At 60.7% G+C, this 115,343-nt stretch carries 83 protein-coding genes and 3 pseudogenes (2 of these 86 only partly in view); 57 read left to right on the forward strand and 29 right to left on the reverse strand.

Annotated elements, in window-relative coordinates; genetic code table 11:
* On the forward strand, positions 1-190 hold the end of the coding sequence (pgm, locus tag JBE38_RS05465; protein ID WP_205343773.1) for a phosphoglucomutase (alpha-D-glucose-1,6-bisphosphate-dependent). The gene continues 1,454 nt to the left of window position 1, outside the view; 190 of the gene's 1,644 nt are visible here — the last part of the coding sequence; its start codon lies off the left edge, out of view; it ends in the stop codon at positions 188-190.
* A gap of 157 nt (positions 191-347) precedes the next feature.
* Here the strand turns inward: pgm and JBE38_RS05470 are convergent, their stop codons facing one another.
* Positions 348-1,043 (reverse strand): pirin family protein, encoded by a 696-nt coding sequence (locus JBE38_RS05470; RefSeq protein ID WP_205343774.1) that lies wholly within the window; start codon positions 1,041-1,043, stop codon positions 348-350.
* Positions 1,044-1,260: 217 nt separating this feature from the next.
* Here JBE38_RS05470 and JBE38_RS05475 point away from each other — a divergent pair, with 217 nt between their 5' ends.
* Complete coding sequence (locus JBE38_RS05475; protein WP_205343775.1) at positions 1,261-3,708, forward strand: UvrD-helicase domain-containing protein; 2,448 nt, start codon at positions 1,261-1,263, stop codon at positions 3,706-3,708.
* A 37-nt stretch (positions 3,709-3,745) separates the two neighbouring features.
* Here the strand turns inward: JBE38_RS05475 and JBE38_RS05480 are convergent, their stop codons facing one another.
* Positions 3,746-4,030 carry a DUF1652 domain-containing protein gene (locus JBE38_RS05480; protein WP_060752896.1) on the reverse strand — a complete coding sequence of 95 codons (285 nt, stop codon included), beginning with the start codon at positions 4,028-4,030 and terminating at the stop codon, positions 3,746-3,748.
* A 253-nt stretch (positions 4,031-4,283) separates the two neighbouring features.
* Here JBE38_RS05480 and JBE38_RS05485 point away from each other — a divergent pair, with 253 nt between their 5' ends.
* The 4 genes from JBE38_RS05485 (at position 4,284) to JBE38_RS05500 (ending at position 8,276) form a co-directional block, all read left to right on the forward strand.
* Positions 4,284-5,093 (forward strand): helix-turn-helix transcriptional regulator, encoded by an 810-nt coding sequence (locus tag JBE38_RS05485; protein ID WP_060752897.1) that lies wholly within the window; start codon positions 4,284-4,286, stop codon positions 5,091-5,093.
* Between the two features lie 49 nt (positions 5,094-5,142).
* Entirely contained in the window at positions 5,143-6,549 is a 1,407-nt protein-coding gene (locus JBE38_RS05490) for an NAD(P)/FAD-dependent oxidoreductase (protein WP_205343776.1), read from the forward strand.
* Positions 6,550-6,628: 79 nt separating this feature from the next.
* Positions 6,629-7,708, forward strand: coding sequence for a polyamine ABC transporter substrate-binding protein (locus JBE38_RS05495; protein WP_205343777.1), 1,080 nt, complete (start codon positions 6,629-6,631; stop codon positions 7,706-7,708).
* A 154-nt stretch (positions 7,709-7,862) separates the two neighbouring features.
* Complete coding sequence (locus JBE38_RS05500) at positions 7,863-8,276, forward strand: hypothetical protein (protein ID WP_205343779.1); 414 nt, start codon at positions 7,863-7,865, stop codon at positions 8,274-8,276.
* A 67-nt stretch (positions 8,277-8,343) separates the two neighbouring features.
* On the opposite strand, the gene JBE38_RS05505 is transcribed toward JBE38_RS05500, so the two are convergent.
* On the reverse strand, positions 8,344-9,129 hold the full coding sequence (locus JBE38_RS05505; protein ID WP_104993750.1) for a helix-turn-helix transcriptional regulator: 786 nt from the start codon (positions 9,127-9,129) through the stop codon (positions 8,344-8,346).
* A gap of 201 nt (positions 9,130-9,330) precedes the next feature.
* Between JBE38_RS05505 and JBE38_RS05510 the strand changes: the two genes are divergently transcribed.
* From JBE38_RS05510 to JBE38_RS05555, 10 genes are all read left to right on the forward strand, one after another.
* Complete coding sequence (locus JBE38_RS05510) at positions 9,331-10,695, forward strand: APC family permease (RefSeq protein WP_090371150.1); 1,365 nt, start codon at positions 9,331-9,333, stop codon at positions 10,693-10,695.
* A gap of 9 nt (positions 10,696-10,704) precedes the next feature.
* The gene (locus JBE38_RS05515; RefSeq protein WP_205343781.1) at positions 10,705-11,808 is read left to right on the forward strand and encodes a DmpA family aminopeptidase; all 1,104 of its coding nucleotides are present in this window, start codon (positions 10,705-10,707) and stop codon (positions 11,806-11,808) included.
* Positions 11,809-12,175: 367 nt separating this feature from the next.
* Positions 12,176-13,609, forward strand: a complete 1,434-nt coding sequence (locus tag JBE38_RS05520) for a serralysin family metalloprotease (RefSeq protein ID WP_205343782.1) — start codon at positions 12,176-12,178, stop codon at positions 13,607-13,609.
* A 48-nt stretch (positions 13,610-13,657) separates the two neighbouring features.
* Positions 13,658-14,026: an AprI/Inh family metalloprotease inhibitor gene (locus JBE38_RS05525; RefSeq protein ID WP_205343783.1), complete on the forward strand. Its 369-nt coding sequence runs from the start codon at positions 13,658-13,660 to the stop codon at positions 14,024-14,026.
* Between the two features lie 102 nt (positions 14,027-14,128).
* A complete protein-coding gene (locus JBE38_RS05530; RefSeq protein WP_198762501.1) occupies positions 14,129-15,880 on the forward strand; it encodes a type I secretion system permease/ATPase in 1,752 nt (583 codons plus the stop codon).
* On the forward strand, positions 15,877-17,190 hold the full coding sequence (locus JBE38_RS05535; RefSeq protein WP_090371138.1) for an HlyD family type I secretion periplasmic adaptor subunit: 1,314 nt from the start codon (positions 15,877-15,879) through the stop codon (positions 17,188-17,190). The genes JBE38_RS05530 and JBE38_RS05535 overlap by 4 nt, the downstream gene beginning before the upstream one ends.
* A gap of 2 nt (positions 17,191-17,192) precedes the next feature.
* Positions 17,193-18,527 (forward strand): TolC family outer membrane protein, encoded by a 1,335-nt coding sequence (locus tag JBE38_RS05540; protein WP_060753095.1) that lies wholly within the window; start codon positions 17,193-17,195, stop codon positions 18,525-18,527.
* A 30-nt stretch (positions 18,528-18,557) separates the two neighbouring features.
* Entirely contained in the window at positions 18,558-21,515 is a 2,958-nt protein-coding gene (gene eprS, locus JBE38_RS05545) for an autotransporter serine peptidase EprS (RefSeq protein WP_205343784.1), read from the forward strand.
* Between the two features lie 51 nt (positions 21,516-21,566).
* Positions 21,567-24,650 carry an autotransporter serine protease gene (locus JBE38_RS05550; protein WP_205344010.1) on the forward strand — a complete coding sequence of 1,028 codons (3,084 nt, stop codon included), beginning with the start codon at positions 21,567-21,569 and terminating at the stop codon, positions 24,648-24,650.
* Between the two features lie 285 nt (positions 24,651-24,935).
* Positions 24,936-26,366, forward strand: coding sequence for a polyurethane esterase (locus JBE38_RS05555; protein WP_205343785.1), 1,431 nt, complete (start codon positions 24,936-24,938; stop codon positions 26,364-26,366).
* Here JBE38_RS05555 and JBE38_RS05560 read toward each other — a convergent pair whose 3' ends face one another.
* A complete protein-coding gene (locus tag JBE38_RS05560) occupies positions 26,367-26,633 on the reverse strand; it encodes a hypothetical protein (protein ID WP_081086958.1) in 267 nt (88 codons plus the stop codon). It lies immediately after the preceding gene.
* A gap of 178 nt (positions 26,634-26,811) precedes the next feature.
* On the opposite strand from JBE38_RS05560, the gene JBE38_RS05565 reads away from it, so the two are divergent.
* Positions 26,812-26,976: a hypothetical protein gene (locus JBE38_RS05565; protein WP_162843532.1), complete on the forward strand. Its 165-nt coding sequence runs from the start codon at positions 26,812-26,814 to the stop codon at positions 26,974-26,976.
* Positions 26,977-27,027: 51 nt separating this feature from the next.
* On the opposite strand, the gene JBE38_RS05570 is transcribed toward JBE38_RS05565, so the two are convergent.
* Positions 27,028-27,252: a YgdI/YgdR family lipoprotein gene (locus JBE38_RS05570; RefSeq protein ID WP_060753092.1), complete on the reverse strand. Its 225-nt coding sequence runs from the start codon at positions 27,250-27,252 to the stop codon at positions 27,028-27,030.
* A 188-nt stretch (positions 27,253-27,440) separates the two neighbouring features.
* Here JBE38_RS05570 and JBE38_RS05575 point away from each other — a divergent pair, with 188 nt between their 5' ends.
* Together JBE38_RS05575 and JBE38_RS05580 are read left to right on the forward strand one after the other, a co-directional pair.
* Positions 27,441-29,087 carry a VRR-NUC domain-containing protein gene (locus tag JBE38_RS05575; protein WP_205343791.1) on the forward strand — a complete coding sequence of 549 codons (1,647 nt, stop codon included), beginning with the start codon at positions 27,441-27,443 and terminating at the stop codon, positions 29,085-29,087.
* Positions 29,084-31,339 carry an ATP-dependent DNA helicase gene (locus JBE38_RS05580; protein WP_205343792.1) on the forward strand — a complete coding sequence of 752 codons (2,256 nt, stop codon included), beginning with the start codon at positions 29,084-29,086 and terminating at the stop codon, positions 31,337-31,339. Before JBE38_RS05575 ends, JBE38_RS05580 begins: the two co-directional genes overlap by 4 nt.
* Before the next feature lie 42 nt (positions 31,340-31,381).
* On the opposite strand, the gene JBE38_RS05585 is transcribed toward JBE38_RS05580, so the two are convergent.
* Positions 31,382-32,332: an alpha-E domain-containing protein gene (locus tag JBE38_RS05585; protein ID WP_060753090.1), complete on the reverse strand. Its 951-nt coding sequence runs from the start codon at positions 32,330-32,332 to the stop codon at positions 31,382-31,384.
* Positions 32,333-32,334: 2 nt separating this feature from the next.
* Positions 32,335-33,744 (reverse strand): circularly permuted type 2 ATP-grasp protein, encoded by a 1,410-nt coding sequence (locus JBE38_RS05590; protein ID WP_090371131.1) that lies wholly within the window; start codon positions 33,742-33,744, stop codon positions 32,335-32,337.
* Positions 33,745-34,145: 401 nt separating this feature from the next.
* On the opposite strand from JBE38_RS05590, the gene JBE38_RS05595 reads away from it, so the two are divergent.
* The 3 genes from JBE38_RS05595 (at position 34,146) to JBE38_RS27800 (ending at position 35,069) form a co-directional block, all read left to right on the forward strand.
* On the forward strand, positions 34,146-34,691 hold the full coding sequence (locus JBE38_RS05595; RefSeq protein ID WP_205343793.1) for a hypothetical protein: 546 nt from the start codon (positions 34,146-34,148) through the stop codon (positions 34,689-34,691).
* A gap of 70 nt (positions 34,692-34,761) precedes the next feature.
* Positions 34,762-34,923, forward strand: a complete 162-nt coding sequence (locus tag JBE38_RS05600) for a hypothetical protein (RefSeq protein ID WP_199777954.1) — start codon at positions 34,762-34,764, stop codon at positions 34,921-34,923.
* A gap of 11 nt (positions 34,924-34,934) precedes the next feature.
* Entirely contained in the window at positions 34,935-35,069 is a 135-nt protein-coding gene (locus tag JBE38_RS27800) for a hypothetical protein (RefSeq protein WP_269819825.1), read from the forward strand.
* Between the two features lie 11 nt (positions 35,070-35,080).
* Here the strand turns inward: JBE38_RS27800 and JBE38_RS05605 are convergent, their stop codons facing one another.
* The gene (locus JBE38_RS05605) at positions 35,081-40,084 is read right to left on the reverse strand and encodes a glycosyltransferase (protein ID WP_205343794.1); all 5,004 of its coding nucleotides are present in this window, start codon (positions 40,082-40,084) and stop codon (positions 35,081-35,083) included.
* Between the two features lie 267 nt (positions 40,085-40,351).
* On the opposite strand from JBE38_RS05605, the pseudogene JBE38_RS05610 reads away from it, so the two are divergent.
* The 6 genes and pseudogenes from JBE38_RS05610 to xylB all read left to right on the forward strand — a co-directional run.
* A pseudogene (locus tag JBE38_RS05610) lies at positions 40,352-41,528 on the forward strand (pyridoxal phosphate-dependent aminotransferase); the annotation flags it as partial.
* A gap of 189 nt (positions 41,529-41,717) precedes the next feature.
* Positions 41,718-43,250 carry a sugar ABC transporter ATP-binding protein gene (locus JBE38_RS05615; RefSeq protein ID WP_205343795.1) on the forward strand — a complete coding sequence of 511 codons (1,533 nt, stop codon included), beginning with the start codon at positions 41,718-41,720 and terminating at the stop codon, positions 43,248-43,250.
* Positions 43,243-44,220, forward strand: coding sequence for an ABC transporter permease subunit (locus tag JBE38_RS05620; RefSeq protein WP_090372408.1), 978 nt, complete (start codon positions 43,243-43,245; stop codon positions 44,218-44,220). Before JBE38_RS05615 ends, JBE38_RS05620 begins: the two co-directional genes overlap by 8 nt.
* 34 nt (positions 44,221-44,254) lie before the next feature.
* Positions 44,255-45,187 carry an ABC transporter substrate-binding protein gene (locus JBE38_RS05625; RefSeq protein WP_090371123.1) on the forward strand — a complete coding sequence of 311 codons (933 nt, stop codon included), beginning with the start codon at positions 44,255-44,257 and terminating at the stop codon, positions 45,185-45,187.
* A 24-nt stretch (positions 45,188-45,211) separates the two neighbouring features.
* Complete coding sequence (locus tag JBE38_RS05630; RefSeq protein ID WP_205343796.1) at positions 45,212-46,213, forward strand: substrate-binding domain-containing protein; 1,002 nt, start codon at positions 45,212-45,214, stop codon at positions 46,211-46,213.
* A gap of 7 nt (positions 46,214-46,220) precedes the next feature.
* Positions 46,221-47,711 carry a xylulokinase gene (gene xylB / locus JBE38_RS05635; protein WP_205343797.1) on the forward strand — a complete coding sequence of 497 codons (1,491 nt, stop codon included), beginning with the start codon at positions 46,221-46,223 and terminating at the stop codon, positions 47,709-47,711.
* Here xylB and JBE38_RS05640 read toward each other — a convergent pair.
* Positions 47,680-48,120: an Lrp/AsnC family transcriptional regulator gene (locus tag JBE38_RS05640; protein ID WP_060753081.1), complete on the reverse strand. Its 441-nt coding sequence runs from the start codon at positions 48,118-48,120 to the stop codon at positions 47,680-47,682. The two genes, xylB and JBE38_RS05640, sit on opposite strands and share 32 nt — an antisense overlap.
* Positions 48,121-48,229: 109 nt before the next feature.
* On the opposite strand from JBE38_RS05640, the gene JBE38_RS05645 reads away from it, so the two are divergent.
* Both JBE38_RS05645 and JBE38_RS27630 read left to right on the forward strand, forming a co-directional pair.
* Entirely contained in the window at positions 48,230-49,132 is a 903-nt protein-coding gene (locus tag JBE38_RS05645; protein ID WP_090371117.1) for a DMT family transporter, read from the forward strand.
* Positions 49,133-49,245: 113 nt separating this feature from the next.
* Entirely contained in the window at positions 49,246-51,552 is a 2,307-nt protein-coding gene (locus tag JBE38_RS27630; protein WP_240202425.1) for a hypothetical protein, read from the forward strand.
* 63 nt (positions 51,553-51,615) lie between these two features.
* On the opposite strand, the gene JBE38_RS05655 is transcribed toward JBE38_RS27630, so the two are convergent.
* Positions 51,616-53,604, reverse strand: a complete 1,989-nt coding sequence (locus JBE38_RS05655) for a peptidase U32 family protein (RefSeq protein ID WP_205343798.1) — start codon at positions 53,602-53,604, stop codon at positions 51,616-51,618.
* A gap of 480 nt (positions 53,605-54,084) precedes the next feature.
* Positions 54,085-54,465, reverse strand: coding sequence for a RidA family protein (locus tag JBE38_RS05660; protein WP_205343799.1), 381 nt, complete (start codon positions 54,463-54,465; stop codon positions 54,085-54,087).
* Between the two features lie 185 nt (positions 54,466-54,650).
* On the opposite strand from JBE38_RS05660, the pseudogene JBE38_RS27935 reads away from it, so the two are divergent.
* Positions 54,651-55,418, forward strand: a pseudogene (locus JBE38_RS27935) (PAS domain-containing protein); the annotation flags it as partial.
* A 114-nt stretch (positions 55,419-55,532) separates the two neighbouring features.
* Positions 55,533-56,006: pseudogene (locus JBE38_RS27940) on the forward strand (methyl-accepting chemotaxis protein); the annotation flags it as partial.
* A 46-nt stretch (positions 56,007-56,052) separates the two neighbouring features.
* Here the strand turns inward: JBE38_RS27940 and JBE38_RS05670 are convergent.
* The 5 genes from JBE38_RS05670 to JBE38_RS05690 all read right to left on the reverse strand — a co-directional run bounded on the left by JBE38_RS05670 (position 56,053) and on the right by JBE38_RS05690 (position 64,619).
* Positions 56,053-57,375 (reverse strand): OprD family porin, encoded by a 1,323-nt coding sequence (locus JBE38_RS05670; protein WP_205343801.1) that lies wholly within the window; start codon positions 57,373-57,375, stop codon positions 56,053-56,055.
* A gap of 355 nt (positions 57,376-57,730) precedes the next feature.
* Positions 57,731-58,600: an isocitrate lyase/PEP mutase family protein gene (locus JBE38_RS05675; RefSeq protein ID WP_205343802.1), complete on the reverse strand. Its 870-nt coding sequence runs from the start codon at positions 58,598-58,600 to the stop codon at positions 57,731-57,733.
* A 141-nt stretch (positions 58,601-58,741) separates the two neighbouring features.
* A complete protein-coding gene (locus JBE38_RS05680) occupies positions 58,742-61,810 on the reverse strand; it encodes an efflux RND transporter permease subunit (RefSeq protein WP_205343803.1) in 3,069 nt (1,022 codons plus the stop codon).
* Between the two features lie 9 nt (positions 61,811-61,819).
* On the reverse strand, positions 61,820-63,007 hold the full coding sequence (locus tag JBE38_RS05685) for an efflux RND transporter periplasmic adaptor subunit (RefSeq protein WP_205343804.1): 1,188 nt from the start codon (positions 63,005-63,007) through the stop codon (positions 61,820-61,822).
* Between the two features lie 16 nt (positions 63,008-63,023).
* Positions 63,024-64,619: an efflux transporter outer membrane subunit gene (locus JBE38_RS05690; protein WP_205343805.1), complete on the reverse strand. Its 1,596-nt coding sequence runs from the start codon at positions 64,617-64,619 to the stop codon at positions 63,024-63,026.
* A 280-nt stretch (positions 64,620-64,899) separates the two neighbouring features.
* Between JBE38_RS05690 and JBE38_RS05695 the strand changes: the two genes are divergently transcribed.
* Positions 64,900-65,856 (forward strand): aliphatic sulfonate ABC transporter substrate-binding protein, encoded by a 957-nt coding sequence (locus JBE38_RS05695; RefSeq protein WP_205343806.1) that lies wholly within the window; start codon positions 64,900-64,902, stop codon positions 65,854-65,856.
* Positions 65,857-65,879: 23 nt separating this feature from the next.
* A complete protein-coding gene (locus tag JBE38_RS05700) occupies positions 65,880-67,202 on the forward strand; it encodes an LLM class flavin-dependent oxidoreductase (protein WP_205343807.1) in 1,323 nt (440 codons plus the stop codon).
* 136 nt (positions 67,203-67,338) lie between these two features.
* Here JBE38_RS05700 and JBE38_RS05705 read toward each other — a convergent pair whose 3' ends face one another.
* Positions 67,339-68,121, reverse strand: a complete 783-nt coding sequence (locus JBE38_RS05705) for an SDR family NAD(P)-dependent oxidoreductase (protein ID WP_205343808.1) — start codon at positions 68,119-68,121, stop codon at positions 67,339-67,341.
* Positions 68,122-68,255: 134 nt separating this feature from the next.
* On the opposite strand from JBE38_RS05705, the gene JBE38_RS05710 reads away from it, so the two are divergent.
* From JBE38_RS05710 to JBE38_RS05745, 8 genes are all read left to right on the forward strand, one after another.
* Entirely contained in the window at positions 68,256-68,849 is a 594-nt protein-coding gene (locus JBE38_RS05710; RefSeq protein WP_205343809.1) for a TetR family transcriptional regulator, read from the forward strand.
* Positions 68,850-69,011: 162 nt separating this feature from the next.
* Positions 69,012-71,147, forward strand: a complete 2,136-nt coding sequence (locus JBE38_RS05715; RefSeq protein ID WP_205343810.1) for a TonB-dependent siderophore receptor — start codon at positions 69,012-69,014, stop codon at positions 71,145-71,147.
* Positions 71,148-71,437: 290 nt separating this feature from the next.
* Complete coding sequence (locus JBE38_RS05720) at positions 71,438-72,106, forward strand: GntR family transcriptional regulator (protein ID WP_205343811.1); 669 nt, start codon at positions 71,438-71,440, stop codon at positions 72,104-72,106.
* A gap of 66 nt (positions 72,107-72,172) precedes the next feature.
* Complete coding sequence (locus JBE38_RS05725) at positions 72,173-72,979, forward strand: ABC transporter substrate-binding protein (RefSeq protein ID WP_126870777.1); 807 nt, start codon at positions 72,173-72,175, stop codon at positions 72,977-72,979.
* A 12-nt stretch (positions 72,980-72,991) separates the two neighbouring features.
* The gene (locus tag JBE38_RS05730) at positions 72,992-73,768 is read left to right on the forward strand and encodes an amino acid ABC transporter permease (RefSeq protein WP_205343812.1); all 777 of its coding nucleotides are present in this window, start codon (positions 72,992-72,994) and stop codon (positions 73,766-73,768) included.
* Positions 73,769-73,770: 2 nt separating this feature from the next.
* Positions 73,771-74,550 (forward strand): amino acid ABC transporter ATP-binding protein, encoded by a 780-nt coding sequence (locus JBE38_RS05735; protein WP_205343813.1) that lies wholly within the window; start codon positions 73,771-73,773, stop codon positions 74,548-74,550.
* Between the two features lie 58 nt (positions 74,551-74,608).
* Positions 74,609-76,219, forward strand: coding sequence for a gamma-glutamyltransferase family protein (locus JBE38_RS05740; RefSeq protein ID WP_205343814.1), 1,611 nt, complete (start codon positions 74,609-74,611; stop codon positions 76,217-76,219).
* Between the two features lie 125 nt (positions 76,220-76,344).
* Positions 76,345-77,658 carry a chloride channel protein gene (locus JBE38_RS05745; protein WP_205343815.1) on the forward strand — a complete coding sequence of 438 codons (1,314 nt, stop codon included), beginning with the start codon at positions 76,345-76,347 and terminating at the stop codon, positions 77,656-77,658.
* 25 nt (positions 77,659-77,683) lie between these two features.
* On the opposite strand, the gene JBE38_RS05750 is transcribed toward JBE38_RS05745, so the two are convergent.
* Both JBE38_RS05750 and JBE38_RS05755 read right to left on the reverse strand, forming a co-directional pair.
* A complete protein-coding gene (locus JBE38_RS05750) occupies positions 77,684-79,027 on the reverse strand; it encodes an MFS transporter (protein ID WP_205343816.1) in 1,344 nt (447 codons plus the stop codon).
* Positions 79,028-79,072: 45 nt separating this feature from the next.
* Entirely contained in the window at positions 79,073-79,993 is a 921-nt protein-coding gene (locus tag JBE38_RS05755; protein WP_205343817.1) for an SMP-30/gluconolactonase/LRE family protein, read from the reverse strand.
* Positions 79,994-80,361: 368 nt separating this feature from the next.
* Here JBE38_RS05755 and JBE38_RS05760 point away from each other — a divergent pair, with 368 nt between their 5' ends.
* The gene (locus tag JBE38_RS05760; protein WP_081086957.1) at positions 80,362-81,060 is read left to right on the forward strand and encodes an IclR family transcriptional regulator; all 699 of its coding nucleotides are present in this window, start codon (positions 80,362-80,364) and stop codon (positions 81,058-81,060) included.
* Between the two features lie 181 nt (positions 81,061-81,241).
* Here JBE38_RS05760 and JBE38_RS05765 read toward each other — a convergent pair whose 3' ends face one another.
* Positions 81,242-82,570, reverse strand: a complete 1,329-nt coding sequence (locus tag JBE38_RS05765; RefSeq protein WP_205343818.1) for an MFS transporter — start codon at positions 82,568-82,570, stop codon at positions 81,242-81,244.
* An 84-nt stretch (positions 82,571-82,654) separates the two neighbouring features.
* Complete coding sequence (locus tag JBE38_RS05770) at positions 82,655-83,647, reverse strand: hydroxyacid dehydrogenase (protein ID WP_205343819.1); 993 nt, start codon at positions 83,645-83,647, stop codon at positions 82,655-82,657.
* Between the two features lie 242 nt (positions 83,648-83,889).
* On the opposite strand from JBE38_RS05770, the gene JBE38_RS05775 reads away from it, so the two are divergent.
* Positions 83,890-84,564: an RraA family protein gene (locus JBE38_RS05775; protein WP_060753055.1), complete on the forward strand. Its 675-nt coding sequence runs from the start codon at positions 83,890-83,892 to the stop codon at positions 84,562-84,564.
* Positions 84,565-84,624: 60 nt separating this feature from the next.
* Positions 84,625-85,860 carry an MFS transporter gene (locus JBE38_RS05780; RefSeq protein ID WP_240202426.1) on the forward strand — a complete coding sequence of 412 codons (1,236 nt, stop codon included), beginning with the start codon at positions 84,625-84,627 and terminating at the stop codon, positions 85,858-85,860.
* A 17-nt stretch (positions 85,861-85,877) separates the two neighbouring features.
* Here the strand turns inward: JBE38_RS05780 and JBE38_RS05785 are convergent, their stop codons facing one another.
* The 6 genes from JBE38_RS05785 to JBE38_RS05810 all read right to left on the reverse strand — a co-directional run bounded on the left by JBE38_RS05785 (position 85,878) and on the right by JBE38_RS05810 (position 94,034).
* A complete protein-coding gene (locus JBE38_RS05785; protein ID WP_205343820.1) occupies positions 85,878-87,428 on the reverse strand; it encodes a sensor domain-containing diguanylate cyclase in 1,551 nt (516 codons plus the stop codon).
* Between the two features lie 145 nt (positions 87,429-87,573).
* A complete protein-coding gene (locus JBE38_RS05790) occupies positions 87,574-89,361 on the reverse strand; it encodes a sensor domain-containing phosphodiesterase (protein WP_205343821.1) in 1,788 nt (595 codons plus the stop codon).
* Between the two features lie 125 nt (positions 89,362-89,486).
* A complete protein-coding gene (locus tag JBE38_RS05795) occupies positions 89,487-90,983 on the reverse strand; it encodes a methyl-accepting chemotaxis protein (RefSeq protein ID WP_205343822.1) in 1,497 nt (498 codons plus the stop codon).
* A gap of 79 nt (positions 90,984-91,062) precedes the next feature.
* Entirely contained in the window at positions 91,063-92,115 is a 1,053-nt protein-coding gene (locus JBE38_RS05800; protein ID WP_205343823.1) for an AraC family transcriptional regulator, read from the reverse strand.
* 3 nt (positions 92,116-92,118) lie between these two features.
* Positions 92,119-93,117 carry an AraC-like transcriptional regulator QhpR gene (gene qhpR / locus JBE38_RS05805; protein ID WP_240202427.1) on the reverse strand — a complete coding sequence of 333 codons (999 nt, stop codon included), beginning with the start codon at positions 93,115-93,117 and terminating at the stop codon, positions 92,119-92,121.
* A gap of 320 nt (positions 93,118-93,437) precedes the next feature.
* The gene (locus JBE38_RS05810) at positions 93,438-94,034 is read right to left on the reverse strand and encodes a TetR/AcrR family transcriptional regulator (protein ID WP_126871080.1); all 597 of its coding nucleotides are present in this window, start codon (positions 94,032-94,034) and stop codon (positions 93,438-93,440) included.
* 119 nt (positions 94,035-94,153) lie between these two features.
* On the opposite strand from JBE38_RS05810, the gene JBE38_RS05815 reads away from it, so the two are divergent.
* Genes JBE38_RS05815 through JBE38_RS05825 form a run of 3 tightly spaced genes read left to right on the forward strand, consistent with a single transcriptional unit; the run spans position 94,154 to position 99,883 of the window.
* Positions 94,154-95,311 carry a MexC family multidrug efflux RND transporter periplasmic adaptor subunit gene (locus JBE38_RS05815; protein ID WP_205343824.1) on the forward strand — a complete coding sequence of 386 codons (1,158 nt, stop codon included), beginning with the start codon at positions 94,154-94,156 and terminating at the stop codon, positions 95,309-95,311.
* Positions 95,312-95,338: 27 nt separating this feature from the next.
* On the forward strand, positions 95,339-98,470 hold the full coding sequence (locus tag JBE38_RS05820; RefSeq protein WP_205343825.1) for an efflux RND transporter permease subunit: 3,132 nt from the start codon (positions 95,339-95,341) through the stop codon (positions 98,468-98,470).
* A 3-nt stretch (positions 98,471-98,473) separates the two neighbouring features.
* On the forward strand, positions 98,474-99,883 hold the full coding sequence (locus JBE38_RS05825) for an efflux transporter outer membrane subunit (RefSeq protein ID WP_205343826.1): 1,410 nt from the start codon (positions 98,474-98,476) through the stop codon (positions 99,881-99,883).
* A gap of 97 nt (positions 99,884-99,980) precedes the next feature.
* Here JBE38_RS05825 and JBE38_RS05830 read toward each other — a convergent pair whose 3' ends face one another.
* Positions 99,981-100,547 carry a TetR/AcrR family transcriptional regulator gene (locus tag JBE38_RS05830; RefSeq protein ID WP_161548091.1) on the reverse strand — a complete coding sequence of 189 codons (567 nt, stop codon included), beginning with the start codon at positions 100,545-100,547 and terminating at the stop codon, positions 99,981-99,983.
* 530 nt (positions 100,548-101,077) lie between these two features.
* Between JBE38_RS05830 and JBE38_RS05835 the strand changes: the two genes are divergently transcribed.
* The gene (locus tag JBE38_RS05835) at positions 101,078-103,189 is read left to right on the forward strand and encodes a 3-hydroxyacyl-CoA dehydrogenase NAD-binding domain-containing protein (RefSeq protein ID WP_205343827.1); all 2,112 of its coding nucleotides are present in this window, start codon (positions 101,078-101,080) and stop codon (positions 103,187-103,189) included.
* Positions 103,190-103,319: 130 nt separating this feature from the next.
* On the forward strand, positions 103,320-104,102 hold the full coding sequence (locus tag JBE38_RS05840) for an SDR family NAD(P)-dependent oxidoreductase (protein WP_205343828.1): 783 nt from the start codon (positions 103,320-103,322) through the stop codon (positions 104,100-104,102).
* A gap of 8 nt (positions 104,103-104,110) precedes the next feature.
* Here JBE38_RS05840 and JBE38_RS05845 read toward each other — a convergent pair whose 3' ends face one another.
* A complete protein-coding gene (locus JBE38_RS05845; protein ID WP_205343829.1) occupies positions 104,111-104,692 on the reverse strand; it encodes a TetR/AcrR family transcriptional regulator in 582 nt (193 codons plus the stop codon).
* Positions 104,693-105,095: 403 nt separating this feature from the next.
* Between JBE38_RS05845 and JBE38_RS05850 the strand changes: the two genes are divergently transcribed.
* The 7 genes from JBE38_RS05850 to JBE38_RS05880 all read left to right on the forward strand — a co-directional run.
* Entirely contained in the window at positions 105,096-106,520 is a 1,425-nt protein-coding gene (locus JBE38_RS05850; protein WP_205343830.1) for a DUF1329 domain-containing protein, read from the forward strand.
* Positions 106,521-106,541: 21 nt separating this feature from the next.
* Positions 106,542-108,188 (forward strand): DUF1302 domain-containing protein, encoded by a 1,647-nt coding sequence (locus JBE38_RS05855; RefSeq protein WP_342592904.1) that lies wholly within the window; start codon positions 106,542-106,544, stop codon positions 108,186-108,188.
* Positions 108,189-108,196: 8 nt separating this feature from the next.
* Entirely contained in the window at positions 108,197-110,599 is a 2,403-nt protein-coding gene (locus JBE38_RS05860) for an efflux RND transporter permease subunit (protein ID WP_205343832.1), read from the forward strand.
* Between the two features lie 10 nt (positions 110,600-110,609).
* Entirely contained in the window at positions 110,610-111,554 is a 945-nt protein-coding gene (locus JBE38_RS05865) for a WD40/YVTN/BNR-like repeat-containing protein (protein WP_205343833.1), read from the forward strand.
* Positions 111,555-111,798: 244 nt separating this feature from the next.
* Positions 111,799-113,082, forward strand: a complete 1,284-nt coding sequence (locus JBE38_RS05870; protein WP_205343834.1) for an acyl-CoA dehydrogenase family protein — start codon at positions 111,799-111,801, stop codon at positions 113,080-113,082.
* Between the two features lie 56 nt (positions 113,083-113,138).
* Entirely contained in the window at positions 113,139-114,272 is a 1,134-nt protein-coding gene (locus tag JBE38_RS05875; protein WP_205343835.1) for a saccharopine dehydrogenase family protein, read from the forward strand.
* A gap of 10 nt (positions 114,273-114,282) precedes the next feature.
* Positions 114,283-115,343, forward strand: the 5' portion of a protein-coding gene (locus tag JBE38_RS05880; RefSeq protein WP_205343836.1) for an AMP-binding protein. 499 nt of this gene lie beyond the right edge of the window; the window shows 1,061 of its 1,560 coding nt (coding positions 1-1,061); it begins with the start codon at positions 114,283-114,285; the stop codon falls past the right edge of the window.

The following is a 115,343-nucleotide window of genomic DNA, read 5'->3' on the forward strand; positions in this document are numbered from 1 at the left end:
CCATGCGCCGGGCAATAACCAGGCAATCGGTGGCTTGAAGGTGATGACCGAAAACGGCTGGTTCGCCGCACGCCCATCGGGTACCGAGGATATCTACAAGATCTACGCCGAGAGCTTTATTGGCGCAGATCACCTCAAGCAGTTGGTGGAAGAAGCGCAGGTGCTGGTCGACGGCGCGATTTCCGAGTGATACCACTCAGTTTCTGAAAAGATTGTCACCGTGGCGAGGGAGCTTGCTCCCGCTGGGCCGCAAAGCGGCCCCCGCTTTTGATTTGAAAAGACTGGACCTGCTACGCAGTCCAGCGGGAGCAAGCTCCCTCGCTACAGGTCATCCATGCCGCCGGCCGTCAGGCCAGATCGACCAGCACAATCTCGCTGTCCTCAATCGCCGTTACGCGCAATACCTGCTCATCCTGCACCGCAACACCGTCGCGAGCTTGTGCACGCAAGCCATTGACTTCAATCATGCCGGTCGCCGGCACCAGATACGCACGCCGCCCGCTGTCCAGCCGGTATTCGGCACTTTCCCCGGCTTTCAGGTTCGCTGCCACCAGGCGCGCGTCCGCCCGAATGCGCAGGCTCTCGCTGTCTCCGGCCTTGCCGCTGGCCAGGGTCACAAAACCCTCGCGGTCACCTTTGGGAAACGGTTTGGCGCCCCAGGACGGCGGCAACCCCGATTCGTTCGGGATAATCCAGATCTGGAAAATCTTCGTTGGTGTGGCTTCCAGGTTGTATTCGCTGTGGGCGATCCCGGTGCCGGCGCTCATCACCTGAACGTCGCCAGCCTCAGTGCGACCCTTGTTGCCCAAATTATCGGCGTGGCTGATCGCGCCCTCACGCACATAGGTGATGATTTCCATATCGCGGTGCGGGTGCTGCGGAAAACCGGTGCCCGGCGCAATGATGTCGTCGTTCCACACCCGCAGGTTGCCCCAGTGCATGCGCTTGGGGTCGTGGTATTCGGCGAATGAAAAGTGGTGATGAGCGTCCAGCCAGCCGTGATGGGCGCCGCCCAACGTATTGAAGGGTCGCAGTTCAAGCATGATCGTCTCCTGTGAATGAGCGCATTTTCCGGCAGCGGATGATCGATAAAAAGCGTAAAAAGTGCCTTATTCCTATCAGTCGATTAGATGGGTTGCGCGTGTTTTGACTTTCACTTCATCGCCTAACTGCATGACGATAAAGCAATTGGCTGGAACTGAACGCTGTTTCCGGCGACCATGGCGCACTTGTCGAAGCCAGTCCATCGCAGGAGTCCGCGTGCCGCAACAAAAGCCTGATCTACCGCCCGAACTGCGCCCACTGGCCGAAATGCCGCTACTCAAGCGTCTGGCGGCGCGCCTGTTTGGGCATGGCCTGACCCGTTTGCGGGCCCAGCACCGGTTTTCCTGGCTGCATGGCCAGGCGGATGGGTTTCGCAGCGGGCACGAGGCCGGCGTGGAGTACGGCTACCGCGAGGGTAAGGCCGATGGTATCGAGGAAGGCCGGCAAGTCCTGTTGATTCGTGACTTTCGACCGGACGAGCATCGCGCGCCGGGGATCGACGACAGCCTGTTCGATGATTGGCGCCTGCCGCTGACCGCCGAGGTGAAAAAACGCATGAAGGCCGACGTGGCCCGATTGCTCCCCGAGCATGCCCAGCCCAGTGCGGCGCAGTGGAAGATGATCTTCAGCGACACGCCCTCGACCTCGGTGATTGCCGGGGCGGGCGCGGGTAAATCCACCTCCCTGGTGCTGCGTATCCTGCTGTTGACCCATTATCTGGGCTTCGAGCTCAGCTCGATGACGGTGGTGACCTTCACCCGCGAATCACGCAAAGACTTCATCAACAAGCTCATGCAGATTCTCAGCCTGTGGGGCCAACCCCTTGGTCTCAAAGAGGCCCAGGCGGTGGTGCGTACCTTTCACTCGCGCATTTTGCCCATGGTGCGCAGTTTGCCGGGCTTTGAACGGCTGCAAGCCTTCGAGAACCTCGGCAGTGGGGTTGAAGACGCCGACAGCAACCCGTTCGACCTGCGGATCAGCGACGCGCAGCGCCAACAGCTGAATGCCTGCTACCACCGCTTGCATGGCCGCCACGAGCGCTTCCGTGAACTGATCGTGCCGCTGGCGCGCCAGGGCCTGCAGCTCAAGGAGCTGGAGCGCGACCACCCGGATGTGCAAAAGCGCATGGCGGTGACCGAATTGGCGGCCAAGCGTGATGAAGAACTCTGCGATGTGATCGAAGACCTGTGGTTTCGTGCCGGCGCCTGGCCGATAAAAGGCATTGAGCCCAGCCGCCAGACCTTTGAGATCAATGGTGCGCAGTTTCATTGCCATGGCTACATCGCTGAGCTGGACGCTTGGGTGGTGTTGGGCTTCGATGCCCGGGAGAACGCCCAGATCACACGCCCCAATGCCAAACTATCGGTGCGTGCAGAGTGGGCGGTAAAACGCACCCTGTTTCAAGCTTTCTGCCGCAAGCCTTTGATTTGGCTTGATAACTACGAATCATCTAAACGGCTTTTGGGCAGCCTGGCGGGTGATGCCACGGCGGGCCCCGGGTTTGACTACAAGGTTAAAGGTGAACTGGCGTCGGCGCCGCTGCTGGACAGCTTTGTCACGGCTGCCGGCTTTATCGAAAACCTTGGCCTGGACGTACCCACTGCCGTGGGCCGGATGAGCTTCGCCAAGGATGACCCCGACCGGTTCTTCTTCGAAGCCCTGAGCATTTTCTGGAAGGCCCTGGAAGACCATCTGCTCGATCAGTCGCCGCCGATCATGACCTACAACCGCATGTTCTCGCTGTTCGGTGAAAACACCCCGGAAAACCTCAAGTTGCTCAGCGATCCGCTGCTGCGCCCGATGTCGCACCTGATGATCGATGAGTTCCAGGACGTATCGCCGCAGATCGTGTCATGGCTTCGCGCCAGCCTGCGTGAGATCCGCAGCCGTGGCCCGGCGATGCACGTCGGGCGTGGAGCGCAGCGTTCTTCGTTACTCTGCGTAGGGGACGACTGGCAGTCGATTTATGGTTGGCGCGGCAGTTCGCCCCAGTATTTCATTGCGTTCAACCAGGAATTCCCGTCACCCGCGACCACCCGTGTGATGCTCGGCGAGAACTACCGCAGCCACCAGCACATCATCGACGCCGCCGAGCATGTGGTGCGCAGCGCCCCGGCGATTCCCGGCAAAAAAGCCAAGGCCAGCGGCGCACCCAAACCCTTGGTCCCGGTTGCGGTGCTTGATCGTGATGACGCCATGCTGGGCCGCACGCTGGTAGAGCATTATCAAAAAGGCGATTCGGTCTTGATGTTGTATAGAAAAAGCAGCGATAAGTTACTGATTCAAGAGCATATTTGGTCTGTAGTTAATCTGGATTCGAGCTTGCCGCCAGCGGCTCGCAGGTTGAAACAGCTGACTTATCACAGCGCCAAGGGCCTGCAGGCGGATGCTGTTTTTCTGCTGGGCGATTGCCAGCATGTCACCAGCTCGCCCTACAAGAACCAGGTCTACCGCATGGCCGGGCTGGGCAAGGACGGCGACAGCGAGCCCTATGACACGGCGCAAAAAGACGAAGTGCTGCGCCTGGCTTACGTCGGTATCACCCGTGCGGTGAGCCACTGCTATTGGTATGTCGAGAAACCGGAGGGCCAGGGCGTGAATGTGCCCAGGGCCTCGGAGCGGGTAGATGGCAAGAAAGCGTTCTTCGACGACCGGCGTGGATGACTCCGGCAGGGCCGCTCACGACGGCCCGCGCAAGGCATCAAGCCCGCAAAGACAGCGGTGGTACAAAGGACTCCAACTCATCCTCCACCGCCTCGATGATGCGCTCTACATCGGAGGCATTCATCACCGTTGCGCAGGGGATGCCGGCGATGGCGATCAAGGTCTCGCCGCTGGCCCGGTCGAACAGGCGCACGATCATGCTGCCAGGCGCATCCATGCTGCCTTCGAAACCCATCGGATGAAAATGCCAGCGCATCAGCTGGCAGGCGTTGGGGAACGTCACTTTGTTCAGGTTGCCGTGCATATTGCCCACCTTGTTCATTGAGCGCTTCCTTTAGCTCGCGGCAGGGCCAGGACCGTCAATGGTCATGGTTTGAAGAATTTCAAAAATAGCATTCGTTCGTAACCGTCATGTGACTTTTTTGTCCCGTTCGGCAGTTGTTTACTGACTCTTTGATGTAGGTCATGTCCTGGTTCAAATCAGGCAAAAAGCCATTAGTGATCAGCGCTGATCGACCCTTGAAGCGGTCGTGATAATTCGGCAGTCTCACCATTTACCCGCCACAGAGCCTTATATGCCCGACAGCGCCTCGGCCGATGATTGCCAAACCACCCGGGCCACGGCTGAACTGGTGTTGCGTCACCACCTGTGTTGGCGCCATCGCGACCTGGATGGGGTCATGGCCTACTACCATCCGGACATCCAGTACCACGACTTCTTCCAGAACCGCGTGGTGGGCTACGCCGAACTGCGTGAGTACCTGCAAGCCAGCATGCCGCGTGGGCCCGATGAGGCCATCGCCCATGCTGACCGCATTCGCGCCGACGGTGACACGGCCTTCATCCAGTACTGCATCACCTTGCGTGGCGGCCAGGGGTTGGTGTCGTTCCGCACCAGCGAAGCGATCACCGTGCGTGACGGGCTGATCTGGCGGGTCAATGAATACGCATCCCTGGTGCATGAACAACCGGCCCAGGCCATACGCCCGACCGTCAGTCGCCTGGGCCTGTCGCCGCACCAGTTGGGGCATATGGCCAACGACCTGCAGCAGTATTTCCAACAGCAGCAACCCTATCTGGACCCGGAGCTGGATTTGCAACGGGTGGCCAAGGCGTGTGGCTACAGCCGCAATCAGATGTCCTACCTGCTGAACCAGGTGCTCGGGCAGAGCTTCTACCGCTACGTCAACCAGGCACGGCTCCAGCACTTGTTGGCCGAGTTGGACAAGGCCACGTCGCCGATAAAAGTCGATGAGCTGGCGTTTGCTGCGGGTTTCAACTCGTTATCGGCGTTTTACAGCGCATTTCGCCAGCACACCGGGCAGTCGCCCAAGGCTTACGTCAAGCAAATTTCCCTGCGTGCACGCGCGCAAGACAGCCCATAGCCTCACGCCCTAGGATCGTCCCAATCGAAATGAGGTAGGGGAGCCCGGCATGCCGGCATGGCGCAAGATCAGTTTGTGGATGGACCAGTTGGACGACCCGCTGCTGGCGCGGCCGGCGCTGGCCCATGACCTGGATGTCAACGTGGCCATTATCGGTGCCGGTTATACCGGGCTGTGGACCGCGTATTACCTGAAGCGCCAGGCACCCGAGCTGAAAATCGCGATTATCGAGGCACACACTGCAGGTTTTGGCGCGTCGGGCCGCAACGGTGGCTGGCTGATGGGCAACCTGTTGGGTGAAGACCGCTTGTTGGCGGGCCTCGACCCGCAACAACGCCGGGCCTCATTCGATCTGTTGCACGGCATTCCGGATGAAGTGGCCCAGGTGTTGGCTCGTGAAGGGATTGACTGCGACTACCGCAAAGGCGGCGCCCTGTACTGCGCGGCACGTTATCCCGAACAGGAGCGCAGCCTGCGTCGTTACCTGGACAAACTCCACGCCCAGGGGCTGACTGAACACGACTACCGCTGGTTGAGCCCGCAACAGTTGGCCGAGCAGATCCGTATCGCCAAGCCCTATGGCGGCATCTATGCGCCGCATGTCGCGACGATCAACCCCGCCAAGCTGGTGCGCGGCCTGGCGCGGGTGGTGGAGAACATGGGGGTGACGATCTACGAAAACAGCCCGGTGACCCATTGGCAGTCCGGCCGCCTGCGCACCGCCCAGGCCAGCGTGCGCGCCGCCTGGGTGGTGCCGGCGGTGGAAGGCTACGCCAACACATTGCCGGCCCTGGGGCGTTATCAGTTGCCGGTGCAAAGCCTGATGGTCGCCACCGAGCCGCTGTGCGCCGCGACCTGGGATGAAATCGGCTTGAGCCATGGCCAGGCGTTCGGCGAAAGCAGCCGTCAGGTCACCTACGGCCAGCGCTCAGCGGACAATCGCCTGGTGTTCGGGGCCCGTGGCGGCTATCAGTTCGCGGGGAAGTTGCGACACAACTTCGATCTGACCGACAGCGAAGTCGAGCTGCGTCGTTACCTGTTTGGTGAACTCTTCCCACAGCTGAAGAAGGTACGGATTACCCACTCCTGGGGTGGCAACCTCGGCATGTCACGCAACTTCCGGCCACATATGTTGTGTGACCACAAGACCGGTATCGCGCTGTCTGGCGGTTATGGCGGGGAGGGCGTCGGCGCCACCAACCTGGGTGGGCGCACCTTGGCTGACCTGATCCTGGGCCTGGATACGCCATTGACCACCCAGCCCTGGGTGATCCGCGAGCGTGGCCTGGACGCACTCAAGCCCTGGGAGCCCGAGCCCTGCCGCTGGCTGGGCTACAACGCGATCATTCGCAGTTTTGTGCATGAAGACCAGGTGTTGGCCGACCCCCATACCGCGCCTTGGCGGCGCAAGTTGGCGAGCGCCGTGGCCGGCTTCATGGAAGGTTTCATGCACTGATCGTTTGACTCGCACGAACGCTTTGGATCCTTGATCGCCTGCCATAACAACAGCCCCGAAACCGCCAGGAAATCGAACCATGAAAGCCATTGCCCTGTTTCCCCTGATATTAGCGGCGTCCATCAGCCAGGCCGCCGAAACGGTGAAAATCTACAACTGGTCGGACTACATCGCGCCCGACACCACCAAGAACTTCCAGAAAGAAACCGGTATCGGTTTCACCTACGACGTGTACGACAGCAACGAGACCCTCGACGGTAAGTTGATGACGGGGCAATCGGGTTATGACGTGGTGTTCCCATCCAACCACTTCATGGCCCGGCAGATCGAGGGCGGTGCGCTGAAGAAGCTCGACAAGCGCCAATTGCCTAACTGGAAAAACCTCAACCCGGTATTGCTCAAGGCTTTGGAAAACAACGACCCGGGCAACGCCCACGGTTTTCCCTACCTGTGGGGCAGTACGGGCATCGGCTACAACATCGACAAGGTCAAGGCCGTGCTCGGCGACGACGCGCCGGTGGACTCCTGGGACTTGATCTTCAAACCGCAAAACATGGCCAAGCTGCAAAAGTGCGGGGTGGCGATCCTCGACAACGGTCCGGAACTGTTGCCGGCCGCGCTGAACTACCTGGGGTTGCCGCCCCACAGCAAGCAGCCTGAAGACTACAAAAAAGCTCAAAACCTGCTGATGAAAGTGCGGCCGTATGTGGCGTACTTCCACTCCTCGAAATACACCGCCGACCTGGCCAATGGCGACATCTGCGTGGCTGTCGGTTTCTCCGGCGACATCCTGCAAGCCGAAAGCCGTGCCAAGGAAGCCAAAAACGGCGTGAACATCGGCTACAACATCCCCAAGGAAGGCGCTGCGATCTGGTTCGACATGGTCGCCATGCCCGCCGACGCGCCCGATGAAAAAGCCGGCTACGCGTTCATGAACTACCTGCTGCGCCCGGACGTGATGGCCAGCATCACCAACTACGTGCACTACGCCAATGGCAACAGCGCGGCCGACAGCCTGGTGGACCCGGCGATCAAGGCCGACACCAAGGTGTACCCGAGCCCGGAAATGATGGGCAAATTGTTTGCCCTGGAGGCGATGCCGCTGAATATCGACCGGGTGCGTACACGGGTGTGGAACACCGTTCGGACGGGACGCTGAGCATGGGGAGACAAGAGGGACCTGTATCGATCGGTTAGAGCTGTTCGCGATAGTTGAAAGTCTTTTTAAACCTGTCAATTTTGACAGGTTTAATATTTTTCAAAGCCCATTAAGCTCATCCTTCCGAACGATTTCACTGGGTAAGGAGAGACACATGGCAAGCCTCAAGGAAACAATCAGGAAAGTAACGCAAGCCTCTGGCTGGATGATCGGGCACGTCAAGACTCCTGACGGGAAGATACCCTATAGGACAAACCAGGTATATCGCGTTGAAAGTGCCAATACACTAAGAATATATTCGCGTGAAGAGTCCAATGGCGCTCCCGACGATATCTCGGCCATAGAGGTAACCTTTCAAGATAAAAATGTGCAAAGCGGTACCTATGACATCGACTCTATAGCTGTGACGGCTGCGTACTTGCCTTTCAGATCCGAGGCGCAATATGCGGAATCAGGTACTGTCACTATCGAAAGGTTCGAGGATGAAGTATTGCTGGGGCAAATCCAGTTTGTGACCGCAGATTATGCTACCCGCGTGGTGTTCATTATGCAGGGCATCAACGGGTGACAATCGGTTATTCAAGCTTGCTTCGATCGTTCCCGTGCAGGCGCGGGAACGATCTTGGTCGACTGAGTCAGGGATTCTCCAGATCATGCCCCAACGACTGGATAAACAACGAAAACAGCTCCGGTTGTGACGAGATATCCAGCTTCGCGTACAGATGCCGCCGATGCACCTTCACCGTGTCCGGTGAAATATTCAGGCGCTCGGCCATGGCCTTGGACGAGAACCCACGCAATACCAGCCGGGCGACTTCCAGCTCACGCTCCGACAGCACGCCGCAGCCGAAATGGCTCAGGGCGTCCCTGATCTGGCTGTCCATCGCCGGCACTCGCTGAGTGCTTTGTTGCCAATGCTGCTGCATCAACGGCAGCACCCACGCGGCCAGCGTGGTCATCAGCCCGCTTTCTTCAAAACTGAACCGGCGTTGCATGCCCAGCGACAATGACAAGGTGCCTGCCCCCGGCAATTGCAGGATGAACTGCACCTCATCTTCCAGGACGTTGTCGTGGAAGTAGTTGAGGAAGTATTCACTCTGGCGAAAATGGTCCGGCGCCACCTCTTCGAGGCGGTACACACCGCTGGGGTAGCCTTCGCGGCACGCCTGGAAAAACGGGTCGAGCAAATACAAGCCATTGAGGTAAACCAGCATCGACGCCGGTTTGCTGCTGGGCTGGGCGTCGTATTCCTCCAGCGCCTGGGGCGGGCCTTCCAGTGGGTAGAAGATCGCCAGGGCGTTGTCGAAGGGCAGGCACTGATGCAGTAACAGCACCAGTTGTTTCCAGAACCGCTCGGTGCCGATCTGTGACAGGGTGCGCCCCAGCCCTGCATGCATGCCGATTTCCCTGAACAGGCTCATTTAAACGGCTCCCGGCCTCGAATAGATCGGTCAAGGGTTGGGTTTTTGCCGGGGGCCGTCAAGGGGAGTACCCCAATAGGGGAATTGGCTGACACCGTCGCAGCCGATACCTTCGTGCTCATTCAGCGGGAAACATATCCCGCAACCCATCCGGTTTTTCGTTTCTGCCTCACACCAAAAACAACGACAGAGGATAACGATATGAGTGCTTCTCCCGCGCCAGACGGCGTGCTCAAGCCGACCTTGAGCGTCTTCGATGTGGTGGCCATCACCGTTTCGGCGGTCACTCCGGCCAGTTCCGTGTTCGTCATCGCGCCCTTTGCCATCCAACAGGCCGGCAGTGGTGTGTTCCTGGCCTTTGTGATGGCCGCTTTGCTCGCACTGATGTTCGCCTTCTGCTACGCCGAACTGGGGCGTGCCCATAACAGCGCAGGGGGTGAATATGTCTACGCCAAGCGCGTGTTCGGCGGCATGGCCGGTTATGCGACGTTTTTGACCGTGCTGGTCATGTTGCTGTTTATCCCGCCGGTACTGGCAACGGGAGCCGCGACGTATCTCAATAACGCCTTGGGCACGAAATTCGACTCGCAAACCGTGGCCCTGGTCATCGTGGTGTGCAGCTACGCACTGGGCATCCTCAATATCAAGCTCAATGCCTGGATCACCGGCACTTGCCTGTTGCTGGAAGTGGCGGCACTGCTGGTGATCGTGTGTATCGGCTTCGGTAACCCGGTGCAGCCGGCCAGCGTGCTGTTGCAACCGCAGATTGTCGAGAACGGCATGTTGCATCTGGCGCCCTGGGGCCTGGTGATCGGCGCGGTCGGTATCGGCCTGTTTTCGTTCAATGGCTATGGCCCGGCCGTGCTGCTGGCCGAAGACATGAAGTGTGGCGGCAAAGGCGTACACAAAGCCGTATTGTGGTCGCTGGGGCTGGTGGTGGTGATTGAGCTGGTGCCGATCACCGCGTTGCTAATCGGCGCGCCGTCGCTGAGTGCGATGATCAGCAGCCCGGACCCCATCGGTTATCTGTTGACCAGCCACGGCAATGAAACCCTGTCACGCCTGGTCAGCGCGGGGATCTTCCTGTCGGTGTTCAATGCCATCGTCGCCATCGTCATCCAGATCGGCCGCGTGGTGTTCAGCAGTGGCCGCGATGCGCTGTGGACGCCGACCATCAATCGCTGCTTCACGCGTATCCACCCGCGTTGGGATTCACCCTGGTTGGCTACGCTGTTTCTGGCGGTTCCCTCGGCGTTGCTGAGTTTCAGCTCCAATTTGGCGGACCTGACCTCATTCAGCGTATTGCTGATCATGCTGGTGTACTTGGTGGTGGCGTTGAGTGCGCTGATGAGCCGGGTGCTGCTGCGTGATCGTGAGCATCCGTACCGCATGCCGCTGTGGCCGCTGCCGGCGTTACTGGCGGTGCTGGGGGCGGGTTATTTACTGACGACCCTGATCGCGGCTGCGTCGGTCCGGGACATCATGATCATCATCGGCTTGCTGGCCACGTCGGTGATTTTGTATTGCATCAGTGGCCGGTTGAGTCCGGCGTTTCAGAAATTGTAAGGAGTGGTTATGCGTGCACGTCAATTGGGCATCACGTTGGGGCTGGGCACGCCCGGCGAATTGAATGCAATCACCGATGTACCGGGCGTGCGGGTCGGCCACGCCACGCTCAAGACCTGCATCGACGGCAAACAGGTGCGCACCGGCGTCAGCGTCATCCAGCCACGGGCCGGGGAGGCGCGCCATCAACCATGCTTTGCCGGCTATCACGTGCTCAATGGCAATGGCGACGCCACTGGCCTTGAATGGATCAGCGAAGCGGGGCTGCTGACCACGCCGCTGGCGATCACCAACAGCCACAGCATCGGCGTGGTGCGCGACACGTTGATCGCCCTGGAGCGTGAGCGCCTGGCAGACCCGGCCGTGTATTGGTGCATGCCGGTGGTGATGGAAACCTACGACGGCCTGCTGAATGATATCTGGGGCCAGCACGTCAAGCCTGAGCATGTGCGCACGGCGCTGGATAACGCTGAATCCGGCCCGGTGCAGGAGGGCGCGGTGGGCGGCGGTACCGGGATGATCTGTCACGAGTTCAAGGGCGGAATCGGGACGGCATCGCGGCGCTTGCCGGCGCAGCAGGGGGGCTGGACGGTCGGCGCGCTGGTGCAGGCCAACCATGGCAAACGCCAGGAACTGCGTGTGGATGGCTACCCGGTGGGGCGTCATCTGATGGAGATCCCTTCGCCGTTCGCCGAACGCGGTACGCCCGGCATGGGCTCGATTGTGGTGATCCTCGCCACCGACGCGCCGTTATTGCCGCACCAGTGCCGACGCCTGGCACAGCGTGCCTCGGTCGGTATCGCCCGCACCGGTGGCGGCACTGAAGACTCCAGTGGCGATCTGTTCCTGGCGTTCGCCACGGGCAACCAGGCGATCCCACCGGCCGATTACGGGCGCAAGGACCTACCGCTGAGCACGCCCCTGCAGATGGTGAACAACGACCATATTTCACCGCTGTTCAGTGCGGCGGCAGAGGCGGTGGAGGAGGCGATTATCAATGCCTTGCTGGCCGGTGAAGACATGACCACGCAAGACGGCATCAGCGTGCCGGGACTTGCCGGCGAGAGGCTGATCAGCGCGTTGAACAAGTCGGGTTGGAGTGTGGCCCGGTAATAGGGGACAAAGCACTTTAATAGTGCAGATAGTGGCTCTTTAATGTTGTAGATGACACCGTGACAATATATTGGATCCATTTATCAAGTGTGCCGCTCAACTTGAGCGGCTTTACCGATATTTAATATTTAAATAACAGTGGGCGACAATTGGCCGCGCAGAAGCAATGGCCCCCAATAAATGCTGGAGAGCACTTCCTCAAGTTGAATCTACGTCACAGTTTCAATGCGGAAATATTTGTAGACGAAAGATTTCAGGTTGTGTCAGTTTCGATACGCCTTCAAAAGAGGCGAGTGATAGGACGATCTCGCCCGCGAGGTTCCTATCGAACAAAGACTGATGCACTTGCAAACAAGGAAGTACGTTTATGTCAAAAGTAAAAGACAAAGCTATTGTTTCTGCAGCGCAAACCAGCACAGCGTATTCGCAGATCGATAGTTTCAGCCATCTGTACGACCGTGGCGGCAACCTCACGGTCAATGGCAAACCGTCCTACACCGTGGACCAGGCAGCGACCCAGCTGCTGCGGGATGGTGCCGCGTACCGGGACTTTGATGGCAACGGCAAGATCGATCTGACCTACACCTTCCTCACCTCGGCGTCCTCGGCCACCATGAACAAACATGGCATTTCCGGGTTCAGCCAATTCAACGCCCAGCAAAAAGCACAGGCCGCACTGGCCATGCAATCCTGGTCGGATGTCGCCAACGTGACCTTTACCGAAAAGGCTTCCGGTGGTGATGCACACATGACCTTCGGCAACTACAGCGGTGGCCAGGACGGCGCAGCGGCTTTCGCCTACCTGCCCGGCACCGGCGCAGGCTACGACGGCACTTCGTGGTACCTGACCAACAACAGCTACACGCCGAACAAGACCCCGGACCTGAACAACTATGGCCGGCAGACCCTGACCCACGAAATCGGCCACACCCTGGGCCTGGCTCACCCTGGCGACTACAACGCCGGGAATGGCAACCCGACCTATAACGACGCGACCTATGGACAGGACACGCGTGGCTACAGCGTCATGAGTTACTGGAGCGAGAGCAACACCAACCAGAACTTCAGTAAAGGCGGGGTCGAGGCTTACTCCTCGGGCCCGCTGATCGACGACATCGCGGCGATCCAGAAACTCTACGGCGCCAACTACAACACGCGTGCCGGCGACACTACCTACGGTTTCAACTCCAACACCGGGCGTGATTTCTACAGCGCCACTTCCAATGCCGACAAGCTGGTGTTTTCGGTATGGGACGGTGGCGGCAATGACACCCTGGACTTCTCCGGTTTTACCCAGAACCAGAAGATCAACCTCAATGAAGCGTCGTTCTCCGACGTCGGCGGCCTGGTGGGCAACGTGTCCATCGCCAAGGGCGTCACGGTCGAAAACGCCTTCGGCGGTTCGGGCAACGACCTGATCATTGGTAACAACGCAGCCAACCTCATCAAGGGCGGTGCCGGCAACGACATCATCTACGGCGGCGGCGGTGCGGACCAACTGTGGGGCGGCGCCGGCAGCGATACATTCGTGTACGGTGCCAGTTCCGACTCCAAGCCGGGTGCGGCCGACAAGATCTTTGACTTCACCTCCGGTTCCGACAAGATCGACCTCACCGGTATCACCAAAGGTGCAGGCGTAAGCTTCGTCAATGCATTCACCGGGCATGCCGGCGATGCTGTACTGACCTACGCCTCGGGTACCAACCTGGGTACGTTGGCAGTGGACTTCTCTGGGCATGGCGTGGCGGATTTCCTCGTCACCACCGTTGGCCAGGCGGCAACCAGCGACATCGTAGCCTGATGTAAAGCGCGCGGCGCCACGGCGCCGCGCTCTATGATGGAGCAGAAGATGCCGCGTTTTTCCCATTTGATCGCCTGTGCTTCGCAGGTGTTGTTCGTTTTGGCAGGAGCCCAAGCAATGGCGAGCAGTCTCGTATTACCCTCCAGCGCCCAATTGGCCGGGCATTGGCAGCTCAAGCAACAGGATCAGGTCTGCGCGCTGGACCTGCTGGAACAGGCCAATGCGCTGGCCGGTGATGTCGCCTGTGTCGAGCAATGGCTGGGAGACAAACCCTTGACCTGGTCACCGACCCCGGACGGCATCTGGTTGATGAACGCCGAAGGCACCGGTATTACCCATTTGAATCGCCAGAAAGAAGGCGAATATAAAGGGCGCACCGCCTCCGGTTCGGAAGTTGTATTGCAACGCACACCTTAGTTAATCGTTATAAGCCTATAACTCGATTTCATAGTTGGCCGTCCCTTAGTCAGGGGCTTGGGCAACTATTGCGCGTATTCGCTTCAGGGAAGATCAATAAATATGGCGAAGTCCCATGCGGTTGTGCCCTTATTCAGGGCATTGGGTGAATACAAAAGTATTTTGATCAGCATCGGCTGTTTCACCGCATTGATTAACGTGCTGATGCTGGTGCCGTCGATTTACATGCTGCAAGTGTATGACCGCGTGCTGTCCTCCCAGAATGAAACCACGCTGGTGATGTTGACACTGATGGTCGTGGGCTTCTTTGCCTTTATCGGCACCCTGGAAGTGGTGCGCAGTTTTATCGTGATCCGTATCGGCAGCCAGTTGGAACAGCGTTTCAACCTGCGCGTGTACAAGGCCGCGTTCGAACGCAACCTGCAACGGGGCCAGGGGCATGCCGGGCAGTCCCTGGGCGATTTGACGGTGATCCGCCAATTCATCACCGGGCCTGCGCTGTTCGCATTTTTCGATGCGCCGTGGTTTCCCATCTATCTGTTCGTGATTTTCCTGTTCAACGTGTGGCTGGGCGTGCTGGCCACGGCAGGCGCCGTGATCTTGATCGCACTGGCTTGCCTGAACGAATACCTGACCAAAAAGCCGCTGGGCGAGGCGGGCGCCTTTTCCCAGCAGTCGACGCAGTTGGCCACCAGCCATTTGCACAACGCCGAGACGATCCAGGCCATGGGCATGCTCGGTGCGCTGCGCAAGCGCTGGTTCGCCGTGCATGCGCAATTTCTCGGTTACCAGAACAAGGCCAGCGACACCGGCTCGGTGATCACCTCCCTGAGCAAATCCTTGCGCCTGTGCCTGCAATCGCTGGTGCTGGGCCTGGGTGCGTGGCTGGTGATCAAGGGCCAGATGACCGCCGGGATGATGATCGCCGGCTCCATTCTGATGGGGCGCGTACTCAGCCCGATCGACCAATTGATCGCGGTGTGGAAGCAGTGGAGCTCGGCGAAGCTGGCTTACCAACGCCTCGACGATCTGTTGCGTGAGTTTCCACCGCAAGTCGAGCAGATGGCCTTGCCGGCACCCAAGGGCCAGGTGAGTTTCGAGCAAGTCAGTGCGGGCCCGCCGGGGCGACGCCTGGCCACCCTGCATCAAGTCAGCTTCAACCTGGGGGCCGGTGAAGTGCTGGGCGTGCTCGGCGCATCGGGCTCCGGTAAATCCACCCTGGCCCGCGTGCTGGTGGGTGTCTGGCCGACCCTGGCGGGCACTGTGCGCCTGGACGGCGCGGATATTCACCGCTGGGATCGCGATGACCTCGGCCCGCATATCGGCTACCTGCCCCAGGACATCGAATTGTTCAGCGGCAGCATCGCCGACAACATCGCTCGCTTTCGCGACGCCGACCCGGAGCAGGTGGTGAAGGCGGCGCAACAGGCCGGGGTGCATGAGCTGATCCTGCGCTTGCCGCAAGGCTACGACACGGTGCTGGGCGACAACGGTGGCGGTCTGTCAGGCGGCCAGAAACAACGCGTGGCCCTGGCCCGGGCGCTGTACGGCGCGCCGCGCTTGATCGTGCTGGATGAGCCCAACTCTAACCTCGACACCGTAGGCGAAGCAGCGCTGGCCAGCGCCATCGTGCAGATGAAAGCCCAGGGCTCAAGCGTGGTGCTGGTGACGCACCGCTCTTCGGCGCTGGCCCAGGCGGACAAATTGGCGGTGCTCAACGAAGGGCGGTTGCAGGCGTTCGGGCCGAGCCAGGAAGTGCTGCGCGCCTTGTCGGGCCAGCCGGAAGCACCACGGGAAAAGGCCGGAGTGAGCCTTAGCCGTCAGTACCCAGCCGCAAGGAACCCAGGCGCATGAGCAGTACCACTTTCGAATCCCCTTTCAAGCAGCGAGACGCCGGTTTTTTCGTCAAGATGGGCTGGTTGCTGACGGTTGTCGGCGCCGGCGGTTTTTTCCTCTGGGCCAGCCTGGCACCACTGGACCAAGGCATTCCGGTGCAAGGCACGGTGGTGGTGTCGGGCAAGCGCAAGGCTGTGCAAACCCTTAGCCCAGGCGTGGTCAGCCGGATCCTGGTGAAGGAGGGCGAGGCGGTCAAACAAGGCCAGCCGCTGTTTCTGCTCGACCAGACCCAGCATCAAGCCGACGTGCAGTCGCTCCAGGCCCAATACCGCCTGGCCTGGGCCAGCGCCGCCCGCTGGCAGAGCGAGCGCGACAACCAATCCAGCGTCACTTTTCCGGCCGAATTGAGTGCCAACCCCGACCCGGCGCTGGCGTTGGTGCTTGAAGGCCAGCGCCAACTCTTCAGCAGCCGCCGCGAAGCCTTTGCCCGCGAGCAGGCGGGCATCAGCGCGAACATCGAAGGCGCCAGCGCACAGCTCGATGGCATGCGCCGTGCCCGCAGTGACCTCACTGCCCAGGCGCAGTCGCTGCGCGAGCAACTGAGCAACCTGCAGCCCCTGGCCGACAATGGCTATATCCCGCGCAACCGCCTGATGGACTATCAGCGTCAGCTGTCCCAGGTCCAGCAAAGCCTGGCGCAAAACACCGGGGAAAGCGGTCGCGTCGCGCAGGGCATCCTCGAGTCGCGCCTCAAGTTGCAGCAACACCGTGAGGAATACCAAAAGGAGGTGCGCAGCCAACTGGCCGACGCCCAGTTGCGCAGCTTGACCCTGGAGCAGCAGTTGACCTCGGCGGGTTTCGACCTGCAGCACAGCGAAATCAACGCCCCGGCCGACGGCATTGCGGTCAACCTTGGCGTGCACACGGAAGGCGCCGTGGTGCGGGCCGGTGAAACCCTGCTGGAGATCGTGCCCCAGGGCACGCGCCTGGAGGTGGAAGGGCATCTGCCGGTGCATCTGGTGGACAAGGTGGGCACCCATCTGCCGGTCGACATCCTGTTCACGGCGTTCAACCAGAGCCGCACCCCGCGTGTGCCGGGCGAGGTCAGCCTGATCTCCGCCGACCAGATGCTCGATGAAAAAACCGGCGCGCCGTACTACGTGCTGCGTAGCAGCGTCAGTGACGCGGCACTGGAAAAACTCCACGGCCTGGTGATCAAGCCCGGCATGCCCGCCGAGATGTTCGTGCGCACTGGTGAGCGTTCGTTGCTCAATTACCTGTTCAAGCCGCTGCTCGACCGCGCCGGCTCCGCGTTGACCGAGGAGTGAGCATGAAGTCAGTGTTCATCACCTTGCTGTTGGCCTGTGGCAGTGCGCAAGCGGCCATGGGCCCGTTCGATGTGTACGAACAGGCCCTGCGTAACGACCCGGTGTTCCTCGGGGCGATCAAGGAGCGCGATGCCGGCCTGGAGAACCGTACCATTGGTCGTGCCGGGCTGCTGCCGAGGCTGTCGTACAACTACAACAAGGGCCGTAACAACTCCGAGGCGCACCTGCCGGATGGACGCGGCGGCTCCTATCGCGACGACCGCAACTACAACAGCTACGGTTCCACGTTCAGCCTGCAACAACCGTTGTTCGACTACGAAGCCTATGCCAACTACCGCAAGGGCGTGGCCCAGGCACTGTTTGCCGACGAGAGTTTCCGCGACAAGAGCCAGGCGCTGCTGGTGCGGGTACTGAGTTACTACACCCAGGCGTTGTTCGCCCAGGACCAGATCGACATTGCCCGCGCCAAGAAGAAGGCGTACGAGCAACAGTTCCAGCAGAACCAGCATCTGTTCCAGCAAGGCGAGGGCACGCGCACCGACATCCTGGAAGCCGAGTCGCGTTATGAATTGGCGACCGCCGAAGAAATCCAGGCGCTGGACGAACAAGACGCGTCGCTGCGCGAACTGGGGGCCTTGATCGGCGTGCAGAGCGTCGACATCCATGACTTGGCGCCCCTGAACCAGAGCTTCGCCGCCTTCACCTTGACCCCGGCCAACTACGACACCTGGCATGAGCTGGCGATCAGCAATAACCCCACGCTGGCGTCCCAGCGCCAGGCGGTCGAAGTGGCGCACTATGAGGTGGAACGCAACCGCGCCGGGCATTTGCCGAAGATCACCGCGTACGCCAGCTCGCGTCGCCAGGAGTCCGACAGCGGCAACACCTACAACCAGCGCTATGACACCAACACCATCGGTGTCGAATTCAGCCTGCCGCTGTATGCCGGTGGCGCCGTCTCCGCGTCCACCCGCCAGGCCAGCCGTGCCATGGAGCAGGCCGAGTACGAGCTGGAAGGCAAGACTCGCGAAACCCTGATCGAACTGCGTCGCCAGTTCAGCGCCTGCCTGTCGGGGGTGAGCAAGTTGCGCGCCTATCAAAAGGCCCTGGTTTCGGCTGAAGCGCTGGTGGTGTCCACCCGGCAAAGCATCCTCGGCGGTGAGCGGGTCAACCTCGACGCGTTGAACGCCGAACAGCAGCTGTACAGCACCCGTCGCGACCTGGCCCAGGCGCGTTATGACTACCTGATGGCCTGGACCAAATTGCATTACTACGCCGGCAACTTGCGTGACACCGACCTGGCGAAAGTCGATGAGGCTTTCGGCCCGGTGAAATGAGCGTCTAAAAAAACAATAAGGATGGTTTAGATGATCACCGATTCACCTCGCTTCAAACCCTTTACCGCCGGTTCCTTGCTGCTGTTGTCCGTTGCGGCGCAGGCGGCTTACACCGAGACCGGTCAAGCGGGTAACCCCGCCAGTTGGCGCACCACCGAGTTCCAGAGTGACTGGGGCCTGGGACGCATGAAGGCGGATGAAGCCTACGCTGCGGGCATCAGCGGCAGCGGCGTAAAAATCGGCGCCCTCGACTCAGGCTTCGACCCCAACCACCCGGAGGCGGCCAAGGACCGCTTCCACCCGGTCACGGCCACCGGCACCTACGTCAATGGCAGCCCGTTCAGCACTACCGGCGCGCTCAACCCCAACAACGACTCCCACGGCACCCATGTCACCGGCACCATGGGCGCGTCCCGTGACGGCGTGGGCATGCATGGCGTGGCCTACAACGCACAAATCTACGTGGGCAATACCAACGCCAACGACAGTTTCCTGTTCGGCCCGACCCCGGACCCCCAATACTTCAAGACGGTGTACAGCGCCCTGGTCGATTCCGGCGTGCGCGCCATCAACAACAGTTGGGGCAGTCAGCCCAAGGATGTCAGCTACCAGACCCTCGGCGATCTGCACGCCGCCTATGCCCAGCATTACAACCAGGGCACCTGGCTGGATGCGGCGGCGGACGTGGCCAAGGCCGGCGTGATCAATGTGTTCAGCGCCGGCAACAGTGGTTATGCGAATGCCAGCGTGCGCTCGGCACTGCCGTATTTCCAACCGGAGCTGGAAGGGCATTGGCTCGCGGCGTCGGGCCTGGATAAAGCCAACAACCAGAAGTACAACAAGTGTGGCATCGCCAAATATTGGTGCATTTCCACCCCGGGCGCGCTGATCAACAGCACCATCCCCGACGGCGGCTACGGCGTGAAATCCGGCACGTCGATGGCGGCGCCCCACGCCACCGGCGCGCTTGCGTTGGTGATGGAGCGCTACCCGTACATGAACAATGAGCAGGCGTTGCAGGTGTTGCTGACCACCGCGACGCAGCTCGATGGTTCGATCACCCAAGCCCCCAACACCACGGTCGGTTGGGGTGTGCCGGACCTGGGCCGGGCGATGCACGGGCCGGGGCAACTGCTGGGCGCGATGAACGTGAACCTCGCGGCCGGGCAAGGTGATGTGTGGAGTAATGGCATCACCGATCAGGCGCTGATCCAGCGCCAGGCCGAAGACCGCGCCGAGCACGCCGCCTGGCAGCAAACCTTGCTCGACAAGGGCTGGCAAAACGGCGTGGCCGCGAATGCCAGCCAACAGGACAAGATCGATTACGCCATCGGCACCGCACGCGACCAGGCCGCCGCCCAGCGGGTGTACGAGGGCAGCCTGATCAAGTCCGGCGGCGGGCGGCTGGTCCTCAGTGGCGACAGCACCTATCGCGGCGCGACCACAGTCAACGGCGGCTTGCTGGCGGTCAATGGTTCGCTGGCATCGGCGGTGACGGTCAACGACAGCGGCACCCTCGGCGGCTCCGGGCGGATTGCCGCGCTGTCGGTCAATAACGGCGGCAGCGTGGCGCCGGGCAACTCGGTGGGCACCTTGCAAGTGGCCGGCGATGTGAACCTGGCGGCAGGCTCCACGTACGCGGTGGAACTGACCCCTACCAGCAGCGACCGCATCGTGGCGGGAGGCAAAGCGCTGCTGGGTGGCGGCACGGTCACCCTCGCGCTGGAAAACAGCCCCACGTTGCTCAGCCAGAGCCAGGTACACAGCCTGATCGGCCAGCAGTACTCCATCCTCCAGGCGGCGGGCGGCATCCAGGGCCAGTTCGGCCAGGTGTTGCCCAACTACCTGTTTCTGGGCGGCACACTCGACTATGCGGCCAACGGCGTGCAACTGAATGTAGGGCGCAACAACGCCACGTTCGCCAGCGTGGCCGCTACCCGCAACCAGCGCAACGTGGCCGCCGCCGCCGAGCAATTGGGCGTGGGCAATCCGGTGTACGAGAGTGTGTTGCTGTCGGACTCGGTGGCCACCGCCCGACAAGGTTTGCAGCAGTTGTCCGGCGAGATCTATCCGGCGATCGGCGCGATGCTGCTCAACGACAGCCTGCAACTGCGCGATGCCGTGGGCGAGCGCCTGCGGCATGTGCCGGTGAGCGGTGAACGCAACCTGTGGCTGAAGGCGCTCGGCGCCTGGGGCAAGACTGATAGCCGCAGTGAAACGGCAGGTTCGACCCGCTCCCTCGGTGGCCTGCTGGCCGGTGTGGACGGCGAGCTGGATGAACAGACCCGTGTCGGCGTGGTCGCCGGTTACAGCGACAGTTCGTTGAACATGGGCAGTGGCACCCATGCATCGGCGTCCATCGACAGCTACCACTTCGGCGCATATGCCGGGCGCGAGCTGGGCGATTGGCGCGTCAGCGTCGGTGGTGCCTACAGCTGGCATCGCGGCGATGTAAAGCGTGACTTGCAGTACGGCGCGGTCAGCGGCAAGCAAAAGGCCAAGCTTGAGGCGCGCACGGCGCAATTGTTCACCGAGGCGGCCTACCGCATTCACCTGCAACCCCTGGCCCTGGAGCCGTTCGCCAACCTGGCCTACGTGCACCTGGACAGCGATGCCTTCCAAGAAAAAGGCGCTGCCGCCGCGCTGGAGCGCAGCCGCGATCAGCGTGACGCGGTGCTCAGCACCCTGGGCGTGCGTGCGCTGAAAACCCTGCCTCTGAATGATCGCCAGCAGCTTGAACTGTCGGGCTCGCTGGGCTGGCAGCACAGCCTCAGCGCGGTGCAATCGCAAGAGCATTTGGCGTTTGTCGCCGGCGGGCCGTCATTCGCCGTGGGCAGTTCGCCGCTGCTGCGCGATGCGGCGCTGGTCGGCGTGCAGGCCAGCCTGGCGTTGAGCCCGTCCACGCGGGTCAACCTGGACTACACCGGCCAATTGGGGGGCAGTGAGAAAACCCAGGGTGTGGGTTTGAGCCTCAACTGGCAGTTCTGAGTTCAACAAGAAAAACCAAGAAAACTAAGGAAGGTCACCGTGAACAAACGAATTACCGCCACTCACACCGGCCCGGGCTACCCGCTCAAGGCTTTGAGCTGCGTGCCATACGGCGCGCTGCTGTGCTGCCTGGCAACCCTGGGAACCGCCCAGGCCGCACCCTATGTGGAAACCGGCAAGTTGGGCGACGCCGCCAGTTGGCGCAGCACTGAGTTCAAGGCTGACTGGGGCCTGGGCGCCATCCAGGCAGACACCGCGTACGCCGCCGGTTACACCGGCAAGGGCGTCAAGCTGGGGATTTTCGACCAGCCGGTGTATGCCCAGCACCCGGAATTCGCCAGCCCCGGCAAAGTGGTGACGATTGTCACCGAGGGCATCCGCCAGTACACCGACCCTTACATTCCGGTCAAGGCGGGCGACGCGTTCCGCTATGACGGCACACCGTCCCAGGACTCCAACGGCAAGTTGGGCAACCACGGCACTCACGTTGGCGGTATTGCCGCCGGCAACCGCGATGGCGGGCCGATGCACGGCGTAGCGTTCAACGCGCAGATCCTCAGCGCGGAAAACGGTGACCCAGGCCCCGAAGACGGCATCATCCTCGGCAACGACGGTGCGGTGTACAAGGCCGGTTGGGACGGGCTGGTGGCCAGCGGCGCACGCATCATCAACAACAGTTGGGGGATCGGCATCGGCGCGCAATATGCCAAGGGCGGTCGTGATCCGGCGTTCCCGAACTTCACGGTCAACGAAGCCCAGGCGCAGTTCAACAATATCCGGCCAATCCTCGGCACGCTGGCCGGCGGGGCTTATCAAGGGGCGATCGACGCCGCGCGCAGCGGCGTGCTGACCATTTTCGCCGCCGGTAACGACTACAACCGCAACAACCCGGATGCGATGTCGGGCCTGGCGTACTTTGTGCCGGAAATCGCGCCGAACTGGCTGTCGGTGGCGGCATTGCAGCAAAACCCGGACACCACCAGTGCCACGCCGTATGTGATCAGTACGTTCTCGTCGCGCTGTGGTTATGCGGCGAGTTTCTGCGTGTCGGCGCCGGGCACCAGGATCTTCAGTTCGATCATCAATGGCACCACGCTGGAAAACCTCACCACCGATTGGGCCAACAAGAACGGCACCTCGATGGCCGCGCCGCATGTGGCCGGCGCCGCAGCGGTGTTGATGGAACGCTTCCCGTACATGAGCGGCGAACAGGTCTCCACCGTGCTCAAAACCACCGCCACCGACCTGGGTGCGCCGGGTATCGATTCGCTGTATGGCTGGGGCATGATCAACCTGGGCAAGGCGGTCAACGGGCCGGGTATGTTCATCACGGCCGAGGACATTCCCGCCGAGTTCCGTATCGATGGCGCCTATGGCAGCGGGCAGTTTGTCGCCGACCTGCCGGGCGTGGGCGCCGTGGTGGACGCGGGCAAACCCACCCAGCGCCTGTGCACCGACGTGCATTGCGGGCGCGATGTGTGGAGCAATGACATCTCGGGCCACGGCGGCCTGACCAAGCAGGGCATCGGTACGCTGATATTGACCGGTACCAATACCTACAGCGGCCCGACCCTGGTCAACCAGGGTTTGCTGGCGATCAACGGTTCGGTGACCTCCGACGTCAGCGTCAGCCAGGGCGGTGTGGTGGGCGGCTCCGGGCGTATCGGCTCGCTGGCCGCGAAAAGCGGCGGCACCGTGGCGCCGGGCAATTCCATCGGCACCCTGAATGTGGCGGGCAATGTCACGTTTGACGCCGGTTCGACCTACGCGGTGGAGTTGTCGCCGACCAGCAGCGACCGGATCGTTGCCGGTGGCACGGCCACGCTCAATGGCGGCACCGTGACCCTGGCCCTGGAAAACAGCCCGACCTTGTTGAGCGCGGCACAGGCCGACAGCCTGATCGGGCGGCAGTACAACATCCTGCAGGCCGCCGGCGGTGTGACCGGCGCCTTTGGCGCGGTACTGCCCAACTACCTGTTTATCGGTGGCACCTTGAACTACGGCGCCACCGGTGTGCAGTTGGACGTGGCACGCACCAACAGCTTTGCCAGCGTCGCCGCCACGCCTAACCAACGTGCGGTGGCCGGCGCCGCCGAGCAATTGGGCGCGGGCAATGCGGTGTATGAAAGCCTGTTGCTGGCACCCAATGCCGCCTCGGCGCAAGGTGCCTTCCAGCAACTGACCGGCGAGATCTACCCGGCCCTGCAGAGCGCGCTGATCAACGACAGCCGCTATGTGCGCGAAGCCGTGGGCGAGCGCCTGCGCAACGGTGAGATGGGCTCGCGCAGCGATACCCTCGACAGCCGTGGCAACGTGTGGGTCAAGGCGTTGGGAGCGTGGGGCAAGACCGACAGCCGCAGCGACACGGCGGGCTACACCACGTCCATCGGCGGCATGCTAGCCGGGGTGGATGGTGCACTGGACGAGGCGACCCGCATCGGTCTGGTGGCCGGCTACAGCGATACCTCGCTGAACATGGGCAACGACACCCACAGTCGCGCCTCGGTCGACAGCTACCACTTGGGCGCTTATGCCGGGCATGAAATCGGCGCCTTGCGCCTGAGCGGCGGCGCGGCGTACAGCTGGCATCGCGCCGATGTGAAGCGTGACCTGCAATACGGCGACGTTTCCGGCAAGCAGAAAGCCAAGGTCGACGCCCGCAGCACCCAGGTGTTCGGTGAAGCGGCTTACCGCGTCAACCTGCAACCGTTGGCCCTGGAGCCGTTCGCCAACCTGGCCTACGTGCACCTGGACACCGATGGCTTTACCGAGAAGGGCGATGCCGCCGCACTCAAAGGCCGCGACGACAGCCGCGACGTCGTGCTGAGCACCTTGGGCGCACGTGCGTTGAAGACAATCAACCTCAACGATCACCAGGCGCTGGAAGTGTCCGGCACCCTGGGCTGGCAGCACAACCTGAGCCGCGTGGGGTCCGAGCAGTCCCTGGCCTTTGCCTCGGGCGGCCCGTCGTTTGCGGTGCAGAGCGCGCCGCTGGTGCGCGATGCGGCGCTGGTGGGCGCGCGGGTCAGCCTGGCGTTGACCAAGGATGCACGGGTGAACTTTGACTACAACGGCCTGCTGGCCAGCAAGGAGAACGTCCACGGCGTCGGCTTGAGCCTCGACTGGGCCTTCTGACCGTGTAGTGAGCGGGCTCGCCCTAATGCCTGTCAGTTAATCGACAGAGTGGACGATGGATAACCTGTGGGAGGGGGCTTGCTCCCGATGGACTGCGTAGCAGGCCCATTTTTGAGGCCGCTGCGCGGCCTATCGGGAGCAAGCCCCCTCCCACAGTGACCGCGTTACGCCTTAACTGACTGGCATTAGGGCTCGCCCCCCAGCGCGGGGCAAGCCCGCTCACTACATACGTTCGACATAGGACAAACGCTTTCTCGACAAATCCAACAACAGAGAGGCACTACCATGGGTATCTTTGACTATAAAAACCTCGGCACCGAGGGCTCCAAAGCGTTGTTTGCCGACGCCATGGCGATCACGCTGTATTCCTATCACAACCTGGATAACGGCTTTGCCGTGGGCTACCAGCACAACGGCTTTGGCCTCGGCCTGCCGGCCACACTGGTCACGGCGTTGCTGGGCAGTACGGATTCACAAGGCGTGATTCCGGGCATCCCCTGGAACCCTGACTCGGAAAAAGCCGCCCTTGAAGCCGTGCAAAAAGCCGGCTGGACGCCCATCAGCGCCGCGACCCTGGGCTACGAGGGCAAGGTCGACCAGCGGGGTACGTTCTTCGGGGAAAAGGCCGGCTATACCAGCGCCCAGGTCGAGGTGCTGGGCAAATACGATGACGCCGGCAAATTGCAGGAAATCGGTATCAGCTTTCGCGGCACCTCGGGGCCACGGGAGCACCTGATCAGTGACTCCATCGGCGATCTGATCAGCGATCTGCTGGCCGCCCTGGGGCCTAAGGATTATGCCAAGAACTATGCGGGCGAAGCGTTCGGCAACCTGCTCAAGAACGTGGCCGATTATGCCGGCGCCCATGGCCTGAGCGGCAAGGACGTGCTGGTCAGCGGCCACAGCCTGGGCGGGCTGGCGGTCAACAGCATGGCGGACCTGAGCAACAGCAAGTGGGCGGGCTTTTACCAGGACGCCAACTACGTGGCCTATGCGTCGCCCACCCAAAGCGCCGGCGACAAGGTGCTCAATGTCGGCTATGAGAACGACCCGGTCTTCCGCGCACTGGATGGCTCATCCTTCAACCTGTCGTCCCTGGGTGTGCACGACAAGCCGCATGAGTCGACCACCGACAACATCGTCAACTTCAACGATCACTACGCCTCCACCTTGTGGAATGTGCTGCCGTTCTCCATCGTCAACCTGCCGACCTGGCTATCCCACTTGCCGTTCGGCTATGGCGATGGCATGACGCGTATCCTCGAATCCGGCTTCTACGACCAGATGACCCGCGACTCGACGGTGATCGTCGCCAATCTGTCCGACCCGGCGCGGGCCAACACCTGGGTGCAGGACCTGAACCGCAATGCCGAGGCCCACAAGGGCAATACCTTCATCATCGGCAGCGACGGCAACGACCTGATCCAGGGTGGCAAGGGCGCGGACTTTATCGAAGGCGGCAAGGGCAATGACACGATCCGTGACAACAGCGGGCATAACACCTTCCTGTTCAGCGGCCACTTTGGCAACGATCGGGTGATTGGCTACCAGGTCACCGACAAGCTGGTGTTCAAGGATGTGGAGGGCAGCACCGACCTGCGTGATCACGCCAAGGTGGTCGGTGCGGACACGGTGCTCACCTTTGGCACCGACTCGGTGACCCTGGTCGGCGTGGGGCAGGGTGGGCTTTGGGCTGACGGCGTCAGCATCGGCTGATCAACGCCAATGGCGCTCCCGCCAGCCGTGATCCCAATGCGGCCGGTGGGAGTAGCCATAACCGTAGTAGGGGCGTGGAGAGTAATAGGGGCGTGGCCCGTAACCCCAATGCGCGTAATAGATCGGTGGGGGTGGGGGCTGTACCACGATCACCCGGGGTGCCTGGCGGATGATGATGGTGTCGGCAAAGGCGGGCGTACTCGCCAGGGCCGCCAGGGTCAAGGGAATGAGTAAAAGCGCGCGTACCGCTCGGGACATGCGTGCCATGGCCTTGGTTCTCCGTGCTGCCGCCCTCGAATGAAGGTGGCTTATCGGTTAAACGCAGCGGCGTGGAAAATCCTTCGCTAAATAAATCTTTAACTTCCCATCGCGACGGATCGGCCGGCGTGCGCGCGTTTAACGGTCAAGCGAGCTGTTTCGCGTGATCACGTGGGAGGAATCGAACATGTCCCGTTTACGATTGTTGCTGTGTGCCCTGGTCCTGCTGGGGTTGGGCGGGTGTGCGGTGTACCCGGCGTATCCGGCGCCGTGCTGTTATCGCCCGTACTACCACTCGTACTATTACCATCCCTACTATCACCCGTATTACCACCCGTACTACCGGTATTGACCGTGGCATGCCCCTTAACAAAAAGCCCCGCATTGGCGGGGCTTTTTACTGTCATTTTTCTTTGATGACGGTCGCCACATCCGCGGCTTTTACGCGTATGTGCTTGCCGGCGATGTCGGTGAACTCGTAGAAGCCGTCGGCTGTCTTGGCGTTGGGGACGTCCTTGGTCAAATACTGTGTGCCATTTTGCAATGTGACCACGGTTTGCGTCGCACACCCGGCCAACAGCACAAAAGACAGTGCAACCAGTGGCAGACCCAAATTCTTCATGTTCATAACCCTTACCCTTAACCCTGAAAAATCCCGTAGCCAGGGGCTGCGGGCCCTAAATGTTACGCCATCAACTGAGCTATCTGATCACTTTTATACAAAAAGTTGCGTGCGCCATTTATCTATTACCGATTGCAACAGCCGCTGGGTGGCGGCACTCTGTATGCATAACCAGTATTCGATCAGCGCGTGACATGGCCAACCCCCTCGACGATCCCCTGTATTACCTGCATAACTTCCGTCAAGTACTGCTGTGGCTGGGGCAGCGCTATGCCGATTTGCTCGATGCGCACGAAGTGCATTTTATTCAGCAGTTCGACAGCTTGCCGCAGGCGTCCCAGGCGCTGCTGGTGCGCATGGTGATGCGCAAGGGCGTGCATTTTCGGGCGAGCAAACTCAACTACCTGGAAATTGGCTGCACCCGCACGGCAGCGCAGGCACTGGTGCAGCAGGGTTGGGTCGATGATCAGTGCCCGCTTGGCTTTGAAGCGCTGTTCGCCGTCCTGCAGAAAGGCGAAATCCTCGCGGCCTTCAAGCCATGGATCGAGCAACCCAAGGCCAGGAAAACCGACTGGCTGGAAGGGTTGGCGGCGCGGTTTACCGAGCCCCGGCATTTTGCCCAATGGTGCCCGGACCTTGAAGACACCCTCTATAGCCTCACGGTGATGGACCTGTGCGACCGCCTGCGGCTGATGTTCTTCGGCAACCTGCATCAGGATTGGTCGGAGTTCGTGCTGGCGGACCTGGGCATCTACACCTACGAAAAGGTCGAGTTCTGTGCGCAGTCCCGTGGCTTGCGTCACCGTGATGACGTGCACGGTTTTCTGTTCCTGCATCAGTGCCAGCAAGCGTTTGAAGCGGGGCAGGCGCTGGACGTGGTACTCGCGCAAATCGCCACGTTTGCCACCGACAACCCCTGGCTGGAAAAGCGTCGCGCCAAGTTGTTGTTCCAGATCGGCCAGTATTGCGAACGCAGCGCCGAGCTGGACCTGGCGCAACGGATCTATCGCGAGTGCGCGCACCCCGGCGCGCGTTCGCGCCTGATCCGGGTACTGGAGCGCCAAGAGGACTATGCCCAGGCCATGGCCCTGGCGTGTGCGGCGCAACAGGCGCCGGAAAGCGCCGCCGAACAGCAACATCTGTTGCGCGTGCTGCCGCGTCTGCGCCGCAAGCTGGGGGAGCCGGCGCTGCCCAGGATCAAGCCCCGGGCCATCACCCGCCTGGACCTGGACTTGGCGCTGCCCGAACCGCTGATGTCGGTGGAGTATTGCGTGCAGGCCCATCTCAGCGAGCCGGATGCGCCGGTGCATTATGTCGAGAACGGGCTGATCAATTCGCTGTTCGGCCTGCTTTGCTGGGACGCGATCTTTGCGCCGTTGCCGGGGGCGTTTTTCCACCCGTTCCAGCGAGGGCCGGCGGATTTGCACAGCGAAGATTTTCATCAGCGTCGGGCACCGCTGTTCGCGGCCTGTTTCGAGCAGTTGCAAGATGAGCGCTACAAAACCAGCATCCGCCAGCGCTACGCAGACAAATGGGGTATCCAATCGCCTTTCGTGTTCTGGAACCTGCTCAGCGAAGCGCTGCTGGAGCAAGCCCTGGACTGTTTGCCCGCCGAGCACTTGCGCTATTGGTTTGAACGCTTGCTGCTGGACATCCGCGCCAACCGTAGCGGCATGCCGGACCTGATCCAGTTCTGGCCTGCCCGCAAAACCTACCGCATGATCGAGGTCAAGGGGCCGGGCGACCGCCTGCAAGACAACCAGCTGCGTTGGCTGGAGTTCTGCGGCGAGTACCAGATGCCGGTCACCGTCTGCTACGTGCGTTGGGCGCAACCGGCTTGAGCTACAGCGTCGCGGTACGCGCGTTGTGTGAGTTCACGGCCAAGGTCGGTGACCTGGACCTGCGCTTCACACCGTCACCCAGCGCCCAGGAAGGCATCGTCGGGCATCGCACGGTGGCTTCGCGGCGCAGCGCGCATTATCAAAACGAAGTCGCCCTCGAAGGCGAATATGCACAACTGAAGGTGCGGGGCAGGGCGGACGGCTATGACCCGGATGCCAATCGCCTGGAGGAAGTCAAAACCTATCGCGGCGACCTCGGCGCCCAGCCCGCCAACCATCGGCAATTGCATTGGGCCCAGGTCAAGGTCTACGGCTGGCTGATGTGCCGCAAGCTCGGCCTCGGCGAGATCGACCTGGCGCTGGTGTACTTCGACATCGTCGGCGAAGGCGAAACCCTGCTCAACCAGCGTTTCACCGCAGTGGAGCTGGAGCAGTTCTTCAACCAGCAATGTGCGCTGTTCCTTGGTTGGGCCGAGCGCGAGATGCAGCATCGCGACGCGCGTAACAGCGCCGCGCAACGCCTGGCGTTCCCGCATGCGGCCTTTCGCCCCGGCCAGCGCCCGTTGGCCGAGGCGGTATACAAGGCCGTGAGTACCGGGCGTTGCCTGATGGCCCAGGCGCCGACCGGCATCGGCAAGACCGTCGGCACGATTTTCCCGATGCTCAAGGCACTGGCGCCCCAGCAATTGGACAAGCTGTTCTTCCTCACGGCCAAGACCCCTGGGCGCAAACTCGCCCTGGACGCGGCGCAGGTGCTCTACGACAGCAGCCCCGATCTGCCGCTGCGCGTGCTCGAGCTGGTCGCGCGGGACAAGGCTTGCGAACACCCGGACAAAGCCTGTCATGGTGACGCCTGCCCATTGGCCAAAGGCTTTTACGACCGCCTGCCGGCCGCACGCAAGGCAGCGTCCCAGGTACGCCTGCTGGACCAGCGCAACCTGCGCGAGGTGGCGCTGGCCCACGAGGTCTGCCCGTATTACCTGAGCCAGGAAATGGCGCGCTGGAGCGACGTGGTGGTCGCAGACTACAACTATTATTTCGACTTTGGCGCCATGCTGTTCGGCCTGGCCCAGCTCAACCAATGGCGCGCCGCCGTGCTGGTGGACGAAGCCCATAACCTGGTGGAGCGCGCGCGTGCGATGTACAGCGCCAGCCTCGACTCCTATGCACTCAAGACCTTGCGCGACGTCGCCCCCGACCCCTTGAAAAAGCCTTTGCAGCGCCTCAACCGTGAGTGGAATGCGCTGCACAAGGACCAGCTCGCGCCGTACCAGGCGTATGCGAGCAAACCCGACAAACTGCTCCAGGCCCTGAGCCTGACCACCAGCGCCATGGGCGAGTACTTCAACGACCACCCCGAGGCGCTGTCCGGCGACCTGCAAGCGTTCTACTTCGAAGCGCTGCAATTTGCCAAGGTGGCCGAGTTGTTCGACGAACATTTTCTCTTCGATATCAGCAAGCGCCCGTTCGGCGGCAAACGCAGCGCTTCAACCCTGTGCCTGCGCAACCTGGTGCCCGCCGAATTCATCCGGCCCAGGCTGACGGCGGCCCGCAGCAGCGTGCTGTTTTCCGCGACCCTGAGCCCGCGTCACTATTACGCCGACCTGCTTGGCTTGCCGGCGGACACCGCCTGGATCGACGTGGAGTCACCGTTCAAGGCCGAGCAACTGCGCGTACGTATTGTTGATCAGATCTCCACACGGTTCGTGCACCGCCAGGCTTCGCTGGAGCCGATCGTCGAGTTGATTGCCCAGCAGTTCGCCGCGCAACCGGGCAACTACCTGGCGTTTTTCTCAAGCTTCGATTACCTGCAACAGGTGGCGCAGTTGATGGCCGAGCGGCACCCGCAGGTTGCGTTGTGGTTGCAGTCACGCGGCATGGCCGAGGCGCAGCGGCAGGCGTTTCTCGACCAATTCACCCAGCACAGCCAGGGGGTCGGCTTTGCCGTGCTGGGCGGTGCGTTTGGCGAAGGCATTGATTTACCCGGCGCGCGCTTGATCGGGGCATTTGTCGCGACCTTGGGGCTGCCGCAACTGAACCCGATCAACGAACAGATGAAAGCGCGCATGGGCGCTATCTTCGGCTCGGGCTACGACTACACCTATTTGTACCCCGGCCTGCAGAAAGTGGTGCAGGCGGCGGGGAGGGTGATCCGCAGCCAACAGGACCGAGGTGTGGTGATGTTGATCGATGACCGCTTTGGCGAGGCGCGGGTGCGCCAATTGTTGCCGCGTTGGTGGTTGATTGAGTGATGCCCAACCCAACCACCTGCGGACCACACGCGTGGCCGCGCCTCAGACGACTTCCAGGTAAGAGCTATGAATCGCCCGCGCCAACTCGCGCACGGTGTCGATGAACTCGGTCAGCCGGCTATGCAAGCCGTCTTCAAGGATTTCATCGATGCCGGTATAGCGCAGTCGCGCCTCGAACTCCGCCGCCAGGCGCTGCGCCGAGCGCCCGTAACTGCCGGGTAGGTCCGCCAGGATATGGCTCAGTTCCTCGATGCACGCATGCAACGAACGCGGTACATCGCTGCGCAATAGCAGCAACTGCGACACCGAGCGTGCGTTCAGCGCATTCGGGTACAACTCGGTGTACGCCTCGAACGACGACAACGCGCGCAGCAGCGCGCTCCACTGGTAATAACCGCGTGCCGACAGGTCGCTGACTTCTTCCGACTCTTCGCCAAACATCTCGTAGCGCGCATCCAGCAGGCGCAAGGTGTTGTCTGCGCGCTCGACAAAGGTGCCCAGGCGGATAAACCGATAGGCATCATTGCGCATGATGGTGCCCGAGGTCGCGCCTCGGAACAGGTGCGAGCGCTGCTTGACCCAGTCGCAGAAGTGGCTGATGCCGTGGCGTGCCAGGCCACCGGCGGCGATGCTGCGCATTTCCAGCCAGGTGGCGTTGAGGTTTTCCCACATGTCGGCGGTGATGCGCCCGCGTACCGCATGGGCATTGCCTCGGGCGGCGCGCAGGCAGTTGTAGATACTGGCGGGGTTTTCCGCGTCGAGGGCAAAGAAATGCAACATGCGCTCGGCGTCCAGGTGCTTATGGCGTTCGAGGTAGCTGTCCAGGGTGCCGCTGCTGAGCAACGACATCGCCAGTTCGTCCAGGCCATCGCTGCGCCCGGCCTGGGGCATCAACGACAGCGAGTAACTGACTTCCAGCATGCGCGCCAGGTTCTCGGCACGTTCCAGGTAGCGGGACATCCAGTACAGATCTGCGGCGGTTCTACTCAACATACTCAGTCCTCCACCACCCAGGTGTCTTTGGTTCCGCCGCCTTGCGACGAGTTGACGATCAGCGAACCTTCCTTCAACGCCACGCGGGTCAGGCCGCCGGGCACCAGGCGGGTTTCCTTGCCTGACAACACAAACGGTCGCAGGTCGATATGCCGAGGCGCGATACCGTTTTCGACAAAGGTGGGGCAGGTCGACAGGCTCAAGGTGGGCTGGGCGATGTAGGCGTGGGGGCGGGCCTTGATGCGTTGGCGGAAATCTTCGATCTCGGCGGCCGTCGAGGCCGGGCCCACCAGCATGCCGTAGCCGCCGGAGCCCTGGGTTTCCTTGACCACCAACTCGCCCAGGTTAGCCAGCACATGGGACAGTTCATCCGGCTTGCGGCACTGGAAGGTCGGCACGTTTTGCAGGATCGGTTCTTCGCTCAGGTAGAAGCGGATCATGTCCGGCACATAGGGGTAGATCGACTTGTCATCGGCCACCCCGGTGCCAATCGCATTGGCCAGCACCACGTTGCCCGCGCAGTACGCAGCGACCAGGCCAGGTACGCCCAGCATGGACTCCGGATTGAATGCCTGTGGGTCGAGGAACGCATCGTCGATACGCCGGTAAATCACATCCACGGCCTTGGGGCCGTCGGTGGTGCGCATGAACACCTTGAGGTCGTGCACGAACAGATCGGCGCCTTCGACCAGTTCCACGCCCATTTCCCGGGCAAGGAACGCGTGTTCGAAGAATGCGCTGTTGAAGCGCCCGGGCGTCAGTACCACCACATTGGGGTTGTCCAGGCGGCTGGAGCTTTTCAGGGTCTTGAGCAGCAGGTTGGGGTAGTGGTCCACCGGTGCAATGCGCTGCTTGGCGAAGACTTCCGGGAACAGGCGCATCATCATCTTGCGGTCTTCGAGCATGTAGCTCACGCCGCTGGGCGTGCGCAGGTTGTCTTCGAGCACGTAGTAGGTGCCATCGCCGTCGCGGACCAGGTCCACACCCGAAATGTGCGAGTAGAGGCCGCGGTGCAGGTCCAGGCCGACCATCGACTTCTGATACCCCTCGTTGCCCAGCACCTGGTCCGCCGGGATGATGCCGGCCTTGATGATGCGCTGGTCGTGGTAGATATCGGCAAGAAACAGGTTGAGGGCGTTGACCCGCTGAATGCAGCCGCGTTCGATCACGCTCCATTCACTGGCGGGGATGCTGCGCGGGATGATGTCAAAGGGGATCAGGCGTTCGGTACCTTGCTCGTCGCCATAGAGGGTGAAGGTGATCCCGGCGCGATGGAACAACAGGTCAGCTTCGCGACGCCTCTGGGCCAGCAGTTCCGGCGGCGTGTTGGCCAGCCAGCGTGAGAAGTCCTGATAGTGCGCACGGCACACGCCGTTTGCGTCATTCATTTCATCAAAGAAAGATCGAGCCATTCCAGTACCTTGTCAGTGCCGAGTGCAGATTGATGGCACTGCCGCTTCAAAAAACGCATTTTTTATAAGGCCGTGGCGCACAGTGCCAGCGGACCGGGTCCTTACTTTCTTATGGGGTCGGCTCTGGGTCGGGGGGTAACGAAAGCTCCTGCAGGTGAGCGCGGTAGTGGGTGATGAAAGGGTTAAGCAAAGCTTGTGCCTAAACCACCTGTAGTGAGCGAGCTTGCTCGCGCTGGGCTGCGCAGCGGCCCCAACAAAAACGGGAGCGCTGCGCACTCCAGCGCGAGCAAGCTCGCTCACTACAGGGGCAGGCGGTGCGCCAAATGGGTGCGTGACAATGTTTGAACTTCACCTTGCCGTGATTCTTCTAACGACACTCGACACCTTAATGGAGCACCGCCGTGCCCAGAATCATCTCGCCGGATACTCCCGAAGCGGCCCTGACCGATCACAGCGAACACAACGCCAAGATCTTTGGCTCGCCCAAGGACCGCCTGGATTTCTATCGCCGAGAGATCCAATACGAAACCAGCATCCTGGCCAACCGCACCGATGCTTACCTCTCCGCGCAGTCATTTCTGGTGATTGCGTTCGTCTCGGGCATGGGCAATCTCAATCCCGAGTGGGGCAAATTCTTCACGTTGGTGGTGCCGGTATTCCTCGCAGCCCTGGGCATCCTCAGTTCGTTGAACGCCTGGCCGGGTATCCGCGCCGCCTACGAAATCATCGACCATTGGCACTACAAGCAGAGCGAACTGCTGCGCAGCGAGCCGGTGATGGGGCTGGCGTATGACGACTCGCCGCTGTTCTGCGAAACGGAGTCATCGCACAAGGGCTATCGCAAGTCGCTGTTGTTTTCGATGCGTGCGCCCTGGTTGTTCATGGTGTTCTGGGTAGTGCTGGGCGCCTATGCGTTCTACATCCAGGTGGATAACCCGGTGTCTTGAATCCATTGAACTTCAGCGCCGGAAGCGTGACCTTAACTCTACCCGGCCGATATTTTCCAAGAGGTGCCCCATGAACCCACACCCACAACCTGCCACCGGTGCGGATGCCCCCAAGGACCCGACGCCGGCCAAAGACCCCAAGGCCAAGGAAAACGACTACAGTCCAGACTTCAAGCCCGAGCGCGAGCCCAAGCCTGAAACCGATGCCGATATCGATACCCAAGGCGGTTAGAGGGAACGGTCATGTCAAAAGAGCCTGATGAAGAACTCAACGACCCCGGCAATGAAGACCCGGGGTCGTTGATGGATGATGCACAAGTACCGCTCAAACCGTTGGATGAAGCGCCGCAGGCCGGCAATGCAGAGCCCCAGGATTGAGCCTCTTCAGGTCAGGCGTTGATCCAGGAGTGTTCAGCGCCAATCCTGACCTGGAACTTGTAGTGAAGCGGATAGTAATGCTGCTTGAGGTTGTCCAGCTGTTTGTCCAGCGTTTGCGGGGGAACGATGCCGCGACGCGTGTAGTACTGACGAACATCGTTTTCAATGTTGACTATCGGGCCGTGTGATTCGAGCTTTCCATTGACCAGCCGCGACTCCTTGGTAATGCCGTCAAAGCCCAAGTCGTACATGTCTGGCCGTTGCGACTTGAGCACCTTGTTGAACAGCGTTGGCCCCACAGTCTCAAAAATCTTGCCCTCATAGAGATTGAATTCAGGGGTGTATTGCACGCGGCCGTCAGGCCCACGGCCCACCGTAGGCCGGTTCGCCGCAAAGTAGGGTTTGTTGGCCGCAAAGCTGGTTTTCATTTCATCAATGACTGCGGTGATGACCGGGTTGCCTGCTTGTGTGCCGAAATTGCTGGTGTTGTAGAACGGCTTATAGCCGGTGAGGCTATGGGCAACCGGTTTGTTGAGCAGCACATCACTCGCACCGGCATTTAACCCGTCAGCCCCGACCTTTGCCTGGATCACATCATCGGTATCCAGATAGAACCCACCATACTTGTTGAGGATAGGGTACCGGGCAACGTCTGAAGCGGCGGCCAGGTTTTTCCCTTGTCCCTGTCGAAAGTAGTCATACATCCCATCGCCTTTCAGCTGTTTGAAGACGTCATCCTCGCGAAGGTTCCTGACTTCCAGGCCGGGAGCCTTGCTTTCCAGGCTGCGCTTTATCTGGTTAAAAATGGCTGGAGTGTCAGCATCCACATGCAGGATGGACTTGTAACCGGGAGCCTGGGCGGCGTTGTTGAGCAGGGTATCCATCAGCTTGGACGGGAGCTCTTGACCCGCCCAGAAATAGTGAAGGTTTCTGGGGATCGGCTTCACATCGTTGGGGATTTTCACGGCCGAAGGCGGCATGACATCAACGAACGAGTAGGTATGCGCATCTGCCTTTCTGGCTTTTATGAATTCGTTGAACGACCCGCGTTGCCACTTGCCCTTGGCGCTTCGCCAGAAATAGGCAGGGTTGAGCGGATCGATACCGGTGGACAGATTGCTTTCTTTCCAGGCTCCCGCCGAACTGTCGAAGATGACGTTATGTTCGACGCCCTTGTAGTTGAGCGTGAACGGAGTGGTTGAGTTTTCCACGACTTTAATGTCGTCCATGGGCACGACATAGGTGCTGTCGCCCAATTTCCAACGCAAGGGTGCGTCACTCTTGCCGCCCAGCAAACGCGCAGTTCTGGCGGCAGGTTCCCATCCTGAGGCCCCCAGATCCCTGACCGCAATGTCCGGCCCCGTGCCCTGGGGATGCTGGATGACGCGTTGTCCATCTTTAAGCTTGGACTTGTAAAGCACCCCGTCGATCTTCACGTATTCATTCCGGCCACGGCCCACATAGACATTGCCTTGCAAGCCCTTGGCCGAGAGCTCGTCAGCCGCGATGTACTTGGCTTCATAACCCAGGAGGTCCGGGTCCAGGGGCCGGACCTCGCCGCCAGCCGCGATTCGGTGAGGGGTGAAGTCTTTCAAAGGTGGCCCGAAGGGTTGTTTCTTGAACGCATCGTATCGGTGCCAGTTACCTTGAACCATGACCGCGATGTCTTCCACCGTCTGTTGTCCAGCCTTTAACCGTCCGCTTGCCGCCAGGCCGTATTGCTGACTGGCGGCCTTGACGGCATCAGCGCTGCCGATCGCGTGCAAGCTGTCGGCGGTATTGGCGCCAGCAGGAGCCACCCGGAAGTTATCCAGCGGTTTGCCGAAGGCTTGCTGGGTATGCGGGTCAAAGGCGTACCAGCGACCTGATGCCTCATCGAATTTGGCCAGGGCTTGGCTTTCCACCGTGTGATTGAGTGCCCTGTAGGTGCCTTCGGCGATGTCCGGCTTTTTGGCCAGCTCAAGCAGGTTGACACTACGCTGGCCACGTAGATGTTGAATCCCGCGGTAGGTGGCGCCGGCTGCCGTTATGACTGCCTTCTTGCCTGCCTGCAGGACACCCAGCGCCAGGTCATCGACACCGCTCAAGGGGTTCAGCGCGCCCACCGCTGCCCGGCCAATGATTTTGCCTGCATGGCCCACCCTTGAAAGGGCTGACGCGCCTGCGACAACGCCTTTCGCACCTTTGAGTGCGCCACCAATGCCGATTGCAAAACCGAACAGGTCGACAACAACTTCAACAATGCCTTCCTTGATCCTGCCGTTGATGATGTTCTCGATGCCTGATTTGAATGGAATCAGGCCGACGACAATTTGTTCAATCCTCTCGTGCAGCGGTACCTGAGTGTCGAAGGTCGTGGCACCTTTGGCATAACGCTCGACCTCGGGCAGGCGCATGTCGTCGAGTACCGCATCGACGATGTACCGGGTCCGGGCACTGCTGAAACTGTCAGGCGCGCCTCGGGCATCTTTTTTCTCATCCGTAACGTCTGCCGGGTAGTTACCCGCAGGTTTGATCACGTCGTACCGCTTGCCGGGTTGGGGGATGGTGCCGTTGGTCGGCGGGTATTCATCATAGGTCTGCCCAGGCCGGCGAGTGATGGTGCCCTTGTTTCGATCAATCGCATAGTGGATGACCTTGCCGTTGTATTCGGTTTCTACCAACAGCACGCCATCGGCCACTCGTACGGGGTGGTCCGCCCGGTGGTAGCTGACTTCCTTGCGGACCGTCAATTGGCCGAACTGCAGATGCTGACGGTCTTCCAGCGGTTGTCTGGCCAGCAGCAATTTGTACTGCGCCGCCGTGGTTTTTTTCAGCGCATCGGAAAAGTCGGTGAATTGTTGCGCGAACAGGTCTTTTGGGCGTGGCAGGCTTTTCAGCTTTTCGCGAACCTCATCGAAGTTGAACGCGCTGGATGAAGAGACCCAGGCGGCGGGCGTTTGATCAGGCTGCTCCTGGTTTTCCTCGGACCTGAACAGGTTGGTGAAGTTACGTGCCTCTTCCTTCCAGAAGTTGGCACGGTTGGGTGTCCAGAACAGAGGGCGTCCGTCGATGTAACTGTCCAGTATCGAGTAGCGTTCTGGAAAGCGTTTATGTGAGGGCTGTACGGTGATGCATTTTTCGTCGAACCATTTCGGGTCGATGTGCGGCAGGGCCTTTTTCAGCTGTTCCAGTGCAATGGCCCGAGTGGTCGGGAGTTCCCTTATGTCTGTTTGCGCCGCCTCCTTCAACTCGTTGATCTGGGCGGTGAACGCCTTGCGCACTTCAACCATGGCCGCTTCGGTCGAGGGATATGCCTGACCGTTGGCGACAGCCCACTCCTTGAGTGCTTTGGCCTGGGCGGCATATTCACTTGCGCTGTCCTCATCGGTGACCGGTGCGGTGCTACCTTCCAGCATGATTTGCGCATAGTTCATCGTTGCCGTGGCACCCGGCGATTTCGCTTCAATACGGGCGACCAGGGTGGCGAAGCTGACCCAGCTGTGAGTGCCTGGGACGATCGTGTCCGGGATACCCTTGACCCGGAACTCCGGTGCCAGCCTGGCCAACACCAGGTGCGCCTGGATCAGCGCCTTTTCAGGCGACGAAGCCTGCCCGCGTGCAACCAGATGCTCGACCAGTTCCTTGAAAACCGTGGCAGCCGTCTTGCCCACATTCTCAGGCGAAACCAAGTGATAGCCGCCAATCTTCAAGCCCTGTGCTGCGTCGCTATCAATCTCCAGATGCAGCGCCGCCAGCAGCCAATCGGTGCCGGGGCCTTTGACGCCGCGCGCGGCAAAGACTGCTTGAATGGCGTCACCCAGGGCCTGGCCCCTGGGGGAGCTGATCAAGGCTTCAATCATCAGGCGCGGGTTGTCGAGCTCGGCGGGAGAGATCGACCGATTGTCCAGCAGGTAGTCCAAGACAGTTTTGAACGGGCTCAGCTTAATGTTGCCGAACGTGCCGCCCTGAATATCCGCCTTGAGCTGTTGCAGGCTCTCCTGGTCAAGCCACCTCAGCGCACCGCTGAGGTTCCCCTGCACAGCCGCCTTGGGTGTGGGAGTGGAGAGGGCGGTTGCGAGGTTGACCAGCTCTTCGTGACGGGTTGGCAAGTGCAACCCGTGGTCCGTGAGGTATTGTAAAAGCGAGACGGTCGGGGACTGGCCGCCGCTTGAGGGACGGTAGCTGCTGTCAGACGACAGGTTGAGTGTCCTGGCCTTCAGTTCATGCGTAATCTGCCCAACGTATTCGACGCCATTTTCCACGGATGCCGCCAGGTGTCTGAGTTCGCCGGCAGCCTGATGTCGGTTGTGGATATCGCCTGTAAACGCTTTCTGGTTCTGGAGTGCTTCCTCGCTGCGCGATTCGATCAAGTGTTTCGACGTGCCTGGATCGAGCGGGGTGAACCCCTGGTTTCGATCGATTTCTGCCGCACGCTCACGCATCGCCGGCCCGGTGAGGTCCTGCCGCTCGTTGTAAAACCGGCCGATCAACCACCAGGCAACCGGTTCATCTGGAACACTGACCGGCGGCTTGAACCAGGTATCGGCATGGCCTGCGGCAATAACCCTGGCGGCATTCAGAACCGGGCCGCTGATAGCCGCCCAGTGCGGGTCGTCTTGCCCGACCGTATGGAGTTTTTGTTCGGGATCACGCGCCCGCGTGAGCGTAAAGCTGATCTGGCCCGAGGTGGCGTTGAGCTTGATCGATGCCGTGTCGATCCCTTGGTCTCGGATCCACTGCAGCACGTCGGGGGACTGAAAGGCGTTATGCAACTGTGTCCACCACTGACCGAAGGTGGAGGAGGGAGGAAGCTGGCCAATAGTGATGTTTCGTTCACGGTTGGCCGCCAGGAGCAACGCGCTGTGATACTCCGTTGTTGCAAGCTCACGATCACCCTCGGGGCGTGAACCTTCAGCCGGTGCCGAGGGGGCGGGAAACTCACGCGCTTGCCCGGAAAGCTGCGGCGGGTTGGCGGTTGTCGGGGCGGGGGGAGGACGATGTTGCGTGGCATGGGAGAGCGAAACAGTGTTCATGAGGTTGGTCACCTACAGGGTGTGGATTACGCCCGGGCTCACTAAGTCCCGTGGCATTGTCCTTGTGTCGCCATGCGCCCCGTTTTGATTCCTCGCTTCTGCCGGCAGGTCCTGTGCCTTGTGTTTCCACTCTTTGCGCCAAAGGCTTTGGTGTCGAGCCGCCTTGATTGATTGGACGGCTACGGAGTTTGAACTATGTTGAGCGCATCCATCCGTTCGCACTTGGACGGACCCGCGCTTATTTCTTTTTGAACGAGAGGCTCCGGCATGCGGTTTTCCCCCTTCGTTGAACGAATTACAGGGCAGGGCGTCGCTGCCTGGGACATACACCACGCCGCGTTTCACGCCGCCAGCCAGGGCGAGGACATCATTATCCTCAGCGTCGGCGACCCCGATTTCGCCACGCCGTCCTTCATTACCGATGCCGCCGTCGGCGCCCTGCGCGAGGGCGATACCCACTACACCGAGATCCCCGGCCGCCAGACCCTGCGCGACGCGGTGGCGGCGCGCTACAGCAACAGCCTGGGGCGCGCCGTAGGCGCCGAAAACGTCATCATTGTGCCCGGCGCACAAAATGCATTGTTCATCAGCTCCCTGTGCCTGTTGCAGGCCGGGGATGAAGTGCTGGTGCTCGACCCGATGTACGTCACCTACGAAGCCACGCTCAACGCCAGCGGCGCGACCCTGGTACGTGTGCCGTGCTTGCCGGAGTCCGGCTTTCGCCTGGACGCGCAGGCGCTCGCCGCAGCGATCACCCCGCGTACCCGAGCGATCTTCTTCTCCAACCCGAACAACCCCACCGGCGTGGTACTTGACCCTCGGGAGCTGCAAGCCATCGCCGACCTGGCCGTGGCCCATGACCTGTGGGTGGTGGTCGACGAGGTGTATGAAAGCCTGGTGTTCGACGGCCAGTACCACAGCCTGGCCGCGTTGCCGGGTATGGCCGAACGCTGCATCGTGATTGGCAGTTTGTCCAAGTCCCACGCCATGACCGGTTGGCGCATCGGCTGGATCATCGCCGCGCCGCAGATGGTGGTGCACGCACAAACCCTGGTGCTGAGCATGCTTTACGGTGTGCCGGGGTTTGTGATGGAAGCCGCGACGGCGGCGGTGCTGGCCCATGATGACGTGACCCAAGGCATGCGCGAGATCTACCGACGCCGACGTGATTTGGTGGTGGCCGCGCTGAGTCTCTGCCCTGGCATCCAGGTGCAGGCACCCCAAGCCGGTATGTTTGTGCTGGTGGACATACGGGGGACCGGCCTCAGTTCCCTGGACTTCGCCTGGCGACTGTTTCGCGAAGCCGGCGTGTCGGTCCTCGATGCGGCGGCCTTTGGGGAGCCCGCCCAGGGTTTTGTGCGCTTGTCGTTCACCCTTGGCGAAGTACGCCTGGCCCAGGCGTGCCAGCGTATCGCAGGCTTTGTGGCCAAGTTGGCCGATGAGCGCGGTGACTGCAGCCTGGGTCGTCATGCAGCATCAAATAGCTAGTAACCCGCAGATTCCGCTTTTTTGCTTTGACTGAAACGTTTAACCAAACGATAAACGGCACACGCAAGCGCTTGCGTAAGGAAATGTATCTGATCTAGAGTCGGCAGCATTCGACAACAAAAATAATAAATCCAGGAGCTCAGCCATGAGCCTTGATCCCTTGCTTGAGATGCAGGGCATCAGCAAATCCTTCAATGGTTTGCGGGTGCTCAAGAACGTCGGCCTGAAGGTCTATCCCGGTGAAATTCATGCCCTGATGGGTGAGAACGGCGCCGGCAAGTCGACCCTGATGAAGATTCTTTCCGGCGCTTACCAGGCCGATCCCGGCGGTGAAATCCGCATTGACGGCCAGCCCGTTGCCTCCTTCGACCCCGCCACTGCCAAGACCCTCGGCATCGCCGTGATTTATCAGGAACTGAGCCTGTGCCCGAACCTGAGCGTGGCTGAGAACATCTATCTGGGGCGCGAACGCCGGCGCGGCTGGACCATCGACCGCAAAGGCATGCAGGCCGGCTGCGTCGAGGTGTTGCAACGGTTGGGCGCCGAGTTCAAGCCCAATACCCTCGTGAGCAGCCTGTCGATTGCCGAGCGTCAACTGGTGGAAATCGCCCGCGCCTTGCATGCGCACGCGCGGATCCTGGTGATGGACGAACCGACCACGCCGTTGTCTTCCCGCGAAACCGACCGCCTGTTTGCCCTGATCAAACAGCTGCGCAGCCAGGGCCTGGCGATCATCTATATCAGTCACCGCATGGCCGAGATCTATGAGTTATCCGACCGGGTCTCGGTACTGCGCGACGGCCAATACATCGGCGAATTGACCCGTGAAGCGCTGTCCGCCGAGGTGCTGGTAAAAATGATGGTGGGCCGCGACCTCTCGGGGTTCTACAAGAAGGAACACGCGGCGTATAACCCGGGCAACGTGGTGATGCGCGTGCGCGATATGGCGGATGGCAAGCGGGTGCGCCGCTGCAGCTTTGATTTGCATGCTGGCGAAGTGCTGGGCATTGCCGGCTTGGTCGGGGCCGGGCGTACCGAGCTGGCGCGCCTGATTTTCGGCGCCGACCCGCGCACCAGCGGCAGCCTGGAAGTGGTCGGCAAGACCGTCACCCAACTGCGCACCCCGGCCGACGCGATCCGTGCCGGCGTGGTGTACCTCACCGAAGACCGCAAGGCCCAAGGGCTGTTCCTGGACATGAGCGTGGCCGACAACATCAATGTCTGCGCCTGTGTCCCGGATGCCCATGCCGGTGGCGTGCTGGATCGTGGCCATGCGGCACAACGCGCTGCCGCTGCGATCAAGTCGCTGTCGATTCGTGTGGCGTCGGGCAAGGTCAATGTCGGCGCGTTGTCCGGCGGCAACCAGCAAAAGGTGCTCCTGGCGCGGTTGCTGGAGGTCAAGCCGCACGTGCTGATCCTCGATGAACCGACGCGGGGCGTGGACATCGGCTCCAAGTCGGAGATCTACCGCATCATCAATCAACTGGCGCAGGCGGGCGTGGGCATCGTGGTGATTTCCAGCGAGCTGCCGGAAATCATCGGCACCTGCGACCGTGTGCTGATCATGCGCGAAGGCGAGTTGGTCGCCGAAGTCGGCGGGGCTTCCGGCCATGCCATTTCCCAGGAACGTATTATTGACCTCGCCACTGGTGGCGATCAGGTGGCTGCCCATGGCTGAATTGACGATGACAACACCCCATAAAACCGAACGCGTGCGTGAGCTGATGCGCACCGTGGGCATGCTGCCGGTGCTGGTCCTGCTGCTGGTGGGCTTTGCCCTGGCCAGTGAAAACTTCCTCACCGTGCAGAACCTGTCGATCATCACCCAACAGGCTTCGGTCAACGTGGTGCTGGCGGCGGGCATGACCTTTGTGATTCTCACGGCGGGGATCGACCTGTCGGTCGGTGCGATTCTCGCGGCGTCCGCCGTGGTCGCCTTGCAGGCATCGATGTCGCCGCAGTTCGGCATGTTCGGGATCGCCGCCGGCATCGGCTTCGGGTTGTTGCTGGGCCTGGTCAATGGTGGGTTGATCGCCTTCATGCGCCTGCCGCCGTTTATCGTCACCCTGGGCGCGCTCACCGCCATGCGTGGCCTGGCGCGTTTGCTGGCGGACGACAAGACCGTGTTCAACCCGGACCTGCCCTTCGCATTTATCGGCAATGACTCGATCCTCGGCGTGCCGTGGCTGGTGGTGATCGCCGTGGCAGTGGTGGCGTTGTCGTGGTTCATCCTGCGCCGCACGGTGATGGGCGTGCAGATCTATTCGGTGGGCGGCAACCCCGAGGCGGCGCGGCTGTCGGGGATCAAGGTGTGGAAGGTGCTGCTCTTTGTCTATGCCATGTCCGGCGCATTGGCCGGGCTGGGTGCGGTGATGAGCGCTTCACGCCTGTTCGCCGCCAACGGCCTGCAACTGGGCCAGTCCTATGAACTGGATGCAATCGCCGCAGTGATCCTCGGCGGCACCAGTTTCACCGGCGGTGTCGGCACCATCGGCGGCACCCTGATCGGCGCGCTGATTATCGCGGTGCTCACCAACGGCCTGGTGCTGCTGGGGGTGTCGGACATCTGGCAGTACATCATCAAGGGGATCGTGATCATCGGTGCGGTCGCGCTGGATCGCTATCGCCAGTCCGGTGCGCGGACCTGAGTTCACTCAAACAACAATCACAAGAGAGACCGGCATGAACTTCAAACGACTGTTTCCCGTCATTGCCTTGGCTACCCTGGTGTCCCAGGCCGTCGATGCTCGTGAACTCAAGGCCCTGGGCATCAGCATGGGCTCATTGGGCAACCCGTATTTCGTGACCCTGGCCGACGGTGCCACGGCCCGGGCCAAGGAGCTCAACCCCAACGTCAAAGTCACCTCGGTGTCGGCCGACTATGACCTGAGCAAGCAATTTTCCCAGATCGATAACTTCATTTCGTCCAAGGTCGATTTGATCCTGCTCAACGCCGTCGACCCGTCGGCCATGGCCTCTGCGATCAAGAAAGCCCGGGATGCGGGGATTGTAGTGGTGGCGGTGGATGTGGACGCCAAGGGCGTGAATGCCACGGTGCAGACCGACAACGTCGAAGCCGGCAAGCTGGCCTGCCAGTTCCTGGTCGACAAACTTTCGGGCAAGGGCAACGTGATCATCCAGAACGGCCCGCAGGTCACCGCCGTGACCGATCGCGTCAAAGGCTGCAAGGCGGCATTCGCCGCAGCGCCGGGGATCAAGGTGCTCTCGGACGACCAGGACGGTAAAGGCTCGCGCGAAGGCGGCTTGAACGTCATGCAGGGTTACCTGACGCGCTTCCCGAAAATCGATGGACTGTTCGCGATCAACGACCCGCAAGCCATCGGCAGCGACCTGGCGGCCAAGCAACTGAAACGCAGCGGCATGCTCATCACCTCGGTGGACGGCGCGCCGGATATCGAGAACGCGCTGAAGACCGACACGCAGATCCAGGCGTCCGCCAGCCAGGACCCATGGGCCATGGCCCAGACGGCGGTGAATGTGGGCAACGACATTCTCAATGACAAGGCCCCGGCCGAAGCGGTGACCCTGCTGACGCCGAAACTGATCACCCGTGACAACGTCGCTACGTACAGCGGCTGGTCGAGCAAACATTGATCCACTGAGCAAGGGGCAAGCGCCGTGGTCACCATGGATGACGTGGCAAGCCGGGCGGGGGTGTCGACCTCCACCGTCTCCCACGTATTGAACGGCACGCGCAAGGTCAGCCCGGTGACGGTGCAGGCGGTACAGCGCGCCATTGAGGAACTGGGGTATATCCCCAACACCCTGGCGCGCTCGCTGGCCCGCTCCAGCACCAGCACGATTGGCGTGGCGATCTCGGCGCTGTCCAACCACTATTTCAGCGAAACCGTGCACGCCATCGAAACCGAGTGTGCCAAGCACGGTTACATGATGTTGTTCGTCGATACCCACGATGACCCCGAGCAAGAGTTGCGCGTGGTCACGGCGCTGCATCATCGGCGGGTTGACGGGATGGTGCTGGCCCCCTCGAATGGCTCCAAAGCGCTGGACTACCTGCGGGCCAACCAGATCCCCGCAGTGCTGGTGGACCGCATGATGAGCGAGCAGTTTGACCAGGTCGGGGTGGACAACGCCCAGCCGACCCAGGCCCTTATTGCTCACCTGATCGCCCATGGCCATCGCCGCATCGGCTTTATTGCCGGACGCGAGGGCTTCAGTACCACGGATGAGCGGGTGGCGGGGTATCGCGCCGCGTTGCAGGCGGCGGGGTTGCCGTTTGATCCGCAGTTGCTGGTCAATGGCGGCTCGAATACGCAGCCGGCGCGCCAGGCCACCGCGCAGTTGCTCGGCCTGGCGGCGCCACCTACGGCGATCATGGCCGGCAATAACCTGATGACCCTGGGCGCCATGCACGCGTTGCGTGACGCACACATAGCGGTGCCGGGGCAGATGGCCCTGGTGGGTTTCGATGATTTTGACTGGGCGGATTTTTTTGTGCCGCGCCTGACCTTGATTGCCCAGCCGGTGCAGGCCCTGGGCGCACGGGCGGTGGATCTGCTGTTGCAACGCATGGCCAGGCCCGACGCGCCGACCCAGAGCGTGCGCCTGGCACCCACCCTGCGACTTCGCCATTCATGTGGCTGTATTGGATTGGAATAACCCCCGTATGAGCAGTCCTGTTTCCCTCGGCATAGACCTCGGCACCTCGGAACTCAAGGCGATCCTGATGGACATCGACGGCGTCGTGCTGGCCCACGCCGGAGTGCGATTGAGCGTGTCGCGGCGCCACAACGGCTGGTCCGAACAGGCGCCGCAGGATTGGTGGCTGGCTTGCGTGCAGGCGCTGGAGCAATTGCGTGCCCATGAAGCCTTCGCCCGTGTCGCCTGTATCGGCCTGTCGGGGCAAATGCACGGTGCGGTGTTGCTGGGCAAGGACGACCGCGTGCTGTACCCGGCCATCCTGTGGGATGACTCGCGGGCGGTGGCCGAGGCCGAACAACTGGGCAGCGAGTTTGCCGAAGTGACCGGCAGCTTGCCCATGGCCGGGCTGACCGCGCCCAAGCTGCTGTGGCTGCAACAGCATGAGCCTGACGTCTTCGCCGCGATTGATTGCGTGTTGTCGCCCAAGGATTACCTGCGGTTGCGCTTGAGTGGCGAGCGCATCAGCGAGATGTCCGATGCCGCCGGTACGCTGTGGCTGGACGTGGCGCAGCGTGAGTGGTTTACCCCGATGGTGCGTGCCACGGGCCTGGTGCCGCAACAGCTGCCCCGGCTGGTCGAAGGCGGTGCCGCCAGTGCCGTGTTGACGGCCGGCGACCTGGGGCTGGCGCCTGGCGTGGTGATCGCCGGCGGCGGTGGCGACAACCCGGTGGCTGCAGTGGGCATGGGTGCCATCAACGCCGGCGATGGTTTCATCACCCTGGGCACCAGCGCGGCGGTCGTCGCCATCACTGATCACGCTGCCGGTAACCCGGGCAGTGCGGTGCACAGTTTCTGCCATGCATTGCCGCGCCGCTGGTACACCATGGGGGCCATGCTGGCCGGGGCGAGTTGCCTGCGCTGGGTCACGCGGCTGACCGGCATGCCGGACGAACAGGCCTTGCTGGATCAGATCCAGGCGCAATGGCCGATCGAGCAGCCCGTGCCCTTGGAGATGCCGCTGTTCTTGCCGTATCTGGCCGGCGAGCGCACCCCCCACAATGACCCGCTGCTACGCGGCGGCTTCATGGGCCTGGGCCATGATTGCACGGCGGCCATGCTCGGTTATGCGGTGCTGGAGGGCGTGGGTTTCGGTTTGCTGGATGCGTGGCACGCGGTGCAATCGGCCGGTGCCCACGTCGAGCGCTTTGCCTTGGTCGGTGGCGGGGCGCGCAGTGAATACTGGGCACAGCTGCTGGCCAATATTCTGCAGCGGGAAGTTTTCACGCTGCGCGGCAGCGAGTTAAGCGCCTGTATCGGTGCGGCGAAGCTGGGGTTCCTGGCGATCGGGCAGGGCGACAGGCTGTTGGAAACCGGCATGCCGGTCAAGGCGCGGTACTGGCCGGACCTCACGCAGCAGCCGCGGTTAAACGCACGTTATCGCCAGTTTCAAGGCTTGCTGGCCGCCGCCAAGGGGCTGCACGCCGTCAGTCAGCCAAGGGCGGCAAGCGCCGTTTGACCGGGGTTTTCTTGACGATGGCGGTATTGGTTTCGGCGTAGGTGTTGAGCCGGTCGAGCAGGGTGTCGAGCTGTTCCATGGTGCGTACATGCAAGCGCGCAATAAAGCAGTCATCACCGGTGACCTTGTCGCATTCGGTGAACTCCGGGATCGCCTGGATCTGACGTTCCACTTCCTGCAATTTGCCGGGTAACGGGCGGATACGCACGATGGCTTGCAGCAGGTAGCCGAAATGCCGGGGGTCGATGTCGACCGTGTAGTGAGTCAGCACGCCGCGCTCCTCAAGGCGGCGCAAGCGCTCGCCCACGCTGGGCGAGGATAACCCGGTGATGCCCGCCAGAGCCTTGAGCGACAGCCGCGAGTCATCCATCAAGGCGGCGATCAGTTGCTGGTCGATGGTGTCAATCATGAGGTTCGCCTAATAAGAAAAGGTGATTTTGGGCTTTTGCCTTTTTTAGTCGCTGGAGCCACTGCCAAGCAGATTGCCATAATTGAGCCTCACTTGAGGAGTCTCAATCATGGATACATCCATCCGTCGCGGGTCATGGGAAATGGTCGCCGCCATGCTGATCTCCGGCACCATTGGCTGGTTTGTGCTGGTGTCTGGCGTGTCGGTCATCGAAGTGGTGTTCTGGCGTTGCGTGATCGGGGGGCTGACGCTGCTGCTGGTGTGTGCACTACTGGGCTATTTGCGCCTGGACTTGCTCACCTGGGCCACGCTGGGGCTGGCCATGCTCAGCGGGGTGGCCATCGTCGGCAACTGGCTGCTGCTGTTCGAGTCCTATTCCCGCGCGTCCATCGCCATCAGTACGGCGGTGTACAACGTCCAGCCGTTCATGCTGGTGATGTTGGCGGCGGTGTTTCTCGGGGAAAAGATCACCGTGCAGAAACTGGCGTGGTTGAGTGTGGCGTTCCTCGGCATGCTGGCGATTGTCACCGCCCATGGCGCGCAACAGAGCGGCGGCGGTGATTACTTGACGGGCATCGCCCTGGCCCTGGGCGCGGCGTTTTTGTACGCGGTGGCGGCGCTGATCATCAAACGCCTGAAAGCCGTGCCACCGCACTTGATGGCCTTGATCCAGGTCATCACCGGTGCCTTGTTGCTGGCGCCATTGGTGCCCTGGAACAGCTTGCCGGCGGCGGGCAACGCATGGGCGGCCTTGGCCACCCTTGGCGTGGTGCATACCGGCTTGATGTATGTATTGCTCTACGGCGCGATCCAGAAACTGCCGACGGCGATCACCGGCGCGCTGTCGTTTATCTACCCGATTGCAGCGATTTTCGTGGATTGGATTGCGTTCGGACATCGCCTGGGCTGGCTGCAATGGCTGGGCGTGGCGGCGATTCTGCTGGCGGCGGCAGGGTTGCAGCGGGGCTGGTGGTGGCCCCTGAAAGCCCCTGGCCGAATTGAAAAGGCGTGATCCCTGCGCCTTAGATGGAACAGATTCCTACGCAGGCGCCACACAGGGTGGACGGATACCAGGTTGCGAGCCTACCGCCGCCTGGAGAAAACTCCCCACCCTGATGGCGAACGATGAAAACCACTCTTTTAACCTTTCCAACCCCTGACTACCTGGCAGGGAACGTACAAGCCGCAACAGAACCCGGCAACGTCCGTCACAAGCGTGCGCTTGATGACCCTGCGGCGGTGAAGCGTGAGTTGGCGGCGGCGCCGTCGGGCCTGAGCAAAAACTCGGCCAGCTGGGTGAGTTTTCAGCATGGCGTCAATCTGGCTGAAGGCATCGAGCCTGGCTCATCCAAGCGCATGACCCAGCAAGAGCTGATCGCTTTGCCAGGGAAAATGAGTGCCACGGCGGTGACCCCCGAGCAGGAACTTTTCATTGCTGCGGCACGCGTAGGTCCTGCGCTGGAATGGGCGGTGGCGAATGGCATCCTTGAGCGGAAAACCGAATATTCACAGGCGGACATTCAAAAAGCCGTTGCCGCACTGGATAAACACCTCGAAGAAATAGCGGACGCCGTCAACAGTCTTTCCACGCCCATGCCGACGCGCAAGGACTATTTCATCGGCACACAGCAGGTGTCCCCGATCAAGGGCCATGCCGACCCGGACAACAAAACATACCCGGTGGCGCTCTACGACGACAAACGGTTCGGTGAGGACTTCAAAACAGATCTGGCGAACAAGAAAACCGCCTACGCCACGATCCTCCAGGAGGTGTTCTCGACCTTGCCCGTGCCGGACCAGATTGCTATCGCCCAGGGCGACGTCGGTGTGTATGCAATGAGGTCATCGGGAACGGACGGCAAGCTGGAGCGCCGCACGTTCTTGCTCAAGGCTGTCCATCAGGGCAAGACCACCGTGTATGAGGTCAACCCTGAACAGGGGACGGTGGTTAAACGGGATGAGTATATCGGTGTCTTCCAAGGCAGTAGCGTGATCGGAAAAAAACGCTTGCCCGACGGTGGTTACTCCGAGACGTTCACGGCGTGGCAAAAGCCGAATATTCAAGGCAGTCAGTACCAGGCCAAAGTGGATAAGAAGCCCGGTGTGCAGCCGGACAACACGTCTTTTTCAGCGCAGCTTTACGCGCTGGAGCCCCTGGGGGAATTGCCGGCACCGACTGCAGGTGCGACCACTTCGTCCAACCCGCAGGCGCTGTTCCTGGAGCGCAACAAGCAGCTATCGACGCTAGTCGGCGAGAAGTTGTTTTACCTGAGCGATCTGGACTTGCTGCACAGCGCACAAGAGGACCCGGAACGCGTTACTGACGCCGAGAAAGATGACCGGAAAAACTATCAGGCATTCAAGCAAGAGAGGGAAAAACGTCGCGAAGTGCTGAAAGGTTTTGTGCCTCTCTGGCACGGAATCGAAGCAATCAGTGCCGGGCGCCCCATAGAAGGGCTCGCGCAGATATGGATAGATATACTGTCCTTTTTGCTGCCAGTCGAAAAAGTCGTCACCGAAGTTGTAACGAGTGGCATCCGACTGGTGAAACCGGTCATTCCGAAGTTTCTGAAACCCTCAACCCACTTTGCCAGCTACACCTTCAGGCCGGGTGCGCCAGGCGTCGCATGGGAAGGCGGTGTACAGGGATTGAAATGGGCGCCCAATACCTCGCAGAACCTGGCCAAGGGCGTCAATCAGTTCAAATTCAACGCAACGCCGCTCTCCAAGGCCGGCTCGGGCATGCGTGAAATCCAGTACAACGGCGCCAGATATTTTGCCGGTGCCAAGCCGGACGCCGGGGACAACGTGCACTATCTGCTGCGGGTACCGGACCCTCAAGACCCGACCCGGCTGGTGAGCAGCGGCATTATTGCCAAGCCGGATGAAACCGGCGTCTGGGCCAGGCGAGGGGTTCAAGGCGGCGAACGCCCCGGCGCAAAGAAAACGCAGGCAACGGATGCGAGTTCGAAAGGTCGCCTCCAGGCGCCCGGCAACACGGCGGCAAGTCAGAAATTGGTGAACCATCCAAACTGGCAGTCGGTAGTGGATTCGGGCACGTACAACGGGCAGCCGGTTTACATTCATTACACCAATAAGGAAGGCGCAGAAGCGATTACGCGGCAGTTGAGTATTAATGATGCCTCGCGTGAAGCCACGCGTGCCGGCTCCAAAGGCGGGGTCTACGTTAACCCACCGGGCCAGCAATTTAATGGTGAAAACGTCGAAACCCTGTTGTTTTTGGGTAACAAGCGCTACGAGGGGCGAGGTGACTATATGGTGATATTCAGCACCGATCAGGTGCCGACGAATTTGGGTCCTGTCACGGCGGGCAGTCCGTTCGTCGAGCTGAAGTTTCCCAAAGGCATCAAACTGACGTCGGCGAACTTCCTGTACGCGGGGCCTAACACGTTTCCCAATTATTTCGGTTGAGCGCCGCTGAGGCGCCAGGCGTCGGTTTCGTCCAGCGCCTGGTTTATACCTCTCTGGGTCGACTCAGTGCGGTGCGCGCGGGATGGTCTTGAGCAAGTCATCCGGGCTGATGTAACCGACCACACTGCCAGGCTGCGGCAGGCCGAGGATATGCCCCTTGATCTTGCCCACCACGTGCATCTCGCAGGGTTTGCAGTCGAACTTGAGCGTCAGCACTTCATCGCCATGGATCAATTGCATCGGCGCCACCTTGGTCTTCACGCCCGTCACCCCCTTGGCCTGTTTAGGGCACAGGTTGAACGAGAAACGCAGGCAGTGTTTGGTGATCATCACCGGCACTTCGCCCGTTTCTTCGTGAGCTTCGAAAGCCGCGTCGATCAGCTTTACGCCGTGACGGTGGTAGAAATCCCGGGCCTTCTGGTTGTAGACGTTGGCCAGGAACGACAGGTGCGCTTCCGGGTACACCGGCGGCGGCGAGGTTTCAGCCTTGCGCCCGCCACGTGGATGAGCGGCAACGCGAGCGGCGGTCAGTGCTTCGATCACTTCGCGGCGCAAAGCCTTGAGCTGTGAGTTGGGGATGAAGAACGCTTGCGGTGCATCCAGTTGGATGTCGGTGGCGTGGTACTCGGTGGTGCCCAGTTGGCCGAGCAGGTCACGCAGGGTATCCAGCGCCTGTTCCGGCTTGTTGGCCACGCCAAACGGGCCGGGCAGGGTGACGCTGGCGCTCAGGCCTTCTTCGCTGGTGGCGGTGACTTGCAGCTGGTCTTCACGCAGGCGTGCCACCCAGGACAGGCCGATACGGCGCTCGGCCGAGGTCTTGAGCAGCGCCTGTTGCCAGTTATGGTCCAGGTTGCGGTTCAGTGGGTGGTTGGGGCGCAACTGGTGCAGGCCGGCCGGCATTTCATTCGGCTCGACGCGGTAGCGGTAGCGCTTGGCACCGTCTTCTTCGAACTCGCCTTTAGGCTCGGCGATGTTGGCGCGAAAACCGACGACTTCGCGTTTGATCAGCACATTGAGGCCATCACCATTGGACAGCGGCTCATGGGTCACCACTTGCAGGTCGCGCTTTCCGGCTTTTTCCACCACGCCGACCGGCAGGCCGGTGAAGGTCGGGGTGTCGAAGGCGCCGATGTCGATCTTGCGATCGCTGACGAAGTAATCAGTGCTGCCCCGGTGGAAGGTTTTTTCCGGGTCGGGCAGGAAGAAATGCGCGGTGCGGCCACTGGACGCGCGAGCCAGGTCCGGGCGGTCTTCGAGGATGTCATCGAGGCGCTGGCGGTAGTAGGCGGTGATGTTTTTCACATAGCCCATGTCTTTGTAGCGGCCTTCGATCTTAAACGAACGCACGCCGGCTTCCACCAGAGCGCGCAGGTTGGCGCTCTGGTTGTTGTCTTTCATCGACAGCAGGTGCTTTTCAAAGGCCACGACGCGGCCCTGATCGTCTTTCAAGGTGTAGGGCAGGCGGCACGCCTGGGAGCAGTCGCCACGGTTGGCGCTGCGGCCATTCTGCGCGTGGGAGATGTTGCACTGCCCGGAGAATGCCACGCACAGGGCGCCGTGGATGAAGAATTCGATGGCGGCATCGGTCTCGTCGGCGATTGCACGGATCTCTTGCAGGTTCAGCTCACGGGCCAATACCAACTGCGAGAAACCGGCCTGGTCGAGAAACTTGGCGCGGGCCAGGGTGCGGATGTCGGTCTGGGTGCTGGCGTGCAGCTCGATGGGTGGAATATCCAGCTCCATCACCCCCAGGTCTTGCACGATCAGGGCATCGACGCCGGCGTCATATAGCTGATGGATCAGCCGGCGCGCCGGTTCCAGCTCGTTGTCATGCAGGATGGTGTTGATGGTGGTGAACACGCGGGCGTGATAACGCCGGGCGAATTCGACCAGTTGAGCGATATCGCTCACTTCATTGCAGGCGTTATGGCGTGCGCCGAAGCTTGGGCCGCCGATATAGACGGCATCGGCGCCATGCAGGATCGCCTCGCGCGCAATGGCGACATCGCGGGCGGGGCTGAGCAATTCCAGGTGATGCTTGGGCAAGGACATAGTTTTTTTAGTCAGGCTTGTCACGGTTGAGGCGCGCATTGTAGCCGTGAAACGCTGGGCGGGCACCTACCATAGGGCCGGTGTGCAAACCGCTCAATCCTTGTGGGAGGGGGCTTGCTCCCGATAGCGGCCTGTCAGTCAGCTTATTTGTGACTGATGCCCCGCTATCGGGAGCAAGCCCCCTCCCACAGGATTATGCGGTGTGCAGGGCGCCGGCGCTTAACAATGCAGGTCACCCATGCGGCACAGGTGGAATGAGGATTGGCTTACCTGCACACAATTTGTGGGAGGGGGCTTGCTCCCGATGGCGGCCTGTCAGTCAGCTTATTTGTGACTGATGCCCCGCTATCGGGAGCAAGCCCCCTCCCACAGGGTTATGCGGTGTGCAGGGCGCCGGCGCTTAACAATGCAGGTCACCCATGCGGCACAGGTGGAATGAGGATTGGCTTGCCTGCACACAATTTGTGGGAGGGGGGCTGTTCAGGCTTTGGCGGCCATCGCGGTGACTTCGACGCGCATGCCTTCAACGGCCAGGGCGGCAACGCCAACCGCAGCGCGCACGGGCCAGGGCTTGGCGAAAAAGCGTTTGTAGACCTCGTTGAATGCGGCGCGGTCGGCCATATCGGTCAGATAAATGGTCAGGTGCATCACGCGGTCCATGGAGCTGCCGGCTTTTTCCAGGGCGACTTTCAACGCCTGCAGCGTGCATTCGCTTTGCAGGCTGATATCACCCAGTTCCAGGCTGCCGTCGGCGCGGGTCGGAATTTGCGTGGAAACCAGGATGCCGTTGAAGCCGACGACGTCGGAAGAGATCGAATCGGCATCGGGATCGGGGGTAAAGCTCAGGTCGTGGTTGGCCATGATGGGCTCGGGTCGAAGAAAAGGGCACTCAGTCTAAACACTAGCGCCGCGCCGGTCATTTTTGTGGTTCTTACAATCAAATAGTTGGCGTCAATTAATAATTATTTTCTGTGCCTCAAGTCCCGATTTTCTTGCCGATACTAGACTAAAGCATCAGTGAAATAGCGCTCGAGTGAGGGTACGTCATGTTCAATAACACGCTTAAAGCAGAACTGGCGGCCAGGACGGCCGAAACTACGCAATACAAGGGACTGATCGCCGCACTCGAACGCTCCATGGCGGTGGTCGAATTCGACCTGACCGGCAAGGTATTGCGCAGCAATGAGAACTTCCAGAAGACCATGGGGTACACCGCCGATCAGTTGGTCGGCAAGTCCCACCGTGACTTTTGCCCGTCTGAATTGACCGGCAGTCCCGCCTACGCGGCGTTCTGGAATGAGCTCAAGGCCGGCAAGTTTGTGTCGGGCACCTTCAAGCGTTTGGATTCCCACGGTAAAACCGTGTGGCTGGAGGCCAGTTACAACCCGGTGCCGGATGCACAGGGGCAAGTATTGAAAGTGGTCAAGTACGCGCTGAACGTGACGCAAAAAGTCGAGCAGGAGGCCGCCACCCGCAGCAAAACGGCGGCTCTGGACCGTGCAATGGCGGTGATCGAGTTTGATTTGAATGGTGTGGTGCTCGACGCCAATGACAACTTCCAACAGGTCATGGGTTACTCACTGGCGGAACTCAAAGGCAAGCACCACCGTATGTTCTGCGAACCGGCACTGGTCAACAGCGGTGAATACAGCGACTTTTGGCGCCGTCTTAACAACGGCGAATTCTTCACCGGGCAGTTCAAGCGTATCGGTCGAGGTGGGCGTGTGGTGTGGTTGGAGGCCAGCTACAACCCGGTGTACGACGGCGACGGCAAATTGATCAAAATCGTCAAGTTCGCCAGTGACATCACCGAGCGCGTGGAGAAGTTCGAGGAAGACTCTCGCGGGGCATCCCGGGCCTACCATATTTCATCCGAGACCGAGCGTTTTGCCGAACATGGCACCGAAGTGATCCAGGAGACCGCCAGTGAAATGCGCCGCATCGCCGATAACATCGGCGCTTCGGCGCGGCTGGTCGGGCAGTTGGGCGATCGTTCCGAGCAAATCACTGCGATCGTCAATACCATTCGCGGTATCGCCGACCAGACCAACCTGTTGGCGCTTAACGCCGCCATCGAGGCGGCCCGTGCGGGCGATCAGGGGCGTGGTTTTGCCGTAGTGGCCGACGAGGTCAGGCAACTGGCCGGGCGCACCAGCCGCTCCACCGCGGAAATTGCCGAGATGATCGGCATGATCCTCTCGGAAACCCGCGATGCGGTGTCCAGCATGAATGCGACCCAGGAAGGCGCGCAGCGTGGGGTCAACCTGGCCGACCAGGCCGGTTCGGTGATTTTGCAGATCCGCACCAGTACGGGTGATGCGGTCCGTGCGGTGAGTATGTTTGCCTCGAAACTGGATGAGTCCGAGGTGATCCCTAAAACCGCCGTCGGCTGGGTAGGGTAGTGTGCTTGCACCGGCCGCCCGCTGGGGTGGCCGGTGCAGGGCGTGGTTACAGCAGGGTGAACGGGTAGTCGACGATCACCCGCAGTTCATTCAACTTGCCATCGCCCTGATCGGCGTTGGATGACACCATCGCGTCACGCAGGCGAAACGACAGGTTTTTCGCCGGGCCGCTCTGTAGCACGTATTTGGCCTCCACATCGGTCTCGTGGTGGTCTCCCTCGGCACCGTAGTCTCCGGCATAGGCACTGTTGGCCGGCGTGTGCGTGCCATTGATGTCCGAACCGTTGACGTAGCGGGTCATGAAGCTCAGGCCGGGGACGCCGAAACTGGCCATGTTCAGGTCATAGCGGATGCCCCAGGACTGTTCGCCCGGGCCATTGAAGTCGCCCCACTGGATCGAGTTGGCCAGCAGCACCGAATCGCCGCCTTCCCCCGCGCCGTTGTTGCCGGTGCCGATGTAGTCGAACGGCGTGTCGCCATGCACTTTCTGGTACGACAGCGTCAGGGTATGCGCCGCCAGGAACGAGTAGGCTGCGGCGACCGAGTACGTCGTGTTGTTGATCGCCCCGGCCTTGGCACTGCCGGTGTCGAGGGTGCGATACAGGTTGCCATCCAGTGCCAGCGACTGGTCGTGGCTCAACGGGATCACATAGTTGAGGTTGGTGTAGTACTGGCGCCAGATATCTTCCAGTTCACCGGCATACAGCGTGGCGCTCAACGACGGCGTGAAGGTGTACTTGCCACCGACGAAGCTTGCGCTGTTGGCCGCCACGTTGGCGTAAGTGGCGTAGATATCGTGGTCATGGTTGCTGGTCATGCCGCTGTTGGTGCTGGTGAAGTGTCCGGCCTCCAGGTCCAGCCCGGCGATCTCGCTGCTGGTCAGGTCAAACCCGGTCGCGGTCTGCGGCAAAATACGTGTGCCGCCGGTGGCGAAGACTGGGGCGGTGGGCTGCATGTCACCGAATTTCAACTGGGTCTTGGAGACCTTGATCTTCACGTCTGCGCCCACTGAACCGTAGCCATTTTCAGGGTCGCCATGCCGGTCGGTCGGCAATTCGCCGGTGCCCGCATCGGCGTGCGTGGCGTCGAGCTTCATCGCGCCGTAGGCATAGGCATCCACGCCAAAACCGATAGTGCCCTGGGTAAAGCCTGAGGCGTAGTTGAGCATCGCGCCTTGGGTCCAGTCGCGGTTGTCAGCCTTGCCGCTCTGGCGGTCGCGGTCAAAGTAATAGTTGCGCAGCAGCCCCGTAAGGCTGCTGCCTTCGATAAAGCCCTTGGACTCTGCCTGGTCGGTCACCGAATCGGCAAAGCTGAGTTGGCTGATGCCGACGCCTATCACCAGCGTCAACAGGCTGCACTTTCTGATCATGTTCTTATTTCCCCGAAATAATGAGCGCGCACAGTTACACCGCACTTTATTGAAAGACGCATAGGTTTAATGGGCAGGGATTCCAGGTGAGCGCAGTGCCGTTTTTATTGTGCTCGACGTGTTTGTCGAGTCCTGATTATTAACGGATTTTTCGCGGTGCGCAGCGGGGAGCGGGATTAAACTCGATTAATTAAACTTCACACTATTTAATCGGTTGGGGGTGTAGCGTGGTCAGGGTCTTAGCCGCTCTGCTTCGACACTACCCTTTGGTTTGCCGCCGCAGGTTCTGCGGCGGCTTTTTTATATCCACTTACAGCAGTGGCCGGGTATTCCAGCGCCAACTACTGGCGGACTATTACTCTTTCACATCCATGAATTCTTCAGCCCAGGCCACGTAGCTCTCCGGCAACGTGTAGGTATGCGTCAACTCGGTGGCACTCAGGTTCGAGGTGCTGTGGGTCAACTTGCGCTGGGCGCGCAGGCTGTCGTAGGTAGCCTTGATCGAGGCAAAGTAGGCGCCATGCCCGGCCACCACGATGCGTACGCCCAGGCTGGCCAGGCGCTCGCTGTCATGGAGCAGGGGGTTGCCGTAGGTCACCAGCATCAACGGCACCGTGAGGTTCGCCGCGATCTGCTCAAGGTGCTCGAAGTCTTTGACGCCGACCATGCAGATGCCATCGGCGCCGGCTTTTTCATAGGCCTTGGTGCGCTCGATGACGTCGGCGGTCGGCAACACACCGGCGTTGGTGCGGGCGATGATCGAGAGTTCTGGATCGACACGCGCCTCCAGCGCCGCCTTGACCTTGCCGATGCCTTCTTCGATGGAAATCAGGTCGGTGGATTTACGCCCGAACTGCGCCGGCAGCAGGGTGTCCTCGATCGTCAGCGCCGCCACGCCGGCACGCTCAAGCTCCTCGACGGTGCGCATCACGTTCAGGGCGTTGCCATAACCGTGGTCGGCGTCGGCGATAAAGGGCAACTGGGCCACGCGCCCGATGCGGGTGGCCTGTTCAACGAACTCACTCAGGGTGATCAGCGCAAAATCGGGGGCTGCAAGTACCTGCAACGAAGCGACCGAGCCACCCAGGATACCGACCTCGAACCCCAGGTCGGCCGCGATACGCGCGGACATGGGGTCGAACACCGAGGCGGTTTCAACGCAGATTTTCTTGGCAAGCAATTCACGGAAGTTGCGGCGCAACGCTGAGTGAGAGATTTTTGGCATGTTCTTTCCTGGCTCTGTCGTCTTCAGTGACGATCACTGTCTATTCATGGTGGCGCGAGGTTACCACGCAGGCGAGCCGGGGATTATGACGTTTGAGCATGGGGTAGGCGCCCTGCACATGGTGCACTTATTTGGGGCGGATCAGGGCGCTCGCGCCGGCTCTGAATTGAGCCGCGATTGCCCGGTTTCGTGAGCGTGCGTGGCTCCCATGAACAGGTACATCGCCGGCACCATGAACAGCGTCAACAGCGTCCCGATCGACAAGCCGGCGAAGATCACCAAGCCCATGTCATGGCGCCCAGCGGCACCGGCCCCGGACGCCCACACCAGCGGCACCACGCCCAGCACCATCGCCGCCGTGGTCATCAGGATAGGGCGCAGGCGCACGGCGGCCGCTTCTTCAATCGCCTCGCGCTTGCTGTGGCCGGCGCGTTGCAATTGGTTGGCAAACTGCACGATCAGAATCCCGTGCTTGGTGATCAACCCCAGCAGCGTCACCAGGCCTACCTGGGTGTACACATTGATCGACGCGTAGCCCATGGTGATAAACGCCAGCGCGCCGAACAGCGCAGGCGGCACGGAGAACAGGATCACCACGGGGTCGCGAAAGCTCTCGAACTGGAAGGCCAGCGCCAGGTAGACGATCAGGATCGAGAACAGCAGCAGGCCGACGAACCCACCAGACTCCTGCATGAACTGCCGCGACTCGCCGGCGAAGTCCGAGGTGTAGCCCGAAGGGGCAACGTGGTTGAGGATCGTGTTCAGCTTCGCCAGCAACTCGCCTTGGGCCACACCGCTGACGCCGCCCAGCGTCGCCGAGTTGAGTTGCTGGAAGTGGTTGATCGATTCGGGCTGGGTCGAGGTCTCGATATGCGCCACCGTACGCGCCGGTATCATGTTGCCGGCAGGCGTGCGGATGTAGTAATCGAGGATCTGCTCGGGGTTGAGGCGGTTGACCTGCAACACCTGGGGAATGACTTTGTACGAGCGCCCGGCGGTGGAGAAATAGTTCACGTAATTGCCGCCCAACGCGGCTGACAACGCGGCGCCCACATCGGCCTGGGTCATGCCCAATGCGGCAATTTTTTCCCGGTCGACCACCAAGCGTGCCTGGGGTTTGTCGAGCTTCAAATCCATATCGGCGAACCAGAACAGCTGTTGTTTCAGGGCCTCGGCCATGACCGCCTGCGCGACTTCGTTGAGGTTCTCCACCGAGTCGGTGGTGGTGATCACAAATTGCACCGGCAACCCTTGGGCCCCCGGCAGCGAGGGCAGCGGGAAGGCCGCGATGCTGGCCCCCGGCACCTGATTCCATTTTTGCTGGAGGTCCAGAATCAGTTGGGCCTGGGAGCGGGTGCGGTCGCCCCAGGATTTGAGCAGCACGCCGCCCAGGCCCTGGTTGAGTGCCGGCAGGCCGGTCAGTTGGAACATCTGCGCGTATTCGGGTTCTTTGTTGGCGATCTGGAACGCCTGGTCGGCAATGCGCTCCATCTGCTGCGGTGACGCCGTCGGCGGGCCCTTGATCTGCATGAACACCAACCCCTGGTCTTCGGTGGGCGACAGTTCGCTCTTGGCCGTCATGCCGCTGGCCGCGACCAGCAGGAACAGGGCGAAACCAAAGGTCACCAGCACCGGCCAGACGTCCAGTCCGCCGGCCAGCACGCGGTGGTAGCGTTTGCGCAACCAGTCAAAGTACTGGTCGAGCCGCCGGGCGAAACGGCCTTCTTCCTGCCCAGGCTTGAACAGCCGCGACGTCATCATCGGTGAGAGTGTCAACGCCACCACGGCCGACACGGTCACGGCGCCTGCCAGCGAGAAACAGAACTCCTTGAACAGGGCACCCGTGAGGCCGCTGCGCAGCCCGATCGGCACGTAGGCGGCCACCAGCACCACGGTCATCGCAATGATCGGGCCACCCAGTTCGCGCGCCGCGATCAGCGCGGCGTCCAGTACGCCTTTACCTTCCTCCTTGATGTGCCGGTCGACGTTTTCCACCACAATAATCGCGTCGTCCACCACCAGCCCTATCGCCAGTACCAGGGCGAGCAGCGTCAGCAGGTTGATCGAGTATCCCAACAGGTACATGACAAAGAACGTTCCCACCAGCGACAGCGGAATCGCCACCAGCGGCACAATCACCGCACGGAACGAGCCGAGGAACAGGTAGATGACCACCGAGACGATGATCATGGCTTCGACCAGGGTCTTGACCACCTCGTAAATCGACGTGTTGATGAACTCGGTCGAGTCATACACGATCTCGCCGCGCACCCCGCTGGGCAATTGCGATTGCAGCTCGGGGAACGCCTCGCGCACGCTGCTGGCGACCGTCAGGATGTTCGCCGTGGGAGCCGCCTTGATGCCGATGAACACCGAGCGCTTGCCGGAGAACGCCACGCTGCTGTCGTAGCTTTCGGCGCCAAGGGTGACGGTCGCCACATCCTCCAGGTACACCAGCGCATCGCCTTTGTGCTTGATGACCAGGCGCTTGAACTCATCCACCGTGTGCAAATCAGTGCCGGCCGTCAGGTCGATCGTCACCGACTGTCCACGGGTCGAGCCCACGGCGGACAAGTAGTTGTTGTTGGTCAGGGCGGTGGAGACGTCCTGCGCGGTGACGTTGTGTGCCGCCAGTTTGTCCGGGTCGAGCCAGGCGCGCAGGGCGAACTGGCGGCCGCCGAGAATCTCTGCGGTTTGCACGCCCTGGATCGAGTCGAGCTTGGGTTTGACCACCCGCACCAGGTAATCCGTGATGTTGTTGGTGGGCAGCGTGTCACTGTAGAACCCCAGGTACATGGCGTCGGTGGTCTGCCCGACAGCCACCGTCAGTACCGGTTCCTGGGCTTGGGCGGGCAGTTGGTTCTTCACCGAATTGACTTGGGTATTGATCTCGGTGAGGGCCTTGCTCGCGTCGTAGTTCAGCCGCAGGGTGGCGGTGATGGTCGAGACGCCGGTGATGCTGGTTGAGGACAGATAGTCAATGCCTTGGGCTTGAGCAATAGCCGCTTCCAGCGGCTGGGTGATAAAGCCTGCGACGGTGGAGGCGTCCGCACCGTAGTAGGCGGTGGTGATGGTGACCACCGTGTTTTCGGTACGCGGCCATTGGTTCACCGGCAGTTCGAAGATCGAGCGCAGCCCCAGGATCAGGATGAACAGCGAGACCACTACGGCCCAGACCGGTCGGTGGATAAAGGTATCGGTCAGTTTCATGGGACACCTTTAATGTTCTTGGGGAGTCGGAGCCGGGTCGTTCAACGGTGCGGCGCGGTTGTCGACCTTCACCGGCGAGCCGTTCTTGAGTTTCATCTGGCCGCTGGTGATCAACAGATCGCCTTCTTTCACTCCGGACACAATCGCCACCTGGTCGCCCCGGGTCGGGCCGGTCTTGATAAAGGTTTGTTGCGCGCTGAGCACTTCCTCACCCTTGTCGTTTTTACTCGAGGTGGCGATGAACACCGTGGTGCCGTAGGGATTGTAGGTCACCGAGGTCTGTGGAACGGTGAGGTAGCGCTGGGGAGCGCCCGAATTGACCACGGCGCGGGCGAACATGCCGGGCACCAGGCTTTGCCTGGGGTTCTCGACGGTGGCCTCGACGGTGACGTTGCGCGTGGTCGGATCGAATTGGGTGTCGACCGTGCTGATCCGCCCCGTGAAGGTTTGTTCGGAAAGGCCGTCGGCGGTCACCAGGACCTGTTGGCCGATGGCAATGGACCCGAGCTGGTTCTGTGGGACATTGAAGTCGATATAGATGGGGTCGAAGGTCTGCAGCGTGGCAATTTTGTCGCCTGGGTTGAGGTATTGGCCGGGGTTGACGCCGGTGATCCCGATACGCCCGGCAAACGGTGCGCGAATGGTCTTTTTCGCCACCAGCGCGCGTTGTTGTTCGGCGGCGGCAAGTTTGGCCTTCAAGTCTGCCGTGTCGGTGTCGACCTGGGCCTGGGACACCGCATTGACCGCCAATTGAGCCTTGTTACGCTTGAGCACGATGCCCGCCAGGTCGGCAGTCGCCTCCAGGGAGTGAAGCTGCGCGACGTCGGCGTCGGCATTCAACTGCACCAGCAGCGCCTGGGCCGCCACCTGCTGTCCGGGCGTGAAACCGAGGGTACGCACGATGCCGCCGACTTCGGTGGTCACGTCCACGCCGCGCACCGCCTTCATCGAACCCACGGCGGACACACTGGGTTGCCAATCGGCATACGGCACGGGCATCGCAGTCACCACGGCGGCGGGTAGCGGCAGTTTTGACTGGGCGATCAGCGCGGAAATCTGCACGAATTTCACCCCGGCAATGATCGCGACAATCAGCAATACCACCGCGATCATGATCAACATCGGCCGCCACAGTCGACGCTTGCGCGGTACGCCGGGCTCGGAGGGCGGGGGAGAGGCAGTCTGGACGTCGGCCATGGAGAGTCTCACGGGTTCAATGATTCGGTTCAGTCCAGCCCGCCGCTGTGGCGGGCGTCGCGTGCGCATTGTCGGCCGGCATCAGCTCCCGCCATGACGGCAGGCCGAAGCGGTCCGGCTGGCCCCGGGTGGCGGGGTCGACATCGGTGCGGTTCCACCAGCCGCCTCCCAGCGCCTGGAAGAGGGCCGTGGTATCGCTGTAGCGAGCAGCCTGCGCCCTGACCCGCGCCAGCACGGTGTTCTGGTAGGTCTGCTGGGCGGTGAGCAGGTTGATGTAGGCCACCGCGCCCAGGCGGAATTGGGCCTGCACCAGGTCCAGGTTGGCTTGCGCCGAGCGCTCAGCGGCAACCTGCTGGTCGAGGGTCTCGGCGTCGGCTTCGAGGGCGCGCAGTGCATTGGCCACGTCCTGAAACGCGACCAACACGGTGCCGCGATAACGCGCCGCGGATTCATCGTAGGCCGCCACGGCGGCGCGTTTGCGATGCTCCAGGGCGCCGGCATCGAAGATCGGTTGGGCAATCCCGCCCGCCAGGCTCCAGACGCCGGAGCCGCCCGAGAACAGCCGGGTGCCGCTCGCCACCGTGGAGCCCACGGAACCGGTGATGCTGAACTGCGGCAACTGATTGGCGACCGCCACGCCGATGTTGGCGCTGGCCTGGTGCAATTGAGCCTGGGCCGAGCGTACGTCCGGTCGCTGGCCGACAATCGCCGAGGGCAGACTGACGGGCAGGTCTGTCGGCAAGTGCAGGGAGGCCAGCTGGAAACGTTCGTCGCGGTCCTGATTGGGGAACCGGCCGAGGTAGGTCATCAGTTGGTTGCGAGTCTGCGCCAGCTGCTTTTGCAGGGGCGGCAGGGTGGCGCGGGTCTGGGCCAGCGCGGTTTGCTGCGTGAGCACGTCGGCATTGCTGATGGCGCCCAATTGTCGTTGGGCTTGCAGGACGTCGAGCTGATCGCTCTGCAGTCGGATGATGGCCTCGGTGGCCGCAACTTGATCGCGCAAAGACGCCAGGCTGACCGCCGTGTTGACAACATTGGAGGTCAGGGTGAGGTAGGTCGCCTCCAGTTGGAAGCGTTGGTACTCGGCCTGGGCCGTGGTCGATTCGATCTGCCGGCGCGTGCCGCCGAACACGTCCGGGGCATAGGACACGCTCAGCGACGCCGAGCTGAGCGTAAGGATGGGCGATGAGGGGGCCCCCGTCGTGACACCCGAGACTTTCTCCCGGGTCTTCTGGAGATTGGCGTTGACGGCGGGAAACAGCGACGCCTGGTCGACGTAAACCTGCTCATTGGCCTGGCGCAAGGCCGCTTGCGCCGCGCTGACATCCGGGTTGGCACGCAGGGCTTCTTCAACCAGGGCATTTAATGTCGTTGAGTGGAACAGCGCCCACCATTGCCCCGGAATGTCCATGCCCGCGATCAAGCGCTGCGCCGCGCCGCCGGTGTCGATATCGGCCTGGGCGGTGGTCGTCAGCGGTTCTTTTGTGTAGCCGGCCGCTGCGGGCACCTCGGGGCGGCTGAAATCCGGCCCGACCGTGCAACCGGCAAGGGCCAGGCATAGCAGGCCAAGCCGAGCCAGGAGAGGTGATTCACGCCGCCGCGGATGCTCTTTCATATCGACTCTATTAATCAGTTGGGCAACTGCTTTTTTGTCGAGCAATGCGTGCAGGTATCTGCGGGCGATCTACAGAAATGACCCTGGGCGCTGGACTCAAATCAGTGTAGGTGGTGCACGGCGCTACGCAATGTCGGCGTATTCCCGGGGGCGTTTATACGGGGTAGAAAATGCATTGTGCGCATTATTATAGAATTAGGTTATGCGTTATAGGTATTTTACACGCGCTGATCAGTCCCTCATCTTGTCCGTCCCCAAGAACAGGTAGCTGGAGACAAATGTGCGTGATCTGACAAAACGGGTAGCCGGGATGGTTGCCGCATTGCTGTGTCTGAGCGCGCACGCGCAAACGCTGGTGGTGGGCGACCAGAGCTACAACGCCCAGGCCGTGATGGAGGCGGCGGGCGTGCTCGATGACCTGCCTTATCAGCTGGAGTGGAAACAGTTCACCGCGGGCTCGCCGGTCGCCGAAGCACTCAATGCCAACAGCCTGGACATCGGTTTGCTCGGTGATGCGCCGGTGTTGTTCCTGGGCGCATTGGGCGCGCCGATCAAGGTCATCGCCATCAGCCGGCAAAATCTCGACGGCGTGGCGATTCTGGTCAGAAAGGATTCGTCGATCCACAGCCTGGCGGATCTGGCGGGTAAGCGTGCGGCCGTGTGGAAGGGCTCCTGGAGCCAGCAACTGCTGCTGACCGCACTCGACAAAGCCGGGGTCTCGCGAGACTCACTGGAGTTGCGCTACCTCAGCGCGCTGGACGCTTCCCATGCCCTGGAAGGCGGTTCGGTGGACGTCATCGCCACCTGGGAACCCTATGTCACGCAACAGGAACGCCAAGGTGCGCGCGTGCTCGCAACGGCTGACGGCCTGATCCCGGCCCAGAGCTTCGTTGCCGCCAATGCCAAGGCCGTGGATGCCAAGCGTGCGCCGATCAATGACTTTCTCCAACGCCTGAAGAAAGCCCGCGACTGGACCCGCCAAAGCCCGGCCAACGCCGATGCTTACGCCGATGCCTGGGCCAAGCGCACCCGGGCCAATGCGGATATCGCCCGCGCCTGGTTTGCCCGCGCCCGTACCACCGTGGAGCCGGTGACAGCCCAATCGCCGCTGGAGGCGCAAAAGACCGTGGACTTCTTCGCCAGCCAAGGCTTGGTCAAGTCTTACCCGGCCGCCAGTCTGTTCGACAACTCGTTCTCGGCGGCACTGCAACCCGCCGTCGTTACAACACAGCCCTGAACGCCGCAAGGAACCCCTTGGACATGACCAAAAGACAGCTCAAACTTGGCGCCTTGACGATGGGTTGCGGCGGACCGGGGCGGCACAACCTGTGGCTTGACCCGCAATTGCCGGCCGATGCCAGCGTCAACATCGACTGGTACATCGACATTGCGCGCCAGGCCGAGGCGGCCTTGTTCGACTTGATGTTTATCGTCGATAGCCAGTTCATCACGCCGGGGTCGCCATCCCATTACCTCAATCGCCTGGAACCGTTGACGCTGCTATCGGCACTGGCCGTCAGCACGCGCCATATCGGGCTGGTCGGTACCCTGACGACTTCATACAACTCGCCTTACAACGTCGCACGCCGCCTGGCCTCGCTGGACCTGATCAGCAAGGGCCGCGCCGGCTGGAACGTGGTCACCAGCGGCGACGCCGGTACCGCCGGCAACTACAGCCGCGATGAACATTATGACTACGACACCCGCTACGGCCGTGCGGCCGAACACGTGCAAGTAGTGCAGGGGCTGTGGAACTCCTATGAGGACGATGCCTTTGTGCGCAACCGCGCCACCGGCCAGTTTTTCGACCCCAACAAGCTGCATAGCCTGAATCACCAGGGCGAGCATTTTTCGGTGGTCGGCCCGCTGAACATCCAGCGCTCACCCCAAGGCCAGCCGGTGATCTTTCAGGCCGGCGACTCGGAGCAAGGCCGCGAGCTGGGCGCCGCCACGGCGGACGTGATCTTCACGCATGCGGCCAGCATCGAGCAGGGCCAGGCGTTTTACCAGGACATAAAGGGCAGGGCGGTGCGGCACGGTCGTGATCCCGAACAACTGCGGATCATGCCCGGCGCGGAGATCTATGTAGGCGACACCGATGAACAGGCCCGTGAAATCGAGCGACACTACCATCACGCCGACCACAGCTTTGAATTGGCCTTGAAGGAGTTCGGGCGCAATTTCGGCTGGCATGATTTCAGCCAGTACGACCTGGATGCGCCGTTTCCGCAGGAGAGCCTGGAGGCTGCGCGCAGCAGCTTTTTCACTGCCGCCAAACGCATTGCCGACCAGGCCCGGGAGAAAGGTTTTACGTTGCGCCAGGCCGTCGAATTCGGTCGGCAACTGCGCCCGGGGGCCTTTGTGGGAACGGCGGCGACCGTCGCGCAGAAAATGGCGGAGTGGTTCGAGGCGCGGGCGGTGGACGGGTTCAATATCTATATTGGGCATCCGGAGCAGTTCGAGCGCTTTACCCGTGAAGTCATACCGCTGTTGCAGGAACGCGGTGTGTACCGCACGGCGTATGAGGGGACGACGTTGCGTGAAAGCCTGGGGCTGAAGTTGCCTGCAACGCTCCATCGGTGACGCAAGTCGTTGATCGTGAGGATGTGCTGAAAAAAGCTATCAGCCGATGCGGCGAGTGTGGGGGGAAGCCATCGATGCAGTGCTCGGAGGCGCCTGCATCGAATCCTGCATGGTGATCGTCACGTAATGGTCAGGGTCAGGCCAGGTAGCGCTGGGCAACCGCGGACTGACGGATTTGCCCAAGCAAGCCCTGACGGGCGGTCTGCAGGCTATCCCAGCGTTCAGCTTCGTGCAGCGGCGGAATCGTCACCGCTTCACGACGGTCGAAGCCGACCAGTGCGGCATCCACCAGATCGCCCACTTCCATGATTTCGTTCAGGGTGTTGATGTCGATGCCGGAGCGATCCCAGATTTCCGTGCGGGTTGCGGCCGGCAGTACGGCCTGCACATACACGCCCAGAGACGAAAGCTCCAGGCTCAGGCCCTGGGAAAGGAATAGCACAAAGGCCTTGGTCGCACCGTAGACCGACATGCCGAACTCCGGCGCCAGGCCGACCACCGAACCGATATTGATGATCGCACCGTCGCCGGCCTTGGCCAGACGTGGAGCGATGGCACTGGCGAGCCGCACCAGCGCGGTGGTGTTGAGGGCGACCAACTGCGCGACGCTGTCGGTGCTCTGGTCGATAAAGCGGCCGGACAGCGCCGCGCCGGCGTTATTGACGAGGATGCCGATGCGGGCATCGTCGCGCAGACGGGTTTCAACGCGGGTCAGATCGTCGAGTTGGGTCAGGTCGGCGGGAATGATCTCGATGCTGACCTTGTGTTCGTCGCGCAACCTTGCAGCGAGTGCTTCCAGGCGCGCCTGGTCTCGAGCGACCAGCACCAGGTCGTGGCCGCGTTGCGCGAAGCGTGCGGCGTAAACCGCGCCAATGCCGGTAGAGGCGCCGGTGATCAAAACAGTAGGGCGATTGCTCATGGTTCATCTCTCTGGGTGGGTTTTGCGTGTTTTTATGATGATGATCGAAATCTAAGCTGTCAACGGTTTTGATTATGACTGGCATCTATGTATCATGGAGCGCAGGTTTTCCCGCTGAACACGAGGTATGACAGGTGAGAGTGACCAAGGCGCAGGCGCAGGCCAATCGAGAGCACATCGTTGAAACGGCTTCCGAACTGTTCCGCGAGCGCGGTTTTGATGGCGTCGGTGTCGCCGATCTGATGGCGGCGGCCGGCTTCACCCATGGCGGTTTCTACAAGCATTTCGGCTCGAAGGCCGACCTGATGGCCGAAGCCTCGGCCTGCAGCCTGTCCAAATCGCTGGTGGGGGCTGAGTCGCTCGATGTTGCTGGCTTCATCAACCGCTATGTGACCCGAGAGCACCGCGACCGACGTGGCGGCGGTTGCACCCTGGCGGCGCTGGGGGGCGACGCGGCGCGTCAATCGGATGAGCTGAAAACCACCTTTGCCGAAGGCATCGAACAGCTCCTGCACACGCTGGGGCAGAAATACCCGACGGGACCGGATGCAGAGGCGGGTGAGGGCAGGAAGAACATGATCGACCTGCTGTCTCGAGCGGTTGGCGCGATTGTCTTGTCGCGTGCTTGCCCGGACGATTCCGCGTTGGCTGACGAAATCCTTGAAGTGTGCCGTGCGCAGATGTTGGCTTCATTGGACGTTGCGGCCAGTGACGGCGCGCCTGCTTGAGCGCCTTTTTCGCGTGGGGTGTTTAAGCGACTGGTACCCAGTGGATTCTCAAAAAGCTCGTTAATGAGAATTAGTGCTAAACGAGAACTGTTGATATAAGATCCGCCGCGAATTCCTGGCAGGTCCACCTTCTCGTCGGCTCATCCACAAGGTCCAGCATCCATGCGTCGTACCCTGATTTCCCTCTGCGTGCTTCAAGCAATTTCCCCTTTAGCCTGGGCGCAGGATGCACCCTCTGAAAACGCCAGCCTCGAATTGCAAGCGACCACGGTCACGGGCGAGATGGACAGTGAGACGGCCCAAGGTCCGGTCAAGGGCTACCGCGCCACACGTTCGGCCAGCGCGACGCGTACCGATACCTCGATTCACGAAACGCCCCAGTCCATCAGCGTCGTCCCCAAGGACGTGGTCGAGGACCTGGGGGCGACGCGCTTGCAGGAAGCCCTGGACTACGCGGGTGGCGTTGGCCGGGCCAACAACTTCGGCGGGCAGGGGCTGACCAGCTTCACGGTGCGCGGCTTCACGACTTCGGAGTTCTATCGCAACGGTTTTCCGATCAATCGGGGCTACCCGAGCATGCCGGATGCCAACAGCATCGAGCGTCTTGAAGTACTGCGCGGGCCTGCCAGCCTGCTCTATGGCCGTGGCGACCCTGGCGGCACCTTCAATGTGGTCTCCAAGCAACCCCTGGCCGAGCGCACGGTCACGCTGGGCAGCCAATTGGATGACCAAGGCATGCGGCGCGGTACGCTCGATGCGTCCGGCCCACTGGATGAGCAAGGGCGCCTGGCCTACCGGCTGAACGTGGTGGGTGAGGGCGGCGACACCTTCCGCGACCATGTCTCAACCGAGCGCTATGGCGTGGCGCCGGTGTTGACCTGGCAGGCCACGGACGACACCAAGGTGACCTTCGAAGGCGACTTCATGCGTAACAATCACCCACTGGATCGCGGCCTGACCCGTTTCGCCAACCAGCGTGGCACACCGTCACGAGACACCTTCTGGGGTGAGAAATACGCCGGTAACCTGCACAACGACAACAACATGGCCCAGTTGCGTTTCGAACATCTGCTCAACGACAACTGGACCCTGGCCGGTGGCTTCCAGTGGCTGGACGGTACGATGAAGGGCAATGGCGTTGAGGCGAACAATGCGACGAGCCTGAATGCCGACGGACGGACCCTGCAGCGCAACTTCAACTACCGCAAGCTGGATTGGACCGACAAGGACTACCAGCTCAACCTGACCGGGCACTTCTCCCTGGGCGGCCTGGACCACACACTGCTGACCGGCATTGAGTACGAAGATTACGATTACAAGTCCATCATCCAGCGTTCCAGCGCCGCAACGGGCGCGTTCCCGATTGATATCTTCAACCCGGTCTATGGCCAGCCACGACCTGCGCTGACCCGCACGCCAACCCACGATAAAGAAAACCTCAAGACTTACGCGGCTTTCGTCCAGGACCAGGTGGCGCTGACCGAGCGCTTGAAGGTCCTCGCGGGTGCGCGTTTTGAGCGCTTCGAGCACGAATACGAATCCTACGTACCGGGTGTCAGAAGCTGGAACGCTGCCGACAACGCCGTCACCCCACGTATCGGGGTCATGTATGACCTCACCGACACCGTCGCGCTCTACGCGGATGCGGCGCGCTCGTTCAAACCCAATACGGGCGCCAGTCGTCAAGGCGGCGGTTTTGATCCGGAGCAGGGCAAGTCCTATGAGATGGGCGTGAAGTGGGAAGCGCTTGACCGGCAGTTGAGCGTCGACGCAGCGATCTACCAGATCGACAAGAAAAATGTCCAAGGTGTCGACCCGGTCGACTCAGCCTTTAACGTGGCGACGGGGCAGGTGCGCAGTCGCGGCTTCGATCTGAACGTGGCCGGCAGCCTGACGCCCGAGTGGCGGATGATCGGCGGCTATGCCTATGTAGATGCCGCGGTGACCAAGGACACCACCATTCGCACCGGTACGCGCCTGGCGAACATCCCGCGCAACAGTTTCAGCCTGCTTAACGTGTATGAGTTCCAGGACGGCGCCCTTAAAGGGTTGGGCCTGGGCGCCGGTGGTAAATACGTGGCCGAACGCGCCGGGCAAACTGCCAATAGCACCTTCACGATGGGGTCCTACACGGTCGTTGACCTGCTGAGTTACTACAAGGTCAACGAAAAGGTCAGGCTCAATCTTGACGTGAAGAACCTGTTCAATCGTGAGTACGAAGAAGGTTCTTTCCTGAACTTCTATGCCTACCCTGGCGAACCGCGTACGGTCCAGGTGGGGATTTCCTACACCCTGTAACCCCGCCAGAACAGGGCGAGAAAGTCGTCATTCCACGCAGCCCTTGCCCGGTCGGCGACCGCCGCGCCGGGCAAAAGCTCGATTGTGACTGCGCCTGGAGCGTGCTCACTCATAGGGCATAGGTGTGCTGTTTGGTAGCACACCGTGCTGGTCGTACGCGGCGGTCTCGCCGCTACTTTCCGATTTATGCAGCCGATTCAACCCCTTGCGGCCCTTCGCGCGAGATGGCACGCATTCTGCCTTTATGTATCCGTGGATAATTGGATACAAAAAAACAAAAGGTGCCGCCGATGCAATTTGCCCCCGCTTACGTAGACCGTCAGCCCCTGACTGCCGAGGAGGAGGCCTACAACTACCTGCTGGAAGCCATTTGCAGCGGCCGCTACCGCAAGGGTGACCGGCTGATTGCCGAAGATATCGCCAGTGAGGTCGGCATGAGCCGCATGCCGGTGCGCGAAGCGTTCCGGCGCCTGGATGCCCAGGGCCTCGTTACCCTGCGACCCAACCGTGGCGCAGTGGTCAGCGGCCTGGATATCGATGAGCTGAATGAGGTGTTCGAGATGCGCAGCGCCCTGGAAGGGCTGGCGGTGCGCGTGGCGGTGGGCCGTATCGGCGAACGCCAGCTGGCGGCCCTGGAACGCCTGCTGGACGAGATGGACGACTACCGCGACGAGAGCGCCGCCTGGGTTCGCCGCCATCGTGCGTTTCATGAATACCTGTGCAGCCTCAGCGGCCGACCGCGTTTGATGAAGCAGATTTCGGCGTTGTACTCGCTGGTCGAGGCGCCCATGCGCTTGTGGTTGCAGCACGGTGAAAAGCCGCTCAGCGCACGCCAGGAGCATGCGGTGATCCTCGACGCGATTCGGGCCGGTGACGCCGCCCGCGCCGAAGCCGTGGTGCGTGAACACATCGAAGGCACGGTGCCGGCGCTGATTCAATTCCTGCAAGCGGAAAAATAATAAAAAAGCTGTCGTGTTTTGACTTGGTGTCCTGCCCCGTTCTTCAACCTACTGGAGTGTCTGGTCATGCATAAACGCAGCGCCTTGCTGGTGGCTTTCTCCCTCAGTCTCTTTAGCCAGTGGGCCTTTGCTGCGCCCCAGGTACCGGAGCGCCTGCTCAAAGCCGATAAGCTCACTTACTGCTCGGGGATGGATTCACCCCCGCTGGTGTCTTTCGATGAAGCCCAGAAACCGCGCGGGCTGACCGTCGATCTGGGCCTGGAAATCGCCAAGCGCCTGGGCGACAAGCCGGTACAGTGGCGAGTGATTCCGTTCTCGGGGCTGGTGCCGGCGCTGCTCGCCCAGCAGTGCGACATGATCGTCGATCAACTGTTCGACAAGCTCGAACGGCGCCAGGTGATCGATATCGTCAACTACATGTATTCCAGCCAGTCGGTGGTGGTGCCAAAGGGCAACCCCAAGGGCATCAAGACACTGGATGACCTGTCCGGGCACAAAGTCGCGGTGCTCAATGGCTCGACCATCAAGACCCTGCTGGATAGCCAGAACGACAGCCTGACCAAAGCCGGCAAGCCCGCCATGAAACTGGTGGTCTACAACACCGACACCGATGCTTTCCAAGCCCTGCGCATCCACCAGGTTGACGCCTACGGCACCACCGTGGAAACCGCCGGTTACTACGCAGCGATGGCCCCCGACCTGTTTCAGGAGGGCGTGCCGGCGTTCAGCCGCATCCTCACCGGCCTGGGCATTCGCAAGGATGACCCGCAATTGAGCGCCGCGGTGCAACAGGTGATCAGCGACATGCGCAGCGATGGCAGCTACCTGCAGTTGCTGAACAAGTGGCATGTGAGCAGCGACACACTCGACTGAGGCAAACCCGCGATGAATTTCAATTGGGATGTGTTCTGGCAGTACCTGTTGCAGCCCAGCGGCGTGTACCTGACCGGGCTCTGGCTGACCTGCCTGATCGCGGTCTCGGCAATGTTGCTGGGCTGTTTGCTGGGGCTGGCGGCGGCGTTGCTGCGGCTGTCGAAGAACCCGTTGCTGCATCTGCCGGTGCGCTTTTATGTGTGGTTGATGCGTGGCACGCCGTTGCTGGTGCAGATCGTGTTTTTGTACACCGCCATGGCGGCAGGCGGGATTTTCCGGTTTGAGGATGTGGAACTGTTCGGCCTGATGATCCCGGGGAATATCCAGGCCGCGATCATTGCCCTGGGCCTCAACGAAGGCGCGTATATGGCCGAGATCATCCGGGCGGGGATCGGCGCGGTCGACAAGAGCCAATACGAGGCCGGACGCTCCCTGGGCATGGGGTTCGCCAAGCTGATGCGGCGCATCATCCTGCCACAGGCGTTCCGGGTGATCGTGCCGCCGCTGGGCAACGAGTTCAACGTGATGCTCAAGAACACCACGCTAGTCAGTGTCATCGGGGTGCAGGAGTTGCTGCTCAGTACGCAGATGGTCACTTCGGCGACCTTCCGCGTGTTCGAGTTGTACCTGGTGGTAGCGATCTACTTCTTGATGCTCACCACCCTGTGGGGGTTTTTCCAGCGTTGGCTGGAGGCCCGTTTCGGCCAGTCCGACCGGCCTGGCGCACCACCGCCGGCCTCCAGCCGCCTGTTCGGGCGTAGCACCTTGAAATTGCTGAGGGGACGTTAAGCATGGCGCACCAAAGTGAAGAGCTGATCATCGAAGCGCTGGATATTCACAAGTCCTTCGGCGAGCTACAGATTCTCAAGGGCGTTTCCCTGCAAGTGCGGCGTGGCGAAGTGGTGGTGCTGATCGGCGCATCAGGCTCCGGCAAGACCACCTTTATCCGCTGCATCAACCTGCTGGAAGATATCCAGGGCGGGCGCATCCGCGTCAACGGCCGTGCCATGGGCTATCGCGAGCGCAGCGACGGCAGCCTGGTGCGCGATTCGGAGCGCAACATCGCCCGGCAGCGCCGCGATATCGGCATGGTGTTCCAGCGCTTCAATCTGTTCCCGCATATGACCGCCCTGGAAAACATCATCGAGGCGCCGATCCAGGTGCTTGGCGTCTCGCGTGCCGAGGCGCTGGATCAGGCGCGGGACTTGCTGGCCAGGGTCGGCCTGGCGGACAAGGCCGGCCACTACCCGTCAATGCTTTCCGGCGGCCAGCAGCAACGGGTCGCGATTGCCCGCGCCCTGGCCATGAAGCCCCAAGCCATGTTGTTCGACGAACCCACCAGCGCGCTTGACCCGGAAACCGTCGGCGAAGTGCTGGAGGTCATGAAAGAGCTGGCCGAGGAGGGGATGACCATGGTGGTGGTCACCCATGAAATGGGTTTTGCCCGTGAAGTGGCCGATCGGGTGGTGGTGCTCGACCAGGGCGAAATCATCGAACAAGGGCCACCGGAACAGATTTTCAGGCGCCCCAGCCACCCCCGTACCCGAGCCTTTCTCAGTCGTGTGTTGTGAGCCTGGCGAGGAACCCCTGTCGCCTGTGTCCAAAAGCCTGAACCCAAGAGCCTTTGCCATGTTGAAATTTTCTGCTCACGAGTACCCCTATCCGTCACAACGCCAGAGTGTCTTTGCCCGTCGCGGCATGGTCGCGGCGTCACAACCCCTGGCGGCCCAGGCGGGGATGGAGATTCTGCAAAAGGGCGGCAACGCCATCGACGCCGCCATCGCTACGGCGGCGGCCCTCATTGTGGTGGAACCCACCGGCTGCGGCCTGGGCGGCGATGCGTTTGCGCTGGTGTGGTGCAAGGGCCGGTTGCACGGCCTGAATGGCAACGGCCACGCGCCGGCGGCCTTGAGCATTGAGGCGGTCAAGGCTGCGGGCCATGAGCAGATGCCGCTGTACGGCTGGACGCCAGTCACCGTGCCTGGCTGCCCGTCGGCCTGGGCGGAGCTGTCGCAACGCTTCGGCAAGTTGCCCTTCGCCGATCTGCTGCAGCCGGCCATCAGCCTGGCGCGGGACGGTTTTCCCGTGTCGCCGGTAGTCGCCCATCAGTGGCAGCTCGCCTTGAACGAATTCACCCCGCATCGTGACGCCGCGCTGGATGCCTGGTTCGATACCTTCCTGATCGACGGCCGCGCCCCGCTGGCCGGGCAGTTGTACCGCAACCCGGCCCAGGCACGGACCTTGGAAGAACTCGCCGCGACCCGTTGCGAAAGCTTGTATCGCGGCGCGCTGGCCGACCGACTGGACGCTCATTCGCGGGCCGGCGGCGGCTACCTGCGTGGCGGCGACCTCAAGGATTACCGGGCGCAGTGGGTCGAGCCGATCCATATCAAATATCGCGGCGTGGATGTCTGGGAAATCCCCCCGAGCGGCCAAGGGCTGGTGGCGTTGATGGCCCTGAAGATCCTCGAAGGCTTCAACTTCGATCACCGTGACAGCCAACAGACCTGGCATCGTCAGCTTGAGGCGATGAAGGCGGCCTACAGCGACGGCTTGCACCACATTACCGACCCCTTGCATATGCGCGTGGCGGTGGCTGACCTGCTGAGCGACGCCTACAGCACCCGCCGTCGCGACCAGATCGGCGAACAAGCACAATTGCCCAAGCCCGGTGACCCTCACGCCAGCGGCACGGTGTACCTGGCCACGGCGGACGCCGAAGGCAATATGGTCTCGTTCATCCAGAGCAACTACCACGGCTTCGGCTCCGGCGTGGTGCTGCCCGACAGCGGCATTGCCCTGCAAAACCGCGGGCAGGAATTCAGCCTCGATCCGGCCCATGCCAACTGCCTGGCGCCCGGTAAGAAAACCTTCCACACCATCATTCCCGGCTTTCTCACCCAGGATGGCCAGGCCCTCGGACCGTTCGGCGTGATGGGCGGCTACATGCAGCCCCAGGGCCATGTACAGATGGTGATGAACCTCGTCGATTTCGGCCTCAACCCGCAAGCCGCACTGGATGCGCCACGCTGGCAATGGCTGGGCGGCATGAAGATCGGCATAGAGCAGGGCGCCTCCCGCGATTTGGCCAACGCGCTGATACGTCGCGGCCACGAAGTACAGATCGCCTGCGACCTGACCGATTACGGGCGCGGGCAAATCATCCTGCGCGACCCGGTCACGGGCGTGCTGTGCGGAGGAACAGAGCCGAGGGCGGATTCACATATCGCGGTGTGGTGAGCAACGCCCGACCTGTTCGTTGAATGCCCTGCGCGGGGCATGCGGCAGGGCTGCGGCAGGCTTGAGATCATGCGAGACTGCGTGGGCGTTGCCTGCCATCGAACTTGAAACGGGAATCTGCTCGGGTGATCAAACCGCTATTGTTGTTACGCCGTCGCTTTGCGTCTGTCCGCTGGCGTACTCGCGTGACCCTCTGGGTTGCCGCCACCTGTGCCGGGCTGCTGGTCGTGATGTTCGCCCGCCTGGCCGACCTGGCGCTGATGCAATTTGCTCAACAGACGGCCGGGCGACCCTGGTTGCCGTTTATCTACACGCCACTGGTGGGCATGCTGGTGGTGTGGCTGACCACGCGGTTTTTTGCCGGAGCCCAGGGCAGCGGAATTCCCCAGGTGATCGCCGCCACGCGGCTGGCGCATCAGGGCAAGCCCGTCAGCCGGTTGGTCTCGTTGCGTATTGCGTTCGCCAAGATAGGCCTGGGCACACTGGCACTGACCGGGGGCTTTTCGGCGGGGCGCGAAGGCCCTTCGGTGCAAGTGGCCGCCTCAATCATGCACTTCTTTCATCGTTACCTGCCCAATGCGCGGGTGATTCGTCCCGAAGATCTGATCCTGGCCGGCGGCGCCGCCGGCATTGCCGCAGCATTCAACACGCCGTTGGCCGGGGTGGCGTTTGCGGTGGAAGAGTTGGGGCGCAAGCTGGAAACGCGCACCAGTGGTGTGTTGCTCAGCACGATCATCCTGTCAGGCATGGTCGCGATCGCTATACAGGGCAACTACAACTACTTCGGCCACCTGGACGTACAGGATGTCAGCCTCACGATCATCGCGCCTGCGGTGGCCGCCGGTATCGGTTGCGGTCTGCTGGGAGGGTTGTTCAGCCGTATGCTGCTGTGGCCACAACGGCATCAGCGGTTTGCCCTCTGGGAATGGCGCCGCGCTCACCCGGTCTGGTTTGCCGGTGGTTGCGGGTTGATCGTGGCCGTTCTCGGCGCGCTCAGCGGTGGCCTGTCGTTTGGCAGCGGTTACGGCATTACGTCACAGATCATCGTGTCGGATATCGGCCTGCCCTGGCATGCGCCCATCACGCGTTTTCTCGCCACCGTCGTGACCTATTTTTCCGGTATCCCTGGCGGCATTTTCGCGCCGTCCCTCGCAGTCGGCGCGGCGGTGGGCGCCAATGCCGCCGAGTTTTTCAACGTGGCTGCCCAACCCATGATTGCGCTGTGCATGGTGGGTTTCCTGGCGGCGGTAACGCAGTCGCCGATCACTGCCGCAATCATCGTCATGGAAATGATCGACAGCCATGGCATGGTCATCAGTCTCATGGGCGTGGCGTTGATCGCCAAGGCGGTCAGCGCCAGGATGGGGCCTGAGTTGTATCAGCAATTGGCGCGAGGTTTTCTGCAGGTGCCCGTTGCTGCGACAGCCACCAAACCTTAGCGCCAGTGGGAAGTTGTACCTTGAGTCATTTTGGCACTGCTTGAGGCGCAGGCAGTGTTGGATTGCCTTGGCGAGCGGGGTCGCCCAACCAGAGCATCAAGCACAGGCCTATCAGCAGGACGGCCGCCACCGCAAAAAATGGCATCGTATAGCTCTCAGTGGAGTCCTTGATCAAGCCGATCATGAACGGGCCGGTGAAACCGCCAAGGTTGCCGATCGACACAATCATCGCCAGGCCTCCCGCAGCGGCACGCCCGGTCAGGAAGGTCGAAGGAATCGCCCAGAACGTCGCCTGGAAGGCAAGGATGCTGGCCACCGCCATGCACAGCGCGGCAACTTTCAGTACGGAGTGCTCCGTCAGTGCCGCGACCACCAGTGCCGCGGCGGCCATGGCCAACGCACCGACGACGTAGGGAAGTCGCTGCCTGCTTTTATTGGCCAGGCGCGCCCAGAGGGTCATGATGATTGCGCCTGACACATAAGGCAACGCCACGACAAAGCCCAAGGCGCCACTGGAAATACCCTGGCTTTTGATGATTTGCGGAAGCCAGATACCGATGCCGACCGAGCCGACGATGCAACAGAAGTTGATCGCCGCCAGCGTGAAGACTTTCGGATTGGTCAATGCTGCCCGCAAAGTGGTGCCATGGGAGGCGCCAATCGCTTTTTGCTCTTCAGAGAGGCGGTTGTTCAGCCAGGTTTTTTCGCGATCCGACAGCCACCGAGCCTTCAGCGGCGTATCGACGAGCAGAAACAGGCACGCGATACCCAACAGCACAGCAGGCAAGGCCTCCGTAATGAGCAATAGTTGCCAGTTGCGTAGCCCCAGGACATCGTGTTGTTCGAGCAGCCAACCCGACAGCGGCGAGCCGACGATATTCGCCACGGGAATACCGAGTAGAAAGGCAGCGGTCGCCTTGGCGCGCCACTTGCCCGGGAACCAATAAGTGAAATACAGATAAACGCCTGGGGTGAATCCGGCTTCGGCAACCCCGAGCAGGAAACGCGCAATGCTGAAGCTGATCGGGCCGGTCGCAAACGCCGTGGCCATGGAAATAAGGCCCCAGGTGATCATGATGCGTGCGATCCAGATCCGCGCGCCAAATCGTTGCATCAGTAGGTTGCTGGGGATTTCAAAAATGAAATAGCCGAAGAAGAACAGGCCGGCGGCCCACCCGAACATTGTTGCGGTCAGCCCTAAATCCTTGTTCATGCTGATGGCGGCAAAACCGACGTTCGTGCGGTCCAGGTAGCTGATGACGTAGCAGACGAAAATGAATGGCACGACGCGCCACAGTATGCGGCGCATCAAACGTTCACCCTCGGCGTCGTCGAGCGGAGTAGGGTGGGTCGAAGTCTCGTAGGTCATAGTGTCAGGTCTTTTTATAGTTGTTGTATGAGCTGTGCTGTGGGTTCAGCTATGGGAGTACATTGGTAACCCCGGTGTGGCCGTGTCGACTTGCAGAATGCTCCCGGTTTCGGACTCGACGATGAACAGCGTTCGACCGTCCACGCCGCCGAAAGCCAGGTTGGTATTGCTGATGCCGGCACAAGAAACGATGCGCTGCAGCGGCTCCGCGACTTTCGACAGTTTCCAGACAGAACCGAAGCCTGTGTGCGCGATGTAGAGGTTGCTCTCTGCGTCAAGGGCCAGCCCATCGGGGCCGCCGAGACCTCCGTGCAGTTGGGCGAAGACCCCAACCTTGCCGATGATCGAGCCGTTGCCCAGCGGGATACGCCAGATCTGTTGGGCGCGGGTGACCGCAATCAGCAGATGATTCAGGTTGGGGTCGTAGACGATCCCGTTGGGACTGGGGATGGTATTGAGCAGGCAAGTCAGGTTGCCCTTCACGTCGACCTTGTAGACCCTGCCGCTCGCATCCTGCAGGCCGGTCTGTCCCTGATCGGTGAAGTACAGGTCACCATTGGGAGCGAAGACGAGGTCATTCACGCCCTTGAAACCCTCTGAACCCGCCGATTCCAGAAGGGGCTGGATATCGCCGGTGTGCGGATCCAGCACCATGATTCCGCGCTTGTAATCGGTGATGAAGATTCGCCCGTCCTGATGGATTTTCAGGCCATTCGGCCAGCCATCGTAGGCGCAGACCAGCTCCCACTCGCCGCGACGGGAAATCCTGAAAATCCGCCCATTGGGGATGTCGGTCACGTAGAGGCGACCCTCCCGGTCAAACGATGGACCTTCCAGAAACGAATCTATCACTCGTCCCTGGCGGTTGGCATTCGCCCAGGCGGTTGGGCGCACGTCGCGAAACTGTTCCGGCAGACGCGTAAAGACGCTTGTCTGAACGGTCGGTGGGGCAGCAAAAAAGCTCATGTTCGCTCCTGGCGGCGAGGAGGGCGTGGGTTGCCCGAAATTGTTATTGATTTGGCTTTAATGAAATGCAGTTTCAAAATAAACCAATTACCAGCGAAAGGCGATATGTGGGTTAGGCAAAAAAGACAGCTGGTTATTGATTTATTCCAGGTGGGTGGCGAGTGGGTCGAGTCTTGGTAATTAACAAAAAAGAAATGTTATTTTAAAAAAATGTCAGGCGCGGCTGCTCAAGGGCGCTGCTGGCTTTTATGCTCTGGATCGCCCGGATGGCGAGGCGGCTATCGTTGTAAGATAATCAATTTTCCTGCCCTGATCGTTGGCTGCCCTGTCTGGTCAACTGAATGGGCTCTGTCAATGAGGTGTCTTCAATGGTTAAAGCGCGGCCGCGCCCAGCGGTAAACGGGGTGGCTTCGGCTGACCGAGTCTTGACCGTTCTGTCTGCCTTTCGAATCGGCGATTCTGCGTTGAGCCTGGTTGAGCTGGTAGAGCGTACGGGGCTTATCAAAAGCACGATCATGCGTTTGATGGTTTCGCTTGAAAACCAGGGTTACATCACACGCATGGCTGATGGCCGTTATCAGTTGGCCAGCGAGGTCATGAGGCTTAACGCGGTGTATCAGGAGTCGCTCGATCTGGAGCGGCATGTGATGCCGCGACTGCAGTACCTTTCCGAGCAAACAGGTGAGACCGTTTCTTTCTATGTTCGCCATGGTGCCTATCGGATGTGCCAGTACCGGGTCAATTCCGCCCATCGCCTGCGGCTCAATATGCAGCCGGGGGATATGCGCCCCATGGATGAAGCGGCCGGAGCCCAAGCGTTGCGAGCGCCTTTTCACGTGGGCATCGCGCTGGAAAAACCGTACTTTTCGCGTGGCGCGACGGACCCACACGCGTCCTCTATCGCGCTGCCGATCTATGGGCGGCAGCAGGAGCTGATGGGCGCACTCGTCATCTCCGGGCCTGCCAGCCGACTGACGGAGGAGTGCGCGGACAACTTGAAGGACATTTTCTTCGAGGTCGCCCGCGACCTGATGCGCAGTCTGGGGCTCAAGCCGGCGGATAGCTGAACCGCCTAGGAAGCATCTGTCCCGGCGTCCGGCGCGCCAGTAGATCCTGGAGGGCGGCGTCGCCGGCTTGCAGGAAACGGCGACGAGACAGAAGCATCGCAGAACCTCATGATGTGGGTTTGGAAGCGATACCGAGGCTCCCTTGCGGGAGCTCGGCATCTTGGCGTCGATTGAAGAGCGCTTACTTGGCGACCACGGATGCGCCCAACTCGGCGTGCTCCCGCTGACGCTTGCGGCCAATCACCAACACCATGATGCCTGCCAGCGTGCAGAGCGCCGCCAGCGGCATAAGCGCTATCGCGTAACTGCCTGTTGCGTCGTGGATCGCGCCGTAAGCATTCACCATCAGGCCGCCTCCGATCAGGTTTGCCATTGCGCCTACGGCTGCGAGCCCGGCAGCAGCCGTGGAGGAGGAGAGCCAACCGGAAACCAACGCCCAGAATGGACCTTTCATTGAGTAGGCCCCGACCAGCACCAGGGTGAGCAAAATGACGGTGGCAACCAAGGAGGAGGTGAACAGGGTCAGGAGCAGGCCGAACGCGATCAGCAACAAGGTCATTGCTGTGTGCCAGCGACGTTCGCCGGTGCGATCGGAACTGCGTCCCCACACGATCATCAGGACCGAAGCGATACCATAGGGAATGGCATTCACCAGGCCGATTTCCAGTGAGTTCAAACCAAAGGTCTTGAGCAGTTGGGGGGCCCAGACACTCATGGTGCTGCCGGCGGCGGAGGCCCCCGAATAGATCAGGGCAAGCACCCAGATGTCTTTATGGCGCAGCAGTTTCCACAAGGAAATATGGCCGATTGCGGTTTTTTTCGAAGCCTCTTCAGCCAGGCGCTGAGTCAACCAGTGGCGTTGTTCATCGGTCAGCCATTTAGCCTGTTCGGGGCGGTCAGTGAGCACGAACAGGCAAGCAAACCCCAGCAAGACGGCGGGTATGCCTTCAAGGATGAATAGCCAATGCCACCCGCGCATCCCCATCCAGCCGTCCAGGCTGAGCAAGAGACCGGACAGCGGCGAGCCGATGAAGTTGGCGGCAGGAATCGCCACCATGAAGATCGCCACCATGCGTGCACGGTAAGCTGAGGGCAGCCAGTAGGTGAGGTAAAGCAGGACCCCCGGGAAGAAACCTGCTTCGGCGGCTCCGAGCAGGAAGCGCATCACATACAGGGAGTTGGCGCCCTGCACGAATGCCGTGCCAGCCGAGATCAGGCCCCACGTGATCATGATCCTGGCGATCCACATACGCGCGCCATATTTTTGCATGGCCAAATTGCTGGGGACTTCGAGAAGGAAATACGCGACGAAGAACAGGCTGCTCGCAAAGCCGAAGACTTTCGCCGTCAGGCCCAGGTCTCCGTTCATCTGCAGCGAGGCCATGCCGATGTTGCCGCGGTCGATGATCGCAATCAAATAGCAGACGATCAGAAATGGAAGGATGCGCCAGGCGACGCGGTGCATCGTACTGCGCTCTAGCTCACTTACGGTGGAAGTTGCTGAGGTCATGAGGCTCTCCGATTGTTATTGTTTCTGGAGTGTCGCGTTCATTGTGGGCGGCCCTGGTGTCCAGCCAGGGCAGTGGGGGCAAGATCACTGCACCGCGGTACTGGCCTCGAGCAGATGTCGGTTGACCACACAGCGCGGATCCAGGGGTTTGCCCGCCCACACATCGAGAATCTGTTGAAGTGCAACGAGACCGACGCGATCACGTGCCTCGCCGGTATTGGCCCCCACGTGGGGAGTGGCGACAAGTGTCGGCAGGCCCCAGAGCGGGCTGTCGGAAGGCGGCGGCTCGGGGTTGAAGGTGTCCAGGCCGGCGCCTGCGATCTTGCGCTCGCTCAGCGCTTTGACCAGTGCGTCGGTATCAATCAATTCGCCCCGGGCGGTATTGATCAGGATGCTGCCTGGGTGCATGCGCTCCAGTTGCGCGGCGCCAATCAGGTTTGCGTTGGTGTCCGTCAGCGGGCAATGCAGGCTGATGATATCGCTCTGGGCCAGGAGTCGATCGAAATCTTCCTCGCGCTGCACATGATCGCGTTGCGGCAGTTGCTTCAGGTAGGGGTCGTAAACTTTTACCTGCATGTTCAACGGAGCAACCAGGTCCATCAGGATGCTGCCGATCGAGCCCAAACCCACCAGGCCGAGCGTCTTGCCAAACAACTCAATGCCGTTCGCCGAGGTCTTGTCCCAGTGACCGTCGCGCATGCGTGCGTCCAGCAATGCAGTCTGGCGTGCCACGCTGAACATCAGCGCAAAAGCGTGTTCGGCGACGGACTGCGCGTTGGCACCGACAGCGATGCTGACTGGCAGGCCGTGGTCGGCAGCCGCCTGGATATCAATGGTGTTGTAACCCACGCCGTGCTTGGCAATCGCCTTGAGTCTGGACGAGGCCTCAATCATCGCGCGGGTCAATTGCCCCTGGCGAACGATGATTGCGTCGGGTTGCTCGGCACGGATGATCGCTTCCAGCTCGTCAGCAGCAATGTAGGGGGTTGTAGGGATTACCCTGACGCCCTGGCGTGCGGCCAGGTTCATTGCGTCTGCAGCCAGTTCGGGCCCGGTAAGCAGGAGGGTTCGGGTCATGACAGGTACCTTGTTCTTATGGGTATGGCTGACGATCAAAGCGAGAGCGTCGCGACAGATCGACATTACCATAATGAAATGCCGTTGCAATATATGTGATTGAAATGCTCTTTTTGCTAGATGGCCGGTTAAATTCTTTGTTGCATTGGGATAAATGAAATGCAATTCTGAAATTAAGCCTTGGCTACTCGGCCGACGGCAACGAATAAATTCAATAAGCAACGTCAGTAGAGGTTTGTCACATGAGCATTGGATTCAGGGTGTTGGAGCGTGCGCGCAAGGTAGATGCCGAGTGGGTTGCACGTTACCGGGAGGTTCCAGTGGCGAACGTCAGCGACTCAATGAACCGCATGACGGCAGGTGGCGCCAAGGTGCGTCCGATGCATCGTGCAGGCGTATTGGCCGGCGCTGCGCTCACGGTCAAGGCTCGCCCGGGTGACAACCTGATGCTGCATTACGCCCTGGATATTGCAGAGCCGGGTGATGTGGTGGTGGTCGATGCGGGCGGCGACCTGTCCAATGCGTTGATCGGCGAAATGATGGTTGCCTACGCCATCAAGCGCGGTGTCGCGGGTATCGTGATCAATGGTGCAATTCGCGATTCGGCCGTCATCGGCGCAGGCGATTTTCCACTGTTCGCGGCAGGCATTTCACACCGCGGCCCTTACAAGGATGGCCCGGGCGAGATCAACGTGCCTATTGCTATCGATGGTATGGTGATCGAGCCGGGCGACCTGGTAATTGGCGATGACGATGGCCTCCTGTGTGTACCTTTCGATCAAGTCGGCGAAGTCTTTGATCGTGCGTCAGCCAAGCATGCTGCCGAGTGCAAGCAGATGGAGCAAATTGCCCAAGGCACCAATGATCGCACCTGGGTACTGGAGTCACTGAAGAAAAAAGGTTGCCTGCTACCCTGATGTGCCATTGAGGTGCGATGGGGCGGGCATTGCTGTTACTTGCTAATCAGGAGCAACGCCTTGCTGGACCCCATCACCACGCAACGCAGGAAGTGGCCCGCCTCCGTGAGAGCGCTGGCACATCGTAACTTTCAAATCTATTTTGCAGGACAAGCCGTTTCCACCCTGGGCAAGTGGGTCCAGCAGGTGGCGTTGTCCTGGTTGACCTATCACCTGACAGGATCAGCCGTACTGCTTGGCACCATCACCTTCCTCACCCTGGCGCCTCAACTGCTGATAGGCCCTCTGGCGGGAGCCTGGACGGACAGGCACGACAAGCGTCGCCTGCTGATCATCGTACAGGCCATCCTCGCGCTACAGTCGCTGGCGCTCGCGATTCTTGCCTATGAGCAATGGATGAACGGCTTGATCCTTGCACTGATGGCATTGCTGCTCGGGTTGCTCAACGCAGTGGAAACGCCGCTTCGCCAGGCATTGATCGCAAGCTTTGTGCCTGATCCTGCAGACCTGCCGAATGCCCTTGTACTCAACGCCATGCTCATCAACGCCGCGCGCTTCGTCGGCCCACCGTTGGCCGGCGTCCTGATTGCCTCAGCGGGCGAAGCGGGCTGTTTTTTACTCACCGCTCTTGCGTTTATGTGCCTGTTGATAGGGCTGGTAAAAGTACGCACGACACCCAGCCCCAGAGCCAGTGGTTCAACCCGTGAAGTGTTCCGCGAAGGGTTGCGCTATCTCTGGAGAACCCTCGAAGTTCGGCGGTTGATGGTCAGTGTGGTGATCACCAACCTCCTTGCGTCGTGCTACACCGCATTGCTGCCGATTTTAGCCAAGACCGTTTATGCGGGGGATGCTCGTACGCTTGGCTGGCTGTGGGGCGCGGCGGGTTCCGGGGCGTTTCTTGCAACCATCCTATTGGCGGTCAGCGGTTCCGCGTCGAGGTTGCAGCATTTTATATTGGCCGGGGCGGTGTTATGCGCATTGGGTTTGCTGGGGCTGGCCATACCTACTCATCTGGTACTGGCATTACTTTGCCTGGCCGTGCTCGGGTTTGGGATCACCGTCAGTAACGTGAGCAGTAATATGCAATTGCAAAGTGGAGCGCCTGGCGCACTGCGTGGACGAGTGATCGCGTTCTACATCGCGCTACGCTTTGGCTTCGAGGCGATTGGCGGGCTGCTTGCCGGGTTGATCGCGGCTCAATGGGGAGTGTCCGTCACTCTCGCGATAGCCGGAGGGCTGTTAGGGGGGATTATCGTTGCTCGCGAACTCCTCGGCGTCAGGAGAAGCGCGTCATAGTGCATTCAAGCGTGCATTTAAACGAAGGGAGCGCAGGTTTCCCGGCTGGCCAACTGTACTCGGTCACGACCGCCGGATTTGGCGGCGTACATGGCAGCGTCCACCCGCCGCATAAGGTCCTCGAAGGACTCAGGTGGAGCCCACGTCGCCACGCCAAAGCTGCAACTCACCTGGCCCGCTTCCTCGAACGGGAGGGCGCTTATCAACAAGCGGAGCTTTTCTGCGAGTTTTCCTGCGTCGTTCAGTTCGCTGCTCGGGCATATGAGTGCGAATTCTTCTCCGCCCGTCCTGCATAACAGGTCGCTTTTACGTATTGCCGCACTGATCCGGGCGCACAGAAGCCGCAGGACTTTATCGCCGCACAGATGCCCCTTGCGGTCATTGATCAGTTTGAAGTGATCGATATCGAACATGATCAGCGATAACGGCTGGCGTTGGATATTGGCCTCTATCAGCAGGCGCGCCATGGATGTTTCAAAGTAACGTCGGTTGTACACGCCGGTGAGGTGGTCGGTAATGTTCATGGTCTGCAATTCTTGGGTGCGCTCGGCAACCAGGGAAAGCGCGCGGGTGCGTTGTGTGATCAGCAGGAACATCATCGCGGTCATCAACAGCGTCAACACGGCCCCGGATACAACAATCAGGCCGCTGGAAAATACGTGACTATTGGCCGCCGAAAACGCCGGGCCGGGCCGAAACTGCATGACGTAGGTATTGTCGGCGACGTTGAGCAGCCGCCGCTCGTAGAGTTCCGAATCGGCTGGCGGCGTTGAGCTTTGATAAATGTACTCACCGGCCGCTGCGTCAATCGTTGAGAGCGTCACGTTCAGCCTCAGCATGCTTGCCAATGGAATGTTTTGTTCCATCAAGAACGCCAGGCGCACGGTGGAAACCACGTAACCCTGCAAGCCATCATCGTGCTCGGGAATCGTAGCGTCTGGGCCGAATACGGGTGCAATAAAGAACACGCCGAACTGGCCACTGGACATTTTCAGCGGGTCCGACACGACCATTTGATGGCTCTCGCGAGCTCGGGTGAACAGCGCTTCGCGATTCGGGTTGGCCATGACGTCGGTACCTGGGGTGATCTTTACATCATCCAGCGACAGCAGGTAGAGCAGTATCCAGTGTTCCGCTCGTTCAGTGAGGGGACGCGTTTGGCCGTTGAGGGGGTTGATCTCATGATAAGAAAAATCGCTGGTTCCGTTCAGCAGCGCTTCGGCGCGAAAGGACTCCAGATCCTTCTGCTGGATCCTCTGGACCCAGCCATAGGTTTCGCCTTCCTCAACCAGCGGCGTGACAAAGCCCATGAATTCTTTTTCAGTGACGTCGTCGGCGTTGATAAAGAACCGCTTGACGGTGTCCAGCTTTAAATCTTGCACGCTGAAACGTCGCTGTACGCGACTGAAGCGCTCGTCAACTTCGAGTTTGAACGCCACGCTGGCGGTGCGCTGCTCTGTCCTTATGTAAAAGGTCAGCACCAAGACTGTAACGGCAATGCCTGTCAGGCAGATCAGGGTGCAAAAGATCACGTCGGCAACTTTGAAAGCACCCAAATGAGAACGCATCTTCTTTTTTGATCCTCAAGCATCGACGGCAGAGCGTATAGGGGAGACGGCAGTATGCTGGCTATCGGCCCTTGCTCAAAATACTTAACGACTCGCCTGGAGAACGCCTTGGATTTGAGAACGGCGGTGAGCGGAGCAAACCGGTTTAGAATATTGGCGCAAGTTCCAGAGCGGCCCCACCCCGATCAAACCATTTCTTCAACGCTTGCGGGCTTAGAGGTTGGGTGATCAAATAGCCCTGCGCTTGCGTGCAGCCCCATTTGGCGATCAGGTGAAGAGTGCTTTGCGTTTCGACACCTTCGGCGACTACTCGGTAGCCCAACCCCCTGGCCAGTTCGATAAGTGTCTTGACCAGGCGCTTATCTTTTTCATTGTGGGGGAGGTTGCCGATCAGTGATTGGTCGATCTTCACTGAGTTGGCCGGCAGCTGACGTAAATAGGTCCAATTGCTGTAGCCCGTGCCAAAGTCATCGACCGAAATTTCTATTCCCAGATCTCGAGCTCTTTCGAGTTGGCGTACGACCTTCTCCGGATCGGACATGACCATACTTTCGGTAAATTCCAGCTCCAAGTCTTCAGGAGCAAGTTTGCCCGCCTGTAGGTAGCTTTCGATTTTATCCACGAACCTCGAGTTTTCGAGGTCACTGACCGTCACGTTCATTGCGACGCGTACCGCAAGCCCCTCGGCTTTCCATGCGCGCGACTGTTCGACTACTGCCTCCAGAACCCAGAAGGTGATGGACTGCATCAGCGCGGTCTTGCCTGCCAGGGGGATGAATTCTGCCGGACTGATCACGCCAAGTGTTGGATGCGTCCAGCGGATCAGTGCTTCAACGCTGTCGCATGTGCAGCCAGGTATGTTGATTTTAGGGTGGTAAACCAGACTGAATTGAGTGCTCGAGCGTACGGCCTCTGATAAGGAGCTAAGGAGCGTGAACGCGCGTTGCTGGGCGGCGTCCAGTTGCGGCTGATACAGCGCCCACCCGATATTACGCACCCTCGCATCATCCGCAGTGCCGACGACAAGGCGCAGCCAGTCCTTCTCCTCCGGGCCCTGGATTGAAAGTACACCGATACCGGTCTGCATCAGGATCGGAATGCCCCGGCAGTCCACCGGCTCCTCGAAATTGGCAAGGATTTTCGCGCAGAGTTGCTCGATGGGAACATCGCTCTTGAGCAGGAACCCAAAGCGTGTGGGGCTGATTTTGTACAGCAGGCAATGTTTGGGGATCAGGCGTTGAAGGCGTGATTTGACGCACAGCATCAACGCCTGCGCGAAACTGTAACCGAGTGCCTTGACCACATCATTCAAGAACTTCGGCGAAATCACATCAACCGCGTAAACGTGGTACGGCTCTGCGTTGGCGCGCGCCTGGCGGATATCTTCTTCCAATCGGAGGCGGTTGAATAACCCGGTCGGCTGATCCACATAGTTTCGGGAGCGCAAGCCCCTGATTTGCATCATCACCAGCTCAGAGAAATACGTCAGCATGGCTGCATCACGCGAGCGCATCGGTGTTCTGGGGGCGGTGTCTATGATGCAGAGGCTACCGAGGGAGAAACCGTCATGGGTGAGCAGCGGGGAGCTTGCGTAGTAACGAATAAAAGGTGAGCCGGTCACTAACGGATTGTTCACGAAACGCTCGTCCTCGTGAGCGTCCAGGATTTCCATGAACTCTCTGTCACGCAGAGAATAAGCGCAAAATGCGACATCCCGCGGTGTGGAGCGTTCTTCTATCCCCACGCGCGCCCTGAACCACTGTTGGTGTTTTTCCACAATGGATATCAGCGCGATGGGCGCATTGAAGTACTCCGAGGTCATCGCAATTATTTTCTCGAAGACCTCATCCTCTTCATTGTCATACGGGCACAAGTCCGCCACGCGTGCCAGGCGCTGTGTTTCATAATCCCTTTCTTGATCCAAAGCGTCCATGATCTCTCTCGTTTAGCCTGTGTCTGGCTGGAACAGTAGCAGATGGCTACTAGGCCCACGACTGCATTTATCTATCGCCTCTATAGCTCAACGCAGACGGAACCGGACACCGGATCAGGCTCAACTCACTTATGAAACCGGCGCCCCAGCGCATCCAGCCGCACCGCAATCGGTGGCAACTGCTGACTGCTCCTGGCCAGCGTTTCCACATCCAGCGCGGTGTTCTGCGCAATGTTCTGCACCGATTGCAGCCGTCCCACGATCTCCACATTCGCCGTGGATTGCTCTTGGGTGGTCGATACGATCCGCCCATTCAACTGATCAATCTGCGAGATATCGTTGCCCACCGCGCGTAGCATCTCGACTGCCAGCTGGCTGTCTTCCACGCACCGTTCCACGCCTTGGTGGCTGTCGTGCATGGCCTGCGCCGCCCGCCGGCTGCCGTGCTGCAACCCCTCAATAATAGTCTTGATCTCCTGGGTGGACAGCGCCGTGCGCTGCGCCAGGTTACGAACCTCATCGGCGACGACGGCAAACCCACGGCCTTGCTCACCCGCACGGGCGGCTTCAATGGCGGCGTTGAGCGCCAGCAGGTTGGTCTGGTTGGCGATGCTGCTGATCACCTCCAGCACTGAGCCGATCTGTTCGGCTTGTACGGCCAGTTCCTGGACCGTCTCGTTGGTGTCGTGGAGGCGGGTGGCGAGTTGGGTTATTTCCTGTTGGGCCCGGCCAACGCTTTCCTGGCCGCGAATAACCTGCCGGCTGGCTTGAGCCGCGTGCTCGACGGCATGTTCCACATGCACGGCGATATGGCCCGTGGCGTCTTCCATACGTTGCATGGAACCGGTCATTTGCACGATTTCCGCCAGCTGGTGGCGTGCGCCGGTTTCCAGAGTGCCGCTGGCGTGGGCAAGTTCCTGGCCGAGTTGGCCGAGGCCGTGGGAGTCGCGGGCGACGCCATCGATCAGGCCGGTAATCTGCGTCAGGAAGTGATCGAAGCGGGTAGCCAGGGGCACGTGGGCTGTTTCCGCCTTACTCGTGGCGGATCCATCGTTGAACTGGGTGGTGACGGCCAGCATCTTTTCGAGCATTTCCTGGCTCTCTACCGCTTCGCGCTGGCTGTGCACGGCAAGGTAGAGCAGGGCGATCGTCTCCATGACCACGTATAACGCATGGACGAAGATCATGTTCCAGCCGCCGTGATGTTCCATCACAAATACCGGAAAGCCTTGGTGCTGCAAGGCATGAAACACCACGTGGTGCACCGCGATGGTCACCGCGGCCACCAGGATCGGCAGCCAGTCGCGGTAGACGGTCAGCACCGCCAGCAGCGCGAAGATACCGAAGTGCGATTCGATGACTCCCTGGGCCTGGTTGATGTGCAACGCCGCCATGACCATCAGGCCAACGCCAAGCGCGCAACGCATCAGGCGTGTGCCGCCGATGACCCGATAGGCCAAGGTCAGCACCACGCTGGTGCCGACACCCACGAACAGCGTTTGAAGCAACGTGTCGTGCCAAAACGCCAGGCCCAGTGAAAACAGGGCCATCAGCCAGATCACAGCGAGCATGATGCGGTCGGCTTTCTGGTAATGCTTGATGAAACGAATTTGCGCAGGCATTCACTCGTACTCCATGTGGACAGGCCAGGGTCAGGCAAGCATGCGACGTGCCACAGAGGTAAGGTTCATACCGGAAAACTCACCTGCGATCCTTGAGTCGGTGTTGAGACAACGTCGGTTGCCTGCTAAACCCTGATCGCCTGCACCACTCCAGCACAGACACACCAAACCAGCGATGAAATGCCCGAGAAAAAGTGCTGACATCGGCGTAACCCAGCAGATGCGCCACTTGCGTCATGCTGATTGTCGGGATCTGCAGATAGTTGCATACCAGTTGCTGGCGTGTCTCATCCAGCAACTGCTGAAAAGACGTATTTTCCTGAGCCAGGCGGCGCTGCAAGGTTCTTGGGTTGACTGCCATGCAAACGGCCACTCTGTCGATCGTTGCGCGTCCGCTGGGCAACAGGTTACGCAGCAATTGCCTGACGTAGCCAGGCATCGCGTCTGTCGACAAGCGCTCTATACCCGATAGGTGTCGAGCAAGAATCTGATGTAATGCTTCGCTGGCACAATCCAGCGGTTGCGCCAGCACGCATGCGTCAAATAGCAGCCCCGTGTGCGCTGCCGAGAAGATCGGGGTGATACCCAGTGCCTGGCGATAGACCCACTCATCTGCAAGAGGGCGATGACGCAGCATCACTGCCCGAGGTTGCCATTGATCCCCGGCCAGGGTCAGCATCAGTTTTAAACCCACTCCACACGCCAACTCTTCTGCTTGAGGCAATCCGCCAATCGACATCTCATCGGTTCGGTAACTGAGCAACGCGACGCCGTCGACAACCTCCAGATCAACCTGTGCCGCGCCGTTGTACAGCGCGAAATTCGCACGCAGTTCGAGCAAGGCATCGCCGATGGTTCGAGCGTTGTGAATCAGGAAAAAAATATCTCCGAACACGTCGACCCCTTGATGCAGCCCGAACTCCAGGCCGAACAATGCGTTATTCGAACGCTGCCGGCACAGCTCCAACAAGCCGCAATAGTGTTGGAAAGACAGGATATCTTCCGGGCGCTGCAGCGACATCAAAGGCACAGAGGCCAGTCGCAGCATCTGGCTCGGGTCCAGACCTTGATGCCGGGCGAATTGATCGAATCCTGTCAGGCTGATTGCACGAATGAAGGGATTGGAAGCCATGTTTTACCCCAGCGTGTGTTGCATGCGCTGTTTCCACTTTTGCGGGCTGACGCCGTTCCAGCGAGTGAAAGCGCGGGAAAAGCTGCTCAGGTCAGCGTAACCCAACAGGCTTGCCACCTGCGTCAGACTGATCGATGAGTCGCAAAGGTAGCGCACGGCCATCGCCTGGCGGGTATCGTCCAGCAACTCCTGGAATTGTGTGCCTTGTGCCCGCAGATAGCGTTGCAGGGTGCGCTGGCTGATCATCAGGAACTCGGCCATGTCGCGAAGCGTGACCGGGCCATGGACCAGTTCAGTGCGCAGGCGGTTTTGCACGTAGGAAGGCAACTCTTGCAGGGTTACGCAGGCGAGCTCGTCGAGATGTTGCTGGGCCAATTGCTGACACCGGGTGTCTGTCGCTCCCAGGGGGATCGCCAGCAATGACTCATCAAAAACCCAGGCATTGACGGGGCTGCCAAAGCGCGGGGGAATACCCAGCAGAGCACGATAGGCAACGCGGTGGGGTGGAGCACCGTGGCGCAATAGCAGAGCGCTCGGTTTCCAGGCGTGTCCCAAGAGTTCGCGGAGCAGACACGCGGCAATTCCCATCGCCAACTCCACTGTCTGACGTACCGAGACCAACGTTCCGTCAGTGACATCGTACAAAAGCCGGGCGCTGCCGGCCTGACGTTCAAGGCTTAGCAGCGCGCCGTCGCTATGGATAGGGAAATAGCGTGTCAGCAGATTCAACGCCTCACCCACATTGGCTTTACTGCGCATGGCGTACAGCAGGGTACCCAGACTTTGCGTGCCCTGGTGCAAGCCGAACTGTAAGCCGAACAGAGGATTGTCCGAACGCACCGCACACAACTCGACCAAGGCATTGAACTGCGCGCCGGAAAGTTGAGCATCCAGCGGCTCTTCAGGCAGACCCATTTCGGCCAGTAGCGAGTTCGCATCGATGCCCTGACTGACAGCAAATGCCTTGAACCCCCACAGAGCAGCGCCACGGACAGTGGACATCAGATTGACCCTCCGAATGACGAGCCGTCTCTGGCCTGGGCGGCATTGGCACGATATGCAAAATTTCTGGCGCGATCTGCAAAGCTTTCACCCTGGTATCGAGACCAGACTCGAACCACCAATAACAAAAAACCTGCGTTCGGCCCCACGCTGGACGGTGGAGGTGTTCGATGCGTCGGTCTCTGTTCGCTTTGCTGGTAGTCGCACTGATTTCGGGGGCGCTGTATTTTCAGCCGCGCTCCGCTCACCACACTGTTGCTCATCATTCCAATCACCCACCGGTTGCCGGCATCAGCGATGCCTTCACACATTTCTGAGCACTACAGTGCACTTTCCTGTGCAGAGGCGTGCTCGCGGAACTCGCCACCAGAGAGCGCTCCGTGCAGGAACATTTGCTCAAGCGTGCGTGCCGAATCGGCGTTGGCAGCACGCCCGCGCTGCTCGGCATCTACCAGGCCGTAGATCAGCGTGATGAACAGCTCGGTAAATATCGCGGCGGTGATGTCGATGCGGAACAGCCCTTTTTGCTGACCTCTCAGGAAGAACCCATCCAGCGCCTCCAGGTAAAACTGCCAGCGTGTGTCGCCCCGTTCGAAGTCGAGAAAGTCAGGGCGGTATTGCGCCATCAGAAAGGCAAGCAGTTCGCGATGGGCAAGGTGCTCACGGATCAGTCGACGCAACGCGTCCAGTGGTTGCAGGTGCTGCAAACCGGCGCTGCGGATAATCATATTGAGCGTGCCTTCGGCATATTCCTCCAGTCGCTGCCCCAGATTTTCCCGTGTTCCGCAGTAGCGGTGCAGGGTCGCCTTGCTCACGCCTGCCAATTGCGCCAGCTCTTTCATGGTCGCCCGCGGTCGGGTGACGACCGCCACGGTCAGCGACTTGAGCATTTGTTCATCATGGGAGTTCGGGGTCATCACCACGCCTCAAGCGATGTTTATACAAGAATCACACATTTCTCACGTGAGACAATGTTGACTCATTAGGGTTTGGAAAGTAGCATTCGCACCAAATTCAATCAAGCCTTGGGTGAGTTATGGGCAATTTGCGTGCAGTAGGGATGGCGGGCTCGCTGGCAGCAGCCATTGCATTGGCCGGGTGTGGACCCGCGAATGAACCAGTGGATGTAGCCGAAGTGGCGCGCCCGGTAGAGGTGTTGGCGGTGAAAACGGAGCCTCTGGCACTGACTTCAGAGCTGCCGGGCAGGGTGGAACCCGTGCGGGTCGCGGAAGTGCGCGCTCGTGTACCTGGCATCGTGATGCAAAAACGTTTTGAAGAGGGCGCCGACATCAAAGCCGGTGACCTGCTGTTCCAGATCGATCCGGCACCGCTCAAAGCGGCCTTGTCTCGCGCCGAGGGTGAACTGGCCCGTGCGCAATCCGTTGCACTTGAGGCACAGGCACGGGTCAAGCGCTATGAGCCCCTGGTGAAAATCGAGGCGGTCAGCCAACAGGATTTCGACAGCGCCATGGCGGACCTGCGCAGCGCTCAGGCAGCCACCCGCTCAGCCCAGGCTGATTTGCAAAGTGCCCGCCTGAACCTCAGTTATGCATCGGTGACTGCGCCGATTTCCGGTCGCGTAGGTCGTGCCCTGGTCACTGAGGGGGCCTTGGTCGGTCAAGGTGACGCCACGCTGATGGCGCGGATTCAGCAACTGGATCCGGTGTATGTCGACTTCACCCAGTCGGCTGCTGATGCACTGCGTCTACGCGAATCGCTCAAGGGCGGAAAGCTCTCCGATGACGACAACAAGGCGTTGTCGATTCGTGTCGACGGCACCGCTTACGAGCGCCAGGGCGCGCTGATGTTTACCGATGTCGCCGTAGACCGTGGCACTGGCCAGGTGTCGCTGCGCGGCAAGTTCGCCAATACCGACGGCGTGCTGTTGCCTGGCATGTTCGTGCGCGTGCGCACACCACAAGGCACCGACAACCAAGCCATTCTCGTGCCGCAACGCTCGGTGCAACGCGGCAGCGATGGCGGTGCCCAGGTGTTGGTGGTCGGTGCCGACGACCGCGCCGAAGCACGCACTGTGGTAACCGGCGCGATGCAAGGTTCGCGCTGGCAGATCAGTGAGGGGCTGAAGGCTGGCGATAAGGTGATTGTCAGCGGCCTGAGCGGCCTGCAGCCGGGCGCCAAGGTCGTACCTGGGCAGCCCCAAGCGCAGGCTCAGTCGCCTGAGTCGAAACAGTAAGGGCGCTGTCGCCTCGAGGATATTCCGATGTCTCAGTTTTTCATCAAGCGCCCGAATTTCGCCTGGGTGGTGGCGTTGTTCATCTCTCTGGCCGGTCTGCTGGTCATCCCGATGCTGCCGGTGGCGCAGTATCCCAACGTAGCGCCGCCGCAAATCAAGGTGACGGCAACCTATCCGGGCGCCTCGGCGAAGGTGCTGGTGGACTCGGTCACCAGCGTGATCGAAGAGTCGCTCAATGGTGCCAAGAACCTGCTGTATTTCGAGTCGACCAACAACTCCAACGGTATTGCCGAGATTGCAGTGACGTTCCAGCCCGGAACGGATCCGCAACTCGCTCAGGTCGACGTGCAGAACCGCCTGAAAAAGGCTGAAGCCCGCATGCCGCAAGCAGTGCTCACCCAAGGCCTGGAGGTGGAACAGACCAGCGCCGGTTTCCTGCTGATCTATGCGCTCAACTATAAGGAAGGCACCCAGCACAGCGATACGACCGCGCTGGGCGACTACGCCGCGCGCAATATCAACAACGAACTGCGCCGGGTGCAGGGCGTCGGCAAGCTACAGTTCTTCTCCTCTGAAGCTGCGATGCGCATCTGGCTCGACCCGCAGAAACTGGTGGGTTATGGGTTGTCCATCGACGACGTAAGCGCTGCCATCCGCGGACAGAACGTGCAGGTACCGGCCGGCAGCTTCGGTAGTACGCCGACCAGCAGCCAGCAGGAACTGACAGCCACTTTGGCGGTGAAAGGGACGCTGGATAACCCAGAGGAGTTTGCGCGCATTGTCCTGCGTGCCAACGAGGACGGCTCTACAGTCAAGCTGAGCGATGTCGCCCGCGTGGAAATCGGTCAGGAGAGTTACAACTTCAACTCGCGCCTCAACGGCAGACCTGCGGTGGCGGCGGCCATCCAGTTGTCTCCCGGCGCCAACGCAATCCAGACCGCAACCGCGGTCAAGGAACGTCTCGCCGAACTGTCGGCGTACTTCCCGGATGACGTGGAGTATTCCGTCCCCTATGACACCTCGCGTTTCGTCGATGTCGCGATCGAGAAGGTGATTCATACCTTGATCGAAGCGATGGTGCTGGTGTTCCTGGTGATGTTCCTGTTCCTGCAGAACATCCGCTACACATTGATCCCGTCGATTGTGGTACCGGTGTGTCTGTTGGGCACGCTGCTGATGATGTACGTGCTGGGCTTCTCCGTGAACATGATGACCATGTTCGGCATGGTGCTCGCGATCGGCATCCTGGTGGACGACGCCATTGTGGTGGTGGAGAACGTTGAACGGATCATGGCCGAGGAGGGGTTGTCTCCGGTCGACGCCACGGTGAAGGCCATGGGGCAGGTATCGGGCGCGATCATCGGTATCACCCTGGTGCTGTCGGCGGTGTTCATGCCACTGGCGTTCATGTCCGGGTCGGTGGGGGTGATCTATCAGCAGTTCTCGGTGTCGCTGGCGGTGTCGATTCTGTTCTCCGGTTTCCTGGCACTGACGTTCACCCCGGCGCTGTGCGCCACGCTGCTCAAGCCGATTCCACAGGGCCACCATGAAAAGCGCGGCTTCTTCGGCGCCTTCAACCGTGGCTTCGCGAAGCTCACCGAGCGTTATTCGATCCTCAACAACGGGCTGGTGGCACGTGCCGGCCGGATGATGTTGGTGTATGTGGGCATCATCGCCATGCTCGGCTACTTCTATCTGCGCCTGCCCGAGTCGTTCGTACCGGTCGAAGACCAGGGCTACATGATTGTCGACGTTCAGTTACCACCAGGCGCGACCCGTACCCGCACCGAAGCGACCGGCGAGCAACTGGAGCGCTACCTCGCTTCCCGTGACGCGGTCCAGTCGACGTTCCTGGTCTCTGGCTTCAGCTTTTCCGGGATGGGCGACAACGCAGCGCTGGCATTCCCGGTGTTCAAGGACTGGTCGCTGCGTGGCGAAGATCAATCGGCCATGGCGGAAGTCACGGCGCTGAACGAGCAATTTGCCGTGACCAACGACGGCGCAGTGATGGCGGTACCGCCGCCACCGATTGACGGTCTGGGCAACTCCGGTGGTTTCGCGTTGCGCCTGCAGGATCGCGCGGGTCTGGGCCGTGAAGCGTTGCTTGCCGCCCGCGACCAGGTGCTCGGTCAGGCCAACGGCAACCCGAAAATTCTCTACGCAATGATGGAAGGTCTGGCCGAGTCGCCGCAATTGCGGGTGGTGATCGACCGTGACCAGGCTCGCACCCTGGGTGTGAGTTTTGAATCGATCAGCAACGCTCTGTCTGCCGCGTTCGGTTCGCAGGTGATCAACGACTTCACCAACTCCGGCCGTCAGCAGCGCGTGGTGGTGCAGGCCGAGCAGGGCGAGCGCATGACTCCGGAAAGCGTGCTCAAGCTGTACGTGCACAACAACGCCGGCGATCTGGTGCCGCTCAGTGCTTTCGTCACCACCCACTGGGAGGAAGGTCCGGTGCAAGTGGTGCGCTACAACGGTTATCCGTCGGTGCGCATCGTCGGTGATGCGGGGGCGGGATACAGCACCGGTGAAGCCATGGCGGAAATGGAGCGAATCGCGGCGCAGTTGCCGGCCGGTTTCAGCTACGAGTGGACCGGTCTGTCATATCAGGAGAAGGTCTCCAGCGGCCAGGCTACGCAACTGTTCGCGCTGGCAATCCTCGTGGTGTTCCTGTTGCTGGTGGCGCTTTACGAGAGCTGGGCGATTCCGTTGACGGTAATGCTGATCGTACCGATCGGCGCCATCGGTGCGGTCCTCGCAGTCATGGTCGCCGGCATGCCCAACGATGTGTACTTCAAGGTGGGGTTGATCACCATCATCGGTCTGGCCGCGAAGAACGCGATTCTGATTGTCGAGTTCGCCAAGGAACTCTGGGAGAAGGGTTACAGCCTGCGTGACGCCGCCATCGAGGCCGCGCGCCTGCGCTTCCGGCCAATCGTGATGACTTCCATGGCCTTCATCCTCGGCGTGGTGCCGCTGGCATTGGCGACCGGAGCAGGGGCGGCGAGCCAGCGGGCAATCGGTACCGGTGTCATCGGTGGGATGCTCAGCGCGACGCTGCTGGGTGTGCTGTTCGTACCGATCTGTTTTGTCTGGGTGCTGTCGATGCTGCGCAGCAAGCCGGCTCCCATTGAACAACCTGCTTTGACTCAGGAGTGACTCATGCGTATTTCAGCTTTTTCTACGCTGGTGGTCGCCATGCTGCTGGGCGGCTGCTCATTGGCGCCCACTTATGAGCGGCCCGCTGCGCCGGTTGCCGATCACTGGATGGAAGGGTCGATGAAGCGGGGCAGTTCGATCAACCCGTTGGCGTGGGAGGCGTTCATCGTCGATCCCGACTTGCGTCGTCTGGTGTCGATCGCACTGGACAACAACCGTTCACTGCGCCAGACCCTTCTGGACATCGAGCAGGCCCGGGCCCAGTACCGCATCCAGCGGGCCGACCGGGTACCCGGTCTGAATGCCGGTGCATCCGGCAATCGTCAGCGCCTGCCGGCAGATCTGGCCAGCAACGGGCGGGCGGGGGTTGCCAGCAGCTATCAGGTCGGCCTGTCGCTGCCCGAGTACGAGCTGGATCTGTTTGGCCGGGTGAAGAGCCTCAGTGATTCCGCGCTGCAAGAGTACCTGGCCACCGAAGAGGCGGCTCGCGCCGCGAAGATCGCGCTGATCGCCGAAGTCAGCCAGGCTTACCTGGTTCACGACGGCGCCCAGCGTCGCCTGGATCTGACCCAGCAGACCCTGATCAGTCGCGAATACTCGTTCATGCTCATCAGCCAACGTCGTTCCAACGGCACAGCGACTGCCCTGGATTACCAGGAAGCGTTGGGGCTGGTAGAGCAATCGCGCGCAGAACAGGAAAGCAACCTGCGCCAGAAACAGCAGGCCTTCAATGCGCTGGTGTTGTTGCTCGGCAGCAAGGATGCCGCGAAGTCGATACCCGACAGGCTGTCGACGGAGCCGATGCTGGTTCAGGACATCGCACCTGACACCACCTCGACATTGATCGAACGCCGGCCCGACATCCTTGCCGCCGAGCATAGGCTACAGGCGCGCAATGCGGACATCGGTGCTGCACGGGCGGCATTCTTTCCGCGCATCAGCCTGACGGGCAGCTTTGGCACGTCCAGCGCACAAATGTCCGGTTTGTTCGACGGCGGCTCACGCTCCTGGAGTTTTGTGCCGAACCTTTCACTGCCTTTATTTGATGCAGGCCGCAACAGTGCCGGGCTCAAGTTGGCGGAAGTCCGCAAAGACTCCGCGGTTGCGGCGTATGAGGGCACGATTCAGACGGCGTTTCGCGAGGTCGCCGACGCATTGGCCGCCACCGACACCTTGCGCCGGGAAGAATCGGCACGACGCGCATTGGCCGACACCAGCAGCGAGAGCCTGAAATTGGCCAAGGCACGTTATGAAGGTGGCATTGACAGTCACCTGCGTTACCTCGACGCCCAGCGTACCAACTTCGTCAACGAGACGACGTTTATCGAAGTCAGCACTCAGCGGCAGATCGCTCTGGTCGATCTGTTCCGTTCGTTGGGCGGAGGATGGTCAACGCAAAAAACCGTCAGGTAAAGCCTGGCAAGAGCTCTTTTGGTTGGCGCATCCAACCTTTTTGCCCCGTAGACCGAGAGGTCACGGGGCTTTTTTTTGCAGGAAATCCGAGTGAGGGTTACTGGGCACGCGTGGCACTGGCAGCGCCATGCAGGAACATCTGCTCCAGCACATTGGCCGAGTTGGCACTGGCCGCACGCCCACGGCGCTCGGCATCGACCATACCGAAGATCATGGTCAGGAACAGCTCGGTGAAAACGGCAGCGGTGACGTCGATGCGAAACACGCCCATCTGCTGGCCACGCAGAAAAAAAGCATCCAGGGCATCGGCGTAAGACTGCCAACGGTCGCCCTCACCATTAACCGTAAACGTGTCAGGGCGGTACTGAAAGAGCAGGAAAACCAGCATTTCACGATGAGCCAGGTGCTCATTGATCAGGCTGCGCAACGCCTGTCCTGGTTCACCGTGCAATAGATCGGTCGTGGTGGTGATCTGGTTCAACACCGTCTCACCATGGCTTTCCATTATTTGCACAAGGTTTTCACGGGTGCCGCAAAAGCGGTGCAGCGTGGCCTTGCTCACGCCAGCCGCCTCTGCCAGCTCCTTGAGCGTCGCCCGAGGGCGATCAACGATGGCCAGGGCCAACGCCTTGATGAGTCTTTCGTCTTGAGGAGTCAGGGACATCAGTCAGTCTCGATCGAATTTCAATGCCAGGAATTGTGCAGGAAAAGCTCAATACTGCAACGAAAACCGTAGAAATCAAGGAAGTTAGTTCATTTGAGACACTATCAGCTCAGTGCCCGATATTCAGACCTGCCCACTGTGCCAGGCGCTTGACTGTCATGAACTGCAAAATACATGGCGCGATCTGCCAAGCTTTCGCAGCGGTCATTATCCAGAATCGAAACCTTCAATAACAAAAGACACTGCATTTGGCTCCCGCCGGATGACGGAGGTTTACGATGCGCTCTATTCTTTTTTCCTGCCTGGCCTTGACGCTTGTTTCCCTCGCCATCTACGCAATTCATAGTTTCTACTCGTTGGGTTCCTACGGTGGTTTCAGCCCGGTGAGCTCGACTCTGACAGCGCAGCCGTATTCCGCTTATCCCGTTGCCAGCATTGGTGATGTTTTCCGCAATTTATAACAAACCGCCAATTCTCGACCTTCGAACACGCCATCTCAACACCCTGAAAATGCCTGCAAGGGACACCCTATGTGTGACCTGATCCATTACCGTGTCGAAGAAGGCTTGGCCCTGATCGGTCTGAACCGTGCGCCGGTCAACGCACTCGACCAGTCCCTGCGTGCCGCACTCATTGATGCCTGTGAGCGTGCCGCTACCGACACGACGGTGGCAGCGATGATTCTGTATGGTGTGCCGGGACTGTTCAGTGCCGGTGCCGATATCAAAGAATTCGGAACCGAAGCCTGCTTCGCCGAGCCTGACTTGCCGGGCATCCTGACGCACCTGAGTGCCATTCATAAACCACTGATTGCTGCAATTGACACGCTTGCATTAGGAGGAGGGCTGGAGCTGGCGCTGGCCTGTGGTTACCGGATTGGAGCACCCGATGCGCGGGTAGGGCTGTCGGAAATCCATCTTGGCCTGATGCCCGGCGCTGGCGGAACGCAACGCCTGCCCAGGCTGATAGGCGCCGAATCGGCTTTGAACCTGATCTTGTCAGGTGAACAGATCGATGCCGAGCGCGCCCGTATGCTCGGCATCCTCGACCGTGTTTCCTCCAGCACTGACCAGTTGCTGGAGGAGGCTCGGGCTTATGCCCATGAGCTGATTGACTGCTGTGCCCCGGCACGGCCCGCCGAAGCCTGGCCAAACCCCACCGAGGGTTTACCCGATGGTTTCCTGACGCGCTATCGCGCGGAGCATGAGCCCCGCTGGAAAAGCCGATTGGCGCCCAGGCTGGTGCTTTCAGCGTTGGAAGCCGCTTGCCTGTTGCCCATGGAAGAGGGATTGGTGCGCGAATTGACGCTGTTCAAGCAGGCTGAAGCGTCACGTCAGTCAAAAGCATTGCGGCACGTGTTCTTTGCAGAACAACAAGCACGACGGACGCCCCGAAGTGAACCTGCCGATACTTCGCGCAAGATCAACAAGGTTGCCGTGATCGGTGCAGGCACCTTGGGCGGAGGTATCGCAATGAGCTTTGCCGATGTTGGCATTCCCGTGGCGCTGATGGAGCTTGATGGGCGCACACTGGATCGTGGTCTCAAGCGAATTCGCGAGAACTATCAACTCAGCGTCAAACACGCAAAGCTGAGTAACGTACAGGTGCAGCAGCGCATGGAGCTGTTGTTTGGCACGCTCCACTACGCAGACCTCTCGGATGCCGACCTGATCATTGAGGCGGTATGCGAAAAGATGGAGAGCAAGCAACAGGTGTTCCTCGCGCTGGAAAATGTCTGCAAGCCGGGCGCCATTCTTGCGACTAACACGTCGTCGCTGGATATCGAAGCGCTCGCCAAGACGGTCTCCCGGCCACAGAACGTCATCGGCATGCATTTCTTCAGCCCGGCCAATGTTATGCGCCTGGTGGAAATTACCTCCTGCCAGGCCACAGCGGCGGGCGTGGTAACCGCTGTCGTGGACATCGCCAGGCGTATCGGCAAACTTCCGGTCATGTCCGGTAACAGCGCGGGCTCCATCGGCAATCGCATGCTCGAACCCTATGCCCGCGAAGCCCACCGACTTGTACTGGAAGGGGCAACGCCGGCGCGGGTTGATGCTGTGCTGACCAGTCTGGACTTGAACATGGGTGTATTCAGCATGCTGGATCTGGCAGGCATCGATGTGAGCTTTCTGATGCGCGACGCCAACCGGGAAGCCATTGCCCATGACCAGAGCTACTGCTGCCTCGCCGAGCAACTGTATGCCTTGGGGCGGTACGGGCAAAAGACCGGACGTGGCTTTTACCTCTACGAGGGACGCAGCCGTACCGAAGATCAGGAAGTCATCACGCTGGCCGAACAGCTTGCCCGTGAACTCAACATATCTCGGCGCAGCATCGAAGACCTGGAGATTCATGACCGTTGCCTGTTCGTGATGATCAACGAAGGCATTCAATTGCTGGATGAAGGTGTCGCACTGCGCGCGAGTGACATTGATCTGGTCTGGATCAACGGCTACGGCTTTCCCGCTCATCTCGGTGGCCCGATGCATTACGCCGAGCAATTGGGCTTGAACACGGTACTCAGCCGCATTGATCACTATCGCCGCACGCTTGGCGAGTACGGTGATATGTGGTTTCGCCCGGCAGCGCTTCTGGAGCGACTGGTCGCCGCCGGCAGATCCCGCATCGAAAAAATCTGAAATTCCCTTTCTCCGGGGGCGGGCAGGTCATGCGGGCGACCACGCATCAAGCTCATGCCTGGCCGGTTCCGGAGGAAGGGGCCTGTTTGCCCGCAGCGCGCGCCAGCGTCATTCATTTGGAGGTGTACTGATGACTCATGATTTCGTCCAGAATTTTTCCCTTGCCGGCCGAACGGTATTGATCACTGGCGCCTCCAGCGGCATTGGGGCATATCTGGCCCGGGTCGCTGCGCATGCCGGCGCCCGGGTCGTGCTGACTGCGCGGCGCGTCGAAAAGCTGGCGCAAGTCGCCAAGGACATTGAGTGGGATTGCGGTCAGGCGCTGTCGCTCGAGCTCGACGTGACGGATCGGGGCAGCGTCGAGGCGGCGTTCGATAAGGCCCAGGCGCATTTCGGTGTGGTTGACGTGGTGCTCAACAACGCTGGAATCGGTAACGGGCAGCGCCCGCTGGAGATCAGCGAGGAGCAGTGGCGCGCAATGCTGTCGACCAATCTGGATGGTGTCTGGCGTGTAGCCCAGGTTGCGGCGCAACGGCTGGCCAGCACCGGGCGCAGCGGCAGCATCGTCAACGTGGCGTCGATCCTCGGGTTGCGCGTCGGCACCGGTTACAGCCATTACTGCGCGGCCAAAGCCGGGGTGGTGCAACTGACCAAATCACTGGCGCTGGAACTGGCGCGGTACAACATTCGGGTTAACGCCATCGCGCCGGGCTACTTCAAGACGCAGATGAGCGAAGCCTTTTTTGACGACGAAAAGGGCAACCATTACATCCGCGATCAGGTACCGATGCGTCGGTTGGGCCAATTGCACGAACTGGCCGGTCCCTTTTTGCTGCTGGCCAGCGACGCCGGTGCGTTCATGACCGGTAGCGTGTTGGCGGTGGATGGCGGCCATCTGGTCAGCAGCGTGTGAGGATTGCCTCAGTGACTGGCTACCAGCAGCAATAGCGCTGTGCAAGCTGTCTCGGTCTCGGCTCTCAATCTCGACAGGTCACCATGGGCGGACCACGCGATGGTCAGCCCGTCAACCAGCTGGATCAGAAGTCGACTTGTCGCCTTCAGGAACGGCTTCCCCAGCTCAGCCCCGATGGCGCGTTCCAGCGCCTGCTCGGTCGCTTCAATGGCCACCGAGTAAATCTTGCTGGCCATTTCCGGGTCATTGCGCATTGCCCAGAAGAACAGCTCGGTCTGCGCCTTGGCTGCATCCGGATGATCGATGAACCAGGTGATCAACTGCCGCAGGACTTCGGCAGCGGTCTCGCCGGCAGTCGTTCCGGCGGGCACATGTTCCAGTGCTTGAGGGGGCAGGCTGAACAGCGATTCATAGACGGCATAGAACAGGTCGTTCTTGGTATGGAACACGTAATGCAGTGATGCCAACGGACAACCGGCGGCCGCCGCAATACGGCGGGTCGTGGCATTGGCCACGCCGTGCTCGGCAATCACTTTGATCGTGGCTTCGACGAAATCCTGCCGGCGTAATTCAGCGCCCATTCTGGCCATAGATCAGCAATCTCCTATATTCCTGGCCCCTGCGTAATGGCAGGGGCAGTGTCGACGCTAGCGGATGCTACAGCAATGAATCGCCAAACGTCATCGGCGAAAAGACACCCTCAAGCACGTGCACCATTATTGGTAACGATCGTTTCGTAAATTCACAAACAGGTGCGTTCTAACGAAACACGGGAAACGTTTTGCAAAAATTTTATCGGCTCTACTGTCCCGATGACCTCGCAATCGATTGATAAAAAACAACTATTTCCAACCCCTCGATTCTTGGCACCAGCCTTGCTTTGATCAATCGACTTGGTCAACTGATCAAGTCAGTTGATTAGGTTCGCGCAGGCAACGTGTTACCACCGTCCAGACGGCCCCGTTGCTGATCAAGGCTCACGAGGATCCACCCATGAACACAGTGATTGAGCGCCCCAATAACAAGGCTTCTAAAGGTGTCGTCATCAGGTATCTGGTCGCGGCTGTTGCCGCATCGGCCTTTTTCTGTACTGCGCAGGCGGCAGACCAGGATCCTGCATTACTTGGCACCAAACTGACCCCACTGGGAGGCGAGGCAGCAGCCAGTGCCGATGGTGTGATTCCCGCCTGGGCACCACCCGGACCACAAGGTGGCGGCTGGAGCCACGGCCAGGTGCGAGGCCAGCAATGGAAGTTCAAGGATGACAAACCGCTGTTCAGTATCGACTCAGGCAATGTCGCGAAGTACTCGAACAAGCTTTCACCTGGCCAGGTGGAAATGTTCAAGAAGATTCCCGGCTACCGGATGGATATTTACCCGACGCGGCGCAGTTGTGGGGTGCCGGACTTCGTTGCAGAGAATACGAAGAAGAACGTCGGCTTCGCCAAGCTCGACGGCGATGGGCTGGCGCTGCAGGAAGCCTACGTGCCCGGCATTCCCTTTCCGTTTCCAACCTCGGGAGCCGAGGTGATGTGGAACATGAAGATGCGTCATCGCGGCGTGGGCTTCGATATGTCGAAAACCGTTTCCGGTATTTCGCCGCGCAAGGGCAGTGAAGAATGGCTACGAACGTCTACCGATTGGTTCATGTACACACCATGGGGCGTAAAGGGCAGCGCGCTGTTCTCTTCATTCGATCGGTTCGAAGTCGCAACCTACTTCAGCTACACCGAACCTGCGGCCCTTGCCGGGCAAGCCGGGGTGGTAACGACCAAGGCCGGCGAGCAAGCCACCACGTTCTATTACTTCCCGGGCCAGCGCCGGGTGCGTCGCATGCCGGCGTACTCCTATGACGCACCGCAGATCGGCCTGGACAATCAATACACCATCGATGAGTCGAATGTGTTCTTCGGCCCCATGGACCGCTTCGACTGGAAGCTGGTCGGCAAGCAGGAAATGCTGGTGCCCTACAACTCGTTCGGGGCCTACGACAATTCGGCGAAGATTGAAGAGGTCGCCAAGCGCGATTTCATCGCCCCCGAGTCACGTCGCTATGAGCTGCATCGCGTCTGGGTCGTCGAGGCCACCGTCCGCCAGGGCATGCGCCATCAGGCGCCGAAGCGTCTGTTCTACATCGATGAAGACAGCTGGAACGCGCTGATGGCGGTGGACTACGACAAACAAGGGCAAATCTGGAAAGTCCGCGAGGGCTACACGATCCCGGTGTACGAGACCGGCACCTGCGACATGGAAGCCCAGGCGCAATACAACCTGGTTGACGGTCGCTACCTGTACGACATGACCTCTATCGGCACCGGCAAGAACGACCATCGCTGGCTGACCGACGGGGCCGGCAACCCGCGTCTGAAACGCGACTTCTACACCTCAGACAACCTGCGCGCCACCAGCGAACGCTGACGGCGGCTTTCGGGAACAGACATGAAAAAAATAATCAGTAGAACCTCAGGTCTTGTCATTGCGTGTGCAACCCCATTTGCCATGGCGTTCACCTTTGAAACCGAAAACGTTCGTGGCTCATTCGATTCCACCCTCGCCGTGGGCATGGGGCTGCGCACCGAATCGCGCGGCTGCAACCTCATCACCAGCAGCCCCGGCGGGCACAATCCACCCGGCGGCTGCCTGGCGCCCAGCGCCAATATTGGTGATCAGGGCGACTTGAACTACAACCGCGGCGACCTGTTTACCAACTACATAAAAGGTACCCATGAGCTGGTGCTGAAATTTCCCGAGGACTACACGTTCATGGCGCGCGGTAGCTGGATCCGCGATTTTGCGGCGACCGACACCAGCGGTGCGTTATCGGCCAACCGACCTGAAGGGGTCGGTAGCGACGGTCTCACCAGTAGCGCCCGGGACGACCTGGAGTTCAAGGCGCGCCTGCTGGATCTGTGGGTGAGCAAAAGTTTTGATGTCGGCGACCAGCGTGTTCGAGCGCGCTTGGGCAATCAGGTGATCAACTGGGGGGAAAGCCTGTTCGCTGCCGGTGGCATCAACAACACCAACGCCTACGATGTCATGGCGTTGTCGCGCCCCGGCACCCAACTCAAGGAAGCCTTGCTGCCGGCACCGATGCTGAGCCTCGCGTCGGGGCTTGGCGCCGGGGTGAACATCGAGGCGTATTGGCAGTTCAGCTGGAACAAAAGTGAATTGCCGCCGGTGGGCAGCTATTGGTCTACCACCCATGCGCTGGGCGAGGGCCGGGGCGCCTACGGTTACGACGAAAAAAAAGCACGCAATGGCGGCCAATGGGGCGTGTCGCTGCGCTGGCAACCCGACAATACAGATCTGAACCTCGGCCTGTACGTGATGCGTTATCACGACAAGCTGCCGTCACTGGCCGTGCAGGTGCTGGATCCGCAAACCTTCGCCGTGGCACAGACCTGGGAGTATCCGGAGGACCGCATGATGTACGGCGTCAGCGCCAACATGCCGGTCGGCGACTGGGCATTGGGCACCGAGCTGTCATATCGCCCCAAGGATGCGGTACCGCTCAACCCGGTCATCGACGCCTGTGCCAGCAACGGTGGCAAATGCTGGAAAGACCAGAAAAAGCTGCAATGGCACCTGACCGGCATCTACAGCATGACGCCGTCCAACTCGCCGACTTTGCTCGACTTCACCGGCGCCAGCACCGGAACCTTGCTGAGCGAACTGGTGGTCGTGAAATACCCCGGCCTGCATAACGACTACGCCGGCGAACCGATCGCCGCCGGCCTCAATACCTGGCAACTGGACCCGGCCGTTGCACCGAGCGCAAAGGGCAACAAAACCTCCTCCGGCATCAGCCTCGATTTGAGTCTGACCTATGACAACACGCTGATTCCCGGCTGGCAGGTCACGCCCGGAGTGTTCTACTCGCGATCGATCAAGGGACGCACCCCCAATCTGTCGGCAACCTTCACCGAAGATGCCAGCAGCATGAACCTGTACCTCAACTTCGTGCGCAATCCTGCGAGCTGGCAGATCTCGGCCAATTACGCAAAGTTCATGGGCGGCAAGACTCCTTACGATCAACTGCTGCGTGATCGCGATTATGTCGGCCTTGTGGTTTCCCGAACCCTGTGAGGCGTACCGTGAACAGTTCCCTGAAAATGAAGGAAACCAAGGTGCGCGGCGTGTTGCCGCGCATCGAACAATGGTTGTTCTCTCACCGCCGGTTGACGCTGCTGACTCTGGCGATGTTCACCTTGGGCATGGCCTGGTTTGCCGTGCAGTTACGCATGGAAGCCGGATTTGAAAAGCAGTTGCCCATTGGCCACGAATACATCTCAACCTTTGAGACCTATCGCAATGACTTGCTCGGCGCGAACCGGCTGACGGTGGTGGTCAAGGCTCGCCAGGGGACGATCTGGAGCCAGGCCGGGCTCAAGCGTCTTTACGACGTCACCCAGGCGCTGATGTTCCTGCCCAACGTGTCGCGCAGCAGTGTGCGTTCGTTGTGGACACCCAACGCGTTCGTCAACGAAATCACTGAAGAGGGGTTTCGTGCCGACCCGTTGGTGCCAGGGACAGTGACGCCCGAAAGTCTCGATGAGACGAGCATCTCAATGATCGCCAACTCGACGGCGCAGGGCGGTTTTATCGGCACGCTGGTGGCCCGCGACCAGGGCAGCGCGATGATCACCGTGGATCTCAACGAGTTCGATGCAGACGGGCAGCGCCTCGACTATGTGGCGTACAACCGGGTACTTGAGCAACAGATTCGCAATCAGTTCGAGGACAAGGACTTCGAGATCCAGATCATCGGTTTCGCCAAGCAGATTGGCGACATTGCCGTTGGTGCTTCGGCGGTCCTGGCGTTCTGCTTGCTGGCCTTGCTGCTGACGGCAGCTGCGGTGTACTGGTACTGCCATTCGCTGCGCTTCACCTTGCTGGCAGTGGGTTGTTCACTGGTGTCACTGATCTGGCAATTCGGCGCCTTGCGTCTGCTCGGTTATGGACTGGACCCGTTGGCAGTGCTGGTGCCGTTTCTGGTGTTTGCCATTGGAGTGTCCCATGGCGTGCAGCAGATCAATTTCATCATCCGCGAGATCGCCGGCGGCATGTCGGTGGAAGGCGCGGCGCGGGCCAGCTTCAGAGGGTTGCTGATTCCCGGCACGCTGGCGTTGGTCACCGCATTGGTGTCGTTCGTGACGTTATTGCTGATCCCGATTCCGATGGTGCGGGAACTGGCAATCACCGCTTCGCTCGGCGTGGCATTCAAGATCGTCACCAATCTGGTAATGCTGCCGGTCGTCGCTTCGATGCTGCGGGTGGAGGGGGGTTATGCCACTGCCGAGGAAATTTCTCGCCAGCGCCGCGCCCGCTGGTTGCACGGGTTTGCCCGGTTGAGCGAATGGCGCAATGTACGCTGGGTGTTGGGCATGGCCGTGCTGATCTTGGTCATGGCAGCCTGGCAAAGCCATGATCGAGTCGTCGGTTCTTTACAGGCCGGGGCACCGGAATTGCGCGAGGACGCACGCTTCAATCGGGATGCGGTGTCGATTGCCAACAATTACGACATCGGTCTGGACTGGCTCAGTGTGGTCTTCGAGGTCAAGGTCGAAGCCGGCGCGAACGACTGCGAAGACGTCGCGCTCGGCCAGTACCAGGATCGCTTTGTCTGGGCCATGCAAGGTGTGCCTGGTGTGGTGTCGGTCACCTCGTTTTCCAACAGCCTGCGACAGTTCAACGAGGGCTATAACGAGGGCAACCCGAAAATGAACGCGGTGCCCATCGACCCGACCAATTACTCGTCGATGGCCGCCGAGGTGGCTCGCGTGCCTGGCCTGATGCGGCCCGATTGCAGCATGACAGCGGTGCATCTGTTTCTCGCCGACCACAAGGCGACGACCATTCACCGAGTGATCGCCGCGGCCAAGGCGTTCCGTAGCCAGTTCACTCAGCCCGGCGTGAGTGTACGTCTGGCGTCCGGTAATGCCGGGGTGATTGCGGCGATCAACGAAGAGGTGGAGCGCAGCGAGCTGCCAATGATGCTTTACGTCTACGCTGCGATCGCGCTGCTGGTGTTCATTGTCTACCGCGACTGGCGCGCCGTGCTGGTCTGTTGCCTGCCGCTGACGTTGGGGACCTTCATCGGCTACTGGTTCATGAAGGAACTGCAAATCGGCCTGACCATCGCAACGTTGCCGGTCATGGTACTGGCCGTCGGTATCGGCGTGGATTACGCCTTCTACATCTATAACCGTCTGCAACTGCACCAGGCCCTGGGCCAGCCGATCAACAAAGCCGTCGAACTCGCGTTGCTGGAGGTCGGCGTCGCGACGATTTTCACCGCCATCACCCTGGCGGTGGGCGTCGCCACTTGGGCGTTTTCCGATCTCAAGTTCCAGGCAGACATGGGCAAGCTCTTGGCCTTCATGTTCCTAGTCAACATGGTCATGGCCATGACCGTTCTCCCGGCATTCGCGGTGTGGCTGGAGCGTACATTCCCGCGGCGGCGCCCTGTGCGTCTGATCGGCTCACTGGTGCATTGAGGAGGCTGCGATGCGAAACCTGATTTCTTTACTCGTTCTGATGTTGCCGGCGTTGTTGCAGGCTTCGCCCTTGTCGGCCGTACCGGCGACACAAACGGCCAACGCCAGTGCGGCCACACTGTTGAGCGTCGCCAGGGCTGGGGAGCGAACCGTTGCCGTCGGTGATCACGGTGTGGTGCTGCTGTCGGACGATTATGGCCGGCATTTGCGCCAGGCAGCTTCCGTGCCGTTGTCCACGCCTTTGACCGGTGTGTCCTTCGTCGACGCCAGGCAGGGTTGGGCGGTTGGTCATTGGGGCGCCATTCTCGCCACCCGCGATGGTGGCGACGCCTGGCAGGTTCAGCGCCTGGCCAGTGCAGAAGATCGGCCGCTGTTTGCCGTGCATTTCTTCAATCCGATGCAAGGGGTGGCGGTGGGGCTGTGGTCGCTGGTGCTGACTACCGATGACGGCGGCAATACCTGGATCGAGCAGAAACTTGACGCACCGCCTGGATCGACTCGTGCCGACCTGAATCTGATGGGGCTGTTTGCCGACCGTGAAGGGCACTTGTACGCCACCGCCGAACACGGGCAGTTGTTGCGATCGGACGATCAGGGCAAGCACTGGCGCTATCTGGATACCGGTTACAGCGGCACGTTGTGGACGGGGGCGGTGCTGGGCGATGGCTCGTTGCTGGTGGGCGGGCAACGCGGCACGTTGCTGCACGGCTCCGCCGACGGCGCACGCTGGCAGCGCGTACCGCTGCAAAGCAAGAGCTCAGTCACCGCCATCGATGTTTCCGGGCAGACAGTCATTGCGGTAGGGCTCGACGGCTTGCTCGTGCGCAGTGACGACGGTGGCCAAAATTTCCATGAGCAACCCAGCGGCGACGGGGTTTCGCTCACGGCGACACTGCTGAACGGGGATGGCTCGCCGATCGTGTTTTCCCGTAGAGGCGTCGTTTCTCGGCGCTGATACCCGCGTGGATGTTGGGAGGCCGGCGCTACACCGGTTTCCCGGCAGTTCAGCGCGATTTTTCTCAAACAAACTGCTGATTTCCGGCCGGTTTTCCCGTGCCTGAAGAAGTCCTTGCGGGCTCAAAATAATAAACATAACGGATGTTGCGTTAAATAATTCCGCTTGTTAGAGTCGATGACAAATAACAAGACGCAGAACGTTGCAAGCGCAGCGGCCTGCCACTCTCGATGGAGGTACTCTGATGATCTCGCTCAAGTCGACACTGACACTGCCAGCCGCCGGACTTTCCGGTTTCGAAACCCCGCTGACGGAAGAGGAGGCTGCGATTCAGGCCTCCGTCCATCGCTTCGCCAAAGAGGTGTTGCGGCCATTGGGGCGCGAACTGGACCGCATGACCCCTGAAGAAGTCATTGCCCCAGGTTCGCCTTACTATTCATTGTTCGGCGAGTTCGCCAAGCTCGGCCTCGACCCGGCCCTGTTGGCACAGTTGCCGCCGGACATGGCGGTGCGGATCGAATCGCTGATCGGCGAAGAACTGGGATGGGGGGATGCCGGCCTGGCGGTCTCGTTGGGCTGCGCCGACTTCCCGCTGCAAATGGCCATCGCTGCTGGCAATGCCGAGTTGGTCGAGCTCTGCCAAGGCCGGATCGGCTGCTGGATGGCCACCCAGCCCGACCGTGGCAGCGACAACCAGATCTTTGACATGGCTCGAGACTGGCCAGCGGGCAAACCCGGCAATATTGGCAACCTGACCGCCAAAGTGGTCGGCGATGAAGTCATCCTCAATGGCCAAAGCTCCGCGTGGGTCTCCAATGGTGCTATCGCACAGGTCGCCCTGGGCTTGGTCTGCGCTGATTACGGTGATGGTTTTTACGATGCGAACGGCCGGCCGCACGGGATTGCGTTGATCATTCCGCTCGACCTCAAAGGCGTATCCAAAGGCAAGCCGCTGGACAAGATCGGCCAGCGCTCCTTGCCGCAAGGCGAAATCTACTTCGACAGCGTGCGAGTGCCGCGCCGCTTTGCCATCGCCGAGCAAGACAACTATTACGGCGCCGTCAGCTCCTCCTGGTCGTTTGCCGGAACCCACATGAGCCAGGTGTTCACCGGCGTCGCACGCGCCGCGTTCGAGATGACCCTGCAGTATTGCCATGAGCGCCGCCAGGGCGGGCATCCGTTGATCGACCACCAGATGACGCGTCTGCGCCTGGGCGAAATGTTGCGCCGTGTCGAGGCTGCCCGTGCGGTCGCGCGACGCTCATTGAGCTTCGCGCGCCTGTCGCCACAGACCCATCCCTACGCGACAGCCTCCGCCAAGGTCACGGTGACCGAAGAGGCAATGGCCGTCGTACAAGAGGCTTTCCGCCTGTTCGGCGGCAACGGCACCACCCGTGAATACCCGATCGAAAAACTGTTGCGTGACACCCAGTCCTCATTGATCGAGGACGGTGAGAACCGTGTCTTGACCATGCGTCTGGGGCTGCTGGCCCAGCAGCTGTATGCCGAAGGCTGGGCGAACAACTGACCCAGAAGATTCACCCGACATCACTCATCCAAAAACAACAAATGAGGTAAACCCCGATGGCCAAATATCCTGTCGTTGTCTATGGCGCCAGTGGTTACACCGGCATGCTGATCATGGACTGGTTGATCGACCAGCGCATCCCGTTCACCGCCGTGGCACGCAACGCGGCGCGTGCTCAGGAAATGATGGCGCAACGCGTCGTCGGCCTTGAGTCGGCCACTTACGAAATCATCGAGTGTGCCCACGAGGTCGACGCGTTGGTTTCAGTGTTCAAAGGGGCGCGAGTGGTCTGCAACACGGTCGGCCCGTTCATCAACTTTGGCCTGACTGCCGTTGAAGCGGCATTGAAAGCCGGCTGTCATTATCTGGACCCGGCCGGGGAGCAAGCGCACATTCGTGCCTTGCGTGATCAGTTCGGCGAGCTGTATCGCCAGGCCGGGCTGCTGCTGTCGCCATCGCTGGCGTACATGTACACCTACGCCGAGATCGCTGCCGAGCTGGCCCTGGAAACTCCGGGCGTCGATTCGCTGGAAACGGCGACGCTGACCCGTGGCCCACGGACCGGTGCCGCCGGCGTAACCGTTGGGTCAACCGCGACCATTTTCGAAGGCGTACGTTATCCCGGTGCCTACCTGTGGGAGAAGGAATTGGTGCCTTATGCGCCGAATGCCAGCTTCAACGTAGTCTGCCCCGATCTGCTGGAAGCCGTGTTTTGCCTGCCCTGGGGCGGCACCTCGCTACCGGTGTTCTTCGAAGAGGATGGCCGGGTGCGCAGTTGCATGTCCTGTGTCGGCTTCTACGACAACCCGGTGATGAAAATGGTCCACGGTCTAGGTGAGAAGTGGGAAGCCGAATACAAGCACCTGCCCAAAGAACAGCAGGACGCAGTGATCCAGAGTCTTGTGCAATCGACCACCCCGAGCATGCCACCACGTGAGCGCAGCACCTTGCAACGCACCGTCGACTTCGCTATCGGACGCGGTCAACTGACCGCCGTGCGAGCGACCGTACACGGCATCACGCCTTACATCGCCACCGGGGCCTTGCATGTCGCGGCAGTGGTCAAACTGTTGAATAACGACACCGCCAAGACCGGTTTCGCCTCGGCCTCCAAAGCCTTCGGTCATCGCTACCTGCTGGGTTTCCTCGAGCAGCGTGGCCTGGCTCGCGCAACCATTACCCAATTGTGAAGTGACCGACATGGCGATTATCGATTTCTTCGACCGTGGCTGGCGGATCAATCCGCACGGCGCGGCGTACATCCAGGATGATCGGGTGTTCACCTTCACCGAAGTCCGCCATTTGTCCTGCCGGATCGCCAATGCGCTGTTGGCTGCCGGCTTGCCCAGCGGCACCAAAGGCGCCATCTGGTCGGCCAACGATGCCGTGGCCTGGACCTGCACCCTGGGACTCTGGCGCGCCAACCTGTGCTGGATTCCCGTAGGGGCGCGCAACAGCGCCGAAGAGAATCGTCACGTGCTTGACGCCTTCGACTGCGAAGTGCTGTTTTTTCAGAAAGAGTTCGCCCCGATCATCGACGCGTTGCGCCCGAGCCTGCCGAAAATCCGATTGTGGATCTGTATCGACGAGCACCTGCCCAAGGCGCAGTCGCTCAAATCCTGGGTCGAGGGGCAGCCGGTCACCCCACCCAAGGTCGAGTATCACCTCGACGATGTGGTGGCGCTCTCGCCAACCGGTGGCACAACGGGGCTGCCCAAGGGGGTGATGAACACTCATCGCAGCATCCAGACGTTCTGCGCACACTTCATGATCAGCTTCCCTTACGCGGATGAACACCCGCCGGTCAACCTGGCGGCGGCGCCCATGACCCATACCGCCGGCACGCTGTCCCTGCCGTGCACCTCCCGGGGCGGTACGGTGGTGATCATTACCAAGCCGGATCCGGCACTGATGCTGGCCATGATTCCAAAGTACAAGATCACCGAGACCTTTTTGCCACCGACGGTGATCTATCGACTGCTGGATGTTCCGAATCTGGCGCAGAAGGTCGATTTCAGCTCGCTGAAGTACTTCCTCTACGGCGCGGCACCGATGTCGGTGGAAAAGCTCAAACAAGCCATCGAGACCTTCGGCCCGGTGATGGCCGGCGGATACGGCCAGACGGAAGCCCCGGCTTCGATTTCCAACCTGCCGCCCGCCGAGCATCTGCAAGGTGGACGACTGGCATCGGATGAACGTCTGTCATCAGTCGGTCGTCCCAATCCGCTGATTCGCGTCGAAATCCTCAGCGACGTCGGGGA

Source organism: Pseudomonas sp. ICBG1301 (genome assembly GCF_016918385.1).
Classification (GTDB): Bacteria; Pseudomonadota; Gammaproteobacteria; order Pseudomonadales; family Pseudomonadaceae; genus Aquipseudomonas; species Aquipseudomonas palleroniana.

Excerpts from the sequence above, each read along its gene's own strand:
- JBE38_RS05690 (WP_205343805.1), bottom strand. The coding sequence starts at position 64,619 with ATGAAAGAGCATCCGCGGCGGCGTGAATCACCTCTCCTGGCTCGGCTT.
- JBE38_RS05825 (WP_205343826.1), top strand. The coding sequence starts at position 98,474 with ATGCGTATTTCAGCTTTTTCTACGCTGGTGGTCGCCATGCTGCTGGGC.
- JBE38_RS05740 (WP_205343814.1), top strand. The coding sequence starts at position 74,609 with ATGTTGAAATTTTCTGCTCACGAGTACCCCTATCCGTCACAACGCCAG.
- JBE38_RS05870 (WP_205343834.1), top strand. The coding sequence starts at position 111,799 with ATGATCTCGCTCAAGTCGACACTGACACTGCCAGCCGCCGGACTTTCC.
- JBE38_RS05820 (WP_205343825.1), top strand. The coding sequence starts at position 95,339 with ATGTCTCAGTTTTTCATCAAGCGCCCGAATTTCGCCTGGGTGGTGGCG.
- JBE38_RS05640 (WP_060753081.1), bottom strand. The coding sequence starts at position 48,120 with ATGATTGACACCATCGACCAGCAACTGATCGCCGCCTTGATGGATGAC.
- JBE38_RS05750 (WP_205343816.1), bottom strand. The coding sequence starts at position 79,027 with ATGACCTACGAGACTTCGACCCACCCTACTCCGCTCGACGACGCCGAG.
- JBE38_RS05535 (WP_090371138.1), top strand. The coding sequence starts at position 15,877 with ATGAGCAGTACCACTTTCGAATCCCCTTTCAAGCAGCGAGACGCCGGT.
- JBE38_RS05525 (WP_205343783.1), top strand. The coding sequence starts at position 13,658 with ATGCCGCGTTTTTCCCATTTGATCGCCTGTGCTTCGCAGGTGTTGTTC.
- JBE38_RS05770 (WP_205343819.1), bottom strand. The coding sequence starts at position 83,647 with ATGACCCGAACCCTCCTGCTTACCGGGCCCGAACTGGCTGCAGACGCA.
- JBE38_RS05520 (WP_205343782.1), top strand. The coding sequence starts at position 12,176 with ATGTCAAAAGTAAAAGACAAAGCTATTGTTTCTGCAGCGCAAACCAGC.
- qhpR (WP_240202427.1), bottom strand. The coding sequence starts at position 93,117 with ATGTCCACTGTCCGTGGCGCTGCTCTGTGGGGGTTCAAGGCATTTGCT.
- JBE38_RS05855 (WP_342592904.1), top strand. The coding sequence starts at position 106,542 with ATGAAAAAAATAATCAGTAGAACCTCAGGTCTTGTCATTGCGTGTGCA.
- eprS (WP_205343784.1), top strand. The coding sequence starts at position 18,558 with ATGATCACCGATTCACCTCGCTTCAAACCCTTTACCGCCGGTTCCTTG.
- JBE38_RS05600 (WP_199777954.1), top strand. The coding sequence starts at position 34,762 with ATGAACCCACACCCACAACCTGCCACCGGTGCGGATGCCCCCAAGGAC.
- JBE38_RS05555 (WP_205343785.1), top strand. The coding sequence starts at position 24,936 with ATGGGTATCTTTGACTATAAAAACCTCGGCACCGAGGGCTCCAAAGCG.
- JBE38_RS05735 (WP_205343813.1), top strand. The coding sequence starts at position 73,771 with ATGGCGCACCAAAGTGAAGAGCTGATCATCGAAGCGCTGGATATTCAC.
- JBE38_RS05720 (WP_205343811.1), top strand. The coding sequence starts at position 71,438 with ATGCAATTTGCCCCCGCTTACGTAGACCGTCAGCCCCTGACTGCCGAG.
- JBE38_RS05795 (WP_205343822.1), bottom strand. The coding sequence starts at position 90,983 with ATGCCTGCGCAAATTCGTTTCATCAAGCATTACCAGAAAGCCGACCGC.
- JBE38_RS05785 (WP_205343820.1), bottom strand. The coding sequence starts at position 87,428 with ATGCGTTCTCATTTGGGTGCTTTCAAAGTTGCCGACGTGATCTTTTGC.
- JBE38_RS27800 (WP_269819825.1), top strand. The coding sequence starts at position 34,935 with ATGTCAAAAGAGCCTGATGAAGAACTCAACGACCCCGGCAATGAAGAC.
- JBE38_RS05800 (WP_205343823.1), bottom strand. The coding sequence starts at position 92,115 with ATGGCTTCCAATCCCTTCATTCGTGCAATCAGCCTGACAGGATTCGAT.
- JBE38_RS05485 (WP_060752897.1), top strand. The coding sequence starts at position 4,284 with ATGCCCGACAGCGCCTCGGCCGATGATTGCCAAACCACCCGGGCCACG.
- JBE38_RS05730 (WP_205343812.1), top strand. The coding sequence starts at position 72,992 with ATGAATTTCAATTGGGATGTGTTCTGGCAGTACCTGTTGCAGCCCAGC.
- JBE38_RS05560 (WP_081086958.1), bottom strand. The coding sequence starts at position 26,633 with ATGGCACGCATGTCCCGAGCGGTACGCGCGCTTTTACTCATTCCCTTG.
- JBE38_RS05765 (WP_205343818.1), bottom strand. The coding sequence starts at position 82,570 with ATGACCTCAGCAACTTCCACCGTAAGTGAGCTAGAGCGCAGTACGATG.
- JBE38_RS05540 (WP_060753095.1), top strand. The coding sequence starts at position 17,193 with ATGAAGTCAGTGTTCATCACCTTGCTGTTGGCCTGTGGCAGTGCGCAA.
- JBE38_RS05755 (WP_205343817.1), bottom strand. The coding sequence starts at position 79,993 with ATGAGCTTTTTTGCTGCCCCACCGACCGTTCAGACAAGCGTCTTTACG.
- JBE38_RS05625 (WP_090371123.1), top strand. The coding sequence starts at position 44,255 with ATGAACTTCAAACGACTGTTTCCCGTCATTGCCTTGGCTACCCTGGTG.
- JBE38_RS05680 (WP_205343803.1), bottom strand. The coding sequence starts at position 61,810 with ATGAAACTGACCGATACCTTTATCCACCGACCGGTCTGGGCCGTAGTG.
- JBE38_RS05675 (WP_205343802.1), bottom strand. The coding sequence starts at position 58,600 with ATGCCAAAAATCTCTCACTCAGCGTTGCGCCGCAACTTCCGTGAATTG.
- JBE38_RS05830 (WP_161548091.1), bottom strand. The coding sequence starts at position 100,547 with ATGTCCCTGACTCCTCAAGACGAAAGACTCATCAAGGCGTTGGCCCTG.
- JBE38_RS05585 (WP_060753090.1), bottom strand. The coding sequence starts at position 32,332 with ATGTTGAGTAGAACCGCCGCAGATCTGTACTGGATGTCCCGCTACCTG.
- JBE38_RS05850 (WP_205343830.1), top strand. The coding sequence starts at position 105,096 with ATGAACACAGTGATTGAGCGCCCCAATAACAAGGCTTCTAAAGGTGTC.
- JBE38_RS05700 (WP_205343807.1), top strand. The coding sequence starts at position 65,880 with ATGACCAAAAGACAGCTCAAACTTGGCGCCTTGACGATGGGTTGCGGC.
- JBE38_RS05615 (WP_205343795.1), top strand. The coding sequence starts at position 41,718 with ATGAGCCTTGATCCCTTGCTTGAGATGCAGGGCATCAGCAAATCCTTC.
- JBE38_RS05645 (WP_090371117.1), top strand. The coding sequence starts at position 48,230 with ATGGATACATCCATCCGTCGCGGGTCATGGGAAATGGTCGCCGCCATG.
- JBE38_RS05500 (WP_205343779.1), top strand. The coding sequence starts at position 7,863 with ATGGCAAGCCTCAAGGAAACAATCAGGAAAGTAACGCAAGCCTCTGGC.
- JBE38_RS05515 (WP_205343781.1), top strand. The coding sequence starts at position 10,705 with ATGCGTGCACGTCAATTGGGCATCACGTTGGGGCTGGGCACGCCCGGC.
- JBE38_RS05570 (WP_060753092.1), bottom strand. The coding sequence starts at position 27,252 with ATGAACATGAAGAATTTGGGTCTGCCACTGGTTGCACTGTCTTTTGTG.
- JBE38_RS05815 (WP_205343824.1), top strand. The coding sequence starts at position 94,154 with ATGGGCAATTTGCGTGCAGTAGGGATGGCGGGCTCGCTGGCAGCAGCC.
- JBE38_RS05530 (WP_198762501.1), top strand. The coding sequence starts at position 14,129 with ATGGCGAAGTCCCATGCGGTTGTGCCCTTATTCAGGGCATTGGGTGAA.
- JBE38_RS05490 (WP_205343776.1), top strand. The coding sequence starts at position 5,143 with ATGCCGGCATGGCGCAAGATCAGTTTGTGGATGGACCAGTTGGACGAC.
- JBE38_RS05760 (WP_081086957.1), top strand. The coding sequence starts at position 80,362 with ATGGTTAAAGCGCGGCCGCGCCCAGCGGTAAACGGGGTGGCTTCGGCT.
- JBE38_RS05505 (WP_104993750.1), bottom strand. The coding sequence starts at position 9,129 with ATGAGCCTGTTCAGGGAAATCGGCATGCATGCAGGGCTGGGGCGCACC.
- JBE38_RS05575 (WP_205343791.1), top strand. The coding sequence starts at position 27,441 with ATGGCCAACCCCCTCGACGATCCCCTGTATTACCTGCATAACTTCCGT.
- xylB (WP_205343797.1), top strand. The coding sequence starts at position 46,221 with ATGAGCAGTCCTGTTTCCCTCGGCATAGACCTCGGCACCTCGGAACTC.
- JBE38_RS05810 (WP_126871080.1), bottom strand. The coding sequence starts at position 94,034 with ATGACCCCGAACTCCCATGATGAACAAATGCTCAAGTCGCTGACCGTG.
- JBE38_RS05590 (WP_090371131.1), bottom strand. The coding sequence starts at position 33,744 with ATGGCTCGATCTTTCTTTGATGAAATGAATGACGCAAACGGCGTGTGC.
- JBE38_RS05790 (WP_205343821.1), bottom strand. The coding sequence starts at position 89,361 with ATGGACGCTTTGGATCAAGAAAGGGATTATGAAACACAGCGCCTGGCA.
- JBE38_RS05685 (WP_205343804.1), bottom strand. The coding sequence starts at position 63,007 with ATGGCCGACGTCCAGACTGCCTCTCCCCCGCCCTCCGAGCCCGGCGTA.
- JBE38_RS05495 (WP_205343777.1), top strand. The coding sequence starts at position 6,629 with ATGAAAGCCATTGCCCTGTTTCCCCTGATATTAGCGGCGTCCATCAGC.
- JBE38_RS05725 (WP_126870777.1), top strand. The coding sequence starts at position 72,173 with ATGCATAAACGCAGCGCCTTGCTGGTGGCTTTCTCCCTCAGTCTCTTT.
- JBE38_RS05715 (WP_205343810.1), top strand. The coding sequence starts at position 69,012 with ATGCGTCGTACCCTGATTTCCCTCTGCGTGCTTCAAGCAATTTCCCCT.
- JBE38_RS05510 (WP_090371150.1), top strand. The coding sequence starts at position 9,331 with ATGAGTGCTTCTCCCGCGCCAGACGGCGTGCTCAAGCCGACCTTGAGC.
- JBE38_RS05620 (WP_090372408.1), top strand. The coding sequence starts at position 43,243 with ATGGCTGAATTGACGATGACAACACCCCATAAAACCGAACGCGTGCGT.
- JBE38_RS05660 (WP_205343799.1), bottom strand. The coding sequence starts at position 54,465 with ATGGCCAACCACGACCTGAGCTTTACCCCCGATCCCGATGCCGATTCG.
- JBE38_RS05865 (WP_205343833.1), top strand. The coding sequence starts at position 110,610 with ATGCGAAACCTGATTTCTTTACTCGTTCTGATGTTGCCGGCGTTGTTG.
- JBE38_RS05480 (WP_060752896.1), bottom strand. The coding sequence starts at position 4,030 with ATGAACAAGGTGGGCAATATGCACGGCAACCTGAACAAAGTGACGTTC.
- JBE38_RS05875 (WP_205343835.1), top strand. The coding sequence starts at position 113,139 with ATGGCCAAATATCCTGTCGTTGTCTATGGCGCCAGTGGTTACACCGGC.
- JBE38_RS05605 (WP_205343794.1), bottom strand. The coding sequence starts at position 40,084 with ATGAACACTGTTTCGCTCTCCCATGCCACGCAACATCGTCCTCCCCCC.
- JBE38_RS05840 (WP_205343828.1), top strand. The coding sequence starts at position 103,320 with ATGACTCATGATTTCGTCCAGAATTTTTCCCTTGCCGGCCGAACGGTA.
- JBE38_RS05565 (WP_162843532.1), top strand. The coding sequence starts at position 26,812 with ATGTCCCGTTTACGATTGTTGCTGTGTGCCCTGGTCCTGCTGGGGTTG.
- JBE38_RS05470 (WP_205343774.1), bottom strand. The coding sequence starts at position 1,043 with ATGCTTGAACTGCGACCCTTCAATACGTTGGGCGGCGCCCATCACGGC.
- JBE38_RS05655 (WP_205343798.1), bottom strand. The coding sequence starts at position 53,604 with ATGTCCTTGCCCAAGCATCACCTGGAATTGCTCAGCCCCGCCCGCGAT.
- JBE38_RS05705 (WP_205343808.1), bottom strand. The coding sequence starts at position 68,121 with ATGAGCAATCGCCCTACTGTTTTGATCACCGGCGCCTCTACCGGCATT.
- JBE38_RS05670 (WP_205343801.1), bottom strand. The coding sequence starts at position 57,375 with ATGATCAGAAAGTGCAGCCTGTTGACGCTGGTGATAGGCGTCGGCATC.
- JBE38_RS05845 (WP_205343829.1), bottom strand. The coding sequence starts at position 104,692 with ATGGCCAGAATGGGCGCTGAATTACGCCGGCAGGATTTCGTCGAAGCC.
- JBE38_RS27630 (WP_240202425.1), top strand. The coding sequence starts at position 49,246 with ATGAAAACCACTCTTTTAACCTTTCCAACCCCTGACTACCTGGCAGGG.
- JBE38_RS05775 (WP_060753055.1), top strand. The coding sequence starts at position 83,890 with ATGAGCATTGGATTCAGGGTGTTGGAGCGTGCGCGCAAGGTAGATGCC.
- JBE38_RS05835 (WP_205343827.1), top strand. The coding sequence starts at position 101,078 with ATGTGTGACCTGATCCATTACCGTGTCGAAGAAGGCTTGGCCCTGATC.